101 protein-coding genes and 4 pseudogenes (1 of these 105 running past the window's edge) are annotated in these 112,892 nt (G+C 71.5%); 53 read left to right on the forward strand and 52 right to left on the reverse strand.

The genetic code is table 11. The features are described 5' to 3' along the window. Positions 1–163: 163 nt before the first annotated feature. From ACFV20_RS13185 to ACFV20_RS13200, 4 genes are all read right to left on the reverse strand, one after another. The gene (locus ACFV20_RS13185) at positions 164–1,192 is read right to left on the reverse strand and encodes a methyltransferase (protein WP_385655736.1); all 1,029 of its coding nucleotides are present in this window, start codon (positions 1,190–1,192) and stop codon (positions 164–166) included. Positions 1,193–1,279: 87 nt separating this feature from the next. Continuing rightward, positions 1,280–2,380: a nitrous oxide reductase family maturation protein NosD gene (locus ACFV20_RS13190; RefSeq protein WP_385655737.1), complete on the reverse strand. Its 1,101-nt coding sequence runs from the start codon at positions 2,378–2,380 to the stop codon at positions 1,280–1,282. Positions 2,381–2,491: 111 nt separating this feature from the next. Continuing rightward, positions 2,492–2,749: a hypothetical protein gene (locus ACFV20_RS13195; RefSeq protein ID WP_385655739.1), complete on the reverse strand. Its 258-nt coding sequence runs from the start codon at positions 2,747–2,749 to the stop codon at positions 2,492–2,494. Between the two features lie 104 nt (positions 2,750–2,853). Beyond that, positions 2,854–4,161 carry an MFS transporter gene (locus ACFV20_RS13200; protein ID WP_385656095.1) on the reverse strand — a complete coding sequence of 436 codons (1,308 nt, stop codon included), beginning with the start codon at positions 4,159–4,161 and terminating at the stop codon, positions 2,854–2,856. 429 nt (positions 4,162–4,590) lie between these two features. Between ACFV20_RS13200 and ACFV20_RS13205 the strand changes: the two genes are divergently transcribed. After that, positions 4,591–5,487, forward strand: coding sequence for a helix-turn-helix domain-containing protein (locus tag ACFV20_RS13205; RefSeq protein WP_385655742.1), 897 nt, complete (start codon positions 4,591–4,593; stop codon positions 5,485–5,487). A 22-nt stretch (positions 5,488–5,509) separates the two neighbouring features. On the opposite strand, the gene ACFV20_RS13210 is transcribed toward ACFV20_RS13205, so the two are convergent. After that, positions 5,510–6,061, reverse strand: a complete 552-nt coding sequence (locus ACFV20_RS13210) for a GNAT family N-acetyltransferase (protein WP_385655744.1) — start codon at positions 6,059–6,061, stop codon at positions 5,510–5,512. Positions 6,062–6,652: 591 nt separating this feature from the next. Then, positions 6,653–7,321: a hypothetical protein gene (locus ACFV20_RS13215; protein ID WP_385655746.1), complete on the reverse strand. Its 669-nt coding sequence runs from the start codon at positions 7,319–7,321 to the stop codon at positions 6,653–6,655. Between the two features lie 286 nt (positions 7,322–7,607). On the opposite strand from ACFV20_RS13215, the gene ACFV20_RS13220 reads away from it, so the two are divergent. After that, positions 7,608–7,775 (forward strand): hypothetical protein, encoded by a 168-nt coding sequence (locus tag ACFV20_RS13220; protein ID WP_385655748.1) that lies wholly within the window; start codon positions 7,608–7,610, stop codon positions 7,773–7,775. 85 nt (positions 7,776–7,860) lie between these two features. Here ACFV20_RS13220 and ACFV20_RS13225 read toward each other — a convergent pair whose 3' ends face one another. Next, positions 7,861–9,366, reverse strand: a complete 1,506-nt coding sequence (locus ACFV20_RS13225) for an FAD-dependent monooxygenase (RefSeq protein WP_385655750.1) — start codon at positions 9,364–9,366, stop codon at positions 7,861–7,863. A gap of 157 nt (positions 9,367–9,523) precedes the next feature. Here ACFV20_RS13225 and ACFV20_RS13230 point away from each other — a divergent pair, with 157 nt between their 5' ends. Then, positions 9,524–10,720, forward strand: a complete 1,197-nt coding sequence (locus ACFV20_RS13230) for a cytochrome P450 (protein ID WP_385655751.1) — start codon at positions 9,524–9,526, stop codon at positions 10,718–10,720. Positions 10,721–10,747: 27 nt separating this feature from the next. Here ACFV20_RS13230 and ACFV20_RS13235 read toward each other — a convergent pair whose 3' ends face one another. Both ACFV20_RS13235 and ACFV20_RS13240 read right to left on the reverse strand, forming a co-directional pair. Next, positions 10,748–11,056, reverse strand: coding sequence for a hypothetical protein (locus tag ACFV20_RS13235; RefSeq protein WP_385655752.1), 309 nt, complete (start codon positions 11,054–11,056; stop codon positions 10,748–10,750). Between the two features lie 271 nt (positions 11,057–11,327). Beyond that, positions 11,328–12,674 carry a jacalin-like lectin gene (locus ACFV20_RS13240; protein ID WP_385655754.1) on the reverse strand — a complete coding sequence of 449 codons (1,347 nt, stop codon included), beginning with the start codon at positions 12,672–12,674 and terminating at the stop codon, positions 11,328–11,330. Positions 12,675–13,086: 412 nt separating this feature from the next. Here ACFV20_RS13240 and ACFV20_RS13245 point away from each other — a divergent pair, with 412 nt between their 5' ends. Genes ACFV20_RS13245 through ACFV20_RS13255 form a run of 3 tightly spaced genes read left to right on the forward strand, consistent with a single transcriptional unit; the run spans position 13,087 to position 16,183 of the window. Next, a complete protein-coding gene (locus ACFV20_RS13245) occupies positions 13,087–14,424 on the forward strand; it encodes an L-fuconate dehydratase (protein ID WP_385655756.1) in 1,338 nt (445 codons plus the stop codon). Further along, positions 14,421–15,179 (forward strand): SDR family NAD(P)-dependent oxidoreductase, encoded by a 759-nt coding sequence (locus tag ACFV20_RS13250; protein ID WP_385655758.1) that lies wholly within the window; start codon positions 14,421–14,423, stop codon positions 15,177–15,179. The genes ACFV20_RS13245 and ACFV20_RS13250 overlap by 4 nt, the downstream gene beginning before the upstream one ends. Beyond that, positions 15,176–16,183 (forward strand): aldo/keto reductase, encoded by a 1,008-nt coding sequence (locus ACFV20_RS13255; protein ID WP_385655760.1) that lies wholly within the window; start codon positions 15,176–15,178, stop codon positions 16,181–16,183. The genes ACFV20_RS13250 and ACFV20_RS13255 overlap by 4 nt, the downstream gene beginning before the upstream one ends. A gap of 52 nt (positions 16,184–16,235) precedes the next feature. Here the strand turns inward: ACFV20_RS13255 and ACFV20_RS13260 are convergent. From ACFV20_RS13260 to ACFV20_RS13275, 4 genes and pseudogenes are all read right to left on the reverse strand, one after another. After that, positions 16,236–17,716: pseudogene (locus ACFV20_RS13260) on the reverse strand (glycoside hydrolase family 43 protein). 339 nt (positions 17,717–18,055) lie between these two features. Further along, complete coding sequence (locus tag ACFV20_RS13265) at positions 18,056–19,207, reverse strand: S1 family peptidase (RefSeq protein WP_385655762.1); 1,152 nt, start codon at positions 19,205–19,207, stop codon at positions 18,056–18,058. Positions 19,208–19,384: 177 nt separating this feature from the next. Then, positions 19,385–19,810, reverse strand: a complete 426-nt coding sequence (locus ACFV20_RS13270) for a glutaredoxin domain-containing protein (protein WP_385655763.1) — start codon at positions 19,808–19,810, stop codon at positions 19,385–19,387. Then, positions 19,807–19,953 carry a hypothetical protein gene (locus ACFV20_RS13275; RefSeq protein ID WP_385656117.1) on the reverse strand — a complete coding sequence of 49 codons (147 nt, stop codon included), beginning with the start codon at positions 19,951–19,953 and terminating at the stop codon, positions 19,807–19,809. The genes ACFV20_RS13270 and ACFV20_RS13275 overlap by 4 nt, the downstream gene beginning before the upstream one ends. A gap of 246 nt (positions 19,954–20,199) precedes the next feature. Here ACFV20_RS13275 and ACFV20_RS13280 point away from each other — a divergent pair, with 246 nt between their 5' ends. From ACFV20_RS13280 to ACFV20_RS13295, 4 genes are all read left to right on the forward strand, one after another. After that, entirely contained in the window at positions 20,200–21,615 is a 1,416-nt protein-coding gene (locus ACFV20_RS13280) for a family 2B encapsulin nanocompartment shell protein (protein ID WP_385655764.1), read from the forward strand. A gap of 136 nt (positions 21,616–21,751) precedes the next feature. Further along, positions 21,752–23,182 carry a family 2 encapsulin nanocompartment cargo protein terpene cyclase gene (locus tag ACFV20_RS13285; protein ID WP_385655766.1) on the forward strand — a complete coding sequence of 477 codons (1,431 nt, stop codon included), beginning with the start codon at positions 21,752–21,754 and terminating at the stop codon, positions 23,180–23,182. 16 nt (positions 23,183–23,198) lie between these two features. After that, positions 23,199–24,074, forward strand: a complete 876-nt coding sequence (locus ACFV20_RS13290; protein WP_385655768.1) for a geranyl diphosphate 2-C-methyltransferase — start codon at positions 23,199–23,201, stop codon at positions 24,072–24,074. A gap of 194 nt (positions 24,075–24,268) precedes the next feature. Continuing rightward, positions 24,269–24,790, forward strand: a complete 522-nt coding sequence (locus tag ACFV20_RS13295; protein ID WP_385655770.1) for a DUF6281 family protein — start codon at positions 24,269–24,271, stop codon at positions 24,788–24,790. Here the strand turns inward: ACFV20_RS13295 and ACFV20_RS13300 are convergent. Further along, positions 24,731–25,906, reverse strand: coding sequence for a spore photoproduct lyase family protein (locus ACFV20_RS13300; RefSeq protein ID WP_385655772.1), 1,176 nt, complete (start codon positions 25,904–25,906; stop codon positions 24,731–24,733). The genes ACFV20_RS13295 and ACFV20_RS13300 overlap by 60 nt on opposite strands. A gap of 191 nt (positions 25,907–26,097) precedes the next feature. On the opposite strand from ACFV20_RS13300, the gene ACFV20_RS13305 reads away from it, so the two are divergent. Then, positions 26,098–26,706 (forward strand): hypothetical protein, encoded by a 609-nt coding sequence (locus tag ACFV20_RS13305; protein ID WP_385655774.1) that lies wholly within the window; start codon positions 26,098–26,100, stop codon positions 26,704–26,706. A 68-nt stretch (positions 26,707–26,774) separates the two neighbouring features. Here ACFV20_RS13305 and ACFV20_RS13310 read toward each other — a convergent pair. After that, positions 26,775–27,182: pseudogene (locus ACFV20_RS13310) on the reverse strand (transposase family protein); the annotation flags it as partial. Between the two features lie 7 nt (positions 27,183–27,189). Then, the gene (locus ACFV20_RS13315) at positions 27,190–27,534 is read right to left on the reverse strand and encodes a hypothetical protein (RefSeq protein ID WP_385655776.1); all 345 of its coding nucleotides are present in this window, start codon (positions 27,532–27,534) and stop codon (positions 27,190–27,192) included. Between the two features lie 358 nt (positions 27,535–27,892). Here ACFV20_RS13315 and ACFV20_RS13320 point away from each other — a divergent pair, with 358 nt between their 5' ends. Further along, a complete protein-coding gene (locus ACFV20_RS13320; protein ID WP_385655778.1) occupies positions 27,893–28,573 on the forward strand; it encodes a hypothetical protein in 681 nt (226 codons plus the stop codon). 280 nt (positions 28,574–28,853) lie between these two features. Beyond that, entirely contained in the window at positions 28,854–29,288 is a 435-nt protein-coding gene (locus tag ACFV20_RS13325; RefSeq protein ID WP_385655779.1) for a VOC family protein, read from the forward strand. A 20-nt stretch (positions 29,289–29,308) separates the two neighbouring features. Here the strand turns inward: ACFV20_RS13325 and ACFV20_RS13330 are convergent. After that, positions 29,309–30,322 (reverse strand): annotated as a pseudogene (locus tag ACFV20_RS13330) (alpha/beta hydrolase family esterase); the annotation flags it as partial. A gap of 341 nt (positions 30,323–30,663) precedes the next feature. Here ACFV20_RS13330 and ACFV20_RS13335 point away from each other — a divergent pair. Next, a complete protein-coding gene (locus ACFV20_RS13335; RefSeq protein WP_385655781.1) occupies positions 30,664–32,118 on the forward strand; it encodes a 3-hydroxybutyrate oligomer hydrolase family protein in 1,455 nt (484 codons plus the stop codon). A gap of 28 nt (positions 32,119–32,146) precedes the next feature. Here ACFV20_RS13335 and ACFV20_RS13340 read toward each other — a convergent pair whose 3' ends face one another. Together ACFV20_RS13340 and ACFV20_RS13345 are read right to left on the reverse strand one after the other, a co-directional pair. After that, entirely contained in the window at positions 32,147–32,803 is a 657-nt protein-coding gene (locus ACFV20_RS13340) for a DUF1326 domain-containing protein (protein WP_385655783.1), read from the reverse strand. Between the two features lie 112 nt (positions 32,804–32,915). After that, positions 32,916–33,752 (reverse strand): DUF2182 domain-containing protein, encoded by an 837-nt coding sequence (locus ACFV20_RS13345; protein WP_385655785.1) that lies wholly within the window; start codon positions 33,750–33,752, stop codon positions 32,916–32,918. 167 nt (positions 33,753–33,919) lie between these two features. On the opposite strand from ACFV20_RS13345, the gene ACFV20_RS13350 reads away from it, so the two are divergent. Further along, positions 33,920–34,426 carry a hypothetical protein gene (locus ACFV20_RS13350; protein WP_385655786.1) on the forward strand — a complete coding sequence of 169 codons (507 nt, stop codon included), beginning with the start codon at positions 33,920–33,922 and terminating at the stop codon, positions 34,424–34,426. A 49-nt stretch (positions 34,427–34,475) separates the two neighbouring features. On the opposite strand, the gene ACFV20_RS13355 is transcribed toward ACFV20_RS13350, so the two are convergent. Together ACFV20_RS13355 and ppk2 are read right to left on the reverse strand one after the other, a co-directional pair. Then, entirely contained in the window at positions 34,476–35,291 is an 816-nt protein-coding gene (locus ACFV20_RS13355) for a beta-glucanase (protein ID WP_385655788.1), read from the reverse strand. Positions 35,292–35,414: 123 nt separating this feature from the next. Then, positions 35,415–36,218, reverse strand: a complete 804-nt coding sequence (gene ppk2 / locus ACFV20_RS13360) for a polyphosphate kinase 2 (protein ID WP_385655790.1) — start codon at positions 36,216–36,218, stop codon at positions 35,415–35,417. Positions 36,219–36,473: 255 nt separating this feature from the next. On the opposite strand from ppk2, the gene ACFV20_RS13365 reads away from it, so the two are divergent. Next, positions 36,474–37,499, forward strand: a complete 1,026-nt coding sequence (locus tag ACFV20_RS13365) for a 6-phosphofructokinase (RefSeq protein ID WP_385655792.1) — start codon at positions 36,474–36,476, stop codon at positions 37,497–37,499. Positions 37,500–37,538: 39 nt separating this feature from the next. Here the strand turns inward: ACFV20_RS13365 and ACFV20_RS13370 are convergent, their stop codons facing one another. Continuing rightward, on the reverse strand, positions 37,539–38,426 hold the full coding sequence (locus ACFV20_RS13370) for a universal stress protein (RefSeq protein WP_385655794.1): 888 nt from the start codon (positions 38,424–38,426) through the stop codon (positions 37,539–37,541). A 290-nt stretch (positions 38,427–38,716) separates the two neighbouring features. Here ACFV20_RS13370 and ACFV20_RS13375 point away from each other — a divergent pair, with 290 nt between their 5' ends. The 3 genes from ACFV20_RS13375 (at position 38,717) to ACFV20_RS13385 (ending at position 41,223) form a co-directional block, all read left to right on the forward strand. Further along, the gene (locus tag ACFV20_RS13375; RefSeq protein ID WP_385655796.1) at positions 38,717–39,118 is read left to right on the forward strand and encodes a hypothetical protein; all 402 of its coding nucleotides are present in this window, start codon (positions 38,717–38,719) and stop codon (positions 39,116–39,118) included. A gap of 557 nt (positions 39,119–39,675) precedes the next feature. Then, on the forward strand, positions 39,676–40,899 hold the full coding sequence (locus tag ACFV20_RS13380) for an NlpC/P60 family protein (protein ID WP_385655798.1): 1,224 nt from the start codon (positions 39,676–39,678) through the stop codon (positions 40,897–40,899). A gap of 87 nt (positions 40,900–40,986) precedes the next feature. Further along, the gene (locus ACFV20_RS13385; protein ID WP_385655799.1) at positions 40,987–41,223 is read left to right on the forward strand and encodes a hypothetical protein; all 237 of its coding nucleotides are present in this window, start codon (positions 40,987–40,989) and stop codon (positions 41,221–41,223) included. 50 nt (positions 41,224–41,273) lie between these two features. On the opposite strand, the gene ACFV20_RS13390 is transcribed toward ACFV20_RS13385, so the two are convergent. Both ACFV20_RS13390 and ACFV20_RS13395 read right to left on the reverse strand, forming a co-directional pair. Continuing rightward, positions 41,274–42,338, reverse strand: a complete 1,065-nt coding sequence (locus ACFV20_RS13390; RefSeq protein ID WP_385655801.1) for a fatty acid desaturase family protein — start codon at positions 42,336–42,338, stop codon at positions 41,274–41,276. A gap of 156 nt (positions 42,339–42,494) precedes the next feature. After that, entirely contained in the window at positions 42,495–44,018 is a 1,524-nt protein-coding gene (locus ACFV20_RS13395) for an alpha/beta hydrolase (RefSeq protein ID WP_385655803.1), read from the reverse strand. Positions 44,019–44,140: 122 nt separating this feature from the next. Here ACFV20_RS13395 and ACFV20_RS13400 point away from each other — a divergent pair, with 122 nt between their 5' ends. Beyond that, positions 44,141–45,085 carry a MerR family transcriptional regulator gene (locus ACFV20_RS13400; RefSeq protein WP_385656097.1) on the forward strand — a complete coding sequence of 315 codons (945 nt, stop codon included), beginning with the start codon at positions 44,141–44,143 and terminating at the stop codon, positions 45,083–45,085. 63 nt (positions 45,086–45,148) lie between these two features. Here the strand turns inward: ACFV20_RS13400 and ACFV20_RS13405 are convergent, their stop codons facing one another. Both ACFV20_RS13405 and ACFV20_RS13410 read right to left on the reverse strand, forming a co-directional pair. After that, positions 45,149–45,952 carry a phosphatidate cytidylyltransferase gene (locus ACFV20_RS13405; RefSeq protein WP_385655805.1) on the reverse strand — a complete coding sequence of 268 codons (804 nt, stop codon included), beginning with the start codon at positions 45,950–45,952 and terminating at the stop codon, positions 45,149–45,151. Continuing rightward, positions 45,949–47,706 carry an aminotransferase class I/II-fold pyridoxal phosphate-dependent enzyme gene (locus tag ACFV20_RS13410; RefSeq protein ID WP_385656099.1) on the reverse strand — a complete coding sequence of 586 codons (1,758 nt, stop codon included), beginning with the start codon at positions 47,704–47,706 and terminating at the stop codon, positions 45,949–45,951. Before ACFV20_RS13410 ends, ACFV20_RS13405 begins: the two co-directional genes overlap by 4 nt. Positions 47,707–47,883: 177 nt before the next feature. On the opposite strand from ACFV20_RS13410, the gene ACFV20_RS13415 reads away from it, so the two are divergent. Next, complete coding sequence (locus ACFV20_RS13415) at positions 47,884–48,504, forward strand: LysE family translocator (protein ID WP_385655807.1); 621 nt, start codon at positions 47,884–47,886, stop codon at positions 48,502–48,504. Positions 48,505–48,570: 66 nt separating this feature from the next. Here ACFV20_RS13415 and ACFV20_RS13420 read toward each other — a convergent pair whose 3' ends face one another. Beyond that, a complete protein-coding gene (locus tag ACFV20_RS13420; protein ID WP_385655809.1) occupies positions 48,571–49,266 on the reverse strand; it encodes a DsbA family protein in 696 nt (231 codons plus the stop codon). A 325-nt stretch (positions 49,267–49,591) separates the two neighbouring features. Here ACFV20_RS13420 and ACFV20_RS13425 point away from each other — a divergent pair, with 325 nt between their 5' ends. Further along, on the forward strand, positions 49,592–51,079 hold the full coding sequence (locus tag ACFV20_RS13425; RefSeq protein WP_385655810.1) for an alpha/beta hydrolase: 1,488 nt from the start codon (positions 49,592–49,594) through the stop codon (positions 51,077–51,079). A gap of 27 nt (positions 51,080–51,106) precedes the next feature. On the opposite strand, the gene ACFV20_RS13430 is transcribed toward ACFV20_RS13425, so the two are convergent. Then, complete coding sequence (locus ACFV20_RS13430; RefSeq protein ID WP_385655812.1) at positions 51,107–51,565, reverse strand: SRPBCC family protein; 459 nt, start codon at positions 51,563–51,565, stop codon at positions 51,107–51,109. 150 nt (positions 51,566–51,715) lie between these two features. Then, the gene (locus ACFV20_RS13435) at positions 51,716–53,224 is read right to left on the reverse strand and encodes a cryptochrome/photolyase family protein (protein WP_385655814.1); all 1,509 of its coding nucleotides are present in this window, start codon (positions 53,222–53,224) and stop codon (positions 51,716–51,718) included. Between the two features lie 210 nt (positions 53,225–53,434). Between ACFV20_RS13435 and ACFV20_RS13440 the strand changes: the two genes are divergently transcribed. Beyond that, positions 53,435–53,986 carry a SigE family RNA polymerase sigma factor gene (locus tag ACFV20_RS13440; protein ID WP_385655816.1) on the forward strand — a complete coding sequence of 184 codons (552 nt, stop codon included), beginning with the start codon at positions 53,435–53,437 and terminating at the stop codon, positions 53,984–53,986. Continuing rightward, complete coding sequence (locus tag ACFV20_RS13445; protein ID WP_385655817.1) at positions 53,983–55,344, forward strand: PQQ-binding-like beta-propeller repeat protein; 1,362 nt, start codon at positions 53,983–53,985, stop codon at positions 55,342–55,344. Before ACFV20_RS13440 ends, ACFV20_RS13445 begins: the two co-directional genes overlap by 4 nt. 54 nt (positions 55,345–55,398) lie before the next feature. On the opposite strand, the gene ACFV20_RS13450 is transcribed toward ACFV20_RS13445, so the two are convergent. Together ACFV20_RS13450 and ACFV20_RS13455 are read right to left on the reverse strand one after the other, a co-directional pair. Continuing rightward, positions 55,399–55,875 carry a phospholipase gene (locus ACFV20_RS13450; protein ID WP_385655818.1) on the reverse strand — a complete coding sequence of 159 codons (477 nt, stop codon included), beginning with the start codon at positions 55,873–55,875 and terminating at the stop codon, positions 55,399–55,401. Between the two features lie 352 nt (positions 55,876–56,227). Beyond that, the gene (locus ACFV20_RS13455; protein WP_385655820.1) at positions 56,228–56,809 is read right to left on the reverse strand and encodes a hypothetical protein; all 582 of its coding nucleotides are present in this window, start codon (positions 56,807–56,809) and stop codon (positions 56,228–56,230) included. A 360-nt stretch (positions 56,810–57,169) separates the two neighbouring features. Here ACFV20_RS13455 and ACFV20_RS13460 point away from each other — a divergent pair, with 360 nt between their 5' ends. Further along, the gene (locus tag ACFV20_RS13460) at positions 57,170–57,373 is read left to right on the forward strand and encodes a cold-shock protein (protein ID WP_356650991.1); all 204 of its coding nucleotides are present in this window, start codon (positions 57,170–57,172) and stop codon (positions 57,371–57,373) included. 241 nt (positions 57,374–57,614) lie between these two features. Here ACFV20_RS13460 and ACFV20_RS13465 read toward each other — a convergent pair whose 3' ends face one another. The 4 genes from ACFV20_RS13465 to ACFV20_RS13480 all read right to left on the reverse strand — a co-directional run bounded on the left by ACFV20_RS13465 (position 57,615) and on the right by ACFV20_RS13480 (position 62,969). Further along, positions 57,615–59,927 (reverse strand): FdhF/YdeP family oxidoreductase, encoded by a 2,313-nt coding sequence (locus ACFV20_RS13465; protein ID WP_385655822.1) that lies wholly within the window; start codon positions 59,925–59,927, stop codon positions 57,615–57,617. A 50-nt stretch (positions 59,928–59,977) separates the two neighbouring features. Beyond that, on the reverse strand, positions 59,978–60,610 hold the full coding sequence (locus ACFV20_RS13470; RefSeq protein ID WP_385655824.1) for an SRPBCC family protein: 633 nt from the start codon (positions 60,608–60,610) through the stop codon (positions 59,978–59,980). A 307-nt stretch (positions 60,611–60,917) separates the two neighbouring features. After that, positions 60,918–62,240 (reverse strand): aldehyde dehydrogenase family protein, encoded by a 1,323-nt coding sequence (locus ACFV20_RS13475; protein ID WP_385655825.1) that lies wholly within the window; start codon positions 62,238–62,240, stop codon positions 60,918–60,920. 231 nt (positions 62,241–62,471) lie between these two features. Beyond that, a complete protein-coding gene (locus tag ACFV20_RS13480) occupies positions 62,472–62,969 on the reverse strand; it encodes a peptidylprolyl isomerase (protein WP_385655826.1) in 498 nt (165 codons plus the stop codon). 209 nt (positions 62,970–63,178) lie between these two features. On the opposite strand from ACFV20_RS13480, the gene ACFV20_RS13485 reads away from it, so the two are divergent. Further along, on the forward strand, positions 63,179–63,625 hold the full coding sequence (locus ACFV20_RS13485) for a VOC family protein (RefSeq protein ID WP_385655828.1): 447 nt from the start codon (positions 63,179–63,181) through the stop codon (positions 63,623–63,625). Positions 63,626–63,690: 65 nt separating this feature from the next. Continuing rightward, positions 63,691–64,929 carry an acetyl-CoA carboxylase biotin carboxylase subunit family protein gene (locus ACFV20_RS13490; protein WP_385655829.1) on the forward strand — a complete coding sequence of 413 codons (1,239 nt, stop codon included), beginning with the start codon at positions 63,691–63,693 and terminating at the stop codon, positions 64,927–64,929. A 174-nt stretch (positions 64,930–65,103) separates the two neighbouring features. Here the strand turns inward: ACFV20_RS13490 and ACFV20_RS13495 are convergent, their stop codons facing one another. From ACFV20_RS13495 to ACFV20_RS13535, 9 genes are all read right to left on the reverse strand, one after another. Further along, positions 65,104–66,375: an MFS transporter gene (locus ACFV20_RS13495; protein WP_385655831.1), complete on the reverse strand. Its 1,272-nt coding sequence runs from the start codon at positions 66,373–66,375 to the stop codon at positions 65,104–65,106. Between the two features lie 105 nt (positions 66,376–66,480). After that, positions 66,481–67,734, reverse strand: a complete 1,254-nt coding sequence (locus ACFV20_RS13500; protein WP_385655833.1) for an ATP-grasp domain-containing protein — start codon at positions 67,732–67,734, stop codon at positions 66,481–66,483. Then, positions 67,727–68,989 carry an ATP-grasp domain-containing protein gene (locus ACFV20_RS13505; protein WP_385655835.1) on the reverse strand — a complete coding sequence of 421 codons (1,263 nt, stop codon included), beginning with the start codon at positions 68,987–68,989 and terminating at the stop codon, positions 67,727–67,729. The genes ACFV20_RS13500 and ACFV20_RS13505 overlap by 8 nt, the downstream gene beginning before the upstream one ends. Beyond that, positions 68,986–70,266, reverse strand: a complete 1,281-nt coding sequence (locus tag ACFV20_RS13510) for an aspartate aminotransferase family protein (RefSeq protein ID WP_385655837.1) — start codon at positions 70,264–70,266, stop codon at positions 68,986–68,988. The genes ACFV20_RS13505 and ACFV20_RS13510 overlap by 4 nt, the downstream gene beginning before the upstream one ends. Next, entirely contained in the window at positions 70,260–71,807 is a 1,548-nt protein-coding gene (locus tag ACFV20_RS13515) for an amino acid adenylation domain-containing protein (protein ID WP_385655838.1), read from the reverse strand. Before ACFV20_RS13515 ends, ACFV20_RS13510 begins: the two co-directional genes overlap by 7 nt. Beyond that, positions 71,800–72,981 (reverse strand): acyl-CoA dehydrogenase family protein, encoded by a 1,182-nt coding sequence (locus ACFV20_RS13520; RefSeq protein WP_385655840.1) that lies wholly within the window; start codon positions 72,979–72,981, stop codon positions 71,800–71,802. Before ACFV20_RS13520 ends, ACFV20_RS13515 begins: the two co-directional genes overlap by 8 nt. Beyond that, positions 72,978–73,244, reverse strand: a complete 267-nt coding sequence (locus ACFV20_RS13525; RefSeq protein WP_385655842.1) for a hypothetical protein — start codon at positions 73,242–73,244, stop codon at positions 72,978–72,980. Before ACFV20_RS13525 ends, ACFV20_RS13520 begins: the two co-directional genes overlap by 4 nt. Before the next feature lie 16 nt (positions 73,245–73,260). After that, positions 73,261–74,502 (reverse strand): pyridoxal phosphate-dependent aminotransferase, encoded by a 1,242-nt coding sequence (locus ACFV20_RS13530; RefSeq protein ID WP_385656100.1) that lies wholly within the window; start codon positions 74,500–74,502, stop codon positions 73,261–73,263. Positions 74,503–74,510: 8 nt separating this feature from the next. Further along, positions 74,511–75,827, reverse strand: coding sequence for a KamA family radical SAM protein (locus ACFV20_RS13535; RefSeq protein ID WP_385655844.1), 1,317 nt, complete (start codon positions 75,825–75,827; stop codon positions 74,511–74,513). Between the two features lie 337 nt (positions 75,828–76,164). Between ACFV20_RS13535 and ACFV20_RS13540 the strand changes: the two genes are divergently transcribed. Genes ACFV20_RS13540 through ACFV20_RS13590 form a run of 11 tightly spaced genes read left to right on the forward strand, consistent with a single transcriptional unit; the run spans position 76,165 to position 85,636 of the window. Next, a complete protein-coding gene (locus ACFV20_RS13540) occupies positions 76,165–76,884 on the forward strand; it encodes a thioesterase domain-containing protein (RefSeq protein ID WP_385655846.1) in 720 nt (239 codons plus the stop codon). Beyond that, entirely contained in the window at positions 76,877–78,127 is a 1,251-nt protein-coding gene (locus ACFV20_RS13545; protein ID WP_385655848.1) for a glutamate-5-semialdehyde dehydrogenase, read from the forward strand. The genes ACFV20_RS13540 and ACFV20_RS13545 overlap by 8 nt, the downstream gene beginning before the upstream one ends. Before the next feature lie 33 nt (positions 78,128–78,160). Beyond that, positions 78,161–78,442 (forward strand): acyl carrier protein, encoded by a 282-nt coding sequence (locus ACFV20_RS13550; RefSeq protein ID WP_385655849.1) that lies wholly within the window; start codon positions 78,161–78,163, stop codon positions 78,440–78,442. Further along, a complete protein-coding gene (locus tag ACFV20_RS13555) occupies positions 78,439–79,764 on the forward strand; it encodes a TrpB-like pyridoxal phosphate-dependent enzyme (RefSeq protein WP_385655851.1) in 1,326 nt (441 codons plus the stop codon). The genes ACFV20_RS13550 and ACFV20_RS13555 overlap by 4 nt, the downstream gene beginning before the upstream one ends. Beyond that, complete coding sequence (locus ACFV20_RS13560; protein ID WP_385655853.1) at positions 79,761–80,612, forward strand: hypothetical protein; 852 nt, start codon at positions 79,761–79,763, stop codon at positions 80,610–80,612. The genes ACFV20_RS13555 and ACFV20_RS13560 overlap by 4 nt, the downstream gene beginning before the upstream one ends. Before the next feature lie 46 nt (positions 80,613–80,658). Further along, the gene (locus ACFV20_RS13565) at positions 80,659–80,919 is read left to right on the forward strand and encodes an acyl carrier protein (protein ID WP_385655855.1); all 261 of its coding nucleotides are present in this window, start codon (positions 80,659–80,661) and stop codon (positions 80,917–80,919) included. Continuing rightward, the gene (locus ACFV20_RS13570) at positions 80,916–82,025 is read left to right on the forward strand and encodes an acyl-CoA dehydrogenase family protein (protein ID WP_385655857.1); all 1,110 of its coding nucleotides are present in this window, start codon (positions 80,916–80,918) and stop codon (positions 82,023–82,025) included. The genes ACFV20_RS13565 and ACFV20_RS13570 overlap by 4 nt, the downstream gene beginning before the upstream one ends. Beyond that, a complete protein-coding gene (locus ACFV20_RS13575; protein WP_385655858.1) occupies positions 82,022–82,624 on the forward strand; it encodes a 4'-phosphopantetheinyl transferase family protein in 603 nt (200 codons plus the stop codon). The genes ACFV20_RS13570 and ACFV20_RS13575 overlap by 4 nt, the downstream gene beginning before the upstream one ends. Further along, on the forward strand, positions 82,621–83,499 hold the full coding sequence (locus ACFV20_RS13580; RefSeq protein WP_385655860.1) for a hypothetical protein: 879 nt from the start codon (positions 82,621–82,623) through the stop codon (positions 83,497–83,499). Before ACFV20_RS13575 ends, ACFV20_RS13580 begins: the two co-directional genes overlap by 4 nt. Then, positions 83,486–84,043: a flavin reductase family protein gene (locus tag ACFV20_RS13585; protein WP_385655861.1), complete on the forward strand. Its 558-nt coding sequence runs from the start codon at positions 83,486–83,488 to the stop codon at positions 84,041–84,043. Before ACFV20_RS13580 ends, ACFV20_RS13585 begins: the two co-directional genes overlap by 14 nt. Before the next feature lie 12 nt (positions 84,044–84,055). Beyond that, positions 84,056–85,636 carry an AMP-binding protein gene (locus ACFV20_RS13590; protein ID WP_385655863.1) on the forward strand — a complete coding sequence of 527 codons (1,581 nt, stop codon included), beginning with the start codon at positions 84,056–84,058 and terminating at the stop codon, positions 85,634–85,636. A 57-nt stretch (positions 85,637–85,693) separates the two neighbouring features. Here ACFV20_RS13590 and ACFV20_RS13595 read toward each other — a convergent pair whose 3' ends face one another. Continuing rightward, the gene (locus ACFV20_RS13595; protein WP_385655865.1) at positions 85,694–86,620 is read right to left on the reverse strand and encodes a LysR family transcriptional regulator; all 927 of its coding nucleotides are present in this window, start codon (positions 86,618–86,620) and stop codon (positions 85,694–85,696) included. Positions 86,621–87,066: 446 nt separating this feature from the next. On the opposite strand from ACFV20_RS13595, the gene ACFV20_RS13600 reads away from it, so the two are divergent. Then, a complete protein-coding gene (locus ACFV20_RS13600) occupies positions 87,067–88,443 on the forward strand; it encodes an APC family permease (protein ID WP_385655866.1) in 1,377 nt (458 codons plus the stop codon). Between the two features lie 42 nt (positions 88,444–88,485). Here the strand turns inward: ACFV20_RS13600 and ACFV20_RS13605 are convergent, their stop codons facing one another. Both ACFV20_RS13605 and ACFV20_RS13610 read right to left on the reverse strand, forming a co-directional pair. Next, entirely contained in the window at positions 88,486–88,671 is a 186-nt protein-coding gene (locus ACFV20_RS13605) for a hypothetical protein (RefSeq protein ID WP_385655867.1), read from the reverse strand. Between the two features lie 281 nt (positions 88,672–88,952). Continuing rightward, positions 88,953–90,005, reverse strand: a complete 1,053-nt coding sequence (locus ACFV20_RS13610) for a PP2C family protein-serine/threonine phosphatase (protein ID WP_385656101.1) — start codon at positions 90,003–90,005, stop codon at positions 88,953–88,955. Positions 90,006–90,278: 273 nt separating this feature from the next. Here ACFV20_RS13610 and ACFV20_RS13615 point away from each other — a divergent pair, with 273 nt between their 5' ends. Then, on the forward strand, positions 90,279–92,948 hold the full coding sequence (locus tag ACFV20_RS13615; protein ID WP_385655869.1) for a SpoIIE family protein phosphatase: 2,670 nt from the start codon (positions 90,279–90,281) through the stop codon (positions 92,946–92,948). A gap of 64 nt (positions 92,949–93,012) precedes the next feature. On the opposite strand, the gene ACFV20_RS13620 is transcribed toward ACFV20_RS13615, so the two are convergent. Further along, the gene (locus ACFV20_RS13620) at positions 93,013–93,477 is read right to left on the reverse strand and encodes a hypothetical protein (protein ID WP_385655871.1); all 465 of its coding nucleotides are present in this window, start codon (positions 93,475–93,477) and stop codon (positions 93,013–93,015) included. 34 nt (positions 93,478–93,511) lie between these two features. After that, positions 93,512–94,213 (reverse strand): hypothetical protein, encoded by a 702-nt coding sequence (locus tag ACFV20_RS13625; protein ID WP_385655873.1) that lies wholly within the window; start codon positions 94,211–94,213, stop codon positions 93,512–93,514. A 463-nt stretch (positions 94,214–94,676) separates the two neighbouring features. Here ACFV20_RS13625 and ACFV20_RS13630 point away from each other — a divergent pair, with 463 nt between their 5' ends. Next, on the forward strand, positions 94,677–95,591 hold the full coding sequence (locus tag ACFV20_RS13630; protein WP_385655875.1) for a LysR family transcriptional regulator: 915 nt from the start codon (positions 94,677–94,679) through the stop codon (positions 95,589–95,591). 6 nt (positions 95,592–95,597) lie between these two features. Here the strand turns inward: ACFV20_RS13630 and ACFV20_RS13635 are convergent, their stop codons facing one another. Next, positions 95,598–96,059, reverse strand: a complete 462-nt coding sequence (locus ACFV20_RS13635; protein ID WP_385656102.1) for a DUF6194 family protein — start codon at positions 96,057–96,059, stop codon at positions 95,598–95,600. 55 nt (positions 96,060–96,114) lie between these two features. On the opposite strand from ACFV20_RS13635, the gene ACFV20_RS13640 reads away from it, so the two are divergent. Continuing rightward, on the forward strand, positions 96,115–96,834 hold the full coding sequence (locus tag ACFV20_RS13640; protein ID WP_385656103.1) for a MerR family transcriptional regulator: 720 nt from the start codon (positions 96,115–96,117) through the stop codon (positions 96,832–96,834). A gap of 378 nt (positions 96,835–97,212) precedes the next feature. After that, positions 97,213–97,506, forward strand: coding sequence for an alpha-amylase (locus tag ACFV20_RS13645; protein ID WP_385655876.1), 294 nt, complete (start codon positions 97,213–97,215; stop codon positions 97,504–97,506). A 12-nt stretch (positions 97,507–97,518) separates the two neighbouring features. On the opposite strand, the gene ACFV20_RS13650 is transcribed toward ACFV20_RS13645, so the two are convergent. After that, positions 97,519–98,076: a DUF3291 domain-containing protein gene (locus tag ACFV20_RS13650; RefSeq protein ID WP_385655878.1), complete on the reverse strand. Its 558-nt coding sequence runs from the start codon at positions 98,074–98,076 to the stop codon at positions 97,519–97,521. Between the two features lie 461 nt (positions 98,077–98,537). Between ACFV20_RS13650 and ACFV20_RS13655 the strand changes: the two genes are divergently transcribed. The 7 genes and pseudogenes from ACFV20_RS13655 (at position 98,538) to ACFV20_RS13685 (ending at position 107,708) form a co-directional block, all read left to right on the forward strand. Continuing rightward, positions 98,538–100,772: a PAS domain S-box protein gene (locus ACFV20_RS13655; protein WP_385655879.1), complete on the forward strand. Its 2,235-nt coding sequence runs from the start codon at positions 98,538–98,540 to the stop codon at positions 100,770–100,772. Positions 100,773–100,892: 120 nt separating this feature from the next. Continuing rightward, entirely contained in the window at positions 100,893–102,095 is a 1,203-nt protein-coding gene (locus tag ACFV20_RS13660) for a serpin family protein (protein WP_385655880.1), read from the forward strand. A gap of 401 nt (positions 102,096–102,496) precedes the next feature. Beyond that, positions 102,497–104,272 (forward strand): lysyl oxidase family protein, encoded by a 1,776-nt coding sequence (locus tag ACFV20_RS13665; RefSeq protein ID WP_385655881.1) that lies wholly within the window; start codon positions 102,497–102,499, stop codon positions 104,270–104,272. Positions 104,273–104,676: 404 nt separating this feature from the next. After that, entirely contained in the window at positions 104,677–105,762 is a 1,086-nt protein-coding gene (locus ACFV20_RS13670; RefSeq protein ID WP_385655883.1) for an S-(hydroxymethyl)mycothiol dehydrogenase, read from the forward strand. Between the two features lie 29 nt (positions 105,763–105,791). After that, a pseudogene (locus ACFV20_RS13675) lies at positions 105,792–105,881 on the forward strand (MBL fold metallo-hydrolase); the annotation flags it as partial. A gap of 304 nt (positions 105,882–106,185) precedes the next feature. Then, positions 106,186–106,548 (forward strand): bifunctional 3-phenylpropionate/cinnamic acid dioxygenase ferredoxin subunit, encoded by a 363-nt coding sequence (locus ACFV20_RS13680; RefSeq protein ID WP_385655885.1) that lies wholly within the window; start codon positions 106,186–106,188, stop codon positions 106,546–106,548. Beyond that, a complete protein-coding gene (locus tag ACFV20_RS13685) occupies positions 106,545–107,708 on the forward strand; it encodes an NAD(P)/FAD-dependent oxidoreductase (RefSeq protein ID WP_385655887.1) in 1,164 nt (387 codons plus the stop codon). The genes ACFV20_RS13680 and ACFV20_RS13685 overlap by 4 nt, the downstream gene beginning before the upstream one ends. A gap of 182 nt (positions 107,709–107,890) precedes the next feature. Here ACFV20_RS13685 and ACFV20_RS13690 read toward each other — a convergent pair whose 3' ends face one another. Then, on the reverse strand, positions 107,891–108,637 hold the full coding sequence (locus ACFV20_RS13690) for an IclR family transcriptional regulator (protein WP_385655889.1): 747 nt from the start codon (positions 108,635–108,637) through the stop codon (positions 107,891–107,893). A gap of 208 nt (positions 108,638–108,845) precedes the next feature. Between ACFV20_RS13690 and betA the strand changes: the two genes are divergently transcribed. From betA to ACFV20_RS13705, 3 genes are all read left to right on the forward strand, one after another. After that, positions 108,846–110,507, forward strand: coding sequence for a choline dehydrogenase (betA, locus tag ACFV20_RS13695; protein ID WP_385655891.1), 1,662 nt, complete (start codon positions 108,846–108,848; stop codon positions 110,505–110,507). A gap of 195 nt (positions 110,508–110,702) precedes the next feature. Then, complete coding sequence (locus tag ACFV20_RS13700; RefSeq protein ID WP_385655892.1) at positions 110,703–112,172, forward strand: aldehyde dehydrogenase family protein; 1,470 nt, start codon at positions 110,703–110,705, stop codon at positions 112,170–112,172. Between the two features lie 20 nt (positions 112,173–112,192). Next, positions 112,193–112,892 carry the 5' portion of a glycine betaine/L-proline ABC transporter ATP-binding protein gene (locus tag ACFV20_RS13705; protein WP_385655893.1) on the forward strand. It continues 389 nt past the right edge of the window, so 700 of the gene's 1,089 nt are visible here — the first part of the coding sequence; its start codon is at positions 112,193–112,195; its stop codon lies beyond the right edge, outside the window.

Consider the following 112,892-nt stretch of genomic DNA (forward strand, 5'->3'; position numbering starts at 1 on the left):
GCCCGCGCGGCCCCCGCGCTTCCCCTCGGGGGCGCCCCCCCCGCCCCGCGCCCCGCGCCGGGGCCCGCCGGGCCCCGGGGCCCGCGACGCTGCGGACCCGGCGACCGGTCGTACACACGGGGGGGAGCCGCGGGGCACCAGGACTCCGCGGTACGCGGTCCGATCAGCCGGGAACGTGGCAGTCGAACGCGTGCAGGTAGGGGTTGACCGGACTGATGTCGTCGATGACCAGGCCCGCCTCGGTCAGCCGGTCCACCATGCTCTGGGTGGTGTGCTTCGCACCGCCGACGTTGAGGAGCAGCAGCAGGTCCATCGCGGTGCTGAACCGCATGGACGGCGTGTCGTCGACGAGGTTCTCGATGACCACGACCCGCGTCCCGGGGCCGCCGGCCTCGCGGACGTTGCGCAGGGTGCGGGCCGTGCTCTCGTCGTCCCATTCCAGGATGTTCTTGATGACGTAGACGTCGGCCTTCACCGGGACGGCCGTCCGGACGTCGCCGGGCACCACGCGCGCCCGGTCCGCGAGGTCGCCGCCCGCGCGCAGTCTCGGGACGGCGTTCTCCACCACCCGCGGAAGGTCCAGCAGCGTCCCGTGCATCGTCGGGTACTTGTCCAGCAGGCTCGCCACCACATGCCCCTGGCCGCCGCCGACGTCGGCGACCGACGTGCTCCCCGACAGGTCGAGGAACTCCGCGACGTCGCGCGCCGACTGCACGCTGGAGGTCGTCATGGCGCGGTTGAAGACGTCGGCCGACTCCGGGGCGTCCTCGTTGAGGTAGGGGAAGAACTCCTTGCCGTACAGGCCCTCCACCACGTTGTGGCCGGTGCGCACGGCCTCGTCCAGCTTCGGCCAGACGTCCCAGGTCCACGGTTCGGTGCACCACAGGGAGATGGCGCGCAGGCTGTTGGGGTCGTCCTCGCGCAGCAGCCGGGAGACGTCGGTGTGCGCGAAGGTCCCGTCCGGGTGCTCGGTGAAGACGCCGTAGCAGGACAGTGCCCGCAGGAGCCGGCGCAGCGGGCGGGGCTCGGCCTTCACCGCGGTCGCGAGGTCCTCCACGGCCATGGGATCGTCACCGAGCGCGTCGGCGACGCCCAGCCGGGCGGCCGCGCGGAGGGCGGCGGCACAAGCCGCCCCGAATGCGAGTTCCCGCAGCCGCATGGAGGGCGCGGGGGCGGGCTGAGTGGTCGTCATGTGCCGCCTTCCTTCTTGGGTCGGGTGCAGCAGGGGATCACCGGGTGCGCGTGCGGGCCCCGGTGCGAAGAGGAGCGGTACGGAGGGTCAGCACAGGCCGGCGGGCCGGGACGACGCGCAGGAGTTGCCCTGGAACGTGTTGCCCTGCCCGGGGTCCGTGTTGACCAGGTCCGCCGGGGAGTTGCCCTCCAGCAGGTTGTCGCTGATCCGGTTCCGCTCGCTGGTCGTGCCCACGAAGCTCTTGAACACGACGATGCCGCCCGACAAGGGGGAGGTGCCGACGTTGTCCCTGATCACGTTGTGGGTGATCAGGTTGTCGTCGGCGCCCGTCACGACGATGCCGGATCCCTGCAGGGCGTCCAGCCGGGCGGTCTTCGGGCAGGACTTGTTGTTGCGCTCGATGCGGTTCTCGCGCACGGTCACGAGGCCGGCCTTGGGCTTGTTCTCGTCGCCGACGACGAAGACCGCCGCGCAGTTGCCCGTGAGGTGGTTGCCCTCCACGGTCAGGTTGCGCAGCCGGCGGACGGTGACGCCGATCCGGTTGCCCTCCAACCGGTTGCGCGCCACGACCGTTCCCCCGGTGTCCGTGGCGCCCTGCTCCTCCGTCACCGTGTTGGCGAGGAACAGTCCCGCGTCGCCGTTGTCGCGGGCGGTGTTGCCGCGGAACACGCCACGGCGTGAGTGCTCCGTGGCGATGCCCCACACCCCGTTCCCGACCGCGGTGACGTTCCGCACGGTCAGCCGGTCGGCCTGGTTGGCGTGGAGGCCGGTCCTGGGGAAGCCGGTCACCGTCAGGGAGGCGATGGTGACGCCGTCGACGTTGTGGTCCTTCGTGCCCGCCACGCAGATGCCGTTGCCGGCCGCGGCACAGCTGTCGGCGGCCTTCGCGGCGCCCGGCGCGGCGCTCGGGGCGGTGGTGGTGCTCGTGCCCGCCGCCGGCCTGAGCACCGTGCCCCGGCCCATGCCCCGCAGGGTCAGCCCGGGCGTGGTGATGTGGACGCTCGCGTGGTGGATGCCGTGCCCCAGCAGAACGGTGTCGCCCGGCCGGGCCGCGTCCACCGCCTCCTGGATCGATTCTCCCGGCTTGACGACATGGACCGTGTGGGCGGCGGTGTTCGGAGCGGCGCCGAGCCCCGTCCCGAGCAGCGCCGCCAGGCACGCCAGAGGTGCGATATGGCATTTCTTCATATCGCGCAGGTTATGTCCCCTCTGACCCAAACCGGCGGGTTGGTCCATCCGGCGGCGTGGCCCCGGCCGGCCCTCGGCTCCGGCCCGACGCGGCACCGCCTGAGGCGCAGGTCAGCCGATCCACGCCTCGCTGTGCCGGTGACGGTCCAGACCCACAGCCGCGAACTCGTCCTGCCCGGCTCGTGCCACGGCCCCCAGCTGCCGCAGTGCCTGAGAGACCGGACTCCCGTCCGACGCGAACGGCTCCCCCTCGTCGACGCGCAGCGGCCCGAGCCCGCCCGCGCCGCTCTCCCAGACGACGGCCAGGTCCCGTGCGACCACACGCAGTCTCTCCTCGACCGCGATCACCGCCTGCAGTTCGTAACTCACTCCGCGCCCTCCTCGTCGAGGTCCTCATCCTGTCCCACCACGCGGGAGCGCCGCCCGCGCGGTGGACCCGAAGCCGTCCTCCTGGAGCCATGGGTGACGTCACGTCAGCCGCGCGGGAGCAGCAGCCTCGCGAGGGCGGTGGTGGCGAGGAGGAGGGCGGCGACTGTGAGGAGACCGATGCGCATGCCCGGGAGGGAGAAGGTGCCGTCGGGGCCGGAGAGCAGGGTGCCGAAGAGGGCCACCGCGAGCGCACCGCCCGTCTGGCGGAGGGAGTTGAGAAGCCCGGAGGCGGTGCCCGCGCGCTCCTGCGGCACGACGTCCATGAGCAGCGCGGTCAGAGCGGGTACCGCGAGCGCCCCGCCGACGCTGAGCGGCAACAGCAGGACCAGCACGAGCCACAGCGGGGTGTGCACGGCGAGCGGCAGCATGACCAGCATCGCACCGGCGAAGACCACCTGCCCGATGACGATCACCGGGCGCCGTCCGACCCGCTCGGCCAGACGCGGCGACACCAGGTTGGTGGCCGTCACGACCACCGACATGGGCACGAACATCAGCCCGGCCGCCACGGCCGACATCCCCCGCAGCTGCTGGTAGTACAGCCCGAGCAGGAAGATCCCGCCGTAGAACGCGGCGTTGACGGCGAAACCGACGGCGAGCGCGACGGCCACCCGGCGGTCCCGCAGCATGGCCGGCGGAACCATGGGCCTGCGGTGCCGTGCCTCCAGCACCCGGAAGGCCCAGCCGGACACGAGCGCGAGCACCGCGGCACCCAGGACCGGTCCGCTGGTCCAGCCCCGGTGGCCGCCCTCGATCACGGCGAACGCCAGCCCCGCCAGGGCCAGTACGGCGCTGATCTGACCGCCGACGTCCAGCGCCGCAGGCCGGCGCGGGGACCGCGGCACCCGGAGCAGCAGACCCAGCACGACCGCCCCCACGGGAAGGTTGAGCAGGAAGACGGCCCGCCAGCCGGCCGTGTCGGTGAGCAGCCCGCCCAGCACGGGTCCCGCGGCCATCGCCACCGAACCGCCGACCGTCCACAGGGCGATGGCCCGGGCCCGCTCCCGGGCGTCCTCGTAGGCCTGCCGGATCAGCGCCAGCGACGCCGGCATGACGATCGCGGCGGCAGCGCCCTGCGCCACACGCGCGGCGACCAGCACACCGATGCCGGGCGCCAGCGCACAGGCGAGGGACGCGAGGGTGAACAGGGTGATGCCCCAGGCGTAGGCGCGACGGGCACCGGTGCGGTCGGCGAGCGCCCCGGCCGACAGCATCAGGGCCGCGAACATGAGGGTGTAGGCGTCGACGACCCACTGCAGTCCGGACATTCCGCTGTCGAGGGAGCCGCGGATCGAGGGCAGCGCGATGTTCACGGCCGATACGTCGATGGTGATCACCGTGAATCCGAGCAGCGCGGCGACCAGCGCGACGCCGCCGCGCCGCGGTGGGGTGACCGTGTCCGCGGGCGGGCCACCCGGTCGGGCCCGTTCCGGCGCATGGTGTCCCGGTCCGGGTGCCGGCGGCTCCGGGTCGTGCCCGGCACCGGAAGCGGTGGACGCGGGCAGGGGAGGGGTGGGGGTGGTCGGCACGGCGAACTCCTGACTGACGGACAGCGCAACGATCGGCGAAGAGGTGACTGACCGGGCGGGCGGCCGCGGCCCCGCCGGGGCCGCGGTCCGGTGTCGTGCACCCCCTGGGCCCCGGCGGCCGGGCCGCCCGCTCCGGGATCCACTCTCCGCCCGGAACGCGGCCGTCCAACAGACCGCGCTCTGCCCCGGGTGCGCCGTTCCAGGCCCTGACACGGCCCCCCACGCTCCTTGACCGCCTGCGACAATGACGGGATGACATCGACAGCGGATGCCAGAGGCACGGAACTCGGGCGGTACTTGAAGGCCCGCAGGGCGCAGGTGCGCCCGCAGGACGTCGGTCTCCCCGCCGGTGCCGGTCTGCGCCGCACCCCTGGTCTGCGCCGCGAGGAGCTGGCCGCACTGGCCGGGGTGAGCGTCGACTACTACATCCGCCTGGAGCGCGGCCGGGAGACCAATCCCTCGCCGGCCGTGGTGGACGCCCTCGGCCGTACCCTCCGGCTGCGCGGCGACGGTTTCGAGCGCCTGCACGAGCTCGCGGAACTGGCCTCGGGCCGCGTCTCCGAGCTGCCGGCCTGCTCGGACCACACGGTGCGCGACTCGGTGCTGCGCATGCTGGAGTCGGTACGCCCGCTGCCCGCGTACGTGGTGAGCCGGCACAACCGCGTCCTGGCCGCGAACCCGCCCGGCCGACGGCTGATGCCCGGCCTGTGGGACTGGCCGGAGGAGCAGCGGAACCTGACGCGTTACGTCTTCCTCCACCCGGTCGGCCGGGACCTCTACGACCCGTGGGAGGAGACCGTCGCCCTGTCGGTCGCGCATCTGCGGGCCGTCGGCGGGGCCGACCCGGACGATCCCGAACTCACCGCACTCGTCGGCGAACTGCTGCTCAAGTCGCCCCAGTTCGCGCGCCTCTGGGAGCGGTACGACGTCTGCGAGCGCGGTGGCGGGCAGAAGTCGTTCCGGCATCCCGCGGCCGGCCCGATGACCCTGACCTACGAGGTCATGCGACTGGCCCGGACGGGCGGACAGCGCATGGTCGTCTACCAGGCTGCCCCCGGAACCCCGGACGAGACGGCCATGCTCAGCCTGGAGTCCCCGGAGTACCGCCCGCGGCAGACGGCACAGCCGGCCGAGGCCTCGGCCCCGTAGGAAACGGCGGGGAGACGACCGCTCAACGGGGCGACACGCTGCCCGACTTCCGCACGCCCAGCCACTGTTCGGCGCCGTAGTCCTCGAACCGCTTTACCTCGGTGAAGCCCAGTTTCGCCGCGAGGCGCATCGCGCGCTCGTTGGCGATCTGCGTGCACAGCACCACCGGCTCGCCCGGACGCGCGCCGGCGAACCAGTCGAGTACCGCCGCACACGCCTCTGCCGCGTACCCCCGCCCCCAAGCGTCCGGCAGCAGCAGGTAACCGAGTTCGGCCTCCTCGCCTTCCGGCCGGATGTGCCCCGGGCGCTCCGCTGCACGCCGTTCGAGCGTGATCATGCCGATCATCGCTCCGTCGAGTTCGACCACGAAGACGCCGGGGCGACGCCCGGGCACCTCGGGAACCGCACGCTCGAGCTCCTCACGCGGCCGGGCACCACCGACGTAGGTACCCACCTCCGGCGAGGCGAACAGCTCGATGAAGGCCGCACGATCCCGCGCCTCGGCCCCACGAAGCACGAGCCGCTCGGTCGCCAGGGCGTCGGGCGGCCAGTCGACACCCTCGAGTCCCGTCATGCCGGGCAACGTACCGCACGTGCAACGACGCGCCCTCAGACAGGAGAACAGCCTTCGCAGACATGGCCGTCGACCGCCGCGGCGAGCTCCCGCGCCGCCGCCCGCACCGCTGCATCCGCGTCATGACTCAGCACGTCGAGCGTCCTCACACCGCCCACCACGGCCGAGTGGGCCGCACGCTGCACCTCGACCTGCGAAGCGCCGTGGTTCCAGAACCGCCTGGAGCAGCTCGATCACTCCAGGCCGGCAGGTCACGGTCTCGGTCACCGCGAGGTCCCACAGGAAGGGGACCGCGGCGACGGTCGCGTCGAAGACGGCGAGCTCGCCGAGCCACAGACCGAGATCGTTCAAGGCGCCGGTGCTCGTCCTGGCGTCGCCCCACGCGACCCGCGACAGGCGGCCCGGAACGGTTGCCGCAGAGCCGTATGCATGCGTCAACTCATGCCAGGGAACGCGGCTCATCCCCTTGAGCAGCCTTCCCATGGAGCCCTCCGGTCCGCCCAGGTTCCTCGACCACGGCCGTGCGGTGCGGTGTCCACGATCGCGCCGAGCGGGCTCCAGGCCCAGCCGCTTCTCAGCCGTCCGTGGTTCTCAGCCGTCCGTGGGCTCCGACTTCGCCTCGGCCTCCGATGCGGGTGCGTCCTTCTGTGCCGGTGCGCTGTAGAAGACGGACCTGCCCTGCTTGGAGCGCTCGGCGCCGCTCTTGGCCACGAGGCTCTCGAGGGTGACGCGCACGACCTTGGGGGAGATGTCGCGGTCGGGGTGGGCCTCGCCGAGGGAGGTGGAGATCTCTGCGGCGGAGCGCGGTTCCTTCTGTTCGGCGAGGTGGCGGCGGATGAGTTCCACCAGGGTCAGGTCGGCCGCCTTGGGCGTGCTCGCCGTCCTGGTCCCGGACTTCCTGGCGGCCGCCTTCTTCGCGGGAGCGGCAGTCGCCTTGCGTGTCTTCTGCTTCCCCCCGGCCGCGGAGGCGGCCTTCTTGCGTCGCGGCGAGGGCACAACGGCGCTCTTGGACTCGGCGCTCTTGGACTCGGCGCTCTCGGACTGGGCAGGAGCCCCGCTCCGGGCCTGCGTGATGCCGAGTGCCTGCTGCATGCTGACCAGCACGCCGTGGTCATGCTGCAGAGCGGCAAGCTGCTCCTGCAGGGAGGCGATCTCCGCGCTGATGCGTTCCTGCTCCTTGAGGTTCGCGTCGAGGTCGCCCGTCACCTGGGCGATGTACTGGGAAGCCAGTTCGGTGGCGGGAGCCGCTGTCTCGGACATGGCACTGTCCTTTCCTTGTACCGCACGATGCCTTGGTGGGAGATGGTACGGACAACGGCAGCGGCTTGTTCCCGTCTGGCGGCGCCCTTCTGCCCGGTGACAGCCTCCCCGCAGCGAGGTGCATTCCCAACAGTGCGTGCCGCAGGCCGAGTTGGCTGCAAGCATCGACGTGGCAGCTGACAGAAGACTGACTTCAGCGGCACCCGCACAAGCAGGCGAACATCCCGGTGTCTGCGAACGGGCAGGCGGGGCATACGGGCTGCATCCCCTTCGAGAGGAGCTCGTCATGCTCGGCATAGTCGCGGCGGTGTTGTTCTTCTTCGCGTTCCTGATCAACGCGGCCGAGATCGGCACCAACGATGTGTTCTCTTCGACGAACGTCATGTTGCTGGGCTTGATGTGCCTGGCTCTGCAGGTGGCGGGCGTCGGTGCCGGCTGGGCACGCCGACGCTGACGTGTCCTCCGCAGGTCCGGTGGCGACTCGTCACCGGACCTGCACCGGCCACAGCGGCAGCGACGGCGGGGGAGGGCAGGGACCGCTACATCTCGGCTCCCTCCAGGCCGACTTGCACCAGATAGCGGCCGAGGTGTTCGGCACTGTCGGCGGCCAGTCCGATGTGCTGGTCGGGCCGGATCAGGAACAGCCCGGTGCCCAGCTCCTCGGCGAGTGGCCCGCCGGTCACCTGGTGGGTCCTGACACCCCCCGGTGCGGCGGGCGGTGCACAGTTCACCGCGAGCAACGTGAAGCCGGGCCCGTGCAGCAGCGCGAAGAGATTCCCGCAGGGACCCTCGGTGGTGACACACGGCAGGTCGGGCACACGGTCACCGGCCCGGACCCCGGCCGGAGAACGCCGCTCCCGGGCGTCCCTGGAGAGCTCACTGTCGCGGTAGTGCACCGACAGCAGGTGGCAGACCCGCCCCCGGTAGCGGGCCTGCTCGTGGGGATCCTGGGACGTGCGGCCCGCCCGGTACAGGCGGGTGCTGAGGTCCAGGGTGTCCGCCGCGGCGGCCCGGCGCTCGTCCTCGTAACTGTCCAGCAGCGCTTCCGGGGCGTGGCGGCGCACGACCTGGCCCAGCTTCCAGCCGAGGTTGTAGGCGTCCTGCACGCCGATGTTCAGGCCCTGTCCGCCACCGGGCGGGTGCAGATGGGCGGCGTCGCCGGCGAGGAACACCCGCCCGTGGCGGAAGCGTTCGGCCATGGCCGTACGAGGCCGGTAGAACGAGAACCACCCCACGTCCGTGACCGCGTCCGCGGGAAGATGCGTACGGTCGGCGATCAGTGCGCGCACGGTCTCGGGCGTCGCCGTGAACTCCTCGCCGGTGATCTTGGCGTTCAGCTGGAAGTCGGTGGTCCCGGGCAGCGGACACAGCAGCAGTTCGCCCGCCGGGTCCGGCCAGACGTGCCAGTGATCGCGGTCCAGCCCCCGCACGCCTACGTCCGCCACCACGGCCGAACGCAGCCCGCCGTCCTCGCCCTTCATGGCGATGCCCAAGGACTCACGCACCGTGCTGCGGCTGCCGTCCGCGCCGACCAGGTAGCGCGCCGACACCTGGTGACGGCCACCGTCGGAGTGCGTCACCTCCGCCCTCACGTGCGTGTTCGACTGCGTGAGGGAGGTGAGCCGCACACCGCACTCCAGCGTGCCGCCCAGGGCGAGCAGCCGCTCGCGCAGGATCTCCAGCGTGCGCCACTGGGGAACCAGCCACGGTCGGGGGTGACGCGACACCGGGGCCTCCGGGTCCGGCTCGATCAGCTGCCACTCGCCCCGGCGCTCGCCGTCGCGCCAGGTCTGCATGGGAGGGAAGAGCGAGCCGGCGGCCCGCAGTGCGTCGCAGACACCGAGGTCGTCGAACACCTCCAGCGTGCGGGACTGCAGGCTCTTTCCGCGTGAACCGGGGAGGAGCCGGTCGCCGACCTCGACGACATGCGTGCGCACACCACGCCTGGCCAGGTCGCAGGCGAGGGTGAGTCCGGTGGGTCCGGCGCCGACGACCAGCACGTCCACGGCCGGCCGCTGCGGTGTCTGAGGGGTGGGGTCGGGCACGGTCTCCCCGCTTTCTGCCGTTTGACCCGGCACTGGGTGCACGGAGCGGCGCTCTGCCGCACTATGCGAAATGTCCCCCGTGGGTGGGGCGGCCGTGCTCCGCGCCCACCGGGTTCCGCCCACATGGCCGCACCGCCGCACGCGCTCAGGAGTACCCATGGCTCACGTCGCCGCCTGCCCCTTCGACTTCAGCGAGCAACTGGACTTCGACCCGTCACTCGGCCGGCTGATGGCCGACGGTCCGGTCAGCCGTATCCGACTGCCCTACGGCGAAGCCGAGGCGTGGCTGGTCACGACCTTCGACGGGGTACGCCAGGTGACGACCGACCCGAGATTCAGCCGGGCCGCGATCGTCGGCCGTGACTACCCCCGCATGACGCCCGAGCCGATCGTCTCCCCGGAATCGCTCAACGTCATGGACCCGCCGCGCAGCACCCGGCTCCGTCACGCCGCCGCCCGGGCCTTCACCCAGAGCGGGGTCAAACGCATGACGCCGGCCATCGAGCAGGTGGCGCACCGTCTCGTGGACGAGATGGTCGAGCAGGGCCCACCGGCCGACCTGGCGCTCCGTCTGTCCGCGCAGCTGCCCAACCACACCATCTGCGCGCTGCTGGACGTCCCCGACGCGGACCGGCCCCTCATGCTGCGTCACACCCAGCAGATGCTCGCCACCGCGCCCGAAGCCAGGCAGGCGGCGGCCGCGGCCAAGCAGAACCTGCGCGCCTACTTCACCACGCTGGTCGCCGAGCGCCGGAAGGAGGGAGGCGACGACCTCGTCAACACCATGGCGGCCTGCGAGCCGGGGGAGGAGCCCCTGAGCGACGACGAACTGGCCGTCCTGGCGCTGACCCTCATCCTCAGCGGCAACGACACCGCCACCTGCCAGATCAGCAACATCGCCTACACCCTGCTGACCCGACCGGAGCTTCTCGACCTGCTGCGGACCCGTCCCGAACGACTGCCCCGGCTGCTGGACGAACTCCTGCGGCACATCCCCTTCCGCAAGGGCGTCGGTATCCCGCGCGTGGCGCTGGAGGACGTGAAAGTGGAGGGCGTGCTGATCCGCGCGGGTGACTTCGTCCACGTCTCGTATCTGGCGGCCAACCGGGACCCGGAGGTGTTCCCCGACCCTCACGTCCTCGACGTCGACCGGGCTTCGCACCCCCACATGACGTTCGGCTGGGGCGGGCATCACTGCATCGCCAGCACGTTCGCGATCGCGGAGATCGGCACGGCGATCGAGGTCCTGTTCACCCGCCTCCCCGGCCTGCGCCTGGCGGTACCGCCCGAGGACGTGCGCTGGGACACCCAGACCATCAGACGCTTCCCCCTGGAGCTGCCCGTGACCTGGTGAGACGGCGGCGGCGCGGGCCTGCCTGCCTCAGGACAGCAGCACGCGTGTCCACGCGATGGCCAGGACCGTGCAGGCGAGCGTGAACAGGCCTTGGACGACGGCGGTGACGGGCATCCTCAGTCGGGCGTGCACGACGGCCCCGGCCGCCGCCACGGCCGGACCACCCCAGATGACGAACCACATCAGTACCGGAGTACCGGAGGTGTGCGCCCGGCCCACGCCGACCGCGAGGAGCAGCACCACGGCCACGACGAGGATGATCACGTCGGCGATCAGCAGCAGCAGGGCGACGGCGACATCGATCAGCCGCGACGGACGCTTGCGCCCCGCGGACACCGGAGCGTCCTGGTCATCCGCGCGATCCGCGCCACCCGCGCCACCCGCGCGATCCGCGCCGTCCGCGTCATCTGCGTCATCTGCGTCATCCGTGTCATTCGTGACGGAGGGAGCCATGTCCCGACTGCACCACGGAATGCCGCGTTCGACACCTTCCGGGGCGCGGGAGCACGGAAGTGAGGGTGCCTACGGGGGCGACAGCCGGTGCGGGGCCGTCGCCGCCGTAGGCGATCCGGCGCTGAGGGAGCGCTGAGGGAAGTCGGCGAGCCTCTCAGCGCTTCGTGTAGATGAGGCCCAGCTTGTCGACCTCGTCACCGGCGCGCCCGTGGAAGCCGGCGATCTGCCATCCCGACGGCGCCGCACGCGTCACGCAGTCGGACGTGGTGGTCCCACCGGACAGGCTCCGGCCGAGGTTCGTGGTGAACGTGGCGGAGAAGATCCTTGTGCGGCCGCCCTTCTCGCCCCGGCACAACCGGGCGGAGCCGAGGTACTCCCCGCTCCCCAGGTCCAGGGACGACACCGTGCCGCCGGTCCCGCCGTGACTGATGACATGGCCGTTGCCGAGCGTCAGGCCGACACTGTCGACACGGGTGCCGCTGCGCAGCGACACGCGCACCGGGCGCGCGCCCGCCGGTACGGCGTCGATGTCGGTGTAGTGGTCGCCGTGCGGCCCGCCGAACTGCTCACTGAACCGGAAGTCCGCGGACCGCGACCAGGAGAAGTCCACCTTGATCGGGTCGTGGTCGGACAGCATGAGCCCGTCGGCGGTGAGGAACGCGGCGTGTTCGTTGTTGTAGGACGTGGCGTCGAGCGAGACGAGTTTGCTGCCGCGGTACAGCACCTTGTCCACGACCTCGCAGGTGTTGGGCACCGTGGGTCCGCTCTGGTCGCAGACCAGGGCGTCGCTGCCTTTGGCGGGCGGGACGCCGCCGCGGACGAGCCGGACCCAGGGGTCCGTCAGGCCGTTGGCGGCGGCGAACTCGGCGATGGTGTCGCCCGAGCGCGTGTAGCGGGTGTTGGTGTCGCCCATGACGACGACGGCGTTCCCGGCCGAACGGCTCTTGATGAAGGCGGTCAGCTGGTTGAGGTTGTCCGCCCGTGCGGCCAGGTCGCCGGGGTTCGTCCCGGCGTTGGTGTGCAGGTTGTAGAAGTCCACGTACACGCCCTCGGCGAGGCGCTGGCGGATGAAGGTGAACCCCTTGGGCGTGAGGCAGTCCCCCGAGTCGAACTGGCAGGAGTTCCAGCGCACCCGCTCGAAGTCGTCGGTGTCGTAGGGGAGTTTCGCCAGGGTGTTGAGACCGCTGCCGATCCCCGCGCCGCCACTGGTGGGCGTCCGGTGGGCGTGCGCGGTGTCACCGGCGTAGAGGAAGGCGTGGTAGTTGAAGTCCTCCTGGACATTGACGATGTCGTACGGCGCGATCCGCCGGCCGATTTCGGTGGTGGCGGGCTCGCGGGGGGTGGGAGCGCTGGAGATGCTCTCCGGCAGGCCCGCCACGTTGTAGGCGAGGACGCTGAAGGAACCGGACGCGGGGTCGGCGGCAGCGGCGGGGGAGGCGTTCGTGATGAACCCGCCGATCGCGGCCGAGACCGCCGCGAGGGAGGCTGCAAGTCGGCGCATGAGAACCGGGACTCCTGACAACGGGGAGTGGGGAGCCGGAACTTACCGTGGGTAACCCTCTGGCGTCCCCCACCCGGCCGAGCGAGACCGAATCTTGACCGACGGGTCCGGACCAGCGGCGTCCGGAACGCGACGTCGACGTGGTCTCCGGCGAAACCTTCACCAGGATCCGCCGCGCCGCCCAGCAGGTTGGTTCGGACACCTCCAGGCGCGACGGGCGTGCGGCCATGGGAACATTCCTCCGATGTATCTCCGAACGGTGGAACATGCGAGGCCTCATTGCCAATGAAGTGATCTGCACTTACAGTCACGCTGACGCCATACATCGGATGACTGGAGGGGGCGCGACGTGTCCCACCTGCGCCGGCACCCGGGCGGCACCGCCGAACCGCCACGCGTGAAAGGCAGGCCCGTGACAGCCGTCTCCGCCCGGATCACCGCACTCGACACGTACGACGTCCGCTTCCCCACCTCGAGGGAACTGGACGGCTCCGACGCGATGAACCCGGATCCCGACTACTCCGCCGCCTACGTGGTGCTGCGCACCGATGCCGCGGACGGTCCCGAAGGCCACGGTTTCACCTTCACCATCGGACGCGGCAACGACGTGCAGGTCGCCGCGATCGACGCCCTGCGGCACCACGTCGTCGGACGCTCCGTCGCCGAGCTCTGCGACGACCCCGGCTCGCTCAGCCGTGACCTGATCGGCGACAGTCAGTTGCGCTGGCTCGGCCCCGAGAAGGGCGTGATGCACATGGCCGTCGGCGCCGTGGTCAACGCCGTGTGGGACCTGGCCGCCAAGCGTGCCGGGCAGCCGCTGTGGCGTCTCCTCGCCCACGCCGAGCCCGAGTGGCTCGTCTCCCAGGTCGACTTCCGGTACCTCACCGACGCCCTCACCCCCGAAGAGGCCCTCACTCTCCTGCACCGGGGCCGTGCCGGGCTCGCCGACCGCGAAACGGCGCTGCTGGAGCGCGGCTACCCGGGCTACACCACGTCCCCGGGCTGGCTCGGATACTCCGACGACAAGCTCACCCGACTGGCCCGGCAGGCGGTCGACGACGGATTCACCCAGATCAAACTCAAGGTCGGCGGCGACCGGAACGACGACATCCGGCGCCTGCGCACCGCCCGTGCGGCCGTCGGCGACGGCATCCGCATCGCCATCGACGCCAACCAGCGGTGGGGCGTGGACGAGGCGATCGAGTGGACCAACGCCCTCGCCGAGTTCGGGCCCTACTGGATCGAGGAACCCACCAGCCCCGACGACATCCTCGGACACGCCGCCGTGCGCCGGGCGGTCGGCCCCGTCAAGGTCGCCACCGGCGAACACGCGCAGAACCGCGTCGTCTTCAAACAACTCCTCCAGGCCGGTGCGATCGACGTGCTGCAGATCGACGCGACCCGCGTCGGCGGGGTGAACGAGAACCTCGCGATCCTGCTGCTCGCCGCGAAGTTCGGCGTGCCGGTCTGCCCGCACGCAGGCGGCGTCGGACTGTGCGAGCTGGTGCAGCACCTGTCGATGTTCGACTACCTGGCCCTGTCCGGCACCACCGAGGACCGGGTCATCGAGTACGTCGACCACCTCCACCAGCATTTCGACGTGCCCGTGGTGATGCGCCACGGGCACTACACGGCTCCCCTCCACCCGGGTTTCTCCGCCACCATGCGCGAGGAGTCCATCGCCGCTTACCGTTTCCCGGACGGGACGTTCTGGGCCGCCGACCGCGCCCGGCAGGAGAGTGGCGCATGAGCGAACTGTCCGGACTCAAGGCCCTCGTGACCGGTGGCGCGTCCGGCATCGGGCGCGCCACCGCACACGCCCTGGCCGAGCGGGGCGCCGCGGTGGCCGTGCTCGACGTACGACCGTCCGGGGTGCCCGAGCCGCTGCACCCCGTCACCGCCGACGTCCGCGACGACGCGTCGGTGCGCAGCGCCGTGGAGGAGGCCGCCACGCGCCTCGGCGGTCTCGACATCCTCGTCAACAACGCCGGCATCGGAGCCGTCGGCACCGTCGAGGACAACCCCGACGACGAGTGGCACCGCGTACTCGACGTCAACCTCCTCGGCATGGTGCGCACCACCCGCGCCGCTCTGCCGCATCTGCGGCGCTCGGCACACGCGGCGATCGTCAACACCTGCTCCATCGCCGCCACCGCCGGACTCCCCCAGCGCGCCCTGTACTCCGCGAGCAAGGGCGCCGTCCTGTCACTGACCCTCGCCATGGCCGCCGACCACGTCCGCGAAGGCATCCGGGTCAACTGCGTCAACCCCGGCACCGCCGACACGCCCTGGGTGACGCGGCTCCTGGACGCCGCCGACGACCCCCGGGCGGAACGCGCCGCCCTGAACGCCCGCCAGCCCATGGGCCGCCTGGTCACTGCGGACGAGGTCGCCGCGGCCGTCGTCTATCTGGCGTCCCCGGCCGCCGCTTCCGTGACGGGTACGGCCCTCGCCGTCGACGGCGGCATGCAAGGGCTCCGGCTCCGCCCGGCGTCCGGCTCGTGAGGACGGCGGCACTGGGCGCCACCGGTGTCCGGGTCACCAGGCTGGCGTTCGGGGCGGCGGGCATCGGAAACCTCTACCACCCGACCGACGACGAGGCGGCCTTCGCCGCGGTGGACGCCGCCTGGGACGCGGGCATCCGCACCTTCGACACCGCCCCCCACTACGGTCTGGGCCTGTCCGAGCGACGCCTCGGTACGGCCCTGCGCGACCGCCCCCGGGACGCGTACACCCTGTCCACCAAGGTGGGGCGCCTGCTGGAGCCCCGTCCTCGGGGCGGACAGGGCGACGATCTGGCGCACGGCTTCGCCGTGCCGGACACCCACCGGCGTGTCTGGGACTTCAGCGCCGACGGGGTCCGGCGCTCCCTGCACGCGAGTCTGGAACGCCTCGGCGTCGACCGCGTCGACGTGGCGCTGCTGCACGACCCCGACGACCACGGCGATCAGGCGCTGCGCGAGGCGTACCCGGCGTTGGAGCGGCTGCGCGCCGAAGGCGTGGTCAAAGCGATCGGCATCGGGATGAACCAGACCGTGCTGCCCGCCCGTTTCCTGCGCGAGACCGACATCGACGTCGTGCTGCTCGCCGGCCGCTACACGCTGCTGGAGCAGGACGGGCTGGGGGACGTGCTGCCGGAGGCCGCCGCTCACCGCAGAAGCGTCCTCATCGGCGGGGTGTTCAACTCGGGGCTGCTGACCGACCCGAAGCCCGGCGCGAGGTACGACTACGCGCCGGCCCCCGAGCCGGTCCTCGACCGCGCACTGCGGCTGAAGGCCGTCGCCGCACGCCACGGCGTCCCGCTGCGCAGCGCCGCCCTGCACTTCCCCTACGGCCACCCCGCGGTCGCGAGTGTCCTGACCGGGGCCCGCACCGCCGAGGAGGTGCGCGACACCCTGTGGCACCTGCGGCACCCGGTCCCGGCCGCCCTCTGGGACGAGCTGCGCACCGAGGGCCTGCTGGCCCCGGACACACCGGTCCCCGCCGGCATCGCGCCCCTGGGGCGGTGAGGTGAGGCGCGAGCAGGCGACGGAAAGCGACGTGTGGGGACGCGGCGCCGGATCAGGGGCTGAGAGGCTCGTAGTCGAACCAGTCGAAGTGGACCGTGCCGGCTGCGGCATACATGCCGATGACCCGGCCGGTGAAACCGCCCGCCACCTCGGTCGACAGATAGCGGCCGTCGAGGGTGCCGAGCTCGGCGAACGTGCCGTCCGGCTCCTCCACACCGAACGTGAGGGTGTCCGGCCCGGTGCGCGGCCGCCCGGCGGTGTGGGGTTGATGCGAAGCCCGAGGACCGTGGGTCCGGCGGGTACGGGTCGTGACGCCACGACCGCGCGCAGAGGCCCCACCCGGGCGAGCACCCTCACCTCTCCCTCCAGGGCCTCGACCTCGTAGTGGTGCTCCTCGTCCAGGCGGACCGCGAGCCCGCCGCGGCCCTCCGCCGGGTCGACGCGGGTACGCACCTCGCACGTCAGGTGCTGCTGGCGACGACCGACGAACACGGCGTCCGGCTCGTCCAGGGAGCCACCGCGTGCCCGCAGCGTCAGCCAGCCGGAGCGTTCCTCGGTGGTGCAGTACTCCACGGGACGGTCCCGCACGGAGATCCACCGCGGGCGCAGCCCACCGCGGTCGAAGTCGTCCCGGACGGCCTCGGCGGGCACGGGGACGAGCGGCCAGGCCGGTACCGGCAGTTCGGCCGGCACCTCACCGACCACCGGCCAGTCGTCCACCCACTCCACCGGCGCCAGGAACGTCTCGCGGCCCAGCACGTGCCAGCCCGGTGTGCCGCCTCGCGGCCGGACGGCCAGCAGCACCATCCACCACGAGCCGTCGGGCGCCTGGACCAGGTCCGCGTGCCCGGTGTTCTGGACGGGGCGGCCGGTGCCGCGGTGCGTCAGGACCGGGTTGTGCGGGCACGGCTCGAACGGCCCGGAGGGCGAACTGCCGCGGGCGATCGAGACGCCGTGGCCACGCTCGGTGCCGCCCTCGGCGATGAGCAGGTACCAGTACGCGCCGATGCGGTACAGGTGCGGCGCCTCCGGGGCCTTGGCGCCGGGACTGCCGGACCAGAGCGGCCGCGGCTCACCGAGTGTCTCTCCGGTGCGCGGGTCGATGCGCACCTGCGAGACCCCGGCGACCGTGCACCAGCACGTGCCGTCCTCGTCCCAGACGAGATCCGGGTCGATGCCCCCCACCCCCGGCAGCCGCACCGGCTCCGACCAGGGACCGGCCGGGTCGGTGGTGGTGAACAGGAGGTTCCCCTCGCCCGGGGCCACGTTGGTGACGATCAGCCAGAACCTGCCGTCGTGGTGGCGCAGGGTCGGGGCGTAGATGCCGCCGGACGACGCCGTGTCCGGGGGCAGGCGGAGCTGACTGGGCCGGTTCAGGGCGTTGCCGATCTGCGTCCAGTGCACCAGGTCGCGACTGTGGAAGACGGGGATGCCGGGAAAGTACTCGAAGCTGGAGCACACGACGTAGTAGTCGTCGCCCACCCGGCACACGCTGGGGTCCGGATGGAAGCCGGGGATCACGGGGTTGGTCACGGCAGCCTGCTCCCTCGCCGGTCGAAGCGCTTCACCTGGCGGGCGAACACTAATGACACGATGCGCGCGAGACAAGGGAGCCGGAGTCGACAGCCTGCCTCCGGAATCCGAGTCGATGACCGGCGGAACCCGGCACCGTACGCCGTAGCGCTTCGTAGCGCTTCGTAGCGCTTCGAAGCGCTACGTAGCGCTTCGAAACGGCGAAGCATCTCATGGAGGATGCTCCTGAGACGCTTCCTCAGCGGCCGCTCACCGCGGAGTGGACGCTGACCGTCCCGACGGAGGGCCCCGGTGGCCGTGGCGTGCGGGGTCACCGGAGCCCTCCCGGCGTGCGTGAGGTCAGGCCGTGTGCAGCGTCAGCCCGTACCGGTTGAGGATCTCGTTGACGGGCTGGTGCCAGGTCTCGCCGCCGCTGCCGCAGTTGCCCCAGCCGCCCGAGGTGACGCCCTGGGCCTGGTCACCGCTGATGAAGGAGCCGCCGGAGTCCCCGGGCTCGGCGCAGACGCTCGTCTTCGTCATCTGGTGGACGGCTCCCTCGCTGTAGTTCACCGTCTCGTTCTTCGCCAGCACGGTGCCGCAGTGCCAGTGCGTGGTGGAACCGGAACGGCAGACGGAGGCACCCACCGGCGCCTCGGCGGAACCGCGTACGAGCCGGTCGGGGATCGTGCCCCAGCCGAGCACCACCGGGACGGTCCACCAGCCGCTGCCCACGTTCACCCAGGCGTAGTCGTCGCCCGGGAAGGAGGAACCCTGGACGTTGCCGATGGAGGACCGGTCCCAGCCGTACACCGCGGCGCCCGGCCTGCCGCAGTGCCCGGCGGTGACGAAACCGCCGTGCACCGAGAAGCCGATGGAGCAGCGGACGTTGCCGGTGTAGAAGGGGTCGCCGCCCACGGTGCCGGCGGCGAACGTGCGGGGTGCGGCCGGGCTCTGCCGCACCGTCACCGGACCGGCCTCGCGGGCCCGGGAGAGGAAGGCCCGGACATCGTTGTCGCCCCGGCGCGCGGCGACGACGCTGACGACGACCTTGTTGACCTTCGGATCCACGTGCCAACCGGCCACTCCCGCGGGCGCGTCCAGGGCGTCGATGCGCTTCTTCGCCGCGTCGAGGTGCCGCGCGTCGTACCGCACGAGCCGTACGGCCGCTCCGGTCGCCCGTACGGCGTCGGCATGTGTGGCGAGGGTGAGGGCGACGGTGAGTCTGCCCGCGCGGGCGTCGAACCAGGAGCCGCCGTAGGCCGAACCCGCGGCCTTGCGCGCCGTGCGTTCGACGTCGGTGGCGGTCTTCTCGGCGGCCAGGCGCGCTTCCGCCTGGGCACGGGTCAGCCCCAGGTCGCGCTGCATCGCGGAGAGCAGTTCGGGGGAGGCGGGCGCCTGGGAGGGAGGCGCGGGAGCGTCCGCCGCGGAGGCCGGCAGGGCGCTCGCGGTCGCCCAGGTGCCGAGCAGCAGGAGCGCGGACACGGCGGTGCGCAGGCTTGTGGTGCGTCTCAAGGGATGCCCCTTCGTTGTTCCAGCAGGTGGGGGTGGAACAGCAGAGCTTGAGAGCGCTCTCGGACATGCCCGGCAGAGCCTAGCCCCGGATCAAGAAAGGGTCTAGGCCTTTCCCCGGGCCGTTGTCGGTGCCCTCGCGGCGACCGGCCTGCGGCCGCTTCCCGGCCACGGGCAGGATCAGAGCCGGGCGCGGACCCATGCCGGATCGGGGTTGGTGTGCGGCCGGCCGTCCACGAAGACGGTCGGCACGGTCTCGTTGCCGCCGTTGACCTCCCTGACCGCCGCCGATCCGGCCGGGTCCCGCCAGACGTCGACCCAGTGCAACCGGCGGGCACGGTGCCCCAACCGGATGCGCAGGCGCAGACAGTACGTGCAGCCCGGCCGCCAGAACACGATCGGCCGGCCGTCGACCGCGCTGCGGCGCTGCGCCTCCAGGGCGCCGATCGACCTCGGGAAGACCAGGGGCGAGGTGGCGGCTGCGAGCAGCAGGAACGCCACCAGGAGCGCAGCGCCCGCACCCGGGCTCCCTGCGGAGATCAGCCTGGTGGCGAGGAGTGAGCCGCAGACCACCAGCAGGACCGCAGGGGCCCACACGCGCATCATGGCCGTGGCCCGACGGCCGCGGCGGGCGTGAGGTGCGTGGGGTCGACGACCTCGGCGGCGTCGTGCAGCCAGGTGCTGGCAGCCTCCGCGCAGGGCGCGAGGTGCGCGAGACGGAAGGGCGTGCGGCTGGGCCGTGCGATCACGTGTCCGACCCTACGGCACGGGTGAAGACGGGTGAGCCGACCGATAAACCGCATTCAACTGATTGTCACTGCTTCGAGGTAAGCCTCTCGTCTCCGTGGCCGATGCGGCTCCCTCAGCGGTTAGCTTTTTGCAGGTGGGGCGGATCCGCGTGATCCTTCCCGCTCGTTGTCCACCCCCTCCCTGTCTCCCGGTCGACGCACCCGTGTGCACCGGACGACCCGTCATGCAAGGAGCACCTGCCCTCGATGACCGTCGACAGCATCCCGGAAGCCCGGACCACCGCCGACCCGCCGCAGCAGTCCCTGAGCACCACCGCCGCGCGCAACCTCGCCACCACCACCAAGTCGGCCCCGCAGATGCAGGAGATCACCTCCCGCTGGCTGCTGCGGATGCTGCCCTGGGTCGAGGCCAAGGGCGGTGCCTACCGGGTGAACCGGCGGTTGCGCCACACCGTCGGGGACGGGCGCATCGAGTTCGTCCAGGAAGGTGCCACGGTCCGGGTGATCCCCCGGGAACTCGGTGAACTGGCCCTGCTGCGCGGCTTCGAGGACACGGACGTCCTCACCGCCCTCGCGGACCGTTGCGCCCAGCGGGACTTCTCCGCGGGCGAGGTCCTCGTGGAGCGCGGCAGCCCCGCGGACCGGATCCACCTGATCGCCCACGGCCGGGTCAGCCAGACGTCCGAGGGCCGCTACGGCGAAAAGAGCGCCGTTGGCGTCCTTGCGGACGGCGACCACTTCGGGGACCACGCCCTGCTCGACCCCGAGGCCCGCCATGAGTGCACGGTCACCGCGGAGACGTCCGGGACGCTTCTCACCCTCTCCCGCGCCGACTTCGCCGCGGTCCAGGCCTCCGCGCCGCACCTGCGGGCCCACCTCGAGGAGTTCACCTCCCGCGCGCGGCGGCGGCAGAACAAGCACGGCGAGGCCGAGATCGCCGTGTCGGCCGGCCATGTCGGCGAAGCCGAACTGCCCGGCACCTTCGTCGACTACGAACTCCGGCCCCGCGAGTACGAGCTCTCCGTCGCCCAGACCGTTCTGCGGATCCACACGCGGGTCGCCGACCTCTACAACGGCCCGATGAACCAGAGCGAGGAGCAACTCAGGCTCACCGTCGAGGCCCTGCGTGAGCGGCAGGAACACGAGCTGATCAACAACCGTGAGTTCGGGCTGCTGCACAACGCCGACTTCAAGCAGCGCATCCAGCCCCGCTCCGGCCCGCCGACCCCGGACGACATGGACGACCTGCTCTGCCGCCGTCGCGGCACCAAACTGTTCCTCGCCCATCCCAGGACCATCGCCGCCATCGGACGCGGCTTCAACGCCTGCGGCCTCTACCCCGACCACGTCGACCTCGGGGGGCAGTCCGTCCCCGCCTGGCGCGGCGTTCCCATCCTGCCCTGCAACAAGATCCCGATCAGCAGGGAACAGACCAGCTCCATCATCGCGATGCGCACCGGCGAGGAGAACCAGGGCGTCATCGGCCTGCGGCAGACCGGCCTGCCCGACGAGTACGAACCGGGTCTCTCCGTGCGGTTCACCGGCATCAACGAACAGGCGATCATCTCCTACCTCGTCACCACCTACTACTCCGCCGCCGTGCTCCTGCCCGACGCCCTCGGAGTGCTGGAGAACGTGCAGATCGCCCCCAGGCCCCGCTGAACCCCCGGTCGCACACGCCCACCTCCTGCTCACGCCCCCCATGAGGCCGCGCTGAGGCCCCGGCCGTGGCAGGCCGCGCACGCCTGCCACGCCCCGTGCCGCGGTGCGCCCATCCCACCCCACCAAGGAGCCGCCGATGCCCGACTCAGGGCCCCTCGGACCACCCCTCCCCGAGCAACGGCCGACGCCGCCCACCCCCGCGCCGGTGGCCTCCGGCCTTCACGTCACACCCACCGCGGCGCACTTCCTTGCCGGGTTGCATCCACCGGTCAGCCTCCCCGCCCCGCCGCCGGCACCGCCGGCCGCCCCCGCCGAACGGGACGCGCATGACGCGGCAGCGGCCGGGCCGGGCGCCCCCGTCCTGCCCGACGCGGCCCCGGCCGGACCGGACCTCCAGGTCATGTCCGACGCGGCAACAGCCGCCTCCGCGGTACGGGACATGCCCGCCACGACCGAGGCGGGCTCCGCACTCCGGCGAGTCCTGCGCGGACCGACCGGTCCGGGCACGGCCTCGCTGTCCGTGGCGCACCGCTACCAGCCCACGCTCCCGGACCCGGTGCCCCGGACCGCCCCCGCGCAACCCGCCGCGGGACAAGCCGTCCCCGGCCTGTACCACCACCCCGTCCCGGAACCCGACCCCGCGCGCGTCGAGGAGGTGAGCCGCCGGATCAAGCGCTGGGCCGAGGACGAGGTCCAGCTGTACCCCGAGGAGTGGGAAGGCCAGTTCGACGGATTCTCCGTCGGCCGGTACATGGTCGCCTGCCACCCCGACGCCCCGACGGTCGACCACCTGATGCTCGCCACACGGCTGATGGTCGCGGAGAACGCGGTGGACGACTGCTACTGCGAGGACCACGGCGGATCACCCGTCGGCCTCGGGGGGCGCCTCCTCCTCGCCCACACCGCGCTCGACCACTTCCACACGACCGCGGAGTACACGCCGGCATGGCGGGAGTCGCTCACGTCGGACGCCCCGCGCCGGGCCTACGACAGCGCGATGGGCTACTTCGTCGACGCGGCCACGCCCTCCCAGGCCGACCGCTACCGGCACGACATGGCCCGGCTGCACATGGGCTACCTCGCCGAAGCCGCCTGGGCGCAGACCGGCCACGTCCCGGAGGTGTGGGAGTACCTGGCGATGCGCCAGTTCAACAACTTCCGCCCCTGTCCCACGATCACCGACACCGTCGGCGGCTACGAACTGCCCGCGGACCTGCACGCCCGGCCGGACATGCAGCGGGTCATCGCACTGGCCGGCAACGCGACCACCATCGTCAACGACCTCTACTCGTACACCAAGGAACTCAACAGCCCCGGCCGCCACTTGAACCTGCCGGTGGTGATCGCGGAACGCGAGCAGCTCTCCGAACGCGACGCCTACCTCAAGGCCATCGACGTCCACAACGAACTCCAGCACGCCTTCGAGGCCGCCGCGGCCGACCTCGCCGAGGCCTGCCCCCTGCCCCCCGTGCTGCGTTTCCTCAAAGGCGTGGCCGCGTGGGTCGACGGCAACCACGACTGGCACCGGACCAACACCTACCGCTACACCCTGCCCGACTTCTGGTAAAGAACGGACACTCTCTGTGACCACTGAAACGACCTCCACCGCCACCGCGAAGATCCCGGCCCCGGCGACGCCGTACCAGGGAGACATCGCCCGGTACTGGAACAACGAGGCGCGGCCGGTCAACCTGCGCCTCGGTGACGTGGACGGTCTCTACCACCACCACTACGGCATCGGCGCCGTCGACCACGCCGCGCTGGGCGACCCGGCCCACAGCGAGTACGAGAAGAAGCTCATCGCGGAGCTGCACCGGCTGGAGTCGGCTCAGGCGGAGCTCCTCATGGACCACCTCGGGCCGATCGGCCCCGACGACACGCTCGTCGACGCCGGCTGCGGGCGCGGCGGGTCCATGGTCATGGCGCACCGCCGCTTCGGCTGCAAGGTCGAAGGCGTCACCCTGTCCGCCACCCAGGCCGAGTTCGGCAACCGGCGCGCACGGGAACTGCGGATCGACGACCACGTCCGCTCCCGCGTGTGCAACATGCTCGACACGCCCTTCGACAAGGGCAGCATCGCCGCCTCGTGGAACAACGAGTCGACCATGTACGTCGACCTGCACGACCTGTTCGCCGAACACTCCCGCTTCCTGAAGGTGGGCGGCCGGTACGTGACGATCACCGGCTGCTGGAACCCCCGCTACGGCCAGCCGTCGAAGTGGGTCTCCCAGATCAACGCCCACTTCGAGTGCAACATCCACTCCCGCCGCGAGTACCTGCGGGCCATGGCCGACAACCGGCTCGTACCGCAGACGATCGTCGACCTCACTCCGGACACCCTGCCCTACTGGGAGCTGCGGGCCACGTCCTCGCTGGTCACCGGGATCGAGGAGGCGTTCATCGAGTCCTACCGGGACGGCTCCTTCCAGTACGTCCTCATCGCGGCCGACCGCGTGTGAGTCCCACCTCGCGGGGCCGGGGGCCATCGGGTGCGGCCCCCGGCCCCGCGAGGTGCGTCCGTGCCCGGCGGACGTCCGAACGAAGACCACCTCCGCTCCGTCGGTGTTGATGAGACACAGGAGTGGCATCGCCGAGCCCGGACCTGCTCCGGACTCGGAGGTGCCGGTCCGGGATCCCCTCTGGAGGTCGGTTCATGAGCTGGGCCCAGCGATCCGTGATCGCACTGCTGACGGCAGCCGCGGCGGCGTCCGTCTCCGCCTGCGAGCCGGCGGAGGACAGCGGCGAGGCCGCGCCGTCATGCGTCCACGTGGTGACCTACGAAGGGCGTACCTACCGGGATGTGGCCAACGTGGAATTCCGTCACGGCGCCGGACTGGGCACGGCGACCCAGCCGCCCTGCGACGACACCGGTGGCCGGAACGAGGGGGAGGACCGTTCCACGAAGGAAACCGCCTACGCGGTGGACGGCGTCTCTCCCGACGTGGCCATCGCCGTCGGTGACGCACCCGACGACGTGCGCTTCGTCGCGGTCCACTCCGGCAGCGAGCTGCCCCCCGAACCCGCCCCGTCCGTCGCGCGCACCGCCGTCAGCGTGCGGGCGTGGGGCGAGGCCGCGGAGCGGCCGCGCGAGGAACTGCCGGGCCGGTTCCGCCGCTCAGAAGGCGTACCGCACCCGCAGCCACGGCGCACGGCGGTCGATCAGCGTGCGCAGTGACCGCACGGCGTCCCCCTTGACGCCGTTGCGGTAGCGGACGTTCAGGGCGCCGTTCTCGGAGCGCTTGGCCTGCTGGAGGTCCGGCTGCCACAGGGCCTCCTCGGCCCGGGGGTGCCAACCGAGGTTGACCTCGTGCAGCTCCTGGTTGTGGGTCAGCATGATCACCTCCGCGGCAGCCTGCTCCTTCACCCGCCGGGGCAGGACGTCGTCGAGGTGGGTGAGCAGATCCGCCCAGGCGTCCTGCCAGCCGGGGCGGATGACCACGGGGGAGAGGTTGAAGTGCACCTCGTACCCGGCGTCGAGGAAGTCCCCGGCGGCGCCGATCCGTGCGGCGACCGGGGAGGTGCGTACGTCGAGCAGCCGGGCGTCGTCCGGCGGCATCAGCGAGAACCGGATGCGCGTGCGGCCACGCGGGTCGAGGGTCAGCAGGTCGGGGTTGACGAACTTGGTGGCGAACGACGCCTTGGCCGTGGGCCACTGCCGGAAGGCGTGCACGAGGTCCGCGGTGTTGTCGCAGATCAGCGCGTCGACCGAACAGTCGCCGTTCTCCCCGATGTCGTACACCCACGCCTCGGGGTCGCACTGGTTCGGCTCGGGCTTGCGCCCCTGCCGTGCCACGTGCCGGGCGAGGTGGGCGATGATCCGGTCCGTGTTGGTGAAGACGGTGACGGGGTTGGCGTAGCCCTTGCGCCGGGGCACGTAGCAGTAGGCGCAGGCCATGGCGCAGCCGTTGGACGCGCCGGGGGCGATCCAGTCGGCGGACCGGCCGTTGGGGCGCGTGGTGAGGGTCTTCTTCTCACCGAGCACCAGCGTCTCGCCCTTGATGCGTACCCAGCGTTCGATGTTGCCCTGGTTGCCGTGCAGCCCGGGGATGCGCCAGTGCGAGTCGACCATGGTCAGCCGGGCGTCGGGAAAGCGGGCGCTGATCTGGCGGCCCCGCGGGGACGCGGCGGCCGCGGGCTCGGCGTAGATCTCCCGCACGGGCAGCATCCGGCGCGCCTCCGGGGAGCTGCGGAACGAGGAGGAGTGATCGGCCGAGGCGGGGCCGGGGGAGAGGGCGTCGAGCCCGAACAGCGCGCCGGAGTCGTCCTCCGGGCTGTCGGGAGGGTGGTGCATGAACGCTCCCGTACGGCTCGTGCGAGGGAGTAGGGGGCCTTCCGGGTGAGAGGCTCCCGTCACTCAACTGTACGGGGACACAGCGCGTCCGCGGTGCGGCGAGCCGACGCCGTGAGCCGAGACCGTCCGGAGCCCCGCCCGCGGTATCCCCCGGCTCCGTGCCACCGACGCGGAGCTGCGACGATGCACCGGTGGACAGCTTCTCGAACCTCAGCGGACCGGCCCGCGACGGGCAGGATCACCCGCGCCCCGGACGCGCCGAGCCCGGCCGGTGGCCGATGCTGGAGTCCGCGCTCGCCGCGGTCAACCGCGACCTGACGGCGACCCTGCCGGACCGGGAACCGCTGATCCTGATGGTCGACCCGCCCCGGCAGGCCGTGTCCCCGGACCAAGACGACAGGGGCCAGGTCTACGTGGCGATGCCCGACGGCCGCTGGCACGGCGACGCGGTCGACGCGTGGGATGCCGAGGAGGGCGCCCCCGCGGAGCCGTACGACGAGGCGACGGTTCTGACAGCGGTCGCGGACGCCGCACAGTCCACGATCATGGAGCTGCTCCGGCAGGTCTGGCCGGTCTGTCGCGAACACAAGATCGGCATGCACCTTCGTCGCACGAGGACTGCCGACGACCGGTGCCCGGAAGAAACGGCCGCGCCGGGCCCGCCGGTGTGGTGGTGCCCGGGCCGCCGGGACGACAGCGGCCACGACGTCTCCCCGGTAGGTGAGTTGGCCGCGACCCTGCCGGGCAAGCAGCGCCGGGCCCTACGGCACAGCGAGCGCCGACGAAACGGCCGACGCTAAGGGCTGTCCCGTACATGATCTTCTGGCGGCCTCGGGCATGCTGGGCCGCCGTGCGGCCCACTGGCCTGTCCGGCGAGGGCGATGTGCATCCGGGCGATGCCGAGCATGGCGTGGTGGACGCCGTCTCCTTTGAGGCGGCAGTCGCGGAGGACCTTGCAGTCGTTGCGGTTCCCGGCGAGCGGTCGGCCGACTATGACGACCAGGCGGGTGTCGGCGTCGAGGTCGATGATCCGGTCCGCCGCCGACTTCGACACCCCGAACAGCGGGGCAAGCTGCCGCATCGTGAGGTTCGTCCGCCAGTAAGCCGCTACCAGCAGGGCCCGGTCCTCCAGCGGAAGGCTCCACGGCCGTCCCCTGCGGACCACATCCGCCCCCTCGCGCCGCAGCACCGTTACCAGCTTCCCGAACTGCCGCGGGCTGAGCCCGGTGAACGGGGCTGTCCGCGACGGCTCCGACGCCGTGATCACACCAGTCACTGCGTGATCATTCCACTGCTTCAGGTGCCTCCTGCTCGAACGCGATGCGGCAGCGTTCCACCTGGTCGGCCACCTGCTCCATGAACCAGCGCATGATCTCGTAGGGGACAACACGCTCGTCAGGACTGTAGACGCGAACGGTCGGTTGCCGATTCGGGTCCTCCTCCGGGACGAGCGCTACCAAGAAGGCAGCGCCGGGCAAGTGGGTCACCGCGGCGTTGGGGTCCTCCGCACCCGTGGCCGGCGCAGGCACAGCCTCGCTCAGCTCCACGGCCCAGGCATCGTCAGGCAACGCGTAGTGGAACAGGACGGCGTAGTGACGGCCTGCATGTTCTCGCAGCTCCCATGGCATGTCAGCAGGCTGCCACACCGGCCGCGTCGGACGCTCGCGGGTATCCCGGCCCTCACCTGGGCCCCACCCAGCCAGCGTTTGCGGGACAGCCCTTGGACACGCCGAGATCCCTTTCACCACGCCCCCGGAAACTCCCGGCGGAACAGTAGAAAACGATCTGCATGAGCAACTGAGCAGACAGAGCCAGTCTCCCGGCGGACAGAACAGGACTTTGTGCCCGTCGGCCTTCTCCGGCTAGTCAGTGTGGGCGCAGCGCGTGCCCTGCACGGGCCGAGGCCCCACGGGGCGCGAGAGGAGACGCGTGCGACCACATCGAGTGCGTCTCAGGCCCACCCGGCCCCGCCCGGTGCGGAGGCGGGTGCGCCCTCCGGCGAGGGCCGAGACGCCCGAGCCGGAGGTGCCCGCGGCGCCGTCCCGTGGCGGGCGGGCGGCCGACTGGAACGGGGCAGCGACGCTACTGACCGGCATCGCGGCCGTAGCCGGACTCTTCTTCACCGGGATCAGCACCTACTACGGCTATCAGACGGCCCGCGATCAGCTGCATCAGTCCGTACAGGACGACTACGAGCTGGACAGTCGGCAAGCCGAGCGGGTGTCGGTCTGGGTCAAGCGGGAGAAGAACGGCGGCGCCGGCCTGGTCCTCACCAACCGCTCGCGCTCTCCTGTCTCCGACGTCTACCTGAAGGTCAGCGCCGTTCCCGGAGCCTCCCAGAAGAATGCGGCCCAGGTGTACGTCGCACCCGTGCTGCACATCCGCGCTCTGCCGCCCTGCTCCGCCGTGTCCCTCCCCGCCGAGGTGGTCCGTGAGGACATCGGCCGGGCGTGGACATCTGACACCGCGCTCGACGTGGAGACACTGTGGTTCCGCGATGCGGAGGGCCGGCCATGGAGACGTGAACACACCGGCGCACTCGCCCACGGCTGGGGCACGCCCGAGGAGAGGGACGAGCCGACGTTGAGCAACCGGTTGCACCCCCCGCTGCGGCAACAGGTCACCGACGCTCATCGCCCCGTGGAAGGCTGCGGACCGGACGACTAGCGTGAGCTCCGGGCCGCACCCGAAGCTCACTGACCCTCGACGGACGGCCTCACCTCACGTCAGGTGGCGGTCCAGGAATTGGCATCCGTCCTCCAGCTCGAACGACGGGGTGCCGGTGTGAGGTTGGCGTACAGCGTCGTCTCCTTGCTGCCGAAGGCGGCGAACAGGTCCCGTCGCACGGCCTCCGGAAAGCCGGCAGTGGTCGCCGAGTCCCGCCAACCGGATGTCGGGCGGCGAAAAAGGAACGGCCCATGCGGGAGACCACTGCTATCGTGCGGCGATGCCGTCGATCAAGCAGTTCCAAGTGACCTTCGACTGCGCCGAACCAGCGCGACTCGCCGCTTTCTGGTGCGAGGTGCTGGGGTACGTCGTGCCGCCGGTCCCGGAGGGGTTCGCCACGTGGGAGGACTACCACCGCTCGCTGCCGCCCGAGGAACAGGTCGTCTACTTCGCGTGCAGTGATCCCTCGGGCGTGGGGCCGCGTCTGCTGTTCCAGCGCGTGCCCGAGGGCAAGGTCGTGAAGAACCGCGTCCATCTCGATGTGCGCGTCGGCACCGGACTGGTGGGCGAGGAGCGCCTCGCCGTGCTGGAGGCCGAGTGCGCACGCCTCGTCGCACTCGGCGCCGTACACGTCAAGACGCTGCTCGCCGATGACGACAACGAGTCATGCATCAACATGCAGGACATCGAGGGCAACGAGTTCTGTCTCGACTGACAGGACGATCACTGCGCACGGTCCAGCCCCCAGAACCGGGCGGTGTGGTAGCTGGAGCAGATGGTGTCGAGGTAGTAGGTGCCGGAGCTGCCGCACTGCTCGGCGCCGTTGCCCGGGTCGACGGCCAGTCCGTGCCTCATGCCCGACACGGAGTACACCTCGACGGCGGGACGTCCCGAGGTGTCGTCGTACACGCTCAGCGTGGTGCCCCCGCCGAGGCTCTCCGTGCGGGAGGGCGTCTGGCCGATGCCCCACACGTTCGTCCACTGGTCGCGGAGTTCCGTGGCGTTGGCGGGCCGCACGGTCGTGTCGGCGGTGCCCTGCCAGATCGCCACACGCGGCCAGGAGGTCGTGCCGGCCGGAGCGGCGGCGCGCACCGACTGACCCCACTGGGCGGGGCTCTTGTCCGGCGGGGCGTACATACAGGTGTAGGCCGTGACCAGGCTGCTCGCGCAGCGCGCCGGCATACCGGAGTCGATGGCCCCGCCCGCGAAGACGTCCGGGTAGGCCGCCAGCAGGTTCGCCGTCATGGCGCCGCCGGCGGACAGGCCGGTGATGTAGACGCGCCGGGTGTCGCCTCCGTACAGCGCGATGGCCTTGTCCACCATCTGCTTGATCGACAGTGCCTCGCCCTGACCGCGTCCGCTGTCACCCGGCTCGAACCAGTTGAAACAGGAGTTGGGGTTGTTGGCGCTGCCCGTCTGGGGGAGGACCAGCGCGAAACCGTAGGCGTCGGCGAACTTGGGCCAACCGGAGTGCGCGTCATAGTCGTTCGCACTCTGCGTGCAGCCGTGCAGGGCGACGACCAGCGGGGCACCGGCGGGCAGCGAGTCGGGCGCGTAGGTGTACATGGACAGGTTGCCGGGGTTGGTGCCGAAGCCGGTGACCTGCGTCAGACCCGCGGCGGATGCCTGAGGGCCTGCGCCGAGCAGGCCACCGGTCAGGGCCAGAGCACCGGCGGTGGCGGTGGCCCAACGGCGCACGCCCCGGGCGATGTTCAGCGGGAACCGGAACGGAAGACGTGTCTGTCCCATGACGACTGCCTCCTGATGTGGGGGGGGACTCTCCGGTACCGGCAGCCGGTGACCGGGCCAGCATCATCGGGGTTCGCGTGCCGGCGCCGGCATGGAGGCGACAGCTACCAGTGGTGAGAACTTGTGTGACGGCAGAACATTCCCGGCCCGTGCGGGCTCATGTAGGGCAGCAGCCCGTCGGCCCGGCTCCACGCCGGGCGCCGCGACGATCCGCCTCCTCGCCCGGTGGTGTCCCCAACCACTGCACGGCTCCGGACGATGGTCGGCAACCCCATATGCCGTGGTGAAGCTGCGTCATAGCCTTCCGCGCACTTCCCTTACGCGACGCGGAGGTTCACGCCATGCGTTTCTCGTTTGGCCCTGGGGCACGTTCCTGGAGACGCGGCGGGCCGGCGGCCCTCGCGCTGGCCGCCCTCACCCTCGCACCCGGCCCCGCCTCGGGAGCGCCGGTGAGTTCGGGCGGCGGACTCTGCGCGCGTGCCGACCAGGTGCGCGTACCGGGGGCGGAGCAGCAACGAGCGGCCTGCCTGGAGGAGTTGACCACGGCCGGCACCGTGGCCTCGGGCCACACCGACCCGGCGGACTGGGCGGGCCTCACACCGAGGGACCTGGCCGTACCCAGCGGCGTCCCCGGAGTCCAGATCGACGGCTACTTCCCGGACACGTCCACCACCAACACCAACAACGGATGGCAGCACGACGCACAGTTCGTCATCCGGCTGCCCGACCGGTGGAACGGCGGCCTGGTGGTCGCCGGCACCCCCGGCAACCGGGAGCAGTACGCCAACGACCGGGCCATCGCCGACTGGGTGCTGTCTCGCGGCTACGCCTACGCCGCCACCGACAAGGGCAACACCGGCCCGGCCTTCTACCGCGACGGCGAGGAACCGGGCGACGCCATCGCCGAATGGAACAGCCGCCTCACCCAGCTCACCCGGGCCGCCCGTGTCACAGCCGCCCGGCACTACCACCGGCCCCCGTCACGCACCCTGGTCACCGGCATGTCCAACGGCGGATACCTCGTGCGCTGGCAGCTGGAGAACCATCCCGGACTCTACGACGGGGGAGTCGACTGGGAGGGCACCCTGTGGCGCACCGACGGCCCCACCCTGCTGGACTTCCTGCCGGAGGCGCTCCGTACCTACCCCGTGTACGCAGCCGGCGGCCAGGAAGCCGACGGGGCGCACAGAGCTCTGCACGCCGCCGGCTTCCCAGCCGGTTCCGAGTTCCTGTGGCCGTACCACCACAAGATCTACTGGGATCTGACCCAGCGCATCTACCGTGAGGAACTGGACCCCGGTTTCGACGGCACGGCCGAGGCGGGGACGCCCTTCTGCGCGCCGGGCACTCCGGCCTGCGACGCCGACTACGACTATGCGGCCCGGCCCGGCGAAGTCCGCGCAGCCGTGCAGAAGATCGCGCTGACCGGCAGGATCGGCAAACCGTTGATCACCGTGCACGGCACCCTGGACGTCCTGCTGCCGATCTCCCAGGACTCCGACGTCTACGCCCGTATGGTGCGCCAGGCCGGCCGGGGTTCGCTGCACCGTTACTACCGCATCGAGGGCGGCACCCACACGGACGCCCTCGTCGACACCCACCCGGACCGCCTGCGTCCGCTCACGCCGTGCCATCGCACGGCCTTCACGGCACTGGAGAACTGGCTCAGCCGGCCAGGACACCGTCCGCCCGCCTCCGGCACCGTCCCGCTGCCTCCCGGAGCGGACCCGGCGACCCTCCTCGACGCCTGCCCCTTGACGGGCCGGCCGGACGCCACCCCCGCGCTCAGGCCCTGAACGGCCCGACAGGCCCTGCGGGCGCCGCTCAGTCGGGTCCGGTCCAGTCGAAGGGGAAGTGCTTGCTCGACTTTCCCGAGCGTTCCCAGGAGAAGCCGAAGGCGTCGGCGCGGTCGGTGGTGGCCCGTCCCCAGGTGGCGACCTGCCCCGGTCCCACCTCGGCGCCCGGGGCGTTGTGGAGTTGGACGCGACCGCCCTCCGGTGCCGTAGGGCCGGTGAGTGCTTCGGCGGTGGCCGTGACCCGGCCGGGTATCTCCGCCCGCCAGGTGGCGAGGTCCTCGTCGATCTCCACCCGGATCGGCGCGAACTCCATGCCGCGCATCTCGGGCCGGAGCATCTCGCCGAACCGTGCCGGCCAGCCTCCCGCCGCACCGCCGAAGACGGTCCCGAGCGCGGCGCGCTGCCGGTCGTCGGCGCGCTCGTCGAGGAAGACCGCGGCGTACGCGTCACTGTGCTCACCGGCCCAGACGTTGCCCGTGAACGCGCCGAGCATCAGCACATTGAGGTCGTCGAGGCGCACGTCGCCGTAGTTGCCCTCACGGATGTGCCAGACCAGCACGCCTTCGCAGTCACCGTAGGTCGGCGGCTGCGCGAACGTGCAGGGGCACGGTATGGCGCACTTGCACACGTCGAACCAGTCGCCCGCCAGATGCCAGCCGGTTCGGGCGCTGTCCTGTTCGGTCATCTCGCATCCCTCCCGTCGAGCCCGAGGGGGCTCTTTCGGAGTGGCGAGACCGCGTGTCACGAGCCCGCACGCGGATCGCGAGGCGGCCTCCCTTCCAGCCTGCCGCACGCAGTCACATGCCGTCCATCGACGGCGCGGAATCCTGCAGGCCCGGCAGCAGCCAGTCCTGGGACGGCGCCAGCACGGCGAGGACGAGGAACACGACACCCACCACTCCGGCGAGCAGCGGTCCCCGTGACCACAGCTTCTCCACGAAGATCACCACCGCCAGCCCGGCCATCGCCGCCACGTTCATGACCCCGAGCGGCACGAGGACGACCATCAGGCCCGCGCAGCAGCCGACGCAGTAGGCGCCGTGGTGGAGGCCCACCCGCAGATCGCGGGCCGGCCGGCGGAACCCCGCGTAGCGGACCAACTGGCTCATGGGGTCGCGGCAGTGCCGCAGACAGACGTTCTTGAGCGGCCCGAGCTGGTAGAGGCCCGCCAGCAGGAAGGCTGCCGCCCCGATCCAGCGTCCCGCCGTCGGGTGATCGGCCACCAGGTCGCCGGTGACGTCCAGAGCGACGTAGGCGAGCAGCCCGAACGCCGTCCACACCAGCAGGTAGCCGCCCACGAACTCCACGGTGTGCCCTGCCCGGCTCCACCCGGAGGACCGGCGCCCGATGCCCCGGGCCCAGGTGAGGGCGACCGGGGCCATGGACGGCAGCATCATGGCCGCCATCATCGTCACCCAGAGCAGCAGGAACAGCGGCAGTGCCAGACCCATGGTGCCGGGCTCCACGCCCATGTCCCGGGCCTGCCCGACGGTCAGCACCCAGGCGGGCACGGCGATCAGGACGATCAGCGACCAGGCGACCGCGAGCTCCCGTGCCGGCAGCAACCCCCCACCCGCTCCGGTGGGGGCGGGCGACCGGGCCGAGACGAGGACGGAACTCCGGACATGCCGCATCGGTGCACTCCCTGCGTACCACCCCAGCACAGCACGCCCCTCGCCCCACCGCGACTCCAGTCCATGACGTGCCCTGACCTGGGTAAGCTACCGCTCGGTAATCGTCACCTGCCGCCTCGGGAGCGGCCCCCCCCACGGGTCATCGACGACAGAAGGACGGAGGGCGCTTGTCCGACCTCGACTTCTACGCCCATGTCGCCACCCGCGCGGACGTGCTGGGCGTCGGCATCGGCACGCGGCCCGCCGAGTGGGAGGCCGCACTCGGCTCCGATTTCCTCGACGTGCCGGACGGGGAACTGCTGCGCCGGGACTACGGGCTCGTGGAGCTGTCCTTCCAGAAGGAGGACGGTGCCTGGCCCTGCTTCGGGGTGAGCGTGCGGGTCCACCGGCTGCGACGCGACACCGAGGCGTCCGTACCCGCTGCCCTGCGCGGCGCGTACGGCCCCTTCGCCCCCTCGGCGCGCTTCGAGCACCTGGCCGCCGCGATCACAGGGCTCGGCTGCGCGATCGCACCCGAACCGGACGAGGACGGCCCGGCCGGGGGCATCCGCCGCTACCGCGTGCCGGAGTCCGGCGTGAGGATCTTCGTGCGCGTGGACGAAGAGGCGCAGGGGTGGGCTGGTGAGGTGTGGAGCCTCGGCTTGTCTCCCGCGTGGTGGCGCGAGGAGCGCTGATCAGGTGGTCTGTGCTGGTTCCTGTCAGGGAAGCCGGCCGGGATCCGGCTCAGGGCGCGGCGGATTCCCCCTCAGGCGTGTGCGTCGGCCGTTCCTCCCCGGTGGCGGCGGGCACGTCCCGGTCACCGGCTTCGGATGTGGCGTCAGGCGCGGCGTCGACCGTGGCGGGCCGTCGTACGAGCAGGTGGCTCACCTCGTACGACATCTCGGTCGTCCCCTGCCGGGGCGCGGGGTGGTATCTCCCGGCACACACGGAGAGGTTGACGATGAGGTAGGCGTGCCATCTTCGGCCCACGCCGCGCCCGTCGGTGAAGACGGGCCTGCCGTTGAGCCACCAGTCGACCGACCGGGTGCCGAACACGGTCCGCAGGTCCACCCAGGCGCCCGGGCGGACCGCCTCGTCGCGGTGGTAGCGATTGGTGCCCCGTACATGGTTGGTGAATTCGAGGAGATCGGGGTTGTCCGGGTGGTACTCGAAGATGTCGATCTCCTGGTCACCGTCGCGCCAGGTCCAGATCGCGGGCCAGGCGCCGATCTCCTTCGGCAGCCGGACACGCGCCTCCAGCACGTCCCCGGCTCGGACGGTGAACCCTTCCTCGCTGCCCTCGGTGGTGAGCAGCCCCGTGTTCCACCGGCCGTCTCGTCGCCGTCGCGCGCGGAAGACGCCGGATCGGCTGTAGTCGGCGTCGGCCACGAGGTAGTCGAGCTTGTCGTCGTGCGGGTTGACCGGGCCTCCGCCGGGATAGGCCCAGGAACGGCCCGCCACCCATTGGGTGGTGGAGGTGAAGTCGGCTGTGAAGACGACCGGCGTGGCCAGAGCGCGGCCGGGAGCCGGAAGCGAGCCGGCCGGTAAGGGTTCGGTCATAGCGAATGTCTCACCGGCCGACGGCCCGTCATGCTCCTGATCTTCCACCAAGGGCATATTTGACCCGTAAGAGTGACGATGGGGTCATCCGCGATGAATGCCGCATCCGCCGGTCCGGAACGCTCACAGCCCCGCGGCATGGTCGGGAACGTAGGTCTGCAGATCACGCGGCGGGCGCTCATAGCCGGTCGAGGGGGGCCGTTCGGGGAGCTCCAGCACCGGCGGGGGCACCTCGTGGTACGGCACGGATCGCAGCAGGTGGGCGATCATGTTCAGCCGTGCGCGGCGCTTGTCGTCGCTCTCGACGACGTACCACGGTGCCTCGCTGATGTCGGTGTGGACCAGCATCTCGTCCTTGGCGCGCGAGTACGCCTCCCAGTGGGTGATCGACTCCAGGTCCATCGGTGAGAGCTTCCAGCGGCGCAGCGGGTCCTCCAGGCGCTTGCGGAAACGCTCCTGCTGCTCGGTGTCGCTGACCGAGAACCAGTACTTGCGCAGCAGGATGCCGTCCTCGACGAGCATCCGCTCGAAGATCGGGCACTGGCGGAGGAACAGCTGGTACTCCTCCTTGGTGCAGAACCCCATCACGTGCTCGACACCGGCCCGGTTGTACCAGGACCGGTCGAACAGCACGATCTCCCCGGCGGCCGGCAGGTGCTCGACGTACCGCTGGAAGTACCACTGGGTGCGTTCGCGCTCGGTGGGCTTCGGCAGCGCGGCGATCCGGGCGACGCGCGGGTTGAGGTGCTCGGTGACCCGCTTGATGGTCCCGCCCTTGCCGGCCGCGTCGCGCCCCTCGAACACGATGACCAGACGGGCTCCCTCCGCCCGCACCCATTCCTGGAGCTTCACCAGCTCCGTCTGCAGGCGGAGCAGTTCCTTCTCATAGACCTTGCGCGGCACCTTCGCCGCCTTGCTGTCCGTCATGCCGTCTCCCGCTCCGGGACTCCTCGGGACGCCGTGCAGGCACCGTACTGGCGTGCGGGCACGCCCGCACCACGGACGACGGGGGCACGCGAGGCCAACCCGGCCGGGGCCCGGGGCGGCGGTCTTCGAGTGGCCACCGCGGACGGAACCGAGGGAGGCTGGAAGCGAGGCAGCGGTTCCCGCGCCCCGGCTGCGTGCCGCGGTGGTCACGAGGGCCGCCCCCGGACGGAGCGCGCGGCGAACGGGAGAGGACCCATGAAGGTCGGAGTGCTGACCGGTGGCGGTGACTGCCCCGGCCTCAACGCCGTGATCCGCAGTGTCGTCCGCAAGGGCGTCCAGGAGTACTCGTTCGACTTCGTCGGCGTGCGCGACGGCTGGCTGGGCCTGCTCAAGAACGATGTCGTCCCGCTGGACATCGCCGGTGTGCGCGGGATCCTGCCGCGGGGCGGGACCATCCTCGGGTCGTCCCGCACGAACCCGTTCAAGCACGACAACGGCCTGGAACGCGTCCACGGGACCCTCGCCGCGCACGAGGTGGACGCGCTCGTCGTCATCGGCGGAGAGGACACCCTGGGGGCGGCCACGGAACTCAGCCGGCAGGGGATCAACCTGGTCGGCGTGCCGAAAACCATCGACAACGACGTCACCGGGACCGACTACACCTTCGGCTTCGACACCGCGGTCGGCATCGCGACCGAGGCCATCGACCGCCTCCACACCACCGCCGAATCCCACATGCGCGCCCTGGTCGTGGAAGTGATGGGGCGCCACTCCGGCTGGATCGCCCTGCACGCCGGCATCGCGGGCGGCGCCAACGTGATCCTCATCCCGGAACGGCCCTTCGACATCGAGCAGGTCTGTGAACAGGTGAAGAGCCGGTTCCAGATCAACTACGCGCCGATCGTCGTGGTGGCCGAGGGCGCCGCCCCCAAGGAAGGGCAGCTGATCGTCAAGGACCAGTCGCTGGACGAGTTCGGACATGTACGGCTGTCCGGCATCGGCGAATGGCTGGCCCAGGAGATCTCCGCGCGCACCGAGAAGGACGCCCGCACCACCGTGCTCGGGCACATCCAGCGCGGTGGTACTCCGAGTGCCTTCGACCGATGGCTGGCCACCCGCTTCGGGCTGCACGCGATCGACGCCGTCCGGGACGGGCACTTCGGCTGCATGGTGGCCCTCGAGGGCACGCGCATCGTCCGCGTGCCGCTGGCGGACGCCACAGCGCGGAACAAGGTGGTGGATCCGTCGCTGTACGACGAGTTCGAGGTGTTCTTCGGCTGAACCGTCACCCGCCGTGCGGCACGACCGCGAGCTAAGCCGTCACCCGCCGTGCGGCACGACCGCGACCGGACAGCGGGCATGGTGCAGCACGGCGTGCGCGACGGGACCCAGCCGGCCCTCGGGCGCCCGCGGATCGGTACGGCGCCCCACGACGAGCAGGTCCGCGTCCCGGGAGGCGTTCAGGAGCGCCTCCGCGGCATGGAGCAGCATGAGATCGGTCGCCACCCGCACGCGCGGATACTTCTCCTGCCACGGCCGCAGTGCGTCGGAGAGACCCAGCACCTCCTGGTCCTCCCAGGTGGCCCGGTCCTCCTCGGTCACCACGAAGGTGCGGGAGGAGACGGATTCGGCGGGCAGGGCCCAGGCCTGCACCACGTGCAGGCGTGCCGCGCGTGCGTCGGCGGTGCGGAAGGCGAAGTCCGCCGCTTCGCCGCCCGGCCGGTGGGCGTCGAAGCCCAGCACGACGTGACCGGTGTCGCGCGACGGGGACGTACCGTCGGCGAAGGCACCGGCCGGGGGAGGGACGAGCACGACGGGACACGGGGCCGCCGCCGCCATCCGCAGGGCGACCGAGCCGACCACCAGATCCCGGAAACCGCCGGTGCCGCGGGAGCCGACGACGAGCAGCTCGGCGGCGCGTGACGCGCCGAGGAGAGCGAGGTCAGGGGGATCGTCCGCCTGCTCGCCCCGTACGTCGAGGTCCGGATGGCGGGCGGTGAGGCTCTCGACCGTCCGCCGCACCAGCCGGGCGCCCATCACGTGCAGGCGTTCCAGCGCCGGGCCCGGAACGGTGGGCCCCGCGAGCTGCGGGGACACGTGCAGCAGCCGCAGCGCCGTGCCGCGCAGGGCGGCCTCCCGCGCCGCCCAGCCGGCCGCTGCCGCCGCGCACTCCGATCCGTCGATGCCCGCCAGAACAGGGGGACGCATCCCGGCCTCCTTCGCCCGGCCCGCACCTCGAGGGCGCCGTCTCTCCTCGTCTCCACTGTTCCACGCCGGGACCACTACGGCGCCCGGGCCGCGGGGGACCGGACCGCGCAGACGAAGCACCGGCCGGGACCTGAGCCCCGGCTACGACGCGGTCGGGCGGTCACCGGCCGTTCACGAACCTCACCCGTCACGGGTGAGCACCCGGCGCGGGCCGCCGCCCATGATCGGAAGGGCAGCACGACTCGCCGGACGACGCGGGAGCCGTACGACGCGGAAGTGAGGAAGCGGACATGGCAACAACCGCCCATCATCGCTCGCGGAGATCCGAGGCGACCGCCGGAGGGCTCGTGACGTTCGCGGCCGTCCTGCTGTTCGTCGCAGGCATCCTGGATCTCTTCCGGGGCATCATGGCCATCGCCGACGACGACGTCTACCTCTCCACACCCAACTACATCTTCCAGTTCGACCTCACCGGCTGGGGCTGGATCCAGCTGATCCTCGGCGTGGTCGCGCTGGGCGTGAGCGCCGGCCTCTTCTCACGCGCGCTGTGGGCCAGGGTGGTCGGCGTGGCCATCGCGGCACTGCTCATCGTCGCCAACTTCCTGTCGATCCCGTACTACCCGGTGTGGTCCCTCGTCCTGATCGCGCTGTACGCCTTCGTCATCTGGGCGCTGTGCGTCGTACGGGAGTGACGTACGGCCGGGGCAGTGGCCGGTGTGGCTCAAGGGGCCACCTGCGGATCTCGCCTGGAAGGCGGGCCATCCGCTCTGCGGTGAGCGGCTGCTGAGGAAGCGTCTCAGGCCTGGCTTGACAGACTGCCGGGGCTGAGTGCGTCGTCGTCGTTCAGCTGGGCCAGCAGCCCGCTGGCCAGGTACGGCTCCAGAAACGTCAGGGTCGTGGCGCGCTTGCAGGCGATGCGATCCGCCGGCACTGATGGTGCAACTCGCAGTCCTCGTGGGCCTGGGCGGTGGTCTGCTCGCCCGGCTCGACAGCGTCACCTAGAGACTTCGAGGCGGCTACGGACGGTCACGGCGGCGGGGTGAGAGGGGCGCAAGTCACAGAAGCATAAAGGGCATTCGCGACGTCGATCTTCACGGAAGGCTCACAAGTTGGTTAAGTTGGTTACCGCGTGCACGACTTCTGTCGATGGACAGGTGGTTCTCGTACGCTCTCGGACGGAAGGAGTGCCTTTCCATGGCGCTGGAACGAACCCCGCTCCCCGGAGTGACCCACTTGGGTGGTGCCCGCGTTGGCGACTGAGAGTGAGGGGCCGAGCCCCGACGAGGTCCGGCGGCGGATCAACGACCTCTACGACCGGGCCGAGAGCGACACGGGCACCTTCAACGCGACCCGCGCCCTTGCGATCCCGCGTCAACGAGGTGCGGACACCCAAGGCCGGTCCGAGGAGGACATGGAGCCGGCGGTCGGAAGCTTCGCCCGCCAGTGGTTCGACGCCGCCCGCGCCAAGCTGGGCCCCTCCGTGCCGGCCTGGCACGCGCAGCGGAAGACACCGGCCCGGCCCGACCGTGCGCCCCAGGCAGCGCGACCCGCGCGTCCCGCGGAGCGGCCCGCGGAACTCCGTGCCCTCGAAGCGCCCAAGGCGTCCACCAGCGGTGCGCGGGAGCTGACCGCCGGATCGATCCCGGCCCTGACCCCGGTGCCGGCCCCGGCCACTGAGCTCCTCCCCGAGCTCCCCGGCCCACGTGCCGCCGACGCTGCGGCAGGAGAGCCCCTGCCGGTCGCAAGCGTCCCGGCAGGCGACGCGCCGTCGGCCTTCGGCGGTGACGTGGCGCCGTGGCCGCTGTACGAGCCGGCACCAACGCCCGTACCGGCCGCGCCCGTACTGGCAGCGCCCGTACTGGCAGAGCCCGCACCGGCAGCGCCCGTACTGGCAGCGCCGGCACCGGAGACGTTCGCACCGGGCCCGGTCTGGGAGTCCGGCCCGCAGCCCACCGCGCCGTATGTCTCACCTCCGTCACCGGGCCCCACCGCCTTCCACAGCGACGGTCCAGCGGTCGAAGTGACAGCCCCGTTCGGCGACTTCGGGCTTCCCGACATCCCCCCGCCTTCGCCGGTAGCGACAGCCCTGGTCGCCGAACCGGCCGGCGGCCACAGCACACAGACCCAGCGGGTCATCGCCTTCGCCCGTGCCCAGATCGGCCGCCCCTGCGTATGGGGCGCGGTCGGGCCGGGTTCGTACGACGCTCCCGGTCTCACCCAGGCCGCGTGGAAGGCTGTCGGCGTCATGCTTCCCCGGAGCACCCAGGCCCAGTGGGGGGCGGGGGTGCAGGTCCCGCTCGCCGATGTCCAGGTCGGGGACCTGGTCTTCTTCCATGACGACCTCAGTCACGTCGGCATCTGGAGCGGCGACGGCATGATGATCCACGCCCCGGGTCCGGGAGCGCTCATCTGCGAGGAGTCGGTGTTCTTCGCCGGCCGGTCGGCGATCAAGGGCGTGATCCGCCCGGTCTGACTCCTGGTCTCTGCCGTCGACGGGCCGAGGAGAAGTGAGGGGCGGGATTCCGCCGTGTCCCTGTGAAATCAGGGCACTTGAGAGCTCATGACAGTGCCCAAACCACTGAAGACCGTCCTGTTCGTCGTGCTGGCCTACGTCCTCATCGTCTTGATGATGCGCTACCGAAGGGAGGGCATGGAATGGGACCAGGCGCTGCTGATGGGGCTCCTCGTCACGCCTCTGGCCTTCCTGCTCTCATGGGGTCGGGACCGGCTCATGGGCAAGGCACGGGGAGCGGGCGAACGGGCGCGGGCCCGCCGCCGGGGTGAAGTGGCGGAGTGACACCGGGCGGAAAAACGCCCGGCCCGGCCCTCGCTGCCGAGCAGTCCGGGTCAGTCCTCCGCCGGGGCGCGCAGCGGCTCGCCGACGCTCCTGAGGTGGCGCAGCGCCTCCCGGTGCGAGGCGATCAGCCCGGTCTGGTGGTAGGGGATGCCCAGCTCCGCGCAGTACCGTTCGGTGATGGCCTGGGCTTCGGCGAGCGCGGGGGTCGGCATGCTGGGGAAGAGGTGATGCTCGATCTGGTAGTTGAGCCCGCCCATGAAGGCGTCGACCAGTGCGCCACCCCGGACATTGCGCGAGGTGAGGACCTGGCGGCGCAGGAAGTCCAGAGAGGTCCCCTCCTCGATCATCGGCATCCCCTTGTGGTTCGGTGCGAACACGGAACCGAGGTAGATCCCGAACAGGCCCTGGTGGACGGCGAGGAAGAGAAGCGCCTTGGCGGGGGAGAGGGCGGCGAAAAGTCCGCCGAAGTACACCACGAAATGCGCCACCAGCAGTGAGCCTTCCAGTGCCGGCTTTTTCATCGACGGACTTTTCAGCGCCCGGAAGCTGCTGAAGCTCAGATTCAGCCCTTCCAGGGTCAACAGCGGGAAGAAGAGCACGGCTTGGTGCTTTCCGAGAAAACGCGGCAGCCCCCGGGCGGTGCGCGCCTGCCGACGCGACCAGACGAGAATGTCCGGTGAGACGTCCGGGTCCTTCCCCTCGTGATTGGGGTTCGCGTGATGCCGGGTGTGCTTGTTCATCCACCAGCCGTAGCTCATGCCGAGCAACAGGTCGGCGACCAGCAGGCCCCCCGCCTCGCTGGGCCGCCGACCGGAGAAGACCTGCCGGTGAGCGAGGTCGTGGGCGGCCAGTCCGAGCTGGCCGAAGACCACGGCCAGGGCGACGGCGACGAACAACTGGCCCCAGGTGTCTCCCAGCGCGATGAACGCGCCGACGCACCCGGCGAGCGCGAGGGCGACCAGACCGAAACGGACCGTGTAGTACAGCGGACGGCGCCGGAGAAGCCCGGCCTCGGCTATACGCCGCGACAATTCCGAGAAGTCACTCCCCTTGTTCTTCCTCTGTCGTTCTCCTCGCGTCGTCGGGCCTGCCGGAAGCACCAATGAATGGGTCATGGTGCTCAGTATCGAAGTCATTCTCCGACGGCAGAATGGTGTCCGCCCCCTGCACGAGGTGGTGCCAGCGCCACCACGGTTGCGGGGGGAAGACCGCAGCAGCCCGCCGATCGCCGTCCGTCACGGCGCTGAGTCCATGGCCGTGACCCGGGGGCGTCACCTGGTCAGGTGGGTGATCACCGAGCGCATCGCGCGGCGCATGGCCGGGAGGGTCTCCTCCGGTGGGTCGACGGTTTCGAACGCGTGCCGGCCGTCGGGGACATCGACCAGTTCGAGTCGCGCCGCGCAGTCGCCGGCCGCGGTCACGAACGTCTCGACGGTCGATGCGATCTCGGGTGACTCCTGCCCGGCACGCAGGAGGACGACGGGCAGGGATCCCGCCTGCCGGACCGCCCGGGCGGGATGGAAGCGGGTGCCGGCCATGCCCCAGGCGGGAAGGGGAGCCAGGATGGGGTAGGAGGCGGCCAGGCAGCGCAGCCAGGCGGGCGGCTGCGTCAGCCAGTCCGCGGTGAGGGGGCCGCTGCCGGAGAAGAACCACAGGGCGATCCGGTCGGCGTCCACCCGGGGGTCGGCCCGCACCCTTTCCACCCCTGCGGCGATGTCCGCGGCGGCACGGTCGTAGTCCGCGACGTCGTGGAGACGGTGCTCGAGACTCACGCCGACCATGCCCTCGGCGGCGGCCCAGCGGGCGTACCCCACCAGGGCCGGCCACTCGCGCGGGCGCGGCCGGGCCCCGGCGGGCACCGGTCCGCCGTGCACGAACACCACGGCCGGTCGTGGGCCCTCGCCCTCGGGGACGTACAGATCGACCGGGCCCCGGCGGTCACGAACAGGCCCCGGGACGTCGATGGGGAACGGGCGCAGGTGGGCGGGGGCCGGCGCCTCACCGCCGGACGGCCGCAGGCGGTGCCCCTCACCGGCGGCGGCCCGCAGCAGCACGTCCGCCAGTGCGGCAGGACTGGACAGCATCGGCCAGTGCCCGGTGGGCAGTTCGAAGAAGGTGACCTGAGGTTGCGTCAGAACGGCCAGCGCGGGATCACCGAAGTCGACGAGTCTTTGCACCAGGTCGATGGTGGCGCCGTTCCGGGCACACAGCACGCCGGTGACGGGGACCGCCGCGACCGCTCCGGACAGCCGCAGCGGCTGGACCAGGGTGCCCAGCGGTTGCGGAACCGCCAGGGCGGTCAGCCGCGCCAGCTCCGCCTCACCGACGCCGTCGGTGCTGCCCCAGCGTTCCCACTCCTCACGGGCCGGTGGCGCCAGCACTCCCTCGTGCTCGCCCGCCTCGGCGCGTTCGACGAGCTGCGCACGCAGCACCTGGTCCGGTACGGCGGCGAGCGCCGGCACACCGTTCTGCGGCATCCCGCTGTCCAGGTGGACGACCCGCGCGATGCGCTCCGGCCGCCGGTCGGCCGCGCCGATCACCGGGTGGATCCCGTAGTCGTGACCGACGAGCACGATGCTCCGCCCGGACGTCGCGTCCACCGCGTCGATCGCCGCGAGCACGTCCTCGATGTGCGTCTCCAGACCGACGCGGGACGCCGTGGCGGGGCGGTCCGGGTCGATGCCCGTCAGCGGGACGGCATGCGCCGTGCCGCCCGCGGCGACCAGCCGCGCGGCGGTCTCCTGCCAGACATGGGTCCCGGTGAACGCACCCGCCACCATGATGAACACGTGCACAAAGTCCTCCCCGGACTTCTCTCGTGACGCCGCGCCGGTCGCGGACGTCGTCGTCCGCGGGCCACGGCGTCCGCCCGGCCCGCGCACCGGTACCGTAGGAACTCCCCCAGAGGGAGGTTCAACTGTCCACTTCGCATGAGCTGTTGTGGAGCATCGGGGAGCTCGCCGAGCGCGCCGGTGCCACCGTGAAGACCGTCCGCTTCTACTCCGACCAGGGCCTGCTCCCCGAAGCCACCCGCAGCAGCGGCGGACACCGCCGCTACGGCCCTGTGGCCCTGGAACGCCTGCGGCTGATCCGTTCCCTGCGCTCCCTCGACCTGCCCCTGCCCGAGATACGCCGCGTCCTCGACGACGAGGAGACCGCCGGCCGTGCGCTGGAGAGCGCCCTCGACAGCCGCCTGAGCGAGCTCGGCGGCGAGCTGAAAACCCTGCGCTGGCGCGAGGCAGCACTCCAGTCGGTGCGCGCGTGCCCGCCGGATCAGCGCGCCGCTCGGGTGAGACTGCTCGGTGCGCTGAACACCCCGCCGAGCACCGCACCCCTGGCCAGATTCTGGCGAGCCTGGCTGCCGGCACGCATGCCGCGCAAGGCGACCGCGGCATTCCTGGAGGCGGCCGTTCCCCAGCCGCCGGACGAACCGCACCCCTCCCAGGTACTGGCCTTCGCCCGCCTGCACGCGATGACGACAGCGCCCTGCACGGACGGCCGGCAGCCCCAGCCGGAGGTGCACCGAGTGGCAGGGGCCGACGGCGCCGTCCTGCTGTACGCGGGCCTCGTCGAGGCCTTCGAACTGGCAGCCCCCCACCTGCGCCGGGCCCGTGCCCCGCAGCCGGGCGAGGCCCTGGACGCCTACGTCGCGGCCTACGCGAGCGCGTACCGCAGCCGTGACACCCAGGACTTCCGCCGCTCACTGGCCGCCCGGCTCTCGGCCGAAGCGCGCCTGAACCAGTACTGGGAACTGGCCGCCGTCGTCCTGACCCCGCCGGGCAGCAGCCCGCACCCCACCCCGGGTTCCGCGGACGACTGGCTGCGCACGGCACTTCAGCTGGACAACGCCAGAGCAGCGTGAGCCGGGGCAAGCCCAGGCGCCGGCAGCACCCGTCCGGGTTCCGCTCCGGGCACGCCGGCCCGGTCACCCCAGGACGACGACCACCGCCAACGCCCCCACGAGCGAGTCGATCCGGTCCAGCAGCCCCCCGGCCCCCGCCAGCCACCGTCCCGAGTCCTTGACCCCGGCACCGCGTTTGACCAGGGACTCCACCAGGTCGCCCACCGGCCCGCCGACGGCCACCGCGGCCGCCGCCGGCCAGCTCCACGCCGACAGCAGCGCGAGGACGGCCAGACCCGCCGCCGCGCCGCACACCGTTCCGCTCCACCGTTTCGCCGGGGACAGCGGCGACAACCCGGGCCCGCCCAGGCGAGGTCCGGCGAAGTACGCCACCACGTCGCCCACCGACACCGCAGCGAACAACGCCAGGCCGAGCGTCCCCAGCGGCGCCAGCCCCGCCAGCACACCCAGCCACACCAAGCCGAGCAGACCGGTGCCGAGCCGCCGCAGGCCGTCCTCGGCATCACCGCTCAGCAGCGGCAGGGCGACCAGAGCCAGCGCCCCGACCGCACCGACCCGCCAGAGCTGGTCCGGCATCGACACAGCGGCGACGATCACCCCCGTCACACCTGCCGCGAGCACCACCCGGTCGGCCCCGGGCAGCCGGGTCAGCGCGCCGAACTCCCCCACCGCCACGACCGCGACAGCCGCGGCCAGCAGGGCGATCCCGGGCCGCCCCCACCAGAACGCGGCCGTCACCACCGGCACACCCACCGCCCACGCACACCACCGGCCGACCAGCTCGCGTCGCCGCGACGCCCCCACCAGCACACCGCTCGCCAGCAACGCCCCGCCCAGCCACGGAGCCAGCGCGGCCACCGAGGTCACCGTGCCACCCCGGCACCCGGCAAAGCGGTGCACCCCGCGTGCAGTTCACCGAGAGCGGCCCGACAGGCGGCCACGATGCGGGCGTTCTCGCCGGAGTCACGTACCGCCACCCGCACGGCGCGCCCCTCGTACGACGACGACAGCGGCGACAGGTCCCGCAGGTACACACCGTGACGCCGGCACGCCGCGACCAGGGACGCGGCGCTCGCACCGCCCGGTGGCAGCGTCAGCGTCAGGAAGTTGGCCACCGACTCCTCGACCGTCACCGAAGCGTCCACAGCGGCCAGATCGGCGGCGAGCCCTCGCCGCAGCTCGTGTGTGCGCCGCAGCACGCCGGTGTAGTACGCCGGGTCGCGCAAGGCCGCCACGGCGGCCAGTTGAGCCGGCAGCCCGACCGCCCACGGCGGGGTCCACCGGCGCAGCTCCGCGGCCGTGTCCGCCTCGGCGACCAGGTAGGCGGCCCGCACACCGGACAGGGCGTACGTCTTCGACATCGAGGTGCAGACCACCACACGCGGGTCCCTCGCGGCGAACGCGGCGAGCGACTCGGCGGGATCCACGTAGCCGAGGTACGCCTCGTCGATCCACCACCGGGTCCGCTCCGGGGCCGCGCCGACGACCGCGCGCAGTTCCGCGGCCGGTGCGTGGCGTCCGGTCGGATTGTTCGGGTTGACCACGACGACCAAGTCGTACGCCCCGTCGGCCACGACCGCTGACAACCTGGCCGGGTCGATGCGCCAGCCCTCCTCGCGCCGCAGCCGGAACCGGTCCACGCGGCAGCCGATCACCCGTTCCGTGACATGCGCGTACTCGCCGTAGCCCGGGTCCAGCAGCAGGACCCGGCTCGCCGGCGTCAGCCACCGGCCGAAGGCCCGGAAGATCAGGTCGGAGGAGCCGGCGCCGACCGCGAGTGTCTCCGGGGGCAGACCGCGGACCGCGGCGAGCTCCGCGAGCAGGCCCTCCGCACCGGTCGGGGGTGAGGTGCGGGCGACCCAGCCGGCGTCGTCGGCGAGCACCGCGCGTGCCCCGGGGGCCGGCGGGAACCAGGCGTCGAGCACGTCCGCCGCGACCACCTCGTGACGCCGCTCCAGCGTGCGGAAGTCCGCGCCGATCGCGGTGAACGAGGCCCCACCGTGCTCGCAGCCGTCCGGCCGGGGCGCGAACGGCGCGTCCAGCCGCCAGTCCACCCCGGCCGCCAGTCGAGCCACGGTCGCCGCATGCCGACCGGCCGCCCCCCGCGACAGCTCTGCCACGTCCCCGGTGAGCACGTCGAAGGCGACCGCCCCGCAGCGGACGGTACGGCCGACGGGACGCAGACCCGCCGCCCGGTACATGCCGATCAGATCGGTGCGGCCCATCGCCACCACCCTCCGCCCGCCCCGGGACGCGATCCAGCGCAGCGCCGCGTACATCAGCAGTGCCCCCGCGGCCCCGGAGCGGGCGCCGGGCTCGACGGTGAGCAGGCGGACCTCGAAGACCTCGGCCTCGTCGAGGAGCGGAAGCTCCGCGCGGGTCAAATACTTGTCCAGCCCGTACCGGCCGACCCACGGCGGCGTCACACTCACGAATCCGATGCGCTCCGCACCCCGAGCCGCGACCAGGTAGACGTTGTCGCCGTCCAGCCCGTCGACGAGCCGCCCTTCCTCATGGGGCGCGTGCTGGCCCAGCTCCTCCGCGTAGACGCGGTGCCGCAGTTCGTGAATCCAGGGCAGGTCGCCGGGAGCGGCGGAACGCAGGGTGAGGGCGCGGGCCATCGGAACCTCTTCGTAGGCAGACAAGGGCGGTCCAGTGTGGCTACGGACAGTCCGCGGGGAGCAGGGGAGGACAGCTCGGACGGTCTGAGTACGCGTACTCAGGCGCTTGAGCTCTCCCGTGCGATCACTTGCGCGCAGGAGATCCGGCCGCACGCGGCGGAATGTGAGACTGAGGGCATGCTCATCGAGTTCCTCACGGCGGCCGGCGTGCTCGCCCTGCTGACCATGGTGCCCGGGCCGGACATGGCCGTCGTGACGAAACGGGCGGTCGCTTCCGGAGGGCAGGACGGGCTGCGAACGGCCGGCGGCATCACCGCGGGACTGCTGATCTGGGGGCTGCTCACGGTGGTCGGCCTCGCCGCCGTCCTGGCCGCCTCCGCCACCGGCTACACGGTGATCAAACTGGCAGGAGCCGCCTACCTGGTCCTCCTCGGCGTCCAGGCGCTGCTCCACAGCCGGCGTGCCCGGACGCCGGGCACCGACACCCTCCCCGGAGCCCCCACGGGCAACCCCTGGCGGACCGGCCTGGTCACCAACGTCTTCAACCCCAAGATCGCAGTGTTCTACACCGGCCTGCTCCCGACGCTGGCCCCGGCCGGGCTCTCCCCGCACACGGGTATGGCCCTCCTGGTGCTCCTCCACGCGGCGTTGACCGCCGTGTGGCTCGGCGGCTACGTGATGCTGCTGGCCAAGGCGCGCGTCTTCTTCCACAAGCCCGCCGTGCGCCGGGCCATGGACCGTGTCACCGGCGTCGTCCTGATCGGCTTCGGCCTGAAGGTCGCCACGACGCACCCCTGACGGGCGACGCCGAGCCTGGTTCGCCCGGGACGGCGGGTCCGGGGACCGGGGCGTGACCCGCCGGGCTCACACAGTGGTGGCCTCCCACTCCCAGGGGTTGGCATGGATCCGGTCCAGGAGCTCGGCGAAGACGGTGCCGTCCAGCAGGACGCCGTTGCCCTCCTGCGGGATCCGCTTGTCGTTGATCACCGCGGTGGGTGTGCCGGGTCCCTCGGGCTCCGCCGCCCCGCCGGCCCGCTCGTAGGCCTTCTGCGAAGCGGCCACGAAGGTGCGGTACTTCATGGTCTTCACGGCCGAGTCGAAGGCCGTGCTGCGCAGACCCTCCACCTGGCCGGCCAGCTTCAGCAGGTAGGCGTCGGTGTAGCCGTCGTCGCTCTCTTCGGGCTGGTTGAGGTAGAGCACCTCGTGGTACTCCACGAACTTGCCCTCCTTGAGTGCCGCGCGCAGCGCGTTGACCGCCTTCTTCGAACCGCTGCCGCCGACCCGGTCGTCGAGAAAGGAGGCCAGGGTGTACTGCACCGTGGCCTGACGGTCGATGACCGCCTTGCGCAACTGCGGCCCGCCGCCCGAGGTTTCGAACTGCTCGCAGAAGGGGCAGCGCGGATCCTCGTACAGGTGCACCTTCACCTTCGCGTCGGGGTCACCGACCGTGATGGTGGTGCCGTCCGCACCGAGCTTCTCCGGCAGATCCTCCGCCCCCTCGAACGCGGGCTGCCGCTCCGGCGGCACCTCCGCCCGCCCGCAGCCTGCCAACGCCAGCACCGCGACAGCGCACCACACGACCCGACGACCCTTACGCACCATGCGTCATCCCCTCCCCAGGAGCAGGCTGACTCTAGATCATCGGTACGACACCCGCCCCTCCGGGCCGAGCGCCCAGGGGGTTTCCGGACCACCTGGCCGGATTGCGCGCACGTGAGGTCTCCCGCCCGCCCGATCGCCCCTGAGCCGCCCCCGACCTTCCCCGGAGAAGACCCTGACCGCAGCTCCACGGCGGCGACAGGGCGTCTACCGTGACGACGGTGCCCCGGCCGGGTCCGCACGTACGACACGAGCACTCTCTCCACGAGCTCCACGAGGAGGAGCCATGCCGTCAAGGGGTACGAACACGGTGCGCCTCACAGCGTTCTCGCGCCGCTCAGCCACGGTCGTGGGAGCGGCCCTGGCACTCGTCACGGGCCTCGCCACCGCTCCCGCGGCCCCTGCGTCGCCGCCCGCCCCGCAGAACCTGCGGTGGGCACCGTGCGACGACGCTGCGCAGCCCGGAGCCGAGTGCGCCACTCTCATGGTGCCGGTCGACTGGGCCGACCCGGGCGGCCCGCGACTCGGACTGGCCGTGGCGCGCCGCAAGGCCACCGACCCCGGCGCACGCGTCGGTTCGATGGTGTTCGGCCCCGGCGGGCCGGGCGACTCGGGTGTGAGGATGGTGGTGGACCGTGTCAGCCGGTTCAGCCCCGAGGTCCGCCGCAGGTTCGACATCGTCAGCTTCGACCCGCGCGGCGTGGGCGGCAGCAACCCGGTGACGTGCTCCGCCGAACTGCTCGCGCAGCGGCCCTCGCCGCAGCTCGAGAACCGGGCGGACTTCGACGCCACCACGGCGTACAACAGACGGCTCCGCGCCGACTGCCGGGCCCGCACGGGCCCGGTGTTCGACCACCTCGACACCGCCCAGACCGTCCGGGACGTCGACGCCCTCCGCGCCGCCCTCGGCGAACGCAAGCTGACCTTCCACGGCAGCTCGTACGGCACGCTCCTCGGGGCGCAGTACGCCGAGACCTATCCGAGTCGCGTGCGCGCGATGGTTCTGGAGAGCGTCATGGACCACAGCGTCGCATCGACCCGAGACTTCCTGCGGGCCGAGGCGGCTTCCGCCGAGGACTCGTTCCAGGAGTTCGTGACGTGGTGCGAGCGCACCGCTGACTGCGCACTGCACGGGCGTGACGTCCGCGCCGTCTGGCGGGGCCTGCTGGACCGCGCCCGGCAGGGCGAGCTGGAGGACCCGGCCGAGCCCGGCAGACCGCTGTCGTCACCGGACCTGGTCAACAAGGTCGCGTTCCGGAAGTTCTACGAGGCCGACTACGCGGGCCTGGCCGCGACCGTCGCCAGGATGCACGCGAGCGAGCCGCTGCCCGCGGCGCCCACCTCGACGGCACCGCTGCCTCCGGCCACCCCGGTCTTCTGCTCGGACTGGCGCCTGCCCGTGCGCGACTTCACGACCTACGCATCGCTCCTCGCCACGATGGATGAGGCAGCACCCGACCTGCCCTCTCTGCTGCCGGTGCACATGGTGGCGGCGTGTCTGGGCGCGCCGACCGCCAACCCGCAGCACCGCCTGGACGCGCGCGGGGTCGCACCCGTCCTCGTGTCCAACGCGCTGCACGACCCCGCGACCGGCTACCCGTGGGCCGTCTCGGTGGCCCGGCAGCTCGGTCGCAGCGGCGTGCTCCTCACCTATGAGGGACACGGCCACGGCAGCGTCACCAACGGCCCCTGCATGCGGGACGCCGTGGACGGCTACCTGACCGGTCTGACGCTGCCACCTCGGGGCACCAGGTGCCCCGCCCAGCGGCCGTGACGGCGCGGGCGCCGTGACTCCGGACGGTCAGTGCGGCGGGATCGCCGTCTCGGCCGCCGCCTTGATGCGCGCCCCGAACGCGGGAGCGTCCTTGCGGGCGGCCGCGAGGGCCAGGCCGACGAGCAGCCTGCCGAGCCCATGACCCTCCAGAACGTTGTGCAGTCGCACCCGCGTCCCGCCGTCGGCCAGCGGCTCCAGGTCGTAGCCACCCTCAGCCACCGACACGCTGTTCTTCGACACCTCGGTCCACCGGATCCGCGCCGGCGCCTCGCATGCGGTGATGCGGAACTCCCTGGCCGTCTTCACCCCGGCGTCCTTGACGGTGCTGCGGAACACCGTGCCCACGGCCGTCGGCGTCTCGGGGACCCGGTCGATCCGCTGCACACGGGGACTGAACTGCGGATCGTTGCGCCCGTCGGCGAGGTAGTCGAACACCGCCTCGACGGGCCGGTCGATCTCGGTGGTCACCTCGAACTGTCCTGACATGCGAGCTCCTCGTCACTGGGTCCGCGCGGTCGTCAAGGGCCGTCAGCGTGTCCGGCGCCGACGGCATCGAGACCCTACGGGAGCTCCGGGCGCCCCGCGAGGCGACCGACACGTCATCGCGGCGCACCGGGCCGCGGTACGCCGGTACCGTCACGGCGCCTCGTCCGCTCGCCGCCGCTCCTCGCGCAGCACGTCGTCGAGGTCGCCGAGTCGGTCCAGACCCTGCACCGGGCGCCGCATGCGGGGGTTGCCGGACAACCGGTCGCGGTGCCGGTGCAGGAAGGCCCAGTAGCCGGCGGTGTACGGGCAGGCGTGCGGACCGGTGCGGTCGCCGGGCCGGAAGGCGCAGCCCTCGCACAGGTCGCTCATACGGTGGATGTAGGCGCCCCCCGAGGTGTACGGCTTGGTGGTCATCCGGCCGCCGTCCGCGTACTGGGACATGCCGATCACGTTCGGCACCATCACCCAGTCGTACCCGTCGACGAAGCAGCGGTGGAACCAGTCGGTGACGGCCGCCGGGTCCCAGCCGCGCTGCAGGGCGTGACTGCCCAGCACCATCAGCCGGGGGATGTGGTGCGTCCATCCGGTGTCCCGCACCTGGGCGAGCACGCCGGCCAGGCAGCGGGCGGTGACCGCGTCCGCGTCGAGTTCGCCGAAGTAGGCGGGCAGCTCCCGCGTGTGCCCGAGCGCGTTGCCGTGCCGGTAGTCCTCACCGAAGTGCCAGTACAGCTGCCAGACGTACTCCCGCCACCCCGCGACCTGCCGGACGAACCCCTCGGCGCTGTTCACCGGGACACCGCCCTCCCGCCAGGCACGCTCGGCGTGCTCCACGCACTCGGCGGGGTGCAGCAGCCCCAGGTTCATCGACGACGACAGCAGACTGTGGGCCATCACCGGGTCACCGGCCAGCATCGCGTCCTCGTACGGCCCGAAGGAGGACAGCCGGTGCGCCACGAAGCGGCGCAGTGCCGACAGGGCCTCGCGCCGGGTGGCGGGGAAACGGCGGGGGCCGTCCCGCCCGACGAACCGCACCCCGTCCTCGCGCTCCCACCGGTCGAGGTCCTCGCGTACCCCGGCGTCGATGTCGTCCTCCCGCGGCCGGTACGGCCCCGGCACGTCCAGGGTGCGGGCGCCGCGCGGCGGAGGCTCGCGGTTGGCGTTGTCGTGGTTGAACCGGCCTCCGGCCGGGCGGCCGGCGTCCATCAGCAGGTCGTGCCGCTCCCGCACCCAGTGGTAGAAGTTCTCCTGGAGCAGCCGCCGCCCGCCGAGCCGCCCGGCCCAGCCGGCGAACTCCTCGTGCGTGACCAGGAAGCCCCGGGCGGGCAGCACCCGCACCCCGGGCAGGGAACGCACCAGCCGCAGCGCCGCGTACGAGGTGGGGTGACACACCGTCACCGGTGTGTCGCCCACCGCGCGGCGCAGCCCCTCGCGATAGGTCTCCGCTCGCACGTACGTCACCCGCTCACCCAGCTCCGCCGCCCGGTGCCGCATCGCCGACAGCACCAGGTGGGCCTTGGCGCGGTGAAAACGCCTGCGCCGGAACACCGACTTCGCCTCGATCATCACCACGGGTGCTCCGCGATCCGGGCCCTGCTCACGGGCCGGAGTGAGGAAATGCGGGCCCAGCTGATCACCGAAGAGCCAGTGCGGGGTGGACATGGCGGCAGGCCTTCCGTCGGGGCACGTGCGTACGGACGGTGCAGAATTCGCCCGGGGGAGCGGAACCGGATGCGGCCCACCGCCGGGCGTCCCCCGTTCGGGTGCCGGTGCGTCAGCGGCGCCGCGCCGGTGCGCCCGCACGATCTTCGGCGAAGAGGGATAGCGGGGGGCGGTCCAGCACGTCGTGATGATTCGAGAAGGGGAGGGTCGATGGAGGCCTCGAGTCATGACGAGTTCCGGGAGTTCGTGGAGATGCGCTCCACCGCGCTGCTGCGGCTCGCGGTACTGCTCACCGGTGGTGACCGGTACGCTGCGGAGGATCTGCTGCAGATCGCACTGATGAAGGCCTACGGGCGATGGGCACGCATCGAGCAGCACGAGGCCTACGTCCGGCAGGTGATGTACCGCCAGCAGGTGAACCGCTGGCGATTGCGAAGACACCACGCCGAGACGACGGTGCCCGTGCTGCCCGACGCAGCGGGGGACGCCGCGGCGGGGCCGGACTCCGACCTGCGCATCGCACTGTGGGCGGCACTCGGCCGTCTGTCGAACCGGCAGCGGGCCGTGGTCGTGTTGCGCTACTTCGAGGACCTGCCCGAGGCCGAGGTCGCGGCGCTGCTGGGATGCCCGGTCGGCACGGTCCGCAGCACGGCCCACCGGTCACTCGCCAAGCTCCGCGCGCTCGTACCGGAACTCGGCCCCGAACGGCCCACGGAACGGATCCAGTCGCTCGGCTACACGCCCAAGGAGGTTCAGCGATGACGACGGAGCGCCTGGAGGAGAAGGTCCGGGACACGCTGCACGGGGTCGCCCTGGACCGGGTGCGGGCACCCGGGGACCTGGTGGACAAGGTGGTGCGGCGGCGCAGCAGGCGGCGCTTCTCGCAGGCCGCGGGGACGGCGGTCGCGGTTGCCGCGATCAGCGTGGGCGCGGTGTTCGGCTTCGGCGACGGCGGTTCGGCACGGTATGAACGCCCCGTGCGCCCGGCGGCATCACCGGCGACACCGCCGGAGGGCTGGAAGCCGTGGCAGAGCAGCGGTACGGGCACCAGCGAGCGCGGGTGTCTGGTGGACGGCTCCGCGCTGTACTGCAGCGGGTCCACGTACGACGTCGCGAAGATCGACGCCAAGACGGGCAAGCGGCTCTGGGGCGTCGAGGTCAACCGCGAAGGTGACGGCATCGACCACCCGGTCGCCGTGCGCGACGGCGTCGTGTACGCCTACCGCAATCACACCGCCCGGAACCTGCCCGGCGGGGACTACTCCGGAGGCACCGACCTGATGGCGGTGAACGCCGCCACCGGCAAGGTGCTGTGGACGGTGCAGATGCCGCAGGACGACCGCACGGAACAGGCCGCCATGCTCATCGACGGTGCGGTGCTGGCGAACACGCCGTCGGTGCGCACGATGTCCGCCCTCGACCCGCTGACCGGCAAGGAGAAGTGGCGCCACACCTGGGACAAGGGCATGGTGTGTCAGCGGGCCGTGCTGAGCGGGGTGCCCTACCTCCTGTGCGCGCGGGACGTCGAGAAGCCGGACGGCACCGAGGTCCTCCGTCTCGATCCCGCCACGGGAAGCGCCACGAAGGTCACGACCCTTCCCGGCATGCAGCAGCTCATCGGCACCTCCGGGGACCGCATGGTCCTGCTCGCGGCGCGGGACGAGGGCGGCAGGAGCCTGCGGCTGACCACCGTCGACGGCTCGGGAGAGCATGCCTCGCACCCCTATCGGGTCAAGGGGGCCCTGGCCGGCTCCGATGTCGTCGGTGGCCGTCTGATCACCGTCTCCCGGCAGGGCGAGGCCTCGGCCCACTCGCTGACCACGGGCAAGACCTTGTGGAGCCGCCCGGTGGGCGTCAAGGTGCCCGGCGAGGACACCATGCAGAGCCTCGCCTCACCCGTGGTGTCGACCCGGCAGGGAGTCGTGTACTTCCTCGACCCGACCGGAAACCTGTCCGCACTCGACCTGCACACGGGCGCACAGGTCTGGCGCGGCCACGTCGACACCCTCAGGACGGAGCCCAGGTTCGCGGGTTCGCCCCAGCTCCTGCTCTACGGTGACGCCCTCGTCGCCCGCAACGGCAGCGCGATGGTGTCCCTCCTGCCGCACACCGGCAACTGACGCCAAGGCACCCGGCCGGGGAGGCACCTCCCCGGCCCGGCGCCACCGCCACCGTCAGGCGTGGGCGGGCTCAGCCCCGGCCGGCGCCTTCGCCGTGCCTCCGTCGACCGACGGCACGCCGAAGGCTCTGACGGCTTGGTAGTACGTCCACGCGGTGCTGTTGCAGGCGGTTCTGCTGGCGCCCGAGTACGTACCGCAGACGCGCTTGAGGTCCTCGTAGAACGCCGAATCCAGACGGTCCTTGTTGGCGGAGAACGTACCGGCCGCGTGGTAGTTCCGGTAGCCGAAGTCGTGGCGGGCACACGCGTTCTGGAAGGGGAAGCCGAACGGGTTGTCGGGCGAGGTGGTGCAGTAGTCCGTCGACCAGTCGAAGCCGTACGAGGCCCACGCGCCCTGATTCTGGCGGGCGGCGGCCCAGGCGTTGTAGCTGGAAGCGCTGGTCTGCGTCCAGGAGCTGAGCACCTGGGGCTTGTCCGCCGGAGCCGCCGAGGCGGATGCGGCGGGAACCAGGACGAGGGGGAGTGAAGCCATGGCACCTGCGAGGAAGAGAGAGGCGCGACGCACCGGGGTCCTCCATACACATCGACGTGCTCGCCGTGGATCTCACGGGCGGATCAAGCTTGGGTCTGCCTTCCGGCCGCGTACAGCCAAAAACAGGGCAGGCCGGATGGCTGATTGACGCCGGTGCACTCCGGTCGGACGCGTGTCCCCGTTGGTCCCCTCCAGCGCGCTCCGTCCCTCAACGGGCTTGACGGGCGGAGGCGTTACCGGTGACGACCTCGCTGCAGCCACCCCGCCTCTCGGAGTGTCCGTGCGGATCCGAGGAACGCTGTGCGGCCTGCAAGAGGACGAGTGCGTGACGCACCGCCCGCGCCACAGCAGGTCAGCCGCCCTCGCTGCCACGTGCTCGGCGGTCGGCGGGCTGGACGCCGGACGTACGGGACCCGGTGCCGCCAGGGTTGGTCGGGGCCCAGTCGGGCCGGGCCGTCGCCGCGGTCGGGTCGGGTTCGTCGAGGGTGAGTCCCCATGCGTCGTCCTGGCCGATGCGCGTCTCGATCTCCTTGACCCGGCCGCTCTTGGCGAAGTACAGGACCACGACCTGCCGCACGGACCCCTCGTCGTAGAAGTCCGCTGTCACCTCCTCCTTGGCGGCGGCGCCGAACGCCTTCACCCAGTTGCGGGCTGTGGCATCGGCGTGCTCGTCGCCGACGGCGAGCGCGGCGAGCCCGTCGGTGTCACCGTCGGCGAGCCGCCACACGGCCTTCTGCACCGTCTCGAGACTCCCGGCGGAGGGGTAGCCGACGACCCGCAACGGCCGATGGTTGCCGTAGTCCGTCTGATAGGCCAGGGACTTGTCGTCCGACGCACATCCCGTCAGAAGTCCGCCCGCGACGACGCCGGCCAGCGCGAAACGGATGAGACCCGCCTTCCGGGCCGTGGTCAGAGCCAGAGGATGATCACGCACAGTCCTCAAACTAATGCCTGACTGTTGTGTGCACATCACGCAGAGGGGCGATTTATCCCCTGATGCTCAGGCATGAGGTGTGGTGGGCTTTCTCACGGAGGGGCGAGGCAACCTGAAGCTCCGTGTGCCGTCGAACGCCGCGACCATCACCCGCCCGGGCGCGTTCGCTCTCATCTGGTCGAGGAGCAGGGCTACGCCGATCCGGTGCAGGCGATCGCCCGAGCTGCGGATGTTCACCGAAAAAAGGTCGGATGATCGGCGCCGGAGGGGGTAGAACAGTCCGCGGGTGTCATCAGTGTTCGAGGTGGCGCCTCCCATGGACCAGCCGGGACCTCTCGGCGATATCGAAGGACAAGCAGCATGGCCAGCGGCACCGTTAAGTGGTTCAACGCCGAAAAGGGCTTCGGATTCATCGCCCAGGACGGCGGCGGCCCGGACGTCTTCGCCCACTACTCCAACATCACCGGCAACGGCTACCGGGAACTCATCGAGGGCGAACCGGTCACCTTCGACGTGACGCAGGGGCAGAAGGGCCCCCAGGCCGAGAACATCGTGCGCGGCTGACGAAGGATGATGCGTACCGCCCCGCGTGAGTCGCCGGCCACGGCGGCAGCACCACCGCGCGGGGTGGAGCAGCCCGGTAGCCCATCGGGCTCATGAGCTGGAGGCACAGATCCACATCCTGTGCCCCCGCCACGCGAACGAGGGGCCCGGCTGATGCCGGGCCCCTCGTCATGGGACGAGCAGCGCCCTCGGCCAGGGGCGAAGCACACCGCCCGGCACACCGACAGGACCGTGCCGCCCGTCAGGCGGTCACACGCCGCGCCCGATCGCTCGTGGGTTCGAGGCGTACGACGATGCCCTTGGACGTGGGCTGGTTGCTGATGTCGGCGACGCTGTCCAGCGGCACCAGGACGTTCGTCTCCGGGTAGTACGCGGCGGCCGACCCCTTGGCGGCGGGGTAGGACACGACCTCGAAGTTCTCGGCCCGGCGCTCGGAGCCGTCCGCCCACACGCTCACCAGGTCCACGCGGTCGCCCTGGGCGAGGCCCAGTTCGCTCAGGTCGGCCGGATTGACGAGCACGACGTGGCGGCTGCCGTGGATGCCGCGATAGCGGTCGTTGTTGCTGTAGGGGACGGTGTTCCACTGGTCGTGCGAGCGGAGCGTCTGCAACAGCAGATGCCCCTCCGGTGCCCGGGGGATCACGCGCTCGTTGCAGGTGAACAGGGCCTTGCCGGCCTTGTTGTTGAAGACGCCCTCGTTGACCGGGTTGGGCAGTTGGAAGCCCCCGGGGCGGGTCACCCGTGCGTTGAAGTCGTGGAAGCCCGGCACGATACGGGAGATGCGGTCGCGGATGCTGCCGTAGTCACCCTCGAACGTGGTCCAGGGGATGTCCGGCTTGCCGTCCAGGGTGAGGCGGGCGAGCCGGCACAGGATGGCGACCTCGCTGAGCAGCAGCGGGGACGCCGGTGCGAGGCGGCCCTGGGACGTGTGCACCTCGCTCATGGAGTTCTCGACGGTCACGAACTGCTCGCCGTCGGCCTGGACGTCACGCTCGGTGCGCCCCAGCGTCGGCAGGATCAGCGCGGTGTCGCCGCAGACGGTGTGCGAACGGTTCAGCTTGGTGGAGATGTGCGCGGTCAGCCGGCACGAGCGCAGCGCCTCCTCGGTGACCTCACTGTCCGGAGCGGCCCGGACGAAATTGCCGGCGAGGGCGAGGAAGACCTTGACGTCGCCCTCACGCATCGCCTTGATGGCGTTCACCGAGTCCAGGCCGTGCGGGCGGGGCGGGTCGAAACCGAACTCCCGCTGCAGGGCGTCGAGGAAGGTGTCCGGCATCTGCTCCCAGATGCCCATGGTGCGGTCGCCCTGGACGTTGCTGTGGCCGCGCACCGGGCAGGCGCCGGTGCCGGCGCGCCCCAGATTGCCGCGCAGCATCAGGAAGTTGACGATCTCCCGGACGGTGGGCACGCCGTGCTTGTGCTGGGTGATGCCCATCGCCCAGCAGACGATGACGCGTTCACTGTCCAGGACCTCGTCGCGGACCTTCTCGATCTCCTCGCGCGTCAGTCCGGTCGCCGTGTGCACGTCGTCCCAGTCGACGGTACGGGCGTGCCGGGCGAACTCCTCGAACCCGGTCGTGTGGGCGTCGATGAAGTCGTGGTCCAGGACGGTGCCGGGCCGGGCGTCCTCAGCCTCCAGCAGCAGGCGGTTGAGGGCCTGGAACAGGGCGAGGTCGCCGCCGGGCTTGATGTGCAGGAACCGGTCGGCGATCTGGGTGCCGCGTCCGATGATCCCGCTCGGCTTCTGCGGGTTCTTGAAGCGCCGCAGCCCGGCCTCCGGCAGCGGGTTGACCGCCACGATCCGGCCGCCGCCCCGCTTGGCCTCCTCCAGGGCGGAGAGCTGACGCGGGTGGTTGGTGCCCGGGTTCTGCCCGACCAGGAAGATCAGGTCGGCGTGGTGGAGGTCGTCGAGGCTGACGGTGCCCTTGCCGGTGCCCAGGGTCTCGCTCAGGGCGAAGCCGCTGGACTCGTGACACATGTTGCTGCAGTCGGGCAGGTTGTTGGTGCCGAAGGCGCGGGCGAAGAGCTGCAGGACGAAGGCGGCCTCGTTGCTGGCGCGCCCGGAGGTGTAGAAAACGGCCTCGTCGGGGGAGGTCAACGCCTTCAGCTCCTGCGCGAGGACGCCCAGGGCGTCGCTCCAGCCGATGGGCTCGTAGTGCTCGGACCCCGGCCGCTTGATCATCGGCTCGGTGAGCCGGCCCTGCTGGTTGAGCCACATGTCGGAGCGTCCGGCGAGGTCGGAGACGCTGTGCTCACGGAAGAAGTCGGCGGTGACCCGCCGCGTGGTGGCCTCGTCGTTGATGTGTTTGGCGCCGTTCTCGCAGTACTCGTTGCGATGGCGCCGGCCCGGGGCGGGGTCGGCCCAGGCGCAGCCGGGGCAGTCGACACCGCCCACCTGGTTCATGGTCAGCAGGTCCACCCCGGTCTTGCGCGGGGAGGTCTGCTCCAGGGAGTACTCCAGCGCGTGGACGACGGCGGGGACACCGGCCGCCCACTTCTTCGGCGGCGTCACGGAGAGGGTGGTCTCCGGCTCCTCACCGGGCGGGTTCTGCATCGGTTCGCCTTTCTCTTGCCGTGTCCGGCGTTGTCGTGTCCGGCGGCGGGTCAGCCGACCGGCCACTGGGCCACGCGGCTCCTGGGCGGTTCGGGGTGATCGTGCTGGACGCGGCCGTTGCGGATGGTGCCCCGCCAGGCCCCGCCCTCCTGCCCCAGGCCCTCGATAAACCGTTGAAAGTTCACCAGCTCGGCGTGCACCACCCGGGCGACCATCCGGCTGGTCAACCGGACGGCCCTCGACGAGCGGGAGAGGATCTTCGCCGCTCCCCGCGGTTCCAGCTCCATCCGGACCGTGATCGCGGTGCCGCCGGACGCCGTCGGCGTGAATTCGACCTCGCCCCGGTGGGATGGGTTCTGCTCCAGACCGCGCCAGGCCAGGTAGGAGTCCGGGTCCTGTTCCAGGATCTCCACCGGGAAGCGGCGACGCAGACGTCCGTAGCCGATCGACCAGACGGTCATGGTCGGCCTGACCTGCTCGACGCCGCGCACGACGGTCGAGAAGCGCGGGAAGGACTTGAACTGCGTCCACTGGTTGTACGCCGTCCGCACGGGCACGGCGACCTCGGCCGTCTCCTCGACGTGCCACCCCCGTGACGGTCGTCGGCGCGCGCCGCCGTCGCCGTCGGTGCGCTTCGCGCGTGGGTCCGGTACGGCCTGCCGGCTGTCGTCTTCGTGCGCCATCGTGGTCTCTTCTCCGGTGAAGGGGCCGGCGCCCGGGCATCCGGCCCGCCTCGTGCGCCAGGGCTGCTTTACCGGTTCCCATCTTGACCACTTCAAGTCACGCCATCGCGTTCTCGAGCTGTGCTGTCTCCGGCCCTCAAGGGTGACCGCGTGTGAGGGCCTGAACCATGACCATGTGTGACCCTATGTGACTACTCTGAGTTGCGATGCGGGCGCTTATGGTCATCACTGCGCACGGTTGGTGGCACGGCCCCGGACATGAACGAGGCCCGCGCAGCACTCCTCGGCGCGCGGGCCGTCGCGGGCCTCAGTGCAGCGGCTTGTCGAGGACCGCCTTGCGATGGCTGAAGGTCTCGATGGAGTAGCGGCCGTGGTAATTGCCCATACCGCTCTCTCCCACACCGCCGAACGGCAGGTCGGACACGGTCAGATGGGCGAGCGGCAGGCCGTAGCCCAGGCCGCCCGAGGACGTCTCGTCGGCGAACCGGCGCCGCGTCTCGTCGGACTCGGTGAAGACGTACAGGGCGAGCGGCTTGTCCCGGTCGTTGATGAAGCCGATCGCCTCGTCGATACCGGGGACGGTGACGATCGGGAGGATCGGGCCGAAGATCTCCTCGCGCATCACGGGCGCGTCGGGGGCGACGTCCGCCAGGACTGTGGGTGCGATGTACTTCGCCGGACGGTCGCTCGTGCCGCCCACCACGGTACGACCGGAGTCGAGCAGGCCCGTGAGCCGGTCGAAGTGCCGTTCGTTGACGATCCGGCCGTACTCGCCGGACGCGGCCGGGTCGCTGCCGTACAGCGCCTTCACGGCGTTCGCGAACAGCGGTTCCAGGGCCGCCGCCGTCTCCGGATCGGTCAGGACGTAGTCGGGGGCCACGCAGGTCTGCCCGGCGTTGAGGAACTTGCCCCGGGCCAACCGGTCGGCGACGACGGCCAGGTCGGCGTCGCGGTCGACGAACGCCGGTGACTTGCCGCCCAGTTCGAGGGTGACCGGAGTGAGATGCTCGGCGGCCGCGCGCAGCACGATCCGGCCGACCGTGCCGTTGCCGGTGTAGAAGATGTGGTCGAAACGTTCGGCGAGCAGGGCCGTGGTCTCGGGGACCCCGCCCTCCACCACGGCGACCGTGTCGTTGTCGAGGTACGCCGGCAGCAGCCGGGCCAGCGCCGCGGAGGTGGCGGGGGCCAGCTCGCTCGGCTTGGCGACCACCGCGTTGCCGGCGGCCAGCGCACCGACCACGGGGGTCAGCAGGAGCTGCGCCGGGTAGTTCCAGGGGGCGATGACGAGGACGACGCCCAGGGGGTCGTACTGCGTCCACACCCTCACGTCGGGGCCGAGGTGGGCCGGGGACGGCGCCGGCTCCGGCCGCAGCCAGTCGGCGAGGTGATCGAGAGTGTGGTCGATCTCACGGACGGTGAAGTCGATCTCGGTGCGGAAGGCCTCCGTGGCGCTCTTGCCCAGGTCGGCATGGAGAGCGGCGGCCAGATCCGTGCCGTGCTCGCTGAGCAGGTCACGCAGACGGCGCAACTGGGCCACGCGCCACTCCACGGGCTTCGTCCGGCCGGTACGGAAGGTGGCGCGCAGGCGCGCGACGACGTCGGCGGGCTGCTCGGGGACGGAGTGCTTCACGGGTACCTCACAGGTTCACAGTCAGATGTATAGGCCAACCATGTGCCCGCTCGTCTGCATTCCATCGTTCCCGTACTCCCACCCGTGCCGTGTGTCACAGGCCGGGGAGTAACCGCCGGCCCTACGGCCGTTACGTGCCGTACGGCGCTGCGCCGGGCGCTCGGCCGGTGCAGCGCCGATGGGGTGGGGCGGGTGCCGGGAACCGTTCGCTCCCGACACGTGAAGAGACCCCTACAGAGCGCCGCTGTCGGCGATCGTGATGGTGGCCGAGGGGCGGCCGGACCGCGAGCCGTAGCTCTCGATCTTCCGGACGACTTCCATGCTGCTCTCGTCGGCGACCTCACCGAACACGACGTGCTTGCCGTCGAGCCACGACGTCACGATCGTGGTGATGAAGAACTGCGAGCCGTTCGTGTTCGGACCGGCGTTGGCCATGGAGAGCTGGCCCGGCTTGGTGTGCTTCAGCGTGAAGTTCTCGTCGGCGAACTTCTCGCCGTAGATGCTCTTGCCGCCGGTGCCGTCGCCGCGGGTGAAATCGCCGCCCTGGAGCATGAACTCCGGGATCACGCGGTGGAAGGACGAGCCCTTGTAACCGAAGCCCTTCTCGCCGGTCGCCAGCGCGCGGAAGTTCTCCACGGTCTTGGGGGCGACGTCGTCGAAGAGGTCCAGGTTGATCCGGCCGGCGGGGACGTCGTCGATGGTGATGTCGAAAAATACCTTGATAGTCATGTCCCCATCTTGACACTTGACCTTCTCCAACCCTGCCAGGGACCCCTGCCGCCCGGCCGCGTCGCCCGCGGCGCAGGCCCGTGGTGCGACGGAGTCAGGGGTGGTCAGGAGAGCGATCACGCTTCGTGCGCCCCGGCTGAAACGGGCTCGGTGCGGGCGTTCCCCCGAGCGGGCCGTTCGGGCCGGGCCGGACCGGGCACCTGGAGTCCATGACCCATGACGCAAGCCTTCGGCTCGTGCAGACCGTGCTCGACAGCACCGACGCCCGCGCCCTCGCCGAGTTCTACCGGTCCCTGCTGGGGCTCGACTACGCGGCGGGGGACGAGCCGCCTCCGGCGGGTCAGCCGGACGAACACGGCAGGGACTGGCTCGTCCTGCGCAACCCCGGCGGTGGACCACAGCTCGCCTTCCAGCAGGTGGAACACCTGCGCGAGCCGGACTGGCCCGACGGCCCGGTGCCCCAGCAGATGCACCTCGATCTGAGCGTCGACTCCCTGGAAGAGCTGCGCCATCAGCACGAGCGCGTGCTCGGCCTGGGCGGCACCCTGCTCAGCAACCGGGACCGTCCGGACCCCGACGACGAGGAACGCTTCCGCGTCTACCGGGACCCCGAGGGCCACCCGTTCTGCATCTTCGTCGCTGAGCGGCACGAGTAACGCCGCGGAAGCCCGCAGCGGGCGCCGCCGGGACTCGCCCGGCGGCACACGGGTATCCGGTGTTCATGACGATGGGACACCTGCTCGTGATCACGCCGGGCATCCGCGCGTACCGGGAGTACCTGCTGCGGTCGATAAGCCGCGACTTCCGTGTCCACCTGGTGCTGACCGAACCCCCCACGTGGGAACGGGCGTACACGGCCGGCCACACCGTCGTGGCCGATCTGGCCGACGTCGACGGCCTCGTGCGGGCCGCCCGGGCGGTGGACGCCGAGCAGGCGCTGGACGGCGTCATCTGCTGGGACGAGACCTGGATCGAGCAGACCGCGCAGGTGGCCGCCGCCCTCGGACTTCCGGGAGGAAACCCGCGGTGCGTCGAGCGCTGCCGGGACAAGTACCGCACCCGTGCGGCCCTCGACGCGGACCGGGTGCCCCAGCCGCGCTCGGTGCTCGTCTCCGGGCGCGAGGAGGCGCTCGCGGTGGCCGGGGACATCGGCTATCCGGTCGTCGTCAAGCCGCGCGCCCTCGCCGGGAGCTTCGGTGTGGTGCGGGCCGACTCTCCCGACGACCTCGCGCGGGCCGTCGGGTTCACGGACGCGAGCGGCGCGTGGGCGCCCGACCTCCCGACGCACGAGCGGAACATCCTCGTCGAGGAGTTCGCCCGAGGTCCGGAGATCAGTGTCGACAGCGTCGTCCACCGCGGCACCGTGACCCCGGTCTGCCTCGCCCGCAAGGAGGTCGGCTTCGAGCCCTACTTCGAGGAGACCGGGCACATCGTCGACCCCGGCGACCCGCTGTGGTCCGACCCGACGCTGACGGACGTGGTGACGCGTACGCACGCCGCGCTGGGCTTCACCGACGGCGTGACCCACACGGAGATCAGGCTGACACCAACCGGGCCGAAGGTCATCGAGGTCAATGCCCGGATCGGCGGGGGCATGATCCCCCTGCTGAACCTCCTGGGAGGCGGCCCGGACCTCGCGCTCGCCGCCGCCGACGTCGCGTGCGGCAAGCCGCCCAGGCCGGCGGCGACCGTCGGACGGCGCCAGGTCGCCGCCATCCGCTTCTACTACCCGCCCGCCGACGACTCCGTCATCGCGGGCGTCCGCTTCGAGGAGGCGGGACTGCCGGAGCAGGTGGTGCGCTGCGGCCCCCTGGCGGCGCCGGGAGAGGTCAAGTCGCCCCCGCCCCGCGGTCTGATGGACGGCCGGGTCGCCTACGCGATCGCCCTGGCCGGCGACGCGGACACGTGCCGTGCCGCGCTGGACAAGGCGGGGCACGCCCTGCGGGTGGACGTGGCCTGAGACAGGTCGGCCCCCGGGTGGCGGCCCCGGGGGCCGGGCCCAGATGGGGCCGGTCGGCCTCGGCCCGCACACGGCTTCACCGACCGCCGGCCAGGGCAGGCGAGTCTCCCTCGCCCGCCGTGACGGGAGGACACGCGGCCCTCGCGGCCGCTGTCGGGACGCGAGGCGGCCCGCTCAGGGCGCGCTCGCAGACGTGGTCGCCCGGGCGTCCTCGGGGGGTTCGGGACTGAGGCTGTCCAGGGTGCGGACCGTGCGCAGCGGAGAGAGGATCAGGAAGAGACTGGTGCTGAGCAGCCCCACCGTCCCCACCACCAGCGCCCCACGCAGCCCCAGGTGGGTGCCCAACCACCCCCCCAGCAGCGAGCCGACCGGCTTCATCCCCAGGGCGACGAAGAGGTAGGCGGCGTTGGTGCGCCCCAGGAGCTGCTCCGGAGTGACCCTCTGACGGATCGTCATGGTGTGCACGTTGCAGGCGGTGATGCCGAAGCCCTGCACGAAGAAGGTGACGGCGAAGAGGGGGGCCGCCCACGTGCCGCGGTGCGCGACGGGCAGCAGCAAAGGTGCCAGGTCACCGAGCACCGCGGCGGCCACCAGGGTGCGGCCCAGCCCCACTCGGTGAGCGAGACGGTCGGTGAACGCCGCGCCGAGCAGGGCGCCCACGGCACCGATGGACAGCATGAGACCCAGCGTCCCCGGGCTCATGTGCAGCTCCTTGACCGCGAACAGGGTGAGGATCGTCAGGACGATCTGCCAGCACAGGTTGTAACTCGCGGCCTCCCCGAGGGTGGCCCGCAGGTAAGGGCTGGAGAACGTGAAGCGGAAGCCCTCGGAGGCCTGGGACCGTAACGGCGCGGGATCGACGCGGACGGCCTTCTCGCGCTTGCGCACCGCCGAGACGCCCAGCGCCGAGGCCAGGTACGACAGCGCGTCGACGAGCAGCGCGAACGGCGCCCCGATGAGCTGCACCAGCGCCCCGCCCAGCCCCGGGCCGCCGATCTCCGCCACCGACTCGCTCGCCGTGAGACGGGAGTTGGCACCGGTCAGATGCTCCGGCGGCACGATCGCCGGCAGATAGGAGCGGTAGGCGATCGTGAAGAACACCCGCGCGGTTCCGGCCAGACAGGCCAGCGTCAGCAGCCGGCCGAACGTCAGCAGATCCAGCGCCGCCAGCAGGGGGATGGCACCGATCGACAGCGCCTGTCCCAGACTGGACAGGATCAGCACTCCGCGCCGTTGCCACCGGTCGACCAGGACGCCGGCGGGCAGACCGAGGATGACGTACGGGGCGAACGTCAGCGCGCCCAGCAGCCCCAGCTGTGCGGGGTCGGCGTCGAGGGTGAGAACCGCGGTCAGCGGCATGGCCAGCTGGTACACCTGAGTGCCGACGAGCGAGGCCGTCTCGCCCGCCCAGACGAAGTTGAAGTCCCTGCGCCAGCCCTTGGCCACGATGCTCCCCTGGGTTTCGGTCCGATCGCCGGCACCGCTCTGGCGCCGGCGCCTGCACCGTCCCCGGACGGATGGATGGACGGGTCCGGGGACGGTGAGACTGTCTCAGTGCCCCGGTTCCACGTCGTAAAAGCCGAAGCCGTCCAGATAACAGACAGTGGCGAAATCCTGCAGGAGGACGGACCGGTCCGGGTGGATCAGGCCCACCGTGACGGGTTCGCTCTCGTCGTCGATCGTGCGCACCAGGCGCTCGCCCGGCTTGAAGCGCTGGGTGACGCCCCGGCAGCTCTCCAGTTCCTCGATCAGGCCGATGTACGGATAACCGCGCAGCACACCCTCGTAGGGCGAGGCGAAGAAGGCCATGGCGCCGTGGTTCCGCACGGCGTACGGGGCGTCGGCCTCCTTGAGGAACCGCTCCGGATGGGCGTAGGCCTGCACGGTCCGGTCGATCTGCGACTCGCCGGTCAGCAGGACCGCATACCGGGCGACGTCCGCCCCGCACAGCCGCGCGCCGGCCTCCACCAGGCGGGGTCCCGTACCGGTGAGCATGACCTCCAGGTGCACCGGGCCCCAGAGAATGCCGAGGGCGTCGAGGACGCGGCGGGAGTACTCGGTGACGGCGTGCCAGTCCGCGTCCTCGGGCGGGACGGAGGTCATGCCGTTGATCCGGTCGCGCATGCCGTTGACCGTGATCTTCTGGTAGCGCCAGACATCCGTGACCCGGTGCCGACCCCGGCAGCTGACGGTGTTCACCACGAACTCCACGCCGCGCAGGTATTCCTGGGCGACCACCCCCTCGTTGGGGACGTCGAAGACGCTGTCCCGGGACATGATCCGCTCGTAGGCGGCGACCGACTGCTCGGGGGTGTCGCAGAACGACACCCCGTCGTTGCGGGCGCTGCGCACCGGCTTGACGACGATCCGGCCGCCCACGGACCGGTGCCATGCCTCCAGTTCCCGCGGGGAGCCGACCCGTTCCTGCCGGGTGGTGGGCACCCCCGCCGCCCTGAGGGCCTCGATCTGGACGTACTTGTCGCGGCGGGCCTCGCTCAGCGCGGTTCCGTTGCCGGGCAGCCCCAGGGCCTCGTTGAGCCGGTCGGTGAACTCCACCCCCAGTTCGCTGCCCACCACGACGGCCTCCGGGCGGACCTTCGCCAGCCGTTCGACCATGTGCTCGAAGGTCCCGTCATGGACGAGGTTGTCCCGGTAGCCGGTGAGGTCGGCCGGTCCGTAGGAGGGCGGGACCTCAGGGGTGGACTGGACGCGGACGCAGTCGAGCCCGGCCTCGCGGAACGCCTGGCCCACCTTGTTGACGGCGCCGTAGGGATCGACGAGGGCGATCGTGCGGGGGTCACCCATGGTGTCCTTGCTCCACTTCGTAGAAGCCGTGACCGTCGAGGTAGCAGACGGTCTGGAAGTCCTTCTCGACGGTCGCGGCGTCGGCGTGCGCCAGACCGATCGCGAGGGGCTCGGTGCTGTCGTCGACCGTGCGCCGCAACCGCTGGCCGGGGGTGACCCGCAGCGCCATGCCCTGGTAGCTGTCGAGGCGTTCCACCTCGCCGAGCAGCGGGTACGACGTGAGGCGCCCCTCCAGCGGGGAGGCGAGGAACGCCATCGCGGCGTGCCCGTCCCTGCGGTAGGGCGCGTCGGCATCGGCGAGGAAGGCCGTCGGGTCCGTGTACGCCTGCACCGTGCGGTCGATCTGCGACTCCCCGGTGACCAGGACGGCGTACCGGGCCACGTCCGCGCCGCACAGGCGAGCGCCGACCTCCACCAGGCGCGGGCCGCCGGACGTCAGGATGATCTCCAGATGGGCGGGCCCGTGGGCGATGCCGAGCGCGTCGAGCACCGCGAAGGCGTACTCCCGCAGCCGGCTCCAGCGCGGATCCGACGGCGGCAGCGAGAGGATGCCGTTGATGCGATCCCGGACCCCGTTGACGTCGATCTTCCGGTAGCGCCAGGTGTCGGTGACGCGGTGGTGCCCGTCCCGGCTGACGGTGTTGACCACGAACTCCGTGCCCGACAGGTACTCCTGCGCCACCACCCCCTCGTTGCGCACACCGAAGTCGTTGACGGCGCGGCTGACCCGCTCGTAGGCGGCGACGGACTCGGCCGGGCTGTCGCACACGCTCACCCCGTCGTTGCGGGCGCTGCGGACCGGCTTGACCACGACCCGCCCGCCCAGCCTCTCGTGCCACGCCTCCAGCTGGGCGGCGTCCTCGACCGTCAGCTGACGTGCCGTGGGCAGGCCGGCCGCCGCCACCGTCCGGGTCTGCACGTCCTTGGTGCGCCGGGCGTGGCTGAGCGCGGTGCCGTTGCCCGGCAGACCGATCATCTCGCTCAGGGCGTCGGCGAGTTCGACGCCCTGCTCGGCCCCGGCGATCACCGCGATCGGCCGGTGACCGGCCACCAGCGCCGCGGTCGCCTCGACGTCGCCGGCGTGCACGATGTTGACGGCGTACAGGCCGAGGTCCAGTTCGCTGCGGTAGTGGGCGGGCAGGTCGACGGTGCTCTGCACCCGCACGCAGTCGTGGCCGGCGGCGTCGAACGCCTTCGCCAGCCGGCCCGCCGACCCGAAACCGTCGACGACCGCGACGGCGGGACGCCGGGTCACGAGCCGTGCCCGGCGACGGTGCGCAACGCGGCCGTCAGCCGCTCCACCAGCTCGTCGGCCTCCTCCTCGTCCAGCACGAGCGGCGGCATCAGCACGAGCGTGTTGTTGGTGCTGGTCAGCAGCAGACCGGCCGCCTTGCACGCGTCGCGCACCCGCGCCATCTCGCTCTCGCCCGGCCGCCCCCACTCCCGGCGCAACTCGACGCCGATCATCAGGCCTTCGCCGCGCACGTCGTGGATGAGCGGGATCTCCTCGGCCGCCGCGCGCAGCCGCCGGCGTATCTCCGCCCCGACGGTCCGCACCCGCTCCAGCAGCGTGCCGTCGGCCAGCTCCTCCAGGACGGCCAGCCCGGCGGCCATGGCGGCGGGGTGCCCGTCGGCGGTGCAGCCGTGCGGGAAGACGTACTCCGGACGGGAGACGGCCTCGTCGAAGACGGCGTCCGAGCAGACCAGCGCGGCCAGCGGGAAGTAGCCGGAGGTGATGCCCTTGCCCAGCACCAGCATGTCGGGCAGCACACCCCGCGCCGCCGTCACGGACATCGCTCCCGTCCGGCCGAAGCCCGTGGTGACCTCGTCGGCGATGAGATGGATGCCGTGCCGGTCGCACAGTTCCCGGATCCAGGCGAGGGCGCCCTCGGGAGCCGGCAGGACGTCGGTGCCCATGATCGGTTCCACGATCACGGCGGTGATGTTCTCCGGCCCGCGCCGCTCCACGGCCCGTTCGAGGGCGTCCAGGTCCCACGGCCGGACGTGGTGCACCTCCGGGGCGAGCGGGGCCTGCAGCGCGTGCATCTGGCGCTCACCGGTGAGCGCGCCGGCCAGGCCGCCGGTGCCGTGGTAGCCGTTGGTGAAGGCGAGGACCTTGACGCGCTGCGTCTCGCCGCGGACCTTGCGCACGAAGCGCGACAGGAGCACCGCGGCGCTGGTCATCTGGGAGCCGGTGCTGCCGAAGCGCACGTGGTTGAGGGGGTCGGGAAGCTCGGCTACCAGCCGGCGGGCGTAGCGCAGAGAGATCTCGGCGGGCTCCTGGTAGCGGATGGTCTGCGCCACCGGCAGCCGGTGGAGCTGCTCGGTGACGGCGTCCACGATCCGGTCGCAGCTGTAGCCCAGGGTGGTGTTCCACATGGCCGCCCGCGCGTCCAGGTACCAGGTGCCGGTGGCGTCCTGCAGGCGGCAGCCCTTGCCCTGCACGACGGCGGTGGCGTCGAAGCCGCCGTCCTGTACCGCCTGCGGCGTGAGGGAGTTGTGCCAGAGTGCGTCGTGATCGTTCCTCAGCATGCCAGCGTCTCCAGCTTCTTGCGGTCGAGCTTGCCGTTGTCGTTGAGCGGGAATCGGTCCACCCGCAGGAACCGGCCGGGGACCATGTAGGCCGGCAGCCGGCCCGCCACCCACCCGGCGAGCTCCGCCACCGGCACCGAGGCGCCTGTGTAGAGGGCCCTGAGGTCGGTGCCGTCGAAGACGACGGCGGCGTCCTCGACGCCGGGATGGCTGCCCAGGGCCGCCTCCACCTCGCCCAGCTCCACCCGGTAGCCGTGCACCTGGACCTGGGCGTCCAGCCGGCCGAGATGCGTCAGCACCCCGTCCTCCTCCACGACCCGGTCGCCGGTGCGGTACCACAGCCCCGCCGCCGGGGCCTCGTGCGTGGCGTGGACGCGGGCGGCGGCGCCGGGCTCCCAGGTGAGGAAACGGCCGGCGTTGTTCTCCGGGTCCAGATAACCGGCGAAGCGCTGCACGCCCCGTACGCACAACTCGCCCTCGGCCGCGGGGCGGCCCGTCTCGTCCAGGACGATGTGCTCCAGGTGCGGCAGGCGGCGGCCGATCGGGACGGAGGCGTTGCGGGTCTCGGGCCAGTCGGCCGGGTCGGCCGGCAGCCGGTAGGTGGTGCAGGTGACGGTGAGTTCGGTGGGGCCGTACAGGTTCTCGATGACCGCCCGCGGTGCCGCCCGGTGCCAGGCGGCCGCCTGCTTGAGGGTCAGTTGCTCTCCCGCGAACAGGCCCCAGCGCAGGTCGGGGAGGCACCCGGCCGGCAACCTGCGCATGCGGGCGGCCAGCGAGACCACCGAGGGCACCGAGAACCAGTGCGTGAGCCGGTGCGCCCGGGCGAACGCGGCCGGGTCGGCGAGGTCCTCCCGCTGCGGCACGACCAGGGTGGCGCCGGCGGCCCATGTGACGAACATGTCGAACACGGACGGGTCGAAGGTCAGGTCGAAGGTCTGGCTCAGCCGGTCGCCCGGCGCGACCTCGTAGCGTTCCACCTGATGGGCCACGTAGGGAAGCACATTGCCGTGCGCGATGGGCAGGCCCTTGGGAACACCCGTCGAGCCGGACGTGAAGAGGATGTACGCGGGGGCCTCGCCGGCCGGCGGTGACGCGCCCGGACCACCCGTCCCGGCCGCGGTTTCCCCGGCCCACGCATCCGGAGCGTGATGCCCCGCCGGGGTGCCGTCCGCCGCCGCCAGGGCGAGCGGGACCGCGCTCTCGCGCATCAGGTCCCGCAGCGCGGTGTCGGTGAGCACGGTCCGCAGACCGGCCCGGGCGGCGATCGCGGCGTTGCGCTGCGCGGGGAAGACCGGGTTGAGCGGCACCACGGTCGCCCCGCTGCGCAGAACGGCCAGGTACCCGGCGTAGGCCAGGGGGGAGCGGGAGGCCAGCAGCCCGATGCGCGCTCCCGCCGGGACCGGGCCGAGGTGGGTCGCGAGGCGGTCGGCGGCCCGGGCCAGCTCCCGGTAGGTGAGGGTCACGCCGGCCACGCTCAGCGCGGGCCGGTCCGGGTGCCTCCGTGCGCTTGCGGAGAACAGGTCGAACAGCGAGTCAGACATGACGGACCTCCCGGTCCATGAGGGTCAGCACGCCGTCCGCCGCGTGCAGCCGGTCGTTGCTGTAGTTCAGCGGGGCGGACCGCAGGTCGCGCAGCGTCCGCTCGAGGCCGGTCGGCGAGTCGCGCAGGTAGCCGTGGCGCATGCCCATCAGGTCCGTGAGCTCGTCGGCCGCCGCAGGACACAGCTCGGACGCGGTCAGTTTCACCGCGTTGACGAGGAGTTGCACGGGCGCGCTCGTCAAGTCCTCGGCCGAGGCGAGGACCGACGCGGTGTGCGTGATCAACGCGTGGACGGTGTCCAGGCGCTGACGGACCCGCGACAGACGGGTGAGCAGCAGGGGCGAGTCCAGGTCGTGACGGCCCCGCTCGGCCCGCAGCAGGGTCACGACGCGCCGGAGCGCGCCGTCGGCGGCGCCCTGCCAGCACGCCGCCCAGCCGAGGTGGGCCAGCGGTGCGAAGGTGCGTACCGCGATGTCCCGGAACGCCCCGTGCGCGCCGATGACCTGGTCACGGGGGATCTCGCCGGCCAAATGCAGGGGCGCGCTGTGGGTGGCGCGCATCCCCATCGGGTTCCAGTCCCCCCGCGCGGTGACGGTGAGCTGGCCGCGGTCGGCGTAGACCAGCGACAGCTGGGACGGGGACGTGGCGTCGGGCGCCAGGGCGGTGATCAGGAAGCCGTCGGCGTGGCCGCCGCCGGTCACCACGGGGGCGAAGCGGTCCACGCGGACCGTGGCATCGTCGCCGGCCGTCAGCGAGGACCCGGACGACAGCAGGTGCCCGCCGGTGGCGGCCTCGGTGGTCACCGACGCCAGATAGAGCTCGCCGCGGACGACACGGGGCAGCAGCCGCTCGCGCAGGGCCCCGCCGTCCCGGACGACGGCTGCGACCTGCTGGCAGTGCATGGTGAAGATCATGCCGACGGACATGCAGGTGCGGGACAGACGGCTGCTCACCGCCAGCAGGTCGGCCATTCCGCCGCCGGGGCCGCCGTCCTCGGCGGGGACCAGCAGCCCGAGCAGACCGGTGCGGCGCATGGCCGCCAGCGCCTCGGTGGGGAAGCGCGCCTCGCGGTCGCACTCCTCGGCGTGCCGGGCGGCCTCCGCCTCCACCTCGGACACGGCACGTTCGAGGTCGGCGGGGCGCCACGCCGTGCGGGGAAGGTCGGTGACGGTCATCCCGGTACTCCACCGGCGCGCACGGTCCGCTCGAAGAGGGCGATCAGCGTGTCCAGGCGGCTGAGGTTGTCCGGGGTGAGTTCGCTCGCCTCGACCTCGGTGTCGAGTTCCTCCTCGACCCGCTCGACGATCTCGACGATGCGGAAGGAGCTGAACGTGGGCAGGTCGGTCAGCGCCGGTGTGCCGTGCAGAGCGGCCTGGTCGACGCCGAGGACCTCGGCGGTGATGCCGGTGACGACCGCGCGGACGTCGGGTGTCTCCATGATGTCTCCGGGGTGGTCAGGCGCCGAGTTTGGCGAAGCCTTCTGCGACGCGGATGAGGGCGTCGGCGACGTGCGGAAGGGCGAGCGGGTCGGGGGCCGCGAGAGCGGCCTCCTGTTCCTCGTCGGTGTCGCCGTAGAGCATGCTGGTGGCGGCTTTGAAGCGCAGCGCGCCGGGATCGTCTCCGAGGTGGTGCCCGGCCAGCACGGCCAGGCCGTGCTCGTCCAGCAGATGACGGGCCAGCGCCGCCGATCCGTCCACCCCCCGCTGCGCCAGCGCCTCGCGCCGCGGCTCGAAGTCGGGGTAGACGTAGAACGCCCCGGTCGGCGGCCGGCAGGTGGCACCGGCGGCGACCGCCGCCGCGTGCACGGCCCGGGCCACGGCTCCGTGCAGGCGTGCGCTGGCCGCCAGCCGCTGCCGGATCTCGGGCGGATCCCCGAAGGCGTACTCGGCGACCTGCTGCATCGGGCCCGACAGGGTGGACCACATGTCACTGGCCACGGCGACCAGCCGGTCGCGCAGTGCGCGACCCCAAGCACCGGGGGGCACCCGCAGACCGCCGACGCGCCAGCCGCCGAGCGCCAGGGACTTGGACAGCCCGGTGGTCACCACGGTGCGGTCGGGGGCCACTTCGGCGGGGCTGAGGAACGGGGCGCCGGGCCGGTGCATGACGTCGCGGTAGATCTCGTCCGAGACGACGACCAGGTCCTCCGTCTCGGCGATGCGGCACACCCGCTCGATCAGCCCGGCGGAGGCGAGCGTGCCGGTCGGGTTGTCGGGGAGCGTGAGCACGACGATGCGCGGGTCGCCTCCCGTGCGGCGGGCGCGCTCGATGACCTCGGGGAGGGCGTCCGGGTCGGGGATTCCGCCGCACTCGGCGGGGATCGGGACGCCGTACACCTGCTTCCCCGCCATGCGGGCCTGCGGCTCGTAGGAGTTCCAGCTCGGACGCGGCAGGAGCACGTCGCCGGGCAGGACCAGGTCCAGTGCCATGAGCAGGGGCTTGCTGCCGGGGCCGAGCAGGACGTCCTGCGGGCCGGTGGGCAGGCCACGGCGCTCGAAGTACCCGGCGAGCGAGGAGAGAGCGTCGTGTGCTCCGGCGACGGGCCCGTACGCGCTGCGACGGGCACCGGCGCGCAGTTGCTCCACCAGCGGGCCGAAGGCGGGCAGGCGGGACTCGCCGAAGCCGAGGTGGACGACGGACCGGCCCTCGGCCCGCAGCCGTGCGACCTGTTCGTTGAGGGCGAGGTTGGGGGACATCGAGGCGTTCACGGGTGCAGCGCCTCCCGGATGTCCTGCGGCGTGTCCGCCGCGATCTCCAGGTCGCCGAGCCAGGTGGCGCCGGGGTCGAAGTGCGCCCGGAACGGGCGGCCGACCAGGGCCGGGTTGCGCGCCTGGGCCAGCCGCAACTGGAAGTACCGCTCCCCGCCGACGGTCTCCACACCGTCCACCACCACCTTGCCGGGCGTCGTGGACATCACCGGGCCGCGTACGGTGCGGGCGAGTCCGGGCAGGGTGCGGTAGGCGGTGTGGAAGATCTCCATCGCCCGGGCCAGCGGCACCTTGAAGTAGTCGTAGGGGCCGGTGTCACGTTCGACGAACATGTAGTACGGGACGGCGCCCAGGGCCAGTTCGGACTTCCACATGGAGGCCCAGGTCTCGGCGTCGTCGTTGATGTGCGCGACCATCGGGGCCTGGCAGTAGACCACGGCTCCCGTCGCCCGGATCCGCCGCACGGCCTCGGTCACCCGGGCGGTGTGCAGCTCGCGGGGGTGGGTGAAGTGGGCCATGACGGCGACCTGCTTGCCGGCGGCCGCGATGCGTTCGAAGAGCCGCAGCAGCGGCTCGGCGTCCGCGTCGCTCACGAACCGCTGCGGCCAGTAGGCGAGGGACTTGGTGCCGATGCGGACGGTGTTGACGCTCTCCACACCCAGCAGGGGTTCCAGATGGCCGGTGAGGCGGTCGGTGCTCATCACCAGCGGGTCACCCCCCGTCACCAGGACGTCGCTGACCTCGGGGTGGTCGTGCAGGTAGCGGACGAGGCGGTCCGGGCCGGGGGCGGCGAAGCGCAACGACGGGTCGCCCACGAACTGCGCCCACCGGAAGCAGTACGTGCAGAAGGAGTGGCAGGACTGGCCCTGCGTGGGGAAGTACAGCACCGTCTCGCGGTACTTGTGCTGCAGACCGGACAGTCGTTCGCCCTCGTGCACCGGCACGTTGTACTCGCGCTGACCGGAGGGGTGGGGGTTGAGACCGGCGCGTATCCGGGCGACCTCGGCGGCCATCTCGCGCTTGGTCGCCCCGGAGCGCACGAGCGACTCCAGGGAGCGCTCGTCCTCTTCGGGAAGCATGCCACGCTGGGGGAAGACCAGGCGGAACAGCGGGTCCTGCGCCGGATCCGTCCAGTCGATCAGCTCGTCGAGCACGTACTCGTTGACGCGGAACGGCAGGACGTGCGCCAGCAGGGCGATGCCGTCCCGCAGCTCCGTGGAAAGCCCGTAGCGCCGGACGACGTCGTCGATCTGCCGCGGACCGAAGGCACGGAAGCGGGTCGTGCCGACCGGTTGGTCGAGCATCAGTGTCATGCGGGGTCCCTCTGAATTCGGCGGAATAGCGGGGCGACGACAGGCCGGCCCTTGTCGGCGGTCGTGGCGTCGAGCGCCGATTACCCGGCAGGGATTGGTTGATTCGAGTTCGCTTCCCAAGCCATAGACGTTTCGTATGGCTACGATAAGAAGGCCGAATTCCGCCTCCTGGCCTGCGTTCATAATGACCGCTGCCGAGGGTGATAAGAGTCCTTTATGGGGTGCGAGCGGAATTCGTTTGAAAGCTGGGCGGCGCGGAAGTCGCTTCTCGTCAATGCCATTGAGCGCGGAAGGAAAGATCATCGATGATCGCTTGCCCCCGCCGCGGGCGCACCCCATGAGCCGCACGGACGTCGCCCAGCCGGTGCTCATGCCGATGGGCCGCCCCCGGCCCGGGGCGTGCAGCGTCCTCGTCCACGCCGCAGGCGGCGGCGTCGGGGCCTACACGGGCGTCGGCTTCGCCCTGCGCCGGTCCGGCCCGGTACACGCCCTGCGCGGCTACGGGCTGGCGCCGGGGGAGGAGCCGGACCGCAGCGTCGCCGCCATGACGGACCGCTACTGGCCGCTGCTCACGGAACTGCCCGCACCACCAAGGCTGTTGTTCGGCTGGTCACTCGGCGGCGTCATCGCCTGGGAACTGGCCGCCCGGCTGGCCGAGGAGGGGCAGCGGCCACGGGTCGTGATGGTCGACAGCCCCGCCGCGCGCATCGACCGCGACCCGGCAGCCGCACGACGGTGGCGCGAGCGGGTCCACGCCTCCCTCGCCGCCGACGACAGCGGCGTCCCCGCCGACCGGGTCGCCGCCACCGCCGACGCGCACCTCGACGCCGTCGTCTCCTACCGGCCGACGGTGCGCCACGACTGCCCCACCCTGCTGATGCCGTGCGCGGACGAGGACAACGACGACCACCTGGCCGCCTGGCGCGAGGTGGCCCCGAACCTGACCGTACGGCCGCTGCCCGGCGACCACTTCACCGCCTTCGACGGCGAGCGGCTGCCCCTTCTCCTGGACCACCTCGGAGCCTTCCTCACCAGCACCAAGGAGCAGCATGCCTGACGGCCTCCTGAGCCGGGCCCGCGCGGCCTTCGACGCGGCCCCGCCCGTGGGCGACCCCGCCTACGACCTCTACTGCCGTGTCCTCGGCGAGGAACTCCGCTCCCACTGGCCGCAGATCGCCAGGGCCAACGCGGCGGACGTCGCGGCGGCCCAGCGGCTCGGCATGCCACCCACGTTGGTGGAGCGGCTGCGTCTGACCGGCGTCCACCGGGACCGTATGGTCGAACTCGCCGCGATGACCCGGGACGAACTGCGCCAGGTGGGCGAGAGGGAGGTGCCCGTCCGCGGTGCCGCGCGGCACGTCCACCGCGTCCCGCGCCCCCTCGGCGTCGTCCTGATGGTCTACGAGGCGCGGCCCACCGTCACCGTGGACGGCGCCCTGCTGCCGGTCGCCGTCGGGAACGCCGTACTGCTGCGCGGCGGCAGGGAAACGGCCGCCACCAACGCCGCCCTCGAACGGGCCGTGCACGCCGCGCTCACCCGAGCGGGACTTCCCACGGGCCTCGTCACCGTGCTGGACGACCCGCAACGCCGTTTGCTGCGCGCCCTGTTGAAGCGGCCCGACCAGGTGGACGTGCTCATCCCGCGCGGCAGCCCCGCACTCGTGGAGCACTGCCGCAGCAGCGCCATCCCGCTGATCGCCGGCGGTGGCGGCGTCAACCACCTCTACGTCCATCGCAGCGCCGACCTGGACCTCGCCGTGCGTGCCACGCTCGACAGCAAGCTGCCCGAGCCAGCCGGCTGCACCTCCGTGGAGACACTGCTGCTCGACCGCTCCGTCGCCCGGGACTACTTCGATGCCCTCGCACGCGGGCTGGCGGGCCGTGAGACGGAGCTGACCCTGCACACGGCGCCCGAACTGGACGCTCTCGTCCCCTCCGCGCTCAAGACCGAACCCCTCGCCGCGCACGACCTGGGCCGGGAGTTCCTGGATCCGGTCGTCGCCGTCGTGCCGGTCGACGACGAGAACGCCGCACTGGACCACGTCCGCCGCCACGGCTCCGGGCACACCGAGGGCGTCATCGCCCGGGACCGGCACGTCATCGACGCGTTCCGGCGCCGCGCCGACGCCGCGATGATCGTGGTCAACGGCTCGCTGCGGCTGCACGACGGCCCGACCCTCGGCCTGGGCACCGAGATCGCCATCGCCACCGGCCGTCTGCACGTGCGCGGCCCCGTGACGCTCGGCGCGCTGGTCACCCACAGCTACGTCACCGACGGCGCCGGCGCGCTGCGCGGCTGACACCCGCCCCCCCTCCTTCCCGAAAGGCGTTCCATGCCCCAGGACCTTTCCCTCGACCGCGACGCCGTCGCCACCGTCGTCAAGAAGGTGGTCATCGCCGAGTCGCGGCTCTCCCTCCCGCCCGACCGCGTCGCCGACGACGAACCGCTCGTCGGGGAGCTGCTGAACGTGAACTCGCTCGGGTTCGTCGGCATGCTCGTGCGGATCGAGGACGAACTCGACGTCATCCTGCCCGACGACCTCTTCGTGGGGCGCAGCTTCCGCACCGTCCGGGACCTGATCGACGTCGTGACGTCCGCGGAGGTGCAGCGGTGACGAACGGTGTCCCGACCCGCTGGCGCAGTGTCCTTCCCCACCTGTCCGAACCCCTCCCGCCGGACCGCACACCACCCCGCTCCGGTGACGGGTCCGGCGAGATAAAGATCAACATCCCGACCGAGCTGATCCGGCACAGCGTCTCCGCCCGCGAGTACTGGGACATCCCCGCCCCGGTCGTCGAACGCTACCGGCAGTACCGCCCGACCCCGCTGTGGCGTGCTCGCGGTTTCGAGGAGGCCGTCGGCGCTCGCGTGCCCGTGTACGTCAAGAACGAAGGCGTCAACATCTCCGGCAGCCACAAGCTCAACACGGCGCTGGCACAGGCCTACTACTACCAGAAGGCCGGCGTGAAGGAGCTGGTGACCGGCACCGGTGCGGGCCAGTGGGGCACCGCCATGGCTGCGGCGTGCGCCCTGTTCGGGCTGCGCTGCCGGGTCTTCATGGTCGAGTCCAGCCTGCGGCGCAAGCCCTACCGGGGGGTCCTGATGCGCATGCTGGGCGCCGAGGTGCACGCCAGCCCCAGCGGCATGACCAAGGTCTCCGCCAAGGAGGACCCGGCCGCCGGCAACAGCCTCTCGCTCGCCATCGGGGAGGCCGTCGAGTACGCCGCCGAACACGACCAGGTGGCCTTCTGCATCGGCAGCGGAGAGACGTACAGCATCCTGCACCAGTCCGTGATCGGCCTGGAGGCGCAGGAGCAACTCGCGGAGCTGGACGCCGAGATCGGAGCGGTCGTCGGCTGCGTGGGCGCCGGATCCAACTTCGGGGGCATCGCACTGCCCTTCCACGCCGACGCCCGCGCGGCCGGCAGCAGCGGGCCCCGCCTGGTCGCCGCCGAGTCCAGCAGCACCCCGAAACTGACCCGCGGCGTCTACGCGTACGACAAGACCGACGCCACCGGCAGCGGCCCGATGGAGGCCATGTACACCATCGGCAGCGACTACCGGATCCCGGACGCGCACACCGCGGGTCTGCGCTTCCACGGCGCGGCGAAGCTCGTCTCCGCGATGCGCCACAGCGGGGACATCGACGCCATGGCCGTCAGCCAGGCGGACGCCCTGGACGCGGGCCGGCTGCTCGCCCGTCACGAAAGCGTGCTGCCGGCGCCCGAGTCCGGCCACGCCCTGGCGGCCGCCGCACGCATCGCGGCCTCGCCCGACGCCGTCGGCGGGGTCCTGGTGTGCGTCAGCGGGCACGGTTACCTGGACCTGGGGGCCTACGAGCACTTCCTCGACGGCGGGGTGGAGGACCAGTCCCCGCCCGACGGAGCGCTCGCCCGTGCCGTCGCCGGGCTGACACGGGTGGAGGCCCACCCGTGACGGCCACCGCGGCCGCCTCCGTGCGGACCGGGATCCTCGACTGCGTCCAGGTCAACCTGGCCGTCCTCGCGGACCGCCAGCACGGACCGGAACACCACCTCGCGCTCGGGGCGCGCCTGCGCTTTCGGCCCAGGCCCGGCCCCGACGGCCTGCCCACGGTGGACCCCGCACCGGAGGAGCACCTGCGCGACGGAGCCGCTCTCCTGGGCCTGCGGCCGGACGCCCTCGCCCACCGCGTCCCCCCGGACGGACTGCGCGCCCTGGCCCGACGCACGTCGGTGGTCTACGCCGTCGCCGACTCCTACGACATGCCGTGGCTGCCCTACGCGGGCCGGGCACACATGGAGCACAGCTTCCTGGTCGGCGCGCACCGCGACGGTGCCGAGGTCGAGGACGCGTACGACAACGAGACCGCGTGGGGCCCGGCCCGGCCCGGCCGGTGGACGTTCCCCTGGGAGCGCCTGCCCACCGCGTCCTTCGCCTGCGGCCTGACGCCCGAGCCCGAGTACCGCGCGCCCCGTCCGGAGCTGTGCCTGGACGATCCGGCGCCCTACGTGGAGGCCTACACCGCCCACCCCGACCGGCTCGCCGCCCTGCGCCGGCTGACCGCGGAGACCTGGCTGCTGACGCGGGCCCGGCATCTGCACGCCGCCTACCGCGAACACCTCGGAGAGCGGCTGGACGCACGGGACCACCTGCGCCGCTGGGACCGGCTCACGGCGACCGCGTTCATCGCACAGCGGCGCGCCGAACGCGGCCGGCCGGTCCCCGGGGACCTGCTGCCCGAACTGGCGTCCCTGCTCACCGCCGACCACGAGGTGTTCGCCGTAGCACCCCACCGACCCTGAGCCCGGCCCAGCCGGCCCTCACCACCACCCACCCGACGGAGAAGCCGTGAACCAGCCCTTCATCGACCTGCTGACGCCCTTCCTCCCCAACCTCGGGGACCGCCCCCTCACCGAGGACAGCCGTCTGCACGACCTCGGCCTGAACTCCATGAAGGCCATCGACCTGCTCTTCGCCATCGAGGACGGGCTCGGGGTCTCCCTCCCGGACGAGGACCTCAACGACAGCACCTTCGCCACCGCCGGCAGTCTGTGGGCCGCGGTGCAGCGGGCGGGCGCCGCCGAGGGCGACCGCAGGGCGGCGGCATGAGCGCCTTCGCGGTACGGGAGCCCACCACCGCCGGCTCCCGGCTCGGCACACTGCCCGCCGACGCGAGCGGGGCCGACCTGTGGCGCGTTCTCGGCACGGAGAACCGGCTGGCCGGCGTCTACCGCGACAACGACCCGCGCCGGGGCGTCGACGCGGCAGCGCTGGGCGCGCTGCTGACGGACGTCGACCACCGCTTCGGCGTCGGCTCCACGCTGGCCGTGACCGTCCCCCTGGCCACCTGCCTGCCGCTGCTGGCCGGAGGAACCGGCCCCGTCGCCCGGACGCTCGGCGACAGCCTCGACGGCCGCACCGTCGTGGCCCTCGCCGCCACCGACGAGGACTCCGGCTGCGACCTGGCGGCACTGGACACGCGCGTCTCCTTCGACGGGGACCACATCCGGCTCGACGGCACCAAACGCTGGATCACCAACGCGACGACGTGCGGCGCCGCCCTCGTCCTCGCCCGCCACCGGCCGGGCCCCCACTTCACCAACTTCACCTGGGTGCTCGTACCGGCCGGCACACCCGGCGTGCGGGTGCGGCCCGCCGAGACGGAACTGTTCGACGGATCCGGCACCGGCCACCTCACCTTCGACGGCGTCCGGCTGACCCGCGATCACGTCGTGGGCGGCACCGGCCGGGGACTCAGCGCCTTCGCGGCCCACATCGCCACCGAGCGCCTGGCCGGGGCCCTGTGGGCGGTCGCCCTGTGCGACCGGGTGCTGCGCGACACCGCCCGGTACCTGGGGAAACGCCGCCACGGCAGCGGAGTCCTGTGGGAGCGGGAGGAGATACGCCGGCGCTGGGCGGGCGCACTGCTGCGCTCCCGTCAGCACCGCGCCCTGACCGAAAGCCTCACCGAGGCGGTCGCCGCCCGGCGTGACACCGCGGCCGCCGCGCTGCTCAAGGCCAGTGCCGCCGAGACCGTCGAGCACGTCCTCGACGTGTGCGCCCACCTCCAGGGCGCGCACGGCTTCCGCACCGGCGGCCCGCAACACCTGCGGGCGCAGGCGGCCCTGTTCGGGATCGGCGGCGGCACGACCGAGGTCGTCCTGGGCATCGTGGCCGGGACGGCCGCCGAGAGCGGTCCCGGGGAGCTGCCGTGAACGTCCTGGAGATCGGCCCGGGAGTGTGGGCGGCCACCGGTGAGGCGTCCACCGGCCGCCTCACCCCCGCCGACCACGCCGCGGCACGCGGCCGTCCGGCCTGGCGCTCCCGCCAGCTCCTCCGGGGACGCGCGCTCCTGCGCGAGCTGCTCGCCGAGGTCGCACCGGACGGTGCCGGGGCGCGGATCGTGGCCGGCCACAACGGCAAACCGGTCCTGGCGGGCCCGGCCCGGCCCGGCATCAGCATCTCCCACGACGGGGAACACACCGTCGTGGCCGTCGCGCCCGGCCGCCGTGTCGGAGTCGACGTGCAGATGCCGCCCCACCACGTGGGCCACGCCATGGTCCGCCGGTGCGCAGCCCCCTACACCCACCATCTGTTCGGCCTGCCGGAGCCCCTGCGGCACACCGTCTTCACGGAGATCTGGACGGTCCAGGAAGCCTGCGTGAAGACCGACGGCACCGGCATCGGGGGCCGCCCCTGGAGCATCGACGTGCCCCCGCACCTCGACCACGGTGACTGGCGCGGACTGCGCTGGCGCAAGGTGCGAGACCTCACCGACGTACCCGTGGCCTGCGCCTGGGAGGCGACACCATGACACCTGCCCTGTCCTGCTACTCCACCGCGCTGGTGGAGTACCTGGGAGGCACGGCGGCCGACCGGCTGGCGGAGGCGGTGCACCTGTGGGTGCGCACCGACGCCCCGGACGGCACACTCGCCTTCTCCCACCACGACCGCATCGACGGCGGGACCCTGGTCCACGACCACCGCTCCGACTGGCCGTCGGCCCGGGCAGCACTGACCGGCCTGCTCGCCGAACAGGGGCAGGTGATCGTGTCGGGCAACGCCTTCCACCTCCCCTGGTCGCCGCACCACGGGGTGCGCGCCGTCCCGCACTGGTTCCTGCTGCTGGCCCACGCCACCAACGGGTGGCGGGTGAGCGACCCGTTCCACGCCCTGATGCCCGGCGGCGAGCAACTGCCGTACGCGGACGTGCTCGACGACCACGCGCTGCGCCGGGCGCTGACGCCGGTCGGGCCGCTCGACCCGGCCGTCCGCAACCGGGACGTGCACGCCCTGGGAGAGCCCGCGGACATCGGCCCCACGGACGCCTACCGCTGGCTGCGCCGGGACACCACCGCCCCGAGCGGCCCCCCGGTGCAGTGGCCGGGCACCTGGCTGCGCGAGCCGGGAGAGGTGCTCGCCCACCTGCGGGACCGCCTCACCTCCGACGGGGACCTGCTGGAGCGGCACGTCGACGACGTGTGGGCAGCGTCGCGCCACCACCTCCACCGCTTGGGGGCGGATCCCGACCCCGGCCTGGCCGACGCCTGGACGCAGCTTCCCAAGGCCCTGCGTTTCGCCGCCGACTCCGCACGGCGCGGACGATCCCGCACCGGTGTGGTCGAGCGGGCGTTCGACACCCTCGCCGGGCTCTCGACCCGCACGGAGGTGAGCCGTGCTCGGAGTTGAGACGTCGGCCCACCAGTCGGCCCCGCCCGTCGAGACGGGGGTGGACGAAGCGCTCTTCCGTGCGGCGATGACCGGTCTGGCGAAGTGCGTCGCCGTCACCACCGCCCTCGGACCGAACGGCCCGGTGGGGTGCACCACGACCTCGCTGATGTCGCTGTCCGTGGCGCCGCCGAGCGTGCTGCTGGCCTTCGGCGCGGGCGGCCGTACTGTGGGCGACCTGCTCGGCGCCGGGCGCTTCGCCGTCAACGTGCTGTCCCACACACAGGGTCCGCTGGTCGGGCGCTTCGCCACCGGCACGCCCGCGCAGCGCTTCCGGGACACCCCGCACGCCGTGCTCCGGGGCGTGCCCGTCCTGCACGACGCCGCTCTCGTGATCACCTGCGACGTCACGGAGACCTGCACCGCGGTCGACCACGTCCTGGTGGTCGGCACCGTACGTCATCTCACCGTCGCCCCCGCTTCCCCGCTGGTGCTCGTCACCGGTGAACCGCACATCGCCACACCCGTGCCACCTGCCCCGGCCGAGACCGACAACCTGCGTTGACCTGGAGAGACCATGCGTGCGACTCCCGCACCCGCCGTGACCCACCGGCCCGACGAACGCTTCGACGAGTTCCTCCTGGCCGCCGCGGCCACGCTTCCCGACCAGCCCGCCGTGGTGGAGTACGCGGACGGCGCGCAACGGGTGACGACCTTCCGCCGCCTGCGCGAGGCCGCCGAGCGGTATGCCGCCGAACTGGACCGCTTCGGCCTGCGGATCGGCGACCGCGTCATGGTGGTGTCCGACACGTCCGCCGAGTCCGTCGCCCTGGTACTGGCGTGTTCGTCGCGCGGTCTGCCCTTCGTCCCGGTCAGCCCGGAGACGCCGGCCGAACGGCGGGAGACGATCGAGCGGCTGGCCGAGCCCGCGCTGTGCCTGAGCGCCGATGGAGCACCGGGCGCGGCCGTGGGGCACGGCCGGTTCGGCGGAGGCCGCATCGAGGTGCCGCGCCCACCGGTGCGCCGGAAGCGGCTGCGGCGCGCCGTGACCCCGACCGACACCGCCTACATCATCTTCACGTCGGGCACCACGGGCCGGCCCAAGGGCGTGGTGATGAGCCACCGGTCCGTCGTCGCCTTCTACCGGGGCATGCTGGCCGAGGAGTTCGTGTCCGTGGGTGACCGCGTGGCGTCGACCTCGCCGCTCCAGTTCGACTTCTCGCTGCTGGACATCGGCATGGCGCTGGGCGGCGGAGCGGCGGTGGCTCCCGTCCCGCGGGCCCTGCTGCGCTGGCCGACGAGGTTCCTCAAGGTGCTGCGCGTCACCCGGGCCACCCACGTCAACGGCGTGCCGTCCATCTGGCGGCAGTCGCTGCGCCACATCCCCGGCGAACTGGCCGATCTGCCGGATCTGCGGGGAGTGCTCTTCTGCGGGGAGGAGTTCCCGCTCGGCGAGTTGCGCCACCTCCAGCGCCTGCGGCCCGGCATCCGCCTCATCAACTGCTACGGGGCGACGGAATCCATGGCAGCCAGCTTCGCCGAGGTCCCCGACCCGCTGCCCGACGACGTCACGCACCTGTCGATCGGCGCCGGACACCAGGGCACCGACATCCTCCTGCTGGACGCCGAGGGGGCGCCCGTGGGCCGGGAGGGCGTCGTCGGCGAGATGTACCTGCGCAGCCCGGCCCTGATGACCGGCTATTGGGGGGACGCCGAGGCGACGGACGCCGTCCTCGTCACCGACCCGCTGGAGCCCCGCTCAGGGCAGCGCGTGCTGCGGACCGGCGATCTGGCCTACCGGGACGCCGCGGGGACACTGCGTTTCTGCGGGCGGCGGGACTCCCAGGTGCAGATCCGCGGCAACCGTGTGGAGCCGGCCGAGGTGCAGCGGCGGCTGCTGGCCCATCCGGACGTCGGCGAGGCGGCCGTCGTGGTGTACGAAGGGCCTGACGGTGACGCCGAGTTGAGCGCGTTCGTCGTGCTGTCCGACGACGCCGCCGGTACGGCCGAGAGCGATCTGCGCGCGTTCTGCCTGCGCTCGATGCCCGCGTACATGGCGCCAGGTGTGGTGCGCATCGTGGACAGCCTCCCCGTCAACCAGCACGGCAAGACCGACCACCGGCGGCTGCGCGACCGACTCCTCACGGACGCCGCCTGATCGGCCCGTGGGCGCCGCGGCTTCCGCAGTGGGGCCGCGGGCCCGTCGCGGGCCCGGTCAGCCTGCGCCGACCACGTCGGAGGCGGCCTTCAGCACGGCGTCGAGGGTCGGGTGCCCGGCGTCGTCGCGCCGCCACAGAGCCTGTGTGTAGGTGGGGGTGGCGGGTCGCCAGTCCACCACCCGGCGGAGCCGGCCGTCGGCGATGTCCTCGGCGACGGCGATCTCGGGAAGGAGTCCCACGCCTATGCCGCTCTCGGCCATGCGCTTCACCGCGGTGATGGAATCGAGTTTCAGGGTCCGCCCCGCCCGCAGCGTCGACTCGACCTCGGTCAGGAGCCCGCCGCAGTGACGGACGTCGAGATCGGCGGTGACGAGTATCGACGACACCGCCTTCCCGGGGCCCGAGCGGCCGGAGCCCGGTCGCCCGGCGGCCACCAGGGTGAACGGCTCGGGGCAGAGGTCGCAGCGCTCCAGGTCCTCGTCCGGCGCCGCGCTTCCAATCATGAACACGCAGTCCATCTGCCCGTCGCGCAGCATGGCGAGAGCTTCCTGGGGCGTGGACAGCCGCAGGGACACGTCCATGTCGGGATACCGCAGGAGCAAGTATTCGATGAGCGGCAGCAGCCGGTGGTTGATGAGGCTTTCCGGCGCACCGACGCAGAATTTCCCCTGCGGCGTGTGAGAGGAGTCGGCAATACGCCGCACGTGACCGCTGAGCCGCACGATCTCGCGGGCCTGTCGGAGGATGGAGTGACCGGCTCTCGTCGGCCGGACACCGCCGGGAAGGCGCTCCAGCAGGGTCAGACCGAGCGACCGCTCCAGTGCTTTGATGCGATTGGTCACCGTGGGCTGGGTCACCTGGAGCAGGCTCGCCGCTCGTGTCACACTTCCCGCGTCCACGGCGCCCAGAAATGCCTCGATATGCCGTGTATCCAATTTTTCCCCCGTGTGAGTCGACCCGTCGAAAATGCGAGCCGACGTCATGTCGGCTTTCTTCCCTCGCCCCGTCGTCCTGAAATTCCGGCCACGGACGTAAGAGCGTCAACGGTGTCTGCGAGCGTAGCGTCACCCTTCTGCACCATCAATACGTTTGGTAGGTGCATATATGGGGAGGCGGCTTTAGCCGGACGGATGATTTCACGTCAGTTCGAAGAGGGTGCGCGACCGGTTTTTCACGGGGCCCGGAGGCCGGTCCGCAGACCTTTGCCCGCACGGCAGCCAGGGAGGGCAGAACCGGCCGGCCCACCCCTCCGATCTGTCCGCCCGCCCGGTTCCCGACCCGCGTACCAGGGTGCGAAACGAGCCATTGGCCGGGGGCCGACTGCCGCGGCCGGATGCCCCGGCCCACGATCGTTGCCGGAACCGCCTCCCCACACGCCCCGCGGTCATCACCGAGCGTGCGTCCCCCGTTATGGGGGACACGACGCGGTATGGCGAGAGAAGCAGAGACCAGCGGCACGGCACAGTCGGTGGAGCAGGCGGGCGCACCGGAGGGAACGGCGCTCAAGCGCGCGCTGACGACCCCGCTGCTGTACTTCTTCATCCTGGGTGACGTGCTCGGCGCCGGCGTGTACGTCCTGATCGGCCAGGTCGCGGCCGACGCCGGGGGAGCGGTGTGGGTGCCGCTGGTCGTCGCGCTTCTGCTCGCCCTGCTGACCGCTGCCTCCTACGCCGAGCTGGCGACGAAGTATCCGCGGGCGGGCGGAGCCTCCCACTACACCACACGCGCCTTCGGGCCGTTCGCCGGATTCCTCGCGGGCTTCTGCATGCTGGCCGCCGGTCTCGTCTCCGTCGCGGCCCTCGCCCGCGGCTTCGGCGGCGACTACCTGTCGGCCTTCGTCACCCTGCCCGTGGGGCTCGTGGCCGTGCTGTTCCTGGCCCTGCTCGCCCTCGTCAACGCGCGAGGCATCCAGGAGTCGACCCGGGCCAACGTCGTCGCCACCGTCGTCGAGGTGGGCGGGCTGGTCGTCATCGTCGCCCTCGGCGCGTGGCTGCTGCTCCGCGGCGACGGTGACATGGGGCGGCTCGTGCAGCTGGGCACGCCGGAGAAGGGGGCGGCGGCGGCCGTGCTCAGCGGCTCGGTCCTGGCGTACTACTCCTTCGTCGGGTTCGAGACCTCGGTGAACGTCGCCGAGGAGACCCGTGACCCCAGGCGTTCCTACCCGCGCGCCCTGTTCGGCGCCCTCGCCACCGCCGGGGCCGTGTACGTGCTGGTGGGCATCGCCGCCTCCGCAGCGGTACCCACCTCCCGGCTGGCCGAGTCGAGCGGGCCCTTGCTGGAGGTCGTGCAGGAGGCGGGCGGCGTCCCGCCCCGCGTGTTCAGCGCCATCGCACTCGTCGCCGTCGCCAACGGCGCGCTGCTCACCGGCATCATGTCCTCGCGCCTGGCCTACGGCATGGCGAGGGACGGCCTGCTGCCCGCCGCGCTGACGAAGGTGCTGCCGGGCCGCCGTACGCCATGGGCCTCGATCGCGGTCACCACGCTGCTGGCGATGCTGCTGTCACTCACCGGCAGCGTCGCCACCCTGGCGTCCACCCTGGTCCTTCTGCTGCTGGTCGTCTTCCTCATGGTCAACACGGCGGTTCTGGTCCTTCGCCGCGACCCGGGCAAGACCGACCACTTCAGGGCTCCCACCGCACTGCCAGTGCTGGGCATCGGGTCCTGCGTCCTGCTGGCCACGCAGATCGAGACACAGGTGTGGCTGCGCGGGCTGGCGATCCTGGCCGTCGGCGCCGTACTCGGCGCAGTCACCGCCCTGCGGCGCAACAGAACAGCCGGCAGGGGCGGTGACGCGCCTGCCGGCTGAACGAGAGTGGCGCCGCTCCGAGCCCGGGCGGTCCTGTCCGCTTCAGTCGCCCGCGGAGCGGCCCTCGAAGTCACGCCGCACAGCAGCACCTTCGTCTTCGACCAGTCCGCCCCCGGAGGGGAGGTCCAGCACCGCGCCGCAGTGGCGGCACAGCTTCCCGTCCTCCGCCGGCGTGCCGCACGCCTTGCAGAACCGGTTGCCCTGCTCGTTCTCGATCTCCTGCGTCATGACTCTCCGAGTGCAGCTTGACAGTGATGGGTCCGGAAGCGGGGTACCCGGGGCGCCGGAGTCGATTCCGCGGACCATCGGCCGGCCGACGGACCAATCCACCGGTCGTCGTGCGGCGGCGGCCCATCCCCAACGGCGACCCGGCGCCCCCCGGCCCGGAAGGCGACGCGCTCCCACCCGGCGATGACGGCTCCCCCTCATGGGCCGGCTGCCGACCTCCCGGTTCACCCCCCGGGGCCGACGACCTCCCGGTTCCCCCCCCGGGCCGACGACCCCCCGGTTCACCCCCCGGAGCCGACGACCCCCCGGTCCTGCGTGCCGGGGCGCCTCAGCGCGAGGGCCGCGATGTCGTCGTCGAGTCGTCCGTCGCTGTGCCGGAGCAGGTCCCGGTGCAGTTGGTCCAGCAGCTCGCGGGGATGCTCGGGGCCCTGGCGCCGCATCCAGTCCGGCAGTGGGAAGAAGCTGCCCGTGTGGTCCCGGGTCTCCGAGACGCCGTCCGTGTAGAGCAGCAGTTGCTCTCCCGGGGCGAAGGCCACGACGTCGACCCAGTAGCGGTCGCCGATGAGCCCCGCGAGGTTGAGGGGCGGGGAGGGGACGGAGGGCTCCAGGACCCGGACCTTCCCGCAGTACGCGATCAGCGGTGGGGGATGCCCGCAGTTGAGAAGCCGGATCCGGTCGCCGCTGTACGGGATCTCGGCCAGGAGTGCGGTGGCGAAGTGCTCGGGCTGGTCCTGGACGGGGAACGCGGCGCTGTGGCGCGTGACGGTGGTCTCCAGGCGGTGGACGATGCCCTGGAGATCGGGCTCGTCGTACGCCGCCTCTCTGAAACAGCTGATCACCGCCGACGCCGCCCCGACGGCGGACAGGCCCTTGCCCCGCACATCGCCGATGAGCAGCCGGACCCCGTACGGCGTACCGATCGCCTCGTAGAAGTCGCCGCCGATCCGGGCCTGCTCCTGGGCCGCCAGGTACAGCGACTCGATCTCGACGCCCCCGATGTGGCTCGGCAGCGGGCGCAGCAGCACCTTCTGGGCCGCGTCCGCGACGAGACGGACCTGGAACAGCGTCTCCTCCCGCTGCAGCCGGACATGGCTGCCGTACGCGGCCGCCAGGGTGACCGCGATGATCGCGGCCGAGGTGTACGGCGTTCCCAGGTCGGTGTGGAACAGGCTGAGAACGAGCATGAGCACGAGGCAGAGCGCCCCGAGCACCACCGTGGGGAGCACGGGCCACATCGCGGCCGCGAGAGCCGGCGCGGCGGGCAGGAGGCGGCTGAACGCGATCTCCCTGGGGGTGGAGAACGCCAGGGCGGCGATGAGAACGGTCAGGACCAGGGGCGACAACCGGGCAGCTTCCCATCGGCCGCTGTAGGCGGGGCGATGGCGCCACGGCCGCGCAGACGTGATCACAAAAGCATCTTATCGGTCACATCGGGCATGGCGCGTGGGGTGATCATGCGCGTACGAGAATGTGCTGCGAGCGGCCGGGTTCCGAGGGGCGCGACCCCTGCGGAGCGCGGGCGCGCAGCCCTGCGGACCCCCGGGGTCGACCGGCCGAGGATCGGGCGCGCCCTGGCCACTTCAGATCACCGGTGTTAAAAAGGTCGCATGGCGAGTCCTTTCGCCCGTTTTCGACACCTGTCGGTCAAGGGTCTGATCAGCAAGAGCACGCGGACTGTGGCCGGGCAGGTGTTGGTTTTCCAGGTGGCTCTGGTCGTGCTGCTCGTAGCCTGCGGCGTCTTCGCTCTGATCCTGCAGTCGGAGCGGGACAGCAGTGCCGAGGCCAGGCGCCGCTCCACGGCCGTGGCACAGACCTTCGCGCACTCACCGGGCGTTCTGGCGGCCCTGCGGACCCCGGACCCCACCAAGATCCTCCAGCCCCTCACCGAGGCGGCGCGCCGGGCCGCCGACGTCGACTTCATCGTGGTCATGAGCACCACGGGCATCCGCTACACGCATCCCTTGCCGGACCGGATCGGAAAACAGTTCGTGGGCGAGATCGGGCCGTCACTGGAAGGCAAGGTCTACGTGGAGAGCGTCGACGGCCCGCTGGGCCGCGAGGTGCAGTCCACGGTCCCGATCAAGGACGCCGACGATGACGTGGTGGCCCTGGTCTCGGCCGGGATGAAGGTCAAGAACGTCCAGAGCCAATTGAACCGGCAACTGCCGATCATCCTGGGGGCGGGCGCCGGAGCCCTCGCGCTGTCGGCCGGCGCGACGGCCCTGGTGGGCAGACGACTGCGGAGGCAGACCCACAGCCTCGCCCCGGACGAGATGGCCCTGATGTACCAGCACCACGACACGGTGCTCCACTCCGTCAGGGAGGGCGTGCTCATCGTGGCCGCCGACGGGCGGCTGATGCTGGCGAACGACGAGGCCAGACGCCTGCTGGAGCTGCCCCCGGACATCGAGGGGCGGCTCGTCCCGGACCTGCCCGGCCTCGACCCCGACATGAAGGAGCTGCTCGCCTCCGGCCGCGAGGCGACCGACGAGGTGCACCTGGCGGGAGACCGGCTGATCGCGGTCAACCAGCGGCCCACGGGCCACGACGGAGGACCCAGGGAAACGGTGGTGACGCTGCGCGACTCCACCGAGCTGCAGACGGTGACGGGCAGGGCTGAGGTGGCCCGCGAGCGGCTCCGGCTGCTGTACGACGCCGGACTCCACATCGGGACCAGCCTCGACGTGCTGCGCACCGCCGACGAACTGGCTCGCGTCCCCATCCCCCGCTTCGCGGACTTCGTCACCGTGGACCTGGCCGACGCCGTCCTGCACGGCGAGGAGCCGGCCCCCACGGGGACGGACATGCGACGCGCGGCGGTGTCCGGCATCGTGGACAACCATCCGCTCATCGAACAGGGCCGGCTCTTCGACTACGTCCCCGCCACACCGCAGGCGCGCGGCTTCGGCAGTGGCCGCTCCCAGCTGGTGAGCGACCTGCCGGCCGCCACCGGGTGGCGCATGCAGGACCCGGAGCGGGCGAAGGCGGTCATCGACTACGGCATCCGCTCCCTCATCACCGCGCCCATCCAGGCCCGTGGTGTCGTACTGGGCATGGCCTCCTTCTGGCGCACGGGGCAGCACGAGTGCTTCAACGAGGAGGACGTGTCGCTGGCGGAGGAGCTGGTGGCCCGCGCCGCGATCAGCATCGACAATGCCCGCCGCTACACCCGCGAGCACGCCCTCGCGGTGACCCTCCAGCGCAGCCTCCTGCCGCAGGCCGTGCCCGAGCAAAGCGCCCTCGACATCGCCTACCGCTATCTCCCCGCCCAGTCGGGCGTGGGCGGCGACTGGTTCGACGTCATCCCCATGCCGGGCAGCCGGGTGGCCCTGGCCGTCGGCGACGTGGTCGGCCACGGCCTCCACGCCGCCGCCACGATGGGACGCCTGCGTACGGCGGTGCACAACTTCTCCGCCCTCGACCTGCCCCCCGACGAGCTGCTGAGCCATCTGGACGACCTGGTCGGAAGCATCGACCAGAGCGAGACGGCGGAGAACGCGGCGGGCGTCGTGGGCGCCACCTGCCTGTACGGGATCTACGACCCCGTGACGCGCCGCTACGTCATGGCACGGGCGGGGCACCTGGCGCCCGCCCTGGTCCGGCCCGACGGGACCGTCACCTTCCCGGACGTGCCCGCCGGTCCGCCGCTGGGCCTCGGCGGCATGCCGTTCCGGACCGCGGAAGTGTGCCTCCCCGAGGGAACCCAGCTCGTCCTGTACACCGACGGCCTCATCGAGGACCGCAGACGCGACCTGGACGTGGGGATGGAGCTGCTGCGCGAGGCGCTCGCCGGCAAACCCGGCCGCTCGCCCGAGCAGACCTGCCAGCACGTGCTGGACACTGTGCTTCCGGGCCGCCCCAAGGACGACGTCGCCCTGCTCGTCGCCCGCACGCGGCAGCTGCCGCGCGACCAGATCGCCGACTGGGACGTACCGCAGGACCCCGCCGCCGTCGCGGGCATGCGCGACGCCGTGTCCCGCAAGCTCGAGGAATGGGGCCTGTCGGAGATCGGCTTCACCATGGAACTCATCCTGAGCGAGCTGATCACCAACGCCATCCGCTACGGCTCCGGGCCCATCCACGTACGGCTGATCCGCGACCGCACGCTGATCTGCGAGGTGGCCGACGGCAGCAGCACCTCGCCCCACCTGCGCTACGCCGCGACGACGGACGAGGGCGGCCGGGGCCTGTTCCTGGTGTCGCAGATGGCGGAGCGCTGGGGCACCCGGTACACCCCCCAGGGCAAGGTGATCTGGGCGGAGCAGTCCCTGCCCTAGAGCGCGGAGAACCGGAGCACCGGAGGGCCGCGTGGCAGGCCCTCCGGTGATCACGCGCGGCGGGTCAGCAACTGTCCGTCCAGCTGTGGGAGGAGATGTTGTCGTTCACCGACTCGCCGTAGCCGTCCCACCAGGGCCAGCCGTGGCTGAAGGTTTCCCATCCGAGGGTCAGGTCCAGCCACATGTCGCCCCGGCCCAGGCAGGCGTAGGCAGCGCTCTGGTCCTCGCCGTAGTACAGGTTGACGTCGTCGTAGCTGCCGGCGTAGCCACGGTTCTCCACCGAGGAGGCGAGGTTGCGCAGGTGCGGGCAGCCCGGGCCGGGGTAGTCCCAGTTGCGGCTTGCCCCGCTCCAGGCGCAGTGGCCGCCCTCCCGGTAGGGGTGCTCCCAGGCGTGGAGCTTGCCGTCGGGTGCGGCCGCGGTGACACTGCGCTGGTCCGCCGGTTTCGGCTCGGCGGCCTGAGCCGTGGGAGCGGTGAGTGCGACGGCCACCAGAGCGGCCGCGCCGGCGAGTGACGCGAGCTTTCCCATGTCCTGTTCCTCTCGTTGTCTGCTCTCGGGTTGATCAGCCCTGGCGGACGATGTCGCGCGCACGACTGAGCGCCTCGTGTTCGAGGACGGCGCGGTCCTCGACCTCCGCGCGATGGCGGGAGCCCAGCTTCCGGTGCTGCGAACGGCTCAACTCCCTTACCTTTGCGGCCAGCCCGGACGACTGCGCGCACGCGGCCTCGGCCTGAGCCGTGCTGAACTCACCGGCCTCGTGGCCCTGCGCGAAGCGTTCGCGTGTCTGCTGCGGCCTGTCGTAGGGGTGGCCTCGTTCGCGCATGCACGCGGCCCACTTCCTGGTGTCGGCGACGAGCCCGGGGTCACGGGCGACCGCCACCGTCACCGACCGGTCCAGGGCGTCGGTGACCTTCTTGGCCCGGTACCAGCCGCTCAGATCGGTGTAGAGCGCGCGCTGGGCGTCGGACGCGCACCCCAGGTCGCTGTGCCGGATCTTGCCCATTCCAGGGACATCGGCTTCCAGTCCTTCCGCGGTCGGCCCGTCGAGTGCCGTGACAGCGGCCGCTTTACGGTCGGTGCCGAGCCGTTCGAAGTAACGACGGTTGGGGTCGTCGCGGGCCATGACCTCCCGGCGTTCTCGGACACCGCGGCCGTAGCCGTTCGCGGCGGCCCACTGCTTGTCGTCGATGACGTACGGGAACAAGCGCTCCAGGGGATCGGGGAGTTCCGGGGTGACCCAGAAAGAGAAACCCTCTTTCCGCATACATTCCCGCGTGAGAATCTTCTCCGCCTGGGCCAGAATCTTTCGTTCCGCCCTCGTGAGCTCTCGCGGCACCTGCCTCCGCTGATCTGCCGAAGAGCCGCTCGGCGCGCACGCCGTGGTCCATACAGCCGCTACGGACAGGAGAACGGCAAGGATCCGGCCCAGCACCGTTCGGCGAAAATGCGCGCGCATGCGTGAGGTTCCCCCTTGTGCCTTGTGCCACCATCCCCGGTTACTGGGGACACTCGCTTCACACGGGAACCAGTCGTGCTTCCGCAAACGTCTCTCGACCGATGACGGAGCGCTGTTCCCCGTGTGCGACCGTCGGGCTGATCAAGTGACGGCCCATTGACTATCACACGGTCGGGGCCGGTGCGTCACCGAAGCCAGGGCGCGCGATGTCTGCTGATCGATAAGCCGTTGGTTATGGCCGCAAGTCACACCGAAGAAGGGGCTCGTGGGAATGGCAGCGTCCATATCGAGGGAACCGAGTATTCATCAGCTTCGGCTCTATCTCGTCCTGAGCGAGGAGCTCCATTTCGGGCATGCCGCCGCGCGCTTGTTCATCACGCAGCCGGCATTGAGCCAGCAGATCAGAGAGCTGGAAAAGCGCTTGGGCGTACGGGTGGTGGAGCGCACGGGCCGGGCCATCACCCTGACCGAGGAAGGGCGAGCCCTGCTCCCCGAAGCCCGTGCGGCGGTCGCCGCGGTCGATCGGCTCAAGCGCGTCGCCGACGCACAGCTGAGACAGATCTCCGGGCGGCTCATCGTGGGGACCGTGGGAGCCGAAGCCGCGATGGCACACACGCGCGCCGTGCTCGGCCTGTTCAAGAAGCGCCACCCCTCCGTGGCGCTGCACCTGCTGAATCTCGGTTTCCGCGATCACCTGGCCGCGCTGACACACCAACAGGTCGATGTGGCATTCGTCCGTCCTCCGGTGACGGACGACATCGAGCTGCACCACCTGGCCACGGAACCACGCGTGGCCTGCCTCGCAGCCGACCACCCCTTGGCGGTCTCGCCCCGGCTCACCCTGGACCGGCTTTCCGGTGTCCCGGTGGTCGACATGCCTGAGCAGGTCCCGCGGCTGTGGTGGGACTTCTGGGCCGTTGATCCCCGCCCCGACGGCAGCCGGGTCAGATATGGACCGGTGGTCACCGACATGGAATCGCTGCTGCACACGGTGGCCACCGGAGAAGCAATGTGCTTCCTGCCGGCGGCCGCCCGCGACTACTTCCCGCGCCCGGGTATCAGCTACGTCGACGTGACCGACCTGACGCCCTCCACCTCCGCTCTCGCCTGGTCACGGACGAGGCGCTCCGAGCCCACGATCAGAGCGGTTCGGCACACTGCGCGGGAGGTCACGGCGGGGGGTTGACGTGGCCTACTGCGGTGAGCGCCGTCGTGTGCAGCGCGCACGGGCGGCCTCGTGTGCGCTGCGCAGCAGCTGCACCACCGTGCCCATGGTCCGTGCACCGGGATTGACGACACAGACCCAGCCGAGTGGGCCGTACACCGGATGCGGCATCACATGATCGGTGGCCGCGAGGTCGTGAGTGCGGCCGAGGGCGCGCGGTTCCTCTCCCGTGAGCTCCTGGAACATCCCACGGCCGACGTGGATGTTCACCCGCCAGCGGCCCGGAGGGTCGAGGTCCAAGGCGCTGTCGCCCGGGTAGTTCTTGGTGACGATCGTGCCGTAGGGCTGGGCGTTGGCGGGCACCCGGCCGTCGGGGGAGTAGTAGAAGAACGCGTCCCCCCAGGCGAGTTCGGGGGCGTCGCTTCCAGGTTCCGGGACGAGCACGAGTGCGCCGTCGAAGCCTCGCACGGTGGCGATGATGTGTTCCATACTCATGGTTCAAGCGTGACCTTCAAGTGCTGGTGTGGGGTTGGCCGGTGTGGTGCTGAGAACTGTCGATGTCGCCAGGGAGTCGGGGTACTCGGTCCAGCAGGTGCGGGACCTGGAGCGCCTGGGAGTCGTTCCGCCGGCGGCTCGATCGGCCAACGGCTACCGCTCCTACACGCCGGCGCACGTCCACGCACTGCGCGCCTATCGCGGACTCGCCGGGGCCGTGGGGCCCGTCGCGGCCCGTCGGATGCTCACGAAGCTGCGGAGCGAGACGCTCACCGAGGCGGCCTCGACGATCAGCGCGGTGCATGTACGCCTCACGCGCGAACGGGAGGAGGCACTGCGCGCTCAGCAAGCCCTGCGGGCGATCCAGGCCGAGGCGCACCCACCCGAACCGGAGCAGCAGGAGAGCGACGCGATGACGATCACACAGCTGGCCGCGGCGCTCGGTGTACGTCCCTCAACTCTGCGGTTCTGGGAACAGGAAGGGCTTGTCACCCCCGAGCGGGTGACGTCACTGCGGGCACGCCGATACGACCCCTCGGCGATCGGGGCGGCCCGCATCATCGCCGCCCTCCGCAGCACCGGTTACGGCATCCCCCAAGTGCGCGACATCATGGCCTCCCTGGGGCGCCCCCACGGCCTGTGCGAGGCCCGACGCATCCTGCAGCGACGCCTCGACCAGATCGCCGAACGGACGGTGGCACTGCTACGGGCGGGCACAGACCTGGCGGCCGTTGTCACACTCACCGAGGATCCGCCGAGCGCCGGATAGCCCCGGCCGGTTCCGGCCAAAAGCGAGCAGGAGCCGCGCGGCGAACCTTGCAGCTGTCACCTGGTGCACGGCTGGGCCTCGACCGGCGGCTGCCTGGTCCACCCACAGACGGAAGGCGTGCCGCATTGCCATGGTTGAAGGCTCACTCGCGTGCTGTACGTGGCGGGCGGGGGTTCCCCCGGTGTTCGGTGCCGGGGGCCCGCAAGCGCGAGCACGTCCGAAAGCCGCTGCCGTACCTTGCTCTGCTCGCTGAAGCGCTGAAACCTTCGCTTCTTGAACTCGCTCGGTGCTCTAGGTGAAGAGAACTTGCAACTACTTGAACGCAATTGCCCGCAACAGAGGAGCAGAAGCATGCTGAGAGGGATGAAGAGGTCGGGTATGGCTTTGGGGCCCGTCGTCATCGTGAGTCTCGCGCTGGTGTCGCCCGCCTCGGCCTCCGCAACGCCCTTGCCGCACGAGCCGGCCCCTTCCTGCGTCGTGATGTACGAAAGCTGGCGGTACACCGACGCCGCCAACAACTGCGTCGACACGTTGAGCGTCGCGGTCGTCTACGAGGACGGTGCGACGAGCCGATGCTCCACCCTGGTGCCGGGCGCTCGCACCACCGTCGGTGAGGGGTATCTCGGTCAGCACGGTCGCGCGGACCACCTCGCCCTGTGCGGGGCCTCCTGACGGCACTGTCGGTCAGCCGACGGGGTCGCTCCCGGGCCCGATGCCCTTGACCGTGGTCGCAGTTCCGTCCGGGGCGAAGGAGTGATGGAAGGTGAAGGCGTGCGGAGTGGAGCCGTGTTCGCGGAGGTGCTCCAGTCTGGCCACCCCTTGCTGCCACGTGGGGAGCGCACCCTCGGAGACCCACCAGGAGACGTAATTCGGGTGTCCTGTCCTTTCGAACCAGTCACGTCGCCTCCTGAGTGCCTCACGGTGCACTCCGGTGTAGACGGCGTCGAAGGCGGCGCTCGGGTCGGTCCAGAGTGAGAGCGTCGCGGCCAGGGCGGTGGTTTCCGCCGTACGCCCTTTCACGTACCAGGCTGGTACGGCGAACTGTCCCCATGCACCCCAGTCCGCCTCGAAGAGCACGCCCCGTTCACCGTCTGCCGCTTCAGCATGGGCGAGGTATCCGGGGTGCCGGCTGACCTTCCGGTAGACGGCCTCTCCGACGCCGTAGAACTCGAGCGTGAGAGGAGCCGGATCGGCGAGGGGTGACTTCAGGACGCCGAATGTGTACAGAGCAAAATGGGGCATGCGTCTCCCTGGTGGGGGCTCCTGGCAGGGCCGCGGCGACCGCCGTAGCGCTGTTGACGTTAGCCACCTCAGAGGGGCATGTCGAAGTTGCGCATTCCTTGTATACGTGGCCTGTTACGGACCTGGCGGATGCGCACCGTCCCCCGCCTCCTCCTGCCGTGCCTGTCCTGTTCGAGGAGTCCGCGAAGACCCTCGGCGGCCTTTCCGGCCTTGACCGGAGAGTTTCCGGAAACCAATGGGTTGTCGGAGCCAAGCGGACAGGTTCGGCCACTGAGGGGCCAGTAGTGGGCATACGCGGGTGCGCTCGACGCCGCTGCGCTGTGATGGCCCGATTCCTGTAGATATGCCAGCCGGGTGGGGCCGCCATGGACGACGAAGACAACACAGTGCCGGCGTGCGGGGCCGGAGTACCGGGGCCGCCGTCCTGTCGCTGCGGTACCGCATCCGCGGGGGACGGGCCGATGGCGGACGAGGAGCGGTTTCGGGGGCTGTTGGAGGCGGCGCCGGACGCGATGGTGATCGTGGACGATGCGGGTCTGATCCGGTTGGTCAACGCGCAGACCGAGTCCCTGTTCGGGTACGGGCGTGCGGAACTGCTGGGCCAGTCGGTGGAGTTGCTGATTCCCGGGCGGTTCCGTCCTCAGCACTCGGGGCACCGGGAGGCGTACGCCGCGAGCCGGCAGGTGCGGCCGATGGGGGCCGGCCTGGAGCTGCACGGGTTGCGCAAGGACGGTACCGAGTTCCCCGTGGAGATCAGCCTCAGCCCGCTGGAGACCGCCGACGGCCTCCTCGTCTCCGCGGCCGTGCGGGACGTCAGCGACCGCAAAGCCGCCGAACAGCGGTTTCGGGGGCTGTTGGAGGCGGCGCCGGACGCGATGGTGATCGTGGACGATGCGGGTCTGATCCGGTTGGTCAACGCGCAGACCGAGTCCCTGTTCGGGTACGGGCGTGCGGAACTGCTGGGCCAGTCGGTGGAGTTGCTGATTCCCGGGCGGTTCCGTCCTCAGCACTCGGGGCACCGGGAGGCGTACGCCGCGAGCCGGCAGGTGCGGCCGATGGGGGCCGGCCTGGAGCTGCACGGGTTGCGCAAGGACGGTACCGAGTTCCCCGTGGAGATCAGCCTCAGCCCGCTGGAGACCGCCGACGGCCTCCTCGTCTCCGCGGCCGTCCGGGACGTCAGCGACCGCAAAGCCGCCGAACAGCACATCAACCAGCTCGCCGCGCTCGTGGAGTCCTCCCAGGACGCGATCCTCGCCAAGACCCTCGACGGGCACATCACCTACTGGAACGCCGCCGCTCAGCGCCTGTACGGCTACAGCGCCGAGGAGGCGATCGGCCGCCACGTGGCGTTGCTGGCCCTGCCCGACCGCACCCACGAGATCACCGCGCTGCTGGAGCGGCTGGCCCGCGGCGAGAAGATCGAGCACTTCGAGACGCTCCGCGTCACCCGTGGAGGGCAGCTGCTCGACGTCGACGTCACCCTGTGGCCCACCCGCGCCGCCGACGGCATGGTCCAGGGGGCGTGCGCCATCGTGCGCGACATCAGCGACCGCAAGCGGGCCGAGGCCGAACTCCACGCCCTGTACGAGCAGCAGCGGCACATCGCCCTCACCCTGCAGCGCAGTCTCATGGGCACCCCACCGGCCATCCCCGGCCTCGCCGCCGCCCACCGCTACCTGCCCGCCACCCAGGGGGCCGGGGTGGGCGGCGACTGGTTCGATCTCATCCCCCTGGGGGCGGGCCGGGTCGGCATCCTCATAGGCGACGTGATGGGACGCGGCCTGGACGCGGCCGCCGTCATGGGCCAGCTGCGGGCCGCCGCACACGCCCTGGCCAAGACCGGCATGGAACCCCGCCGGCTGATGCAGGCCCTCGATGCCGTCGTCGCCGACCTCGACCTGCCCGACCAGCTGGTCACCTGCTGCTACCTGATCCTCGCCCCCGACACCGGCGAGATCACCGTCTGCTCGGCCGGCCACTTGCCCGCCCTCGTCGCCGACTCCGGTGAAGTGCGGGTACTCGAAGCGCCCACCAGCGCGCCGCTCGGCGTCGGCGGCATTCTCCACCAGCAGACCCGCACCGCCGTACCCCCCGGAGCCACACTCGTCGTCTACACCGACGGCCTGATCGAAACCCCCGGCAGCGACATCGAACACCGCCTCGCCGACCTCACCAACGCCCTCGGAGCAGCCTTCGCCACCACCGACGCCCTGGAGACCGTCGCCGACCGCGTCCTGGCCGCACTGCTGCCCGGTACCGACAACCACGACGACGACGTCACCCTGCTCCTCGCCCAGGTCCCCGCCGCCCCGCTGGCCACCGCCACCACCGACCTGCCCGCCCACGCCTCCTCGGTCGGCGACGGACGCAGCTTCCTCACCAAGACCCTCATCACCTGGAACTGCGCCCACCTCGCCGACGACGCCCGCCTCCTGGTCTCCGAAGTCCTCACCAACGCCGTGCAGCACGCCCAGGGCCCCCTCGGGCTCCACCTGCGCCGCACCGCCACCGAACTCACCGTCGAGATCAGCGACCACAGCCCCCACCTGCCCCAGCCCCGCCTGGCCGCTCCCGATGACGAATCCGGCCGCGGCCTCTTCCTCGTCGACGCCCTCGCCCACAGCTGGGGCGTACGCCCCACCGACCAGGGCAAGACCACCTGGTTCACCCTCCCGGCCCGCAGCAGAGCACGGTGACCTCCATGACACCGGCCAGGTGCCGACCCGGGACGACATGGAGAGTCCCGGCGGATGGTGGCGCCATGCACACTGCTCTACGACTGGGCACGTAGCATGCGCGCTGACAGCGGGGGTGGAATGGGAGCGGTGACGACGGCGGTCCACGCGGTGAACGGGCTGACGGCGCGGTGGGCGGGTGTCTCGGAGGGCGGCACGGTCTTCTCGGCGGCGGGGGTGTGGCCGCTGCTGGCCCACCTTGCCGACGGAGCCGGGGGCGTGGCACGGGCCGAGCTGGCGGAGACTCTCGGGATCCCCGCCCGGCAAGCGGCGGCCGGCGCACGCGAGTTGCTCGCGACGATGGACGCCATGCGAGGTCTCGACACAGCTCTGGGGCTGTGGACGAAGCGCACGCTGCAACTGAAGGAGGAGTGGGAGGCAGGCCTGCCGACCGACGCCCACGGGATACTCACCGGCGACCCTACGGCCGACCACCAGGCCCTGGACGCCTGGGCAGTGAAGCGCACCGGCGGGCTGATCGACCGTATGCCGGTCACGCTGACCGAGGACACGCGGATGGTCCTGGCCAGCGCGCTGACCATGCGCACGCAGTGGCTGAGCCCCTTCCACGAGGTCGAACTGGAAACGGCGTACGAACCCTGGGCCACCAAGCCGCGGTTGGGCCTGTGGCGTTCCAGTGCGGTGCTGGACCGGGTCGGGGTGGCGGACACGCCCGGCGGATGCGTCACCGAGCTGAAGGTGCTGGGGAACAACGCCCTGGACGTGCACCTGCTGCTCGGCGAAGAGGGCATGACACCGGGACAAGTACTCGGAGCAGGGATCGACATCCTCGCAGGCAGGAGCGCGGTCGTGCGCGGGCCGCAGTTGCCCTACGGGCATGTGGGTCCCGGTCTGCGCGTGGAGAGAGTACGTTGCACGCGGCCCACGCCGCCGTCGCTGAAGGTGACGACCGCGGCGTATCACCTGAACGCGAGCCACGATCTGCTCCGGTTGCACCGGCTGTTCGGGCTCACAGAGGCACGGGACACCTCACGCGGTCACTTCCCCGGCATCAGCGACGTCCCGCTCGCCGTCGGATCGGCCGAGCAGAGCACCATGGCGACGTTCGGTGCGCTGGGCTTCGAGGCCGCCGCGGTGACGGCGATCGGCGCAGTCGGCGGAGGCCTGCCCGACCTCCGCTACGTCACCACCCTGATCAGCGCCGCCTTCGACCGCCCCTTCGGCTTCCTCGCCCTGCATCGCCACACACGGCTCGTGCTGACGGCGGGCTGGGTCACGGACCCGTTGCCGTATCCCGAGTACGACGGGGAGGACGAGTGGTGAGCGCGACGTGTGCTCAGAGCATGACCTCCAGCCGAGAGTCCCCAGTGCACACGTGCGGCTCGACGTTCGGGAAGGAGCCGCAGGTCTGGGACGCGTAGGTGTGCCCCTGCGCAACTGGAGCCCGGCGCCCGGCCTTGAGCACAACACCCAAGTCCGTCGACCCGCACGCTGATTCCTTCGCGCTCCTCTTGCCGTGAACCGGATACGGCCGGATTCCGTCATCACGACGGCATTCGGCCAACAGTCCTCTCTCTTTCCGCCCGCCGGACAACCGCGCCACCGGTCCGTTCCTCTCACAGCACGGGCGAGATGAACGCCTTTCAGATGACGGCCCGGCCCGTGTCTCGCGGACGCGCGGAGCCGCCTGCTTCCTTCTCACAGCACCGGAGGACGAGGGAACCATGACCAGAAGACGCACCGCTCGGCTGCGGCGTACGCTGCTCGCCGGCACCACGGCCGTCGCCGTGACGGCCGTCACGGCCGGCATCGTGGCCGCAGCACAGGAGCCTGCGAAGGCCGCGAAGGGCCCCGAGCTGAGCATCGTCGCGGCGACCTCGTCGGTGACGCTCACCTCCTGGAAGGAGGAGCCGGGTGTGTACCTGGACCTCGGCACCTACCTCATCGCCGAGGGGACGCCGCTGGAGCTCAAGGTGAACCGGAAGTCCTACAAGGACCCGGTGACGGTCACTCAGACCGTGTACGAGGGCGGCAAGCCCAAGGCGAAGAAGCTGCCCACCGGCACCGTTAAGGACTTCTCCGGGCTGCCCGGCTTCTCGGAGATCACCCTCACCGACAAGGCAGGCAAGAAGGTCCTCTCCCGCAGCGAGAGCTTCTGCCCCAACAACGCCAGCGGCCGGGTGCGGCCCGACGCGCCCGCCACCTCCAAGTATCCGGAGAGCTGCCCCACCAACCCCTTCACCCTCGGTTCGGTGTGGGGCGTCGAGAAGGGCTGGGCGGCCAACACCTACGCGGGCTCCTACACCGAGCCGATCCAGCTGCCGGCCGGCACGTACACGGCCAAGGTCGGTGTCGCCAAGAAGTACCGCGACCTGTTCGGCATCGCCGACAAGGCGGCCACGGTCAAGGTGACCGTGGTGGAACGAAGCGGCGAGGGCGAAGAGGGCTCCACCGGAGCAGCACCGCGTTCAGCGAAGACCGGCGCGCACGCCGAGCACTCCGGGCACGCCGAGCACGGCGCCGGTCACCAGGCGCCGAACGCGCACGCCGGCCACGGGCCCGGGCATGCCCCGACCCCGGCCGAGGCCGCCGCGCCGGTGACGAGCGGTGCCGGTCCCTCCTACAACGTGGGCCACGGCCCGCTGAAGGCCGCGCCGCCGGCCCTGCCCTGGGCGCTGAAGAAGAAGCAGCAGTCCGCGCAGTCTCCGCAGGCCCGGGACGGCGGCGGCCAGACCGACGGCTCGCGTCAGGCGCCCGCTCTCGAACCGCTGTCGAAGCGGCCCACCGGCACGCCCTCCGTCCCGGACGTCCCCAAGCCGGACCTGCGCTCGCTGCCGGCCTACGGCATCACCATCAGCGACGGCGACAAGGACATCCCCGGCAAGGACTACCTGGCGTTCAGCGCGAACGTCTGGAACGCCGGCCCCGCGCAGCTCGTCGTGGACGGGTTCCGCAAGCCCGGCAAGGCCAAGATGGACGCCTTCCAGTACTTCTACGACGCCAAGGGCAAGCAGGTCGGCTACACCCCGACCGGCACCATGGAGTGGGATCCGCGCCCGGGACACGTGCACTGGCACTTCACCGACTTCGCCAGCTACCGGCTGCTGAAGGCCGACAAGAAGGAGGCCGTGCGCAGCGGCAAGGAAGCGTTCTGCCTGGCCAACACCGACGCGATCGACTACACGGTGAAGAACGCCAACTGGCACCCGTACAACACGGACCTGGCCACCGCCTGCGGTGAGGAGAACTCGATCTCCGTCCGCGAGGTGCTGGACGTCGGATCCGGTGACACGTACACCCAGGATCTGCCGGGCCAGTCGTTCGACATCACCGACGTGCCCAACGGCACCTACTACATCCAGGTGCTGGCGAACCCCGCGAAGCGGCTGAAGGAAACCAACCTCGACAACAACAGCGCCCTGCGCAAGATCGTGCTCGGCGGCCAGCCGGGCAAGCGGACGGTCACCGTGCCCGCGCACGACCTGGTGAACGCCAACTGACCCAGCCCCTCCGACGGGAAGAGTGTCCCCGCCCGGGTACCGCGCGGGGACACGGCCATCGGCGGCGCCATGCTCGGGCAGGGCGTCAGCCGGCGGAGAGCGCGTCCTCCGGCTCCAGACGGACGCAGCAGAGGCCCGGGCCGGGCGCCAGGCGGGCCCGCAGACCGCTCTCCGTGATCGCGTCCACCACGCCGGACGGCTCACCCGCTGGGCCCGAACGGCGATGCTCTCGGTCGGACATCGCCTGGCGAGCCCGTCCGAGTCGGTGCGGTCGCGGCCGCCCCCTTGACCCCCGGCCTCGTCCTCCCCGATGCTCGGTTGCGTATCGCGGAGCGTGTATCTGATGAGGCAACTCACGGAGCAACGCACGCGGCTCGTCGAGTTTCCCGTCTGAGGAGCAGCTCATGGCTCACGAGGTACGTGCCGTCGTCGCCCTGAAGAAGGGCGCCCCGGTTTCCGTCGAGACGATCGTCGTCCCCGACCCCGGCCCGGGCGAGGCGCTGGTCAAGGTCGAGGCGTGCGGCGTCTGCCACACCGACCTCCACTACCGCGAAGGCGGGATCAACGACGAGTTCCCCTTCCTTCTGGGGCACGAGGCGGCCGGCCGCGTCGAGGCGGTGGGGGAGGGGGTCACCGGCGTCGCGCCCGGGGACTTCGTCATCCTCAACTGGCGGGCGGTGTGCGGCCAGTGCCGGGCCTGCGGCAAGGGCAAGCCCTGGTACTGCTTCGCCACCCACAACGCCACGCAGCCGATGACGCTGCTCGACGGCACCCCGCTCTCGCCCGCCCTCGGCATCGGCGCCTTCGCCGAGAAGACGCTGGTCGCCGCGGGACAGTGCACGAAGGTCGATCCGGCAGCCCCGGCGGCGGCAGCCGGGCTGCTCGGCTGCGGTGTCATGGCGGGTTTCGGTGCCGCCGTCAACACCGGCGCCGTCGGGCGCGGGGACTCCGTCGCCGTCATCGGCTGCGGCGGTGTCGGCATGGCCGCCGTCGCCGGCGCCCGGCTGGCCGGCGCGTCCAAGGTCATCGCCGTCGACATCGACCGGCGCAAACTGGACCGCGCCATGACCCTGGGGGCCACGCACACCGTCGACGGTGCCAAGGGCGACGTGGTGGAGGCCGTGCGCGAACTCACCGGTGGATTCGGAGCCGACGTCGTCGTCGAGGCGGTCGGCCGTCCGGAGACCTACCGGCAGGCCTTCTACGCCCGTGACCTCGCCGGCACGGTCGTACTGGTCGGTGTGCCCACCCCGGAGATGAAGGTGGAACTGCCGCTGCTCGACGTCTTCGGTCGTGGCGGCGCACTGAAATCCAGCTGGTACGGCGACTGCCTGCCCTCGCGCGACTTCCCGGCCCTGATCGACCTGTACCTGGGCGGCCGGTTCGACCTGGACGCGTTCGTCACCGAGACCATCGGACTCGGCGACGTGGAGGAGGCCTTCGAGAAGATGCACGGCGGCGATGTACTGCGCTCGGTGGTGGTGCTGTGATGGCCGGCGCACCCCGCATCGAACGCCGCGAGACAGTCGTGCACACCGGACACGGCGACACCACCACCATCGAGGCGGAAGCCCCGTACCTGAAGACGTGGGCCGTCCGCGGCTGGTGACACGACAACCTCCGCGGCGGCCGGGGCGGCCGAACCTCCTCCGTCCTCCATGGGCCGGGCTGAACCCATGGGCACGGGCGGTCCCGGCCGCACCACCGAACCCGGGGGCACGGGCCACTGTCAGCCGTCCCCGAGGGGCTGCCCGGCTCTGACCTGCGTTTCTCATCATGAAAAGCGTTCTGTATCGCGCAACGCGAAATCCGGGCGTCGAGCGGCCTGTGAACTCCTTGACAAGGGTTTGCGGGCGCCCCCAAACTGGCGTTGCGTTCACCGCAATCCGTTTCGCTATACGCACCGAGGTGTCATGATGATTCCCGCGTGCCGTCTCGTGGATCTGCCCCGAGGCGATGCCCACAGGCTCGACATCGACCCGCCGGTCTCGGTGTTCCACACCGACGACGGTGAACTCTTCGCCATCGACGACACATGCACCCACCAGGACGCCTCGCTCGCCGACGGCTGGCTGGAGGGCTGCGAGGTCGAATGCCCGCTGCACGCCTCGAAGTTCAACCTCAGGACCGGAGCCGTCGACGCCCCGCCGGCCAAGCTCCCGGTGCGCACGCACGAGGTCTTCGTCGAGGACGGCATGATCTACGTCCGGCTGTCCATGGCAGCTCCCAACCTGCCTCCCTGCATCGCCGCCCGGCTCGCCGGGGGCGTCGCGTGAGGACAGTCGCCGTGGTGGGCGCGTCGCTGGCCGGTCTGTCAGCGGCGCGCTCCTTGCGCAAGCAGGGGTACGACGGACGGCTGGTCGTCATAGGCGACGAACTCCACCGCCCGTACGACAGACCGCCGCTGTCCAAGGAGTTCCTCGCCGGCGGCATCGGCGAAGCCGAGCTCGCCCTGGAGCCGGACGACGAGGACCTGCAAGCGGAATGGCTGCTCGGCGCCCGCGCCGCCGGACTCGCCACCACACCCCGCGCCGTACGGCTCACCGACGGCCGGGACGTGAGAGCCGACGGCATCGTCATCGCCACCGGCGCCACCGCCCGCACCCTGCCCGGCATGGCCGGCCTGGCCGGTGTGCACACCCTGCGCACCTTGGACGACGCCCGCGCCCTGCGGGACGAACTGGCCCTGGGCGGACGCCTGGTCGTGATCGGCGGCGGCTTCATCGGCGCCGAGGTGGCCTCCACCGCCTCCGCCCTCGGCCTCGACGTCACCATCGTCGAGGCGGCGCCCACCCCGCTGGCCGGACCGCTCGGCGCGGCCATGGGAAGCATCGTCTCCGCCCTCCACGCCGACCACGGTGTGCGCCTGCTGTGCGGCGTGGGCGTCAAGGGGCTGAGCGGCGAGACCCGCGTCGACGCCGTCCTGATGGAGGACGGCCGCAGCATTCCCGCCGACATCGTCGTCGTGGGTGTCGGGGCCCGCCCCTGCGTCGACTGGCTGACGGGCTCCGGGGTCGAACTCGGCGACGGCGTGAGGTGCGGCGCGGACGGCCGCACCAGCGTGGCCGGGGTGGTCGCGGTCGGCGACTGCGCCTCCTGGTACGACCCGCGCGCGGGCACCCACCGCCGCGTCGAGCACTGGACCGGCGCCCGGGAGCGCCCCGACGCGGCGATCGCCGCCCTGCTCTCCTGGGGCGAGTCGGAACCGGGCGTCCCGAGGCCGCCGTACTTCTGGTCCGACCAGTACGGCGTCAGGATCCAGTTCGCCGGCAACGCCTCCCGTGCCGACAGCGTCACGATCGAGGAAGGCGCCGCGAACGACCGTGACGTCCTGGCCGTCTACCGGCGTGCCGGGCATCCGGTCGCCGTCCTCGGCATGAACCAGCCCCGGCTGTTCATGCGCTGGCGCAAGCAACTCGCGGCCAACCCGTCCTGAAAACGGCGTTGCTCCTTGCTCCGGCGAGGCCCGGTCCGGCTCGACCCGGCGGTGAGTTCCACACCTTCGTCCAGGAGCGTCTGGACGCGGGGTCGCCGCACCAGCACCAGCGCCGGCGCCGGCCTCCGGCGGCCCGGCGCCTCCCGGCGCGTGCGGCGGTCGGCTCACGCGACGCAGTGGCGTCAGCCCAGGTAGCCCATCCGGTGGCTGATCTCGTCCGCGCCCTTGACCAGCACCGGAGCGAGATCGTGAATGCGTTCCTCGGTGAGCCGGTACGCCGGCCCCGAGGCGCTGAGCGCCGCGACGACCTCTCCGTCCCGGTTGCGGACCGGGGCGGCCATGGCGTGCAGCCCCGCCTCGAACTCCTCCAGCGTCCAGGAGTAGCCGCGCTCCAGCGCCTCGGCGAGGTTCTTCTCCAGCTTCGTCTTCGCGGTCAGGGTGCGCGGCGTCATCTTCTTCAGGCCCGCGTCCGACAGCAGTGCGGCACGCTCCTTCGCCGGCATGTGGGCCAGCAGGATCTTGCCACTGGACGTCGCGTGCAGCGGCGTCAGCTGGCCGACCCAGTTGAACGCCGTGACGGCGCCCGGACCGCGCACCTGGAAGAGGTTGATCGCGTACTTCTCCTGCATCACGGCGAGGTTCACCGTCTCGCCGATCTCCTCGGCGAGGCGCTCGCACACCGGTCTGCTCTGCTGAGTGATGTCGATGCGCCCGGTGACCGCACCGGCGAGACGGACGATGCCGAAACCGAGGCGGTACTTGCCGCGCTCGCCCGCCTGCTCCACCAGTCCGCGCACCTCCAGGGCGCCCAGCAACCGGAACGCCGTGGACTTGTGCACGTCGATCTCGGCGGCCACCTCGCTGACACCGGCCTCGCCCCGCCTGGCCAGAATCTCCAGCACGGTGATGGCCCGGTCGACCGACTGCACCCCACCGGTCGGCGCACTTGTCGTTTCGGTATCTGGATGGTAGTTGCTCACAACGCAACTATACGGGTGATTAACTTAGCCGACAGCGGTGCAGGTCACGGGCCTGGAGCGGAAAAACTGAAGTTGCGTTGTCCGCAACCTGGTGCGTATAGAGATACCGGTACTAGCATGCCGCGCATTCTCTACGGCGCGAGCGAGACGAGGCCTCATGGCTGACTTGCAGTACGACTTCGTCATCGTCGGTGGTGGATCGGCCGGCTGTGCACTGGCCAACCGGCTCTCCGCGGATCCCGGCAACCGGGTGCTGGTCCTGGAGGCAGGCAGACCCGACTACCCGTGGGACGTCTTCATCCACATGCCCGCGGCACTGACCTACCCGATCGGCAGCCGCTTCTACGACTGGAAGTACGAGTCCGAGCCCGAGCCCCACATGGGCGGCCGGCGCGTCTACCACGCGCGCGGCAAGGTCCTGGGCGGTTCCAGCAGCATCAACGGCATGATCTTCCAGCGCGGCAACCCCATGGACTACGAGCGCTGGGCGGCCGACCCCGGCATGGAGAGCTGGGACTACGCGCACTGCCTGCCGTACTTCCGGCGGATGGAGAACTGCCTGGCCGCCGAGCCGGGCGACGAGTTCCGCGGCCACGACGGCCCCCTCGTCCTCGAACGGGGCCCCGGGACCAACCCGCTCTTCGAAGCCTTCCTCAAGGCCACCGAGGAAGCGGGGCACGCTCCCACCAGCGACGTGAACGGCTACCGGCAGGAAGGCTTCGCCAGGTTCGACCGCAATGTCCACCGCGGGCGCCGGCTCTCGGCCGCGCAGGCGTACCTCAAGCCCGTGCGGAAGCGGCCCAACCTCACCGTCACCACACGTGCCCTGGTCACCCGCGTCCTCTTCGAGGGCAAGCGGGCCGTCGGTGTCGAGTACCGGCGCGGTCGCGGCAGGCCGCAGCAGGTGCGGGCCGGTGAGGTCCTCCTCTGCGGAGGCGCGATCAACTCCCCGCAGCTCCTCCAGCTCTCGGGCGTCGGCAACGCCGAGGAGCTCGCAGCGCTCGGCGTGGACGTCGTACACGATCTGCCGGGCGTCGGCGAGAACCTCCAGGACCACCTGGAGGTGTACATCCAGTACGCCTGCAAGCAGCCCGTCTCCATGCAGCCGTACCTCGCCAAGTGGCGTGCCCCCTTCATAGGGCTGCAGTGGCTCTTCCGCACGGGCCCGGCCGCGACCAACCACTTCGAGGCGGGAGGCTTCGTCCGCGGCAACGACGACGTGGCCTACCCCAACCTGATGTTCCACTTCCTGCCCGTCGCGGTCCGCTACGACGGCTCCGTGCCCGCCGGCGGACACGGCTACCAGGTCCACGTCGGACCCATGTACTCCGACGCCGTCGGCTCGGTGAAGATCAAGAGCAAGGATCCGGCCGAGCACCCGGCGCTGCGGTTCAACTACCTCTCCACCGAGCAGGACCGCCGCGAGTGGGTCGAGGCCGTCAGGGTCGCGCGCAGGCTCCTCAATCAACCCGCCATGGCCCCGTACAACGCGGGGGAGATCTCGCCCGGGCCGTCCGTGGAGAGTGACGAGGAGATCCTGGCCTGGGTCGCCGAGGACGGTGAGACCGCGCTGCATCCGTCCTGCACCTGCAAGATGGGCACCGACGAGATGGCCGTCGTGGACCCGGCCGACCTGCGCGTGCACGGTCTGGAGGGCCTGCGGGTCGTCGACGCGTCCGTGATGCCCTACATCACCAACGGCAACATCTACGCGCCGGTGATGATGATCGCGGAGAAGGCGGCCGATCTCATCCTCGGCAAGGAGCCGCTGCCCCCGTCGGGCGCCGCGTACTACCGGCACCGCGAAGCACCCGCGTAACCCGCCGTTCTCACACCGCGACCGGCCCGGAAACCTGGCGTCCCGGGCCGGTCGGCGTCGGGTTCCGGGGGTTGCCTCCTTGGCGAAACCGTCATCGGTCAACCCCTTGACGTGCGATCCCGCCTTCTCCAGAGTGTTCCACCACAAGCAATGCGGTGCGTGATGCGCAACGCGATTCGCTCGAAGGGCCCCGACGTGGCAGACCTGTACGTGGACGGCGAATGGCGGGACCCCGTGGCCGGAGGCCGCCGGGACATCCACTGCCCCGCCGACGGCACCCTCTCCGCGACCGTCTCCGAAGGTACCCGCACCGACGCCGAGGCGGCCGTCGCCGCGGCCCGGCGGGCCTTCGACGCGGGCCCCTGGCCGCGCACCCCCGAGCGCGAGCGCGGAGCGCTCCTGCTGCGCACCGCCGACATCCTCGAACGCGACGCCAAGGCGTTCGCCCGCGCCGAATCCCTGGACACCGGCAAGCGGCTGGTGGAGAGCGAGTACGACATCGCCGATGTCGTCTCCTGCTTCCGCTACTACGGGGGGCTGGGCGGCACCGGCGCGGGCCGGGTGATCGACACCGGCCGTGACGACGCCGTCAGTCGCGTCGTGTACGAACCGATCGGCGTGTGCGCACTGATCACGCCCTGGAACTATCCGCTGCTGCAGGCGAGTTGGAAGGTCGCCCCGGCCATCCTCGCGGGCGACACGATCGTCCTCAAACCCAGCGAACTCACCCCCTCCACCTCGATCCTGCTGATGAAGGCCCTGGCGGAGGCGGGACTTCCGGCCGGCGCCGCCAATCTCGTCCTGGGAGCCGGGCCCGAGGTGGGAGCACCGCTCGCGGAGGACCCTGCCGTCGACATGGTCTCCTTCACCGGCGGTCCGGACACCGGCAGACGCATCATGGCCACCGCCGCCGCGACCGTGAAGAAGGTCGCACTGGAACTCGGCGGCAAGAACCCCAACGTCGTCTTCGCCGACGCCGACTTCGAGACGGCCGTGGACTTCGCGCTCACGGCCGTCTTCCTGCATTCGGGCCAGGTCTGCTCGGCCGGTGCACGGCTGATCGTCGAGGACGCGCTGCACGACCGGTTCGTCGACGAGGTGGTCTGCCGCGCCCGGCGGATCCGCCTCGGCGGCCCCTTCGACCCGCACGCCGACACCGGCCCGCTGATCTCCGCCCAGCACCTGGCGAAGGTCGAGGCGTACGTCGCGGCCGGACTCGCCGAGGGCGCCGTCCTGCGCTGCGGCGGCGCACGCCCCGACGACCCGGCGCTGGCCGGCGGCCACTACTACCCGCCGACCGTGCTCGACGCGTGCGGTCAGGACATGCGCGTGGTGCACGAGGAGTCCTTCGGACCCGTCCTCACCGTGGAGCGCTTCACCGACGAGGACGACGCGGTCCGCATCGCCAACGACACCGCGTACGGACTCGCCGGCGCCGTCTGGACGCAGGACGCCGGCAAGGCCCAGCGGGTCGCCCGCCGGCTGCGCCACGGCACCGTGTGGATCAACGACTACCACCCCTATGTGCCGCAGGCGGAGTGGGGCGGGTTCGGGCACTCCGGCGTGGGCCGGGAGCTCGGACCCACCGGCCTGGATGAGTACCGGGAGCCCAAACACATCTGGCAGAACATCCAACCCCGGCCGCAGCACTGGTTCCGCGGCTGAACGCCGAAAAGAGGTCGAACATGACCCCAGCAACGACCGAGGCGCCGCGGCGGCGCGACACCCCCCAGGACGCGGCGCCCACTCCCGTCATCTCCGTACGCGAGCTGTGGAAGGTGTTCGGGCCGAAGGCGGCCCAGGTGCCCGGCTCCGAGGAACTGCGCGGACTCACCCGGCGCGAACTGATGGACCGCACCGGGTGCACGGCCGCCGTGCGCGATGTGAGCTTCGACGTCGCGCCCGGCGAGGTGTTCGTCGTGATGGGCCTGTCCGGCTCCGGCAAGTCCACCCTGGTGCGCTGTCTGACCCGGCTCGTCGAACCCACCGCAGGAGAGATCCTGTTCGAGGGCGAGGACATCCGCGACGCGGACGCAAGCCGCCTGCGCGAGCTGCGCCGCAGCAAGTTCTCCATGGTCTTCCAGCACTTCGGGCTGCTGCCGCACCGCCGGGTCGTCGACAACGTGGCGTTCGGCCTGGAGATCCGCGGCATGAGCAGGGCCGAGCGCACCAAGCGCGCACTGGAGGTCGTCGAACTCGTCGGCCTCTCGGGCTACGAGAGCTCCTACCCCGACCAGCTCTCCGGCGGCATGCAGCAGCGCGTGGGCCTCGCCCGCGCCCTGGCCGGAGACCCCGACGTCCTCCTCTTCGACGAGCCGTTCTCGGCGCTCGACCCGCTGATCCGCCGCGACATGCAGAACGAGGTCGTCCGCCTGCACCACGAGG

Origin of the sequence: Streptomyces sp. NPDC059696 (assembly GCF_042733745.1) — a bacterium.
In the GTDB taxonomy this organism is placed as follows: Bacteria; Actinomycetota; Actinomycetes; order Streptomycetales; family Streptomycetaceae; genus Streptomyces.

What these genes read in the sequence shown, in the direction of transcription:
- ACFV20_RS13240 (WP_385655754.1), bottom strand. Translation starts at nt 12,674, where the DNA reads ATGCGCCGACTTGCAGCCTCCCTCGCGGCGGTCTCGGCCGCGATCGGC.
- ACFV20_RS13515 (WP_385655838.1), bottom strand. Translation starts at nt 71,807, where the DNA reads ATGTCTGACTCGCTGTTCGACCTGTTCTCCGCAAGCGCACGGAGGCAC.
- ACFV20_RS13190 (WP_385655737.1), bottom strand. Translation starts at nt 2,380, where the DNA reads ATGAAGAAATGCCATATCGCACCTCTGGCGTGCCTGGCGGCGCTGCTC.
- ppk2 (WP_385655790.1), bottom strand. Translation starts at nt 36,218, where the DNA reads ATGACGGACAGCAAGGCGGCGAAGGTGCCGCGCAAGGTCTATGAGAAG.
- ACFV20_RS13570 (WP_385655857.1), top strand. Translation starts at nt 80,916, where the DNA reads ATGAGCGCCTTCGCGGTACGGGAGCCCACCACCGCCGGCTCCCGGCTC.
- ACFV20_RS13345 (WP_385655785.1), bottom strand. Translation starts at nt 33,752, where the DNA reads ATGCGGCATGTCCGGAGTTCCGTCCTCGTCTCGGCCCGGTCGCCCGCC.
- ACFV20_RS13650 (WP_385655878.1), bottom strand. Translation starts at nt 98,076, where the DNA reads ATGCCCCATTTTGCTCTGTACACATTCGGCGTCCTGAAGTCACCCCTC.
- ACFV20_RS13620 (WP_385655871.1), bottom strand. Translation starts at nt 93,477, where the DNA reads ATGGGAAAGCTCGCGTCACTCGCCGGCGCGGCCGCTCTGGTGGCCGTC.
- ACFV20_RS13375 (WP_385655796.1), top strand. Translation starts at nt 38,717, where the DNA reads ATGGCAACAACCGCCCATCATCGCTCGCGGAGATCCGAGGCGACCGCC.
- ACFV20_RS13415 (WP_385655807.1), top strand. Translation starts at nt 47,884, where the DNA reads ATGCTCATCGAGTTCCTCACGGCGGCCGGCGTGCTCGCCCTGCTGACC.
- ACFV20_RS13545 (WP_385655848.1), top strand. Translation starts at nt 76,877, where the DNA reads ATGCCTGACGGCCTCCTGAGCCGGGCCCGCGCGGCCTTCGACGCGGCC.
- ACFV20_RS13250 (WP_385655758.1), top strand. Translation starts at nt 14,421, where the DNA reads ATGAGCGAACTGTCCGGACTCAAGGCCCTCGTGACCGGTGGCGCGTCC.
- ACFV20_RS13670 (WP_385655883.1), top strand. Translation starts at nt 104,677, where the DNA reads ATGGCTCACGAGGTACGTGCCGTCGTCGCCCTGAAGAAGGGCGCCCCG.
- ACFV20_RS13270 (WP_385655763.1), bottom strand. Translation starts at nt 19,810, where the DNA reads ATGATGCGCGTGTGGGCCCCTGCGGTCCTGCTGGTGGTCTGCGGCTCA.
- ACFV20_RS13335 (WP_385655781.1), top strand. Translation starts at nt 30,664, where the DNA reads ATGCGTTTCTCGTTTGGCCCTGGGGCACGTTCCTGGAGACGCGGCGGG.
- ACFV20_RS13510 (WP_385655837.1), bottom strand. Translation starts at nt 70,266, where the DNA reads ATGCTGAGGAACGATCACGACGCACTCTGGCACAACTCCCTCACGCCG.
- ACFV20_RS13230 (WP_385655751.1), top strand. Translation starts at nt 9,524, where the DNA reads ATGGCTCACGTCGCCGCCTGCCCCTTCGACTTCAGCGAGCAACTGGAC.
- ACFV20_RS13390 (WP_385655801.1), bottom strand. Translation starts at nt 42,338, where the DNA reads ATGACCCATTCATTGGTGCTTCCGGCAGGCCCGACGACGCGAGGAGAA.
- ACFV20_RS13355 (WP_385655788.1), bottom strand. Translation starts at nt 35,291, where the DNA reads ATGACCGAACCCTTACCGGCCGGCTCGCTTCCGGCTCCCGGCCGCGCT.
- ACFV20_RS13215 (WP_385655746.1), bottom strand. Translation starts at nt 7,321, where the DNA reads ATGTCCGAGACAGCGGCTCCCGCCACCGAACTGGCTTCCCAGTACATC.
- ACFV20_RS13490 (WP_385655829.1), top strand. Translation starts at nt 63,691, where the DNA reads ATGACGATGGGACACCTGCTCGTGATCACGCCGGGCATCCGCGCGTAC.
- ACFV20_RS13315 (WP_385655776.1), bottom strand. Translation starts at nt 27,534, where the DNA reads ATGCCATGGGAGCTGCGAGAACATGCAGGCCGTCACTACGCCGTCCTG.
- ACFV20_RS13185 (WP_385655736.1), bottom strand. Translation starts at nt 1,192, where the DNA reads ATGACGACCACTCAGCCCGCCCCCGCGCCCTCCATGCGGCTGCGGGAA.
- ACFV20_RS13465 (WP_385655822.1), bottom strand. Translation starts at nt 59,927, where the DNA reads ATGCAGAACCCGCCCGGTGAGGAGCCGGAGACCACCCTCTCCGTGACG.
- ACFV20_RS13635 (WP_385656102.1), bottom strand. Translation starts at nt 96,059, where the DNA reads ATGGAACACATCATCGCCACCGTGCGAGGCTTCGACGGCGCACTCGTG.
- ACFV20_RS13540 (WP_385655846.1), top strand. Translation starts at nt 76,165, where the DNA reads ATGAGCCGCACGGACGTCGCCCAGCCGGTGCTCATGCCGATGGGCCGC.
- ACFV20_RS13485 (WP_385655828.1), top strand. Translation starts at nt 63,179, where the DNA reads ATGACCCATGACGCAAGCCTTCGGCTCGTGCAGACCGTGCTCGACAGC.
- ACFV20_RS13435 (WP_385655814.1), bottom strand. Translation starts at nt 53,224, where the DNA reads ATGTCCACCCCGCACTGGCTCTTCGGTGATCAGCTGGGCCCGCATTTC.
- ACFV20_RS13365 (WP_385655792.1), top strand. Translation starts at nt 36,474, where the DNA reads ATGAAGGTCGGAGTGCTGACCGGTGGCGGTGACTGCCCCGGCCTCAAC.
- ACFV20_RS13440 (WP_385655816.1), top strand. Translation starts at nt 53,435, where the DNA reads ATGGAGGCCTCGAGTCATGACGAGTTCCGGGAGTTCGTGGAGATGCGC.
- ACFV20_RS13655 (WP_385655879.1), top strand. Translation starts at nt 98,538, where the DNA reads ATGGCGGACGAGGAGCGGTTTCGGGGGCTGTTGGAGGCGGCGCCGGAC.
- ACFV20_RS13595 (WP_385655865.1), bottom strand. Translation starts at nt 86,620, where the DNA reads ATGACGTCGGCTCGCATTTTCGACGGGTCGACTCACACGGGGGAAAAA.
- ACFV20_RS13370 (WP_385655794.1), bottom strand. Translation starts at nt 38,426, where the DNA reads ATGCGTCCCCCTGTTCTGGCGGGCATCGACGGATCGGAGTGCGCGGCG.
- ACFV20_RS13205 (WP_385655742.1), top strand. Translation starts at nt 4,591, where the DNA reads ATGACATCGACAGCGGATGCCAGAGGCACGGAACTCGGGCGGTACTTG.
- ACFV20_RS13580 (WP_385655860.1), top strand. Translation starts at nt 82,621, where the DNA reads ATGACACCTGCCCTGTCCTGCTACTCCACCGCGCTGGTGGAGTACCTG.
- ACFV20_RS13590 (WP_385655863.1), top strand. Translation starts at nt 84,056, where the DNA reads ATGCGTGCGACTCCCGCACCCGCCGTGACCCACCGGCCCGACGAACGC.
- ACFV20_RS13630 (WP_385655875.1), top strand. Translation starts at nt 94,677, where the DNA reads ATGGCAGCGTCCATATCGAGGGAACCGAGTATTCATCAGCTTCGGCTC.
- ACFV20_RS13280 (WP_385655764.1), top strand. Translation starts at nt 20,200, where the DNA reads ATGACCGTCGACAGCATCCCGGAAGCCCGGACCACCGCCGACCCGCCG.
- ACFV20_RS13300 (WP_385655772.1), bottom strand. Translation starts at nt 25,906, where the DNA reads ATGCACCACCCTCCCGACAGCCCGGAGGACGACTCCGGCGCGCTGTTC.
- ACFV20_RS13220 (WP_385655748.1), top strand. Translation starts at nt 7,608, where the DNA reads ATGCTCGGCATAGTCGCGGCGGTGTTGTTCTTCTTCGCGTTCCTGATC.
- ACFV20_RS13665 (WP_385655881.1), top strand. Translation starts at nt 102,497, where the DNA reads ATGACCAGAAGACGCACCGCTCGGCTGCGGCGTACGCTGCTCGCCGGC.
- ACFV20_RS13525 (WP_385655842.1), bottom strand. Translation starts at nt 73,244, where the DNA reads ATGGAGACACCCGACGTCCGCGCGGTCGTCACCGGCATCACCGCCGAG.
- ACFV20_RS13660 (WP_385655880.1), top strand. Translation starts at nt 100,893, where the DNA reads ATGGGAGCGGTGACGACGGCGGTCCACGCGGTGAACGGGCTGACGGCG.
- ACFV20_RS13210 (WP_385655744.1), bottom strand. Translation starts at nt 6,061, where the DNA reads ATGACGGGACTCGAGGGTGTCGACTGGCCGCCCGACGCCCTGGCGACC.
- ACFV20_RS13285 (WP_385655766.1), top strand. Translation starts at nt 21,752, where the DNA reads ATGCCCGACTCAGGGCCCCTCGGACCACCCCTCCCCGAGCAACGGCCG.
- ACFV20_RS13340 (WP_385655783.1), bottom strand. Translation starts at nt 32,803, where the DNA reads ATGACCGAACAGGACAGCGCCCGAACCGGCTGGCATCTGGCGGGCGAC.
- ACFV20_RS13425 (WP_385655810.1), top strand. Translation starts at nt 49,592, where the DNA reads ATGCCGTCAAGGGGTACGAACACGGTGCGCCTCACAGCGTTCTCGCGC.
- ACFV20_RS13500 (WP_385655833.1), bottom strand. Translation starts at nt 67,734, where the DNA reads ATGGGTGACCCCCGCACGATCGCCCTCGTCGATCCCTACGGCGCCGTC.
- ACFV20_RS13535 (WP_385655844.1), bottom strand. Translation starts at nt 75,827, where the DNA reads ATGACACTGATGCTCGACCAACCGGTCGGCACGACCCGCTTCCGTGCC.
- ACFV20_RS13600 (WP_385655866.1), top strand. Translation starts at nt 87,067, where the DNA reads ATGGCGAGAGAAGCAGAGACCAGCGGCACGGCACAGTCGGTGGAGCAG.
- ACFV20_RS13520 (WP_385655840.1), bottom strand. Translation starts at nt 72,981, where the DNA reads ATGACCGTCACCGACCTTCCCCGCACGGCGTGGCGCCCCGCCGACCTC.
- ACFV20_RS13470 (WP_385655824.1), bottom strand. Translation starts at nt 60,610, where the DNA reads ATGGCGCACGAAGACGACAGCCGGCAGGCCGTACCGGACCCACGCGCG.
- ACFV20_RS13550 (WP_385655849.1), top strand. Translation starts at nt 78,161, where the DNA reads ATGCCCCAGGACCTTTCCCTCGACCGCGACGCCGTCGCCACCGTCGTC.
- ACFV20_RS13530 (WP_385656100.1), bottom strand. Translation starts at nt 74,502, where the DNA reads ATGTCCCCCAACCTCGCCCTCAACGAACAGGTCGCACGGCTGCGGGCC.
- ACFV20_RS13450 (WP_385655818.1), bottom strand. Translation starts at nt 55,875, where the DNA reads ATGGCTTCACTCCCCCTCGTCCTGGTTCCCGCCGCATCCGCCTCGGCG.
- ACFV20_RS13645 (WP_385655876.1), top strand. Translation starts at nt 97,213, where the DNA reads ATGGCTTTGGGGCCCGTCGTCATCGTGAGTCTCGCGCTGGTGTCGCCC.
- ACFV20_RS13480 (WP_385655826.1), bottom strand. Translation starts at nt 62,969, where the DNA reads ATGACTATCAAGGTATTTTTCGACATCACCATCGACGACGTCCCCGCC.
- ACFV20_RS13295 (WP_385655770.1), top strand. Translation starts at nt 24,269, where the DNA reads ATGAGCTGGGCCCAGCGATCCGTGATCGCACTGCTGACGGCAGCCGCG.
- ACFV20_RS13605 (WP_385655867.1), bottom strand. Translation starts at nt 88,671, where the DNA reads ATGACGCAGGAGATCGAGAACGAGCAGGGCAACCGGTTCTGCAAGGCG.
- ACFV20_RS13615 (WP_385655869.1), top strand. Translation starts at nt 90,279, where the DNA reads ATGGCGAGTCCTTTCGCCCGTTTTCGACACCTGTCGGTCAAGGGTCTG.
- ACFV20_RS13325 (WP_385655779.1), top strand. Translation starts at nt 28,854, where the DNA reads ATGCCGTCGATCAAGCAGTTCCAAGTGACCTTCGACTGCGCCGAACCA.
- ACFV20_RS13385 (WP_385655799.1), top strand. Translation starts at nt 40,987, where the DNA reads ATGACAGTGCCCAAACCACTGAAGACCGTCCTGTTCGTCGTGCTGGCC.
- ACFV20_RS13625 (WP_385655873.1), bottom strand. Translation starts at nt 94,213, where the DNA reads ATGCGGAAAGAGGGTTTCTCTTTCTGGGTCACCCCGGAACTCCCCGAT.
- ACFV20_RS13430 (WP_385655812.1), bottom strand. Translation starts at nt 51,565, where the DNA reads ATGTCAGGACAGTTCGAGGTGACCACCGAGATCGACCGGCCCGTCGAG.
- ACFV20_RS13460 (WP_356650991.1), top strand. Translation starts at nt 57,170, where the DNA reads ATGGCCAGCGGCACCGTTAAGTGGTTCAACGCCGAAAAGGGCTTCGGA.
- ACFV20_RS13445 (WP_385655817.1), top strand. Translation starts at nt 53,983, where the DNA reads ATGACGACGGAGCGCCTGGAGGAGAAGGTCCGGGACACGCTGCACGGG.
- betA (WP_385655891.1), top strand. Translation starts at nt 108,846, where the DNA reads ATGGCTGACTTGCAGTACGACTTCGTCATCGTCGGTGGTGGATCGGCC.
- ACFV20_RS13410 (WP_385656099.1), bottom strand. Translation starts at nt 47,706, where the DNA reads ATGGCCCGCGCCCTCACCCTGCGTTCCGCCGCTCCCGGCGACCTGCCC.
- ACFV20_RS13680 (WP_385655885.1), top strand. Translation starts at nt 106,186, where the DNA reads ATGATGATTCCCGCGTGCCGTCTCGTGGATCTGCCCCGAGGCGATGCC.